The organism is Pontibacter beigongshangensis, from assembly GCF_014332515.1.
Classification (GTDB): domain Bacteria; phylum Bacteroidota; class Bacteroidia; order Cytophagales; family Hymenobacteraceae; genus Pontibacter; species Pontibacter beigongshangensis.
Genome location: NZ_VFSD01000002.1, coordinates 288,358 through 389,869 on the forward strand (window position 1 = coordinate 288,358; position 101,512 = coordinate 389,869).

Annotated in this window: 70 protein-coding genes (1 of these 70 cut by a window edge); 39 read left to right on the forward strand and 31 right to left on the reverse strand. The window is 51.4% G+C overall.

The features are described from left to right. Nucleotides 1–569: the 5' portion of an acetyl-CoA carboxylase, carboxyltransferase subunit beta gene (gene accD, locus FJM74_RS03345; RefSeq protein WP_187261214.1), read on the reverse strand. Its footprint begins 328 nt before the window's first position; only the first 569 of its 897 coding nucleotides appear in the window; its start codon is at nucleotides 567–569; its stop codon lies off the left edge, out of view. A 339-nt stretch (nucleotides 570–908) separates the two neighbouring features. Further along, nucleotides 909–1,967: a class I fructose-bisphosphate aldolase gene (locus FJM74_RS03350; RefSeq protein WP_187261215.1), complete on the reverse strand. Its 1,059-nt coding sequence runs from the start codon at nucleotides 1,965–1,967 to the stop codon at nucleotides 909–911. Nucleotides 1,968–2,197: 230 nt separating this feature from the next. On the opposite strand from FJM74_RS03350, the gene FJM74_RS03355 reads away from it, so the two are divergent. After that, nucleotides 2,198–2,881 (forward strand): hypothetical protein, encoded by a 684-nt coding sequence (locus FJM74_RS03355; protein ID WP_241738930.1) that lies wholly within the window; start codon nucleotides 2,198–2,200, stop codon nucleotides 2,879–2,881. A gap of 284 nt (nucleotides 2,882–3,165) precedes the next feature. Here the strand turns inward: FJM74_RS03355 and FJM74_RS03360 are convergent, their stop codons facing one another. The 3 genes from FJM74_RS03360 to FJM74_RS03370 all read right to left on the reverse strand — a co-directional run bounded on the left by FJM74_RS03360 (nucleotide 3,166) and on the right by FJM74_RS03370 (nucleotide 7,391). Then, nucleotides 3,166–4,176: a M28 family peptidase gene (locus FJM74_RS03360; RefSeq protein ID WP_187261134.1), complete on the reverse strand. Its 1,011-nt coding sequence runs from the start codon at nucleotides 4,174–4,176 to the stop codon at nucleotides 3,166–3,168. Beyond that, nucleotides 4,166–5,656, reverse strand: a complete 1,491-nt coding sequence (gene cysS / locus FJM74_RS03365) for a cysteine--tRNA ligase (protein WP_187261135.1) — start codon at nucleotides 5,654–5,656, stop codon at nucleotides 4,166–4,168. The genes FJM74_RS03360 and cysS overlap by 11 nt, the downstream gene beginning before the upstream one ends. Before the next feature lie 616 nt (nucleotides 5,657–6,272). Then, complete coding sequence (locus tag FJM74_RS03370; RefSeq protein WP_187261136.1) at nucleotides 6,273–7,391, reverse strand: endonuclease/exonuclease/phosphatase family protein; 1,119 nt, start codon at nucleotides 7,389–7,391, stop codon at nucleotides 6,273–6,275. Nucleotides 7,392–7,701: 310 nt separating this feature from the next. Here FJM74_RS03370 and FJM74_RS03375 point away from each other — a divergent pair, with 310 nt between their 5' ends. The 3 genes from FJM74_RS03375 (at nucleotide 7,702) to infB (ending at nucleotide 12,729) form a co-directional block, all read left to right on the forward strand. Beyond that, entirely contained in the window at nucleotides 7,702–8,175 is a 474-nt protein-coding gene (locus tag FJM74_RS03375) for a ribosome maturation factor RimP (RefSeq protein ID WP_241738931.1), read from the forward strand. Between the two features lie 7 nt (nucleotides 8,176–8,182). Then, nucleotides 8,183–9,436 (forward strand): transcription termination factor NusA, encoded by a 1,254-nt coding sequence (gene nusA, locus FJM74_RS03380; RefSeq protein WP_187261137.1) that lies wholly within the window; start codon nucleotides 8,183–8,185, stop codon nucleotides 9,434–9,436. Between the two features lie 122 nt (nucleotides 9,437–9,558). Beyond that, entirely contained in the window at nucleotides 9,559–12,729 is a 3,171-nt protein-coding gene (gene infB, locus FJM74_RS03385; protein WP_187261138.1) for a translation initiation factor IF-2, read from the forward strand. Between the two features lie 151 nt (nucleotides 12,730–12,880). Here the strand turns inward: infB and FJM74_RS03390 are convergent, their stop codons facing one another. Both FJM74_RS03390 and FJM74_RS03395 read right to left on the reverse strand, forming a co-directional pair. Then, nucleotides 12,881–13,210 (reverse strand): hypothetical protein, encoded by a 330-nt coding sequence (locus FJM74_RS03390; RefSeq protein ID WP_187261139.1) that lies wholly within the window; start codon nucleotides 13,208–13,210, stop codon nucleotides 12,881–12,883. Between the two features lie 378 nt (nucleotides 13,211–13,588). Next, complete coding sequence (locus tag FJM74_RS03395; RefSeq protein ID WP_187261140.1) at nucleotides 13,589–14,551, reverse strand: DUF3078 domain-containing protein; 963 nt, start codon at nucleotides 14,549–14,551, stop codon at nucleotides 13,589–13,591. Nucleotides 14,552–15,312: 761 nt separating this feature from the next. Between FJM74_RS03395 and FJM74_RS03400 the strand changes: the two genes are divergently transcribed. The 10 genes from FJM74_RS03400 (at nucleotide 15,313) to FJM74_RS03445 (ending at nucleotide 27,455) form a co-directional block, all read left to right on the forward strand. Further along, the gene (locus tag FJM74_RS03400; protein WP_187261141.1) at nucleotides 15,313–16,095 is read left to right on the forward strand and encodes an enoyl-CoA hydratase/isomerase family protein; all 783 of its coding nucleotides are present in this window, start codon (nucleotides 15,313–15,315) and stop codon (nucleotides 16,093–16,095) included. A gap of 32 nt (nucleotides 16,096–16,127) precedes the next feature. Then, nucleotides 16,128–17,624 (forward strand): lipopolysaccharide biosynthesis protein, encoded by a 1,497-nt coding sequence (locus FJM74_RS03405; protein ID WP_187261142.1) that lies wholly within the window; start codon nucleotides 16,128–16,130, stop codon nucleotides 17,622–17,624. Nucleotides 17,625–17,640: 16 nt separating this feature from the next. After that, nucleotides 17,641–18,087, forward strand: coding sequence for a dUTP diphosphatase (dut, locus tag FJM74_RS03410; protein WP_187261143.1), 447 nt, complete (start codon nucleotides 17,641–17,643; stop codon nucleotides 18,085–18,087). 189 nt (nucleotides 18,088–18,276) lie between these two features. Next, nucleotides 18,277–19,284 (forward strand): sugar phosphate nucleotidyltransferase, encoded by a 1,008-nt coding sequence (locus FJM74_RS03415; RefSeq protein ID WP_187261144.1) that lies wholly within the window; start codon nucleotides 18,277–18,279, stop codon nucleotides 19,282–19,284. A gap of 6 nt (nucleotides 19,285–19,290) precedes the next feature. Next, nucleotides 19,291–21,054 (forward strand): tetratricopeptide repeat protein, encoded by a 1,764-nt coding sequence (locus FJM74_RS03420; protein WP_194349940.1) that lies wholly within the window; start codon nucleotides 19,291–19,293, stop codon nucleotides 21,052–21,054. Beyond that, nucleotides 21,047–21,790, forward strand: a complete 744-nt coding sequence (locus FJM74_RS03425; protein ID WP_187261145.1) for a DUF4292 domain-containing protein — start codon at nucleotides 21,047–21,049, stop codon at nucleotides 21,788–21,790. The genes FJM74_RS03420 and FJM74_RS03425 overlap by 8 nt, the downstream gene beginning before the upstream one ends. 270 nt (nucleotides 21,791–22,060) lie before the next feature. Further along, on the forward strand, nucleotides 22,061–23,299 hold the full coding sequence (locus FJM74_RS03430) for a murein hydrolase activator EnvC family protein (protein ID WP_187261146.1): 1,239 nt from the start codon (nucleotides 22,061–22,063) through the stop codon (nucleotides 23,297–23,299). 765 nt (nucleotides 23,300–24,064) lie between these two features. Beyond that, nucleotides 24,065–24,277 (forward strand): Sec-independent protein translocase subunit TatA/TatB, encoded by a 213-nt coding sequence (locus FJM74_RS03435; protein ID WP_187261147.1) that lies wholly within the window; start codon nucleotides 24,065–24,067, stop codon nucleotides 24,275–24,277. 244 nt (nucleotides 24,278–24,521) lie between these two features. Continuing rightward, entirely contained in the window at nucleotides 24,522–25,961 is a 1,440-nt protein-coding gene (gene gatA, locus FJM74_RS03440; protein ID WP_187261148.1) for an Asp-tRNA(Asn)/Glu-tRNA(Gln) amidotransferase subunit GatA, read from the forward strand. Nucleotides 25,962–25,970: 9 nt separating this feature from the next. Then, nucleotides 25,971–27,455: a lytic transglycosylase domain-containing protein gene (locus tag FJM74_RS03445; RefSeq protein ID WP_187261149.1), complete on the forward strand. Its 1,485-nt coding sequence runs from the start codon at nucleotides 25,971–25,973 to the stop codon at nucleotides 27,453–27,455. Nucleotides 27,456–27,629: 174 nt separating this feature from the next. On the opposite strand, the gene FJM74_RS03450 is transcribed toward FJM74_RS03445, so the two are convergent. Continuing rightward, entirely contained in the window at nucleotides 27,630–28,064 is a 435-nt protein-coding gene (locus FJM74_RS03450; RefSeq protein ID WP_187261150.1) for a DoxX family protein, read from the reverse strand. A gap of 195 nt (nucleotides 28,065–28,259) precedes the next feature. On the opposite strand from FJM74_RS03450, the gene FJM74_RS03455 reads away from it, so the two are divergent. The 3 genes from FJM74_RS03455 to FJM74_RS03465 all read left to right on the forward strand — a co-directional run bounded on the left by FJM74_RS03455 (nucleotide 28,260) and on the right by FJM74_RS03465 (nucleotide 32,576). Further along, the gene (locus FJM74_RS03455) at nucleotides 28,260–29,705 is read left to right on the forward strand and encodes an AMP-binding protein (RefSeq protein WP_187261151.1); all 1,446 of its coding nucleotides are present in this window, start codon (nucleotides 28,260–28,262) and stop codon (nucleotides 29,703–29,705) included. Nucleotides 29,706–29,850: 145 nt separating this feature from the next. Beyond that, nucleotides 29,851–30,957 (forward strand): DUF3419 family protein, encoded by a 1,107-nt coding sequence (locus tag FJM74_RS03460; protein WP_187261152.1) that lies wholly within the window; start codon nucleotides 29,851–29,853, stop codon nucleotides 30,955–30,957. Between the two features lie 422 nt (nucleotides 30,958–31,379). Beyond that, nucleotides 31,380–32,576 (forward strand): aminoglycoside phosphotransferase family protein, encoded by a 1,197-nt coding sequence (locus FJM74_RS03465; RefSeq protein WP_187261153.1) that lies wholly within the window; start codon nucleotides 31,380–31,382, stop codon nucleotides 32,574–32,576. On the opposite strand, the gene FJM74_RS03470 is transcribed toward FJM74_RS03465, so the two are convergent. The 3 genes from FJM74_RS03470 to FJM74_RS03480 form a co-directional block, all read right to left on the reverse strand. After that, nucleotides 32,525–33,595: a hypothetical protein gene (locus tag FJM74_RS03470; protein ID WP_187261154.1), complete on the reverse strand. Its 1,071-nt coding sequence runs from the start codon at nucleotides 33,593–33,595 to the stop codon at nucleotides 32,525–32,527. The two genes, FJM74_RS03465 and FJM74_RS03470, sit on opposite strands and share 52 nt — an antisense overlap. Continuing rightward, complete coding sequence (locus FJM74_RS03475; RefSeq protein ID WP_187261155.1) at nucleotides 33,592–36,156, reverse strand: PEP/pyruvate-binding domain-containing protein; 2,565 nt, start codon at nucleotides 36,154–36,156, stop codon at nucleotides 33,592–33,594. Before FJM74_RS03475 ends, FJM74_RS03470 begins: the two co-directional genes overlap by 4 nt. 528 nt (nucleotides 36,157–36,684) lie before the next feature. Next, nucleotides 36,685–37,575, reverse strand: a complete 891-nt coding sequence (locus tag FJM74_RS03480) for a UbiA family prenyltransferase (protein ID WP_187261156.1) — start codon at nucleotides 37,573–37,575, stop codon at nucleotides 36,685–36,687. A gap of 744 nt (nucleotides 37,576–38,319) precedes the next feature. Between FJM74_RS03480 and FJM74_RS03485 the strand changes: the two genes are divergently transcribed. Continuing rightward, the gene (locus FJM74_RS03485; protein WP_187261157.1) at nucleotides 38,320–40,542 is read left to right on the forward strand and encodes an efflux RND transporter permease subunit; all 2,223 of its coding nucleotides are present in this window, start codon (nucleotides 38,320–38,322) and stop codon (nucleotides 40,540–40,542) included. Between the two features lie 159 nt (nucleotides 40,543–40,701). Here FJM74_RS03485 and FJM74_RS03490 read toward each other — a convergent pair whose 3' ends face one another. Next, on the reverse strand, nucleotides 40,702–41,025 hold the full coding sequence (locus tag FJM74_RS03490; RefSeq protein ID WP_187261158.1) for a type II toxin-antitoxin system PemK/MazF family toxin: 324 nt from the start codon (nucleotides 41,023–41,025) through the stop codon (nucleotides 40,702–40,704). Next, a complete protein-coding gene (locus FJM74_RS03495; protein WP_187261159.1) occupies nucleotides 41,016–41,261 on the reverse strand; it encodes an AbrB/MazE/SpoVT family DNA-binding domain-containing protein in 246 nt (81 codons plus the stop codon). Before FJM74_RS03495 ends, FJM74_RS03490 begins: the two co-directional genes overlap by 10 nt. Before the next feature lie 541 nt (nucleotides 41,262–41,802). Between FJM74_RS03495 and FJM74_RS03500 the strand changes: the two genes are divergently transcribed. From FJM74_RS03500 to FJM74_RS03530, 7 genes are all read left to right on the forward strand, one after another. After that, nucleotides 41,803–44,076 carry an NADP-dependent malic enzyme gene (locus FJM74_RS03500; RefSeq protein WP_187261160.1) on the forward strand — a complete coding sequence of 758 codons (2,274 nt, stop codon included), beginning with the start codon at nucleotides 41,803–41,805 and terminating at the stop codon, nucleotides 44,074–44,076. Continuing rightward, nucleotides 44,073–44,663, forward strand: a complete 591-nt coding sequence (gene ruvA, locus FJM74_RS03505) for a Holliday junction branch migration protein RuvA (protein ID WP_187261161.1) — start codon at nucleotides 44,073–44,075, stop codon at nucleotides 44,661–44,663. Before FJM74_RS03500 ends, ruvA begins: the two co-directional genes overlap by 4 nt. 14 nt (nucleotides 44,664–44,677) lie before the next feature. Continuing rightward, nucleotides 44,678–51,847, forward strand: coding sequence for a T9SS outer membrane translocon Sov/SprA (sov, locus tag FJM74_RS03510; RefSeq protein ID WP_241738932.1), 7,170 nt, complete (start codon nucleotides 44,678–44,680; stop codon nucleotides 51,845–51,847). A 63-nt stretch (nucleotides 51,848–51,910) separates the two neighbouring features. After that, on the forward strand, nucleotides 51,911–52,291 hold the full coding sequence (gcvH, locus tag FJM74_RS03515; protein WP_187261162.1) for a glycine cleavage system protein GcvH: 381 nt from the start codon (nucleotides 51,911–51,913) through the stop codon (nucleotides 52,289–52,291). Between the two features lie 54 nt (nucleotides 52,292–52,345). After that, nucleotides 52,346–52,690, forward strand: a complete 345-nt coding sequence (locus FJM74_RS03520; protein ID WP_241738933.1) for a VanZ family protein — start codon at nucleotides 52,346–52,348, stop codon at nucleotides 52,688–52,690. Between the two features lie 183 nt (nucleotides 52,691–52,873). Further along, nucleotides 52,874–54,148 (forward strand): M28 family metallopeptidase, encoded by a 1,275-nt coding sequence (locus tag FJM74_RS03525; protein WP_187261163.1) that lies wholly within the window; start codon nucleotides 52,874–52,876, stop codon nucleotides 54,146–54,148. A gap of 526 nt (nucleotides 54,149–54,674) precedes the next feature. Beyond that, nucleotides 54,675–54,839 carry a hypothetical protein gene (locus FJM74_RS03530; protein WP_187261164.1) on the forward strand — a complete coding sequence of 55 codons (165 nt, stop codon included), beginning with the start codon at nucleotides 54,675–54,677 and terminating at the stop codon, nucleotides 54,837–54,839. Nucleotides 54,840–55,583: 744 nt separating this feature from the next. Here the strand turns inward: FJM74_RS03530 and FJM74_RS03535 are convergent. Further along, nucleotides 55,584–56,996: an SGNH/GDSL hydrolase family protein gene (locus tag FJM74_RS03535; protein WP_187261165.1), complete on the reverse strand. Its 1,413-nt coding sequence runs from the start codon at nucleotides 56,994–56,996 to the stop codon at nucleotides 55,584–55,586. Between the two features lie 17 nt (nucleotides 56,997–57,013). Beyond that, nucleotides 57,014–58,255, reverse strand: a complete 1,242-nt coding sequence (locus FJM74_RS03540) for an OmpP1/FadL family transporter (protein WP_187261166.1) — start codon at nucleotides 58,253–58,255, stop codon at nucleotides 57,014–57,016. A 603-nt stretch (nucleotides 58,256–58,858) separates the two neighbouring features. On the opposite strand from FJM74_RS03540, the gene FJM74_RS03545 reads away from it, so the two are divergent. Further along, nucleotides 58,859–59,788 carry an NAD(P)/FAD-dependent oxidoreductase gene (locus FJM74_RS03545; RefSeq protein ID WP_187261167.1) on the forward strand — a complete coding sequence of 310 codons (930 nt, stop codon included), beginning with the start codon at nucleotides 58,859–58,861 and terminating at the stop codon, nucleotides 59,786–59,788. Nucleotides 59,789–59,838: 50 nt separating this feature from the next. On the opposite strand, the gene FJM74_RS03550 is transcribed toward FJM74_RS03545, so the two are convergent. Then, a complete protein-coding gene (locus FJM74_RS03550) occupies nucleotides 59,839–60,669 on the reverse strand; it encodes a cyanophycinase (RefSeq protein ID WP_187261168.1) in 831 nt (276 codons plus the stop codon). A gap of 349 nt (nucleotides 60,670–61,018) precedes the next feature. Here FJM74_RS03550 and FJM74_RS03555 point away from each other — a divergent pair, with 349 nt between their 5' ends. After that, nucleotides 61,019–61,183 carry a hypothetical protein gene (locus FJM74_RS03555; protein WP_187261169.1) on the forward strand — a complete coding sequence of 55 codons (165 nt, stop codon included), beginning with the start codon at nucleotides 61,019–61,021 and terminating at the stop codon, nucleotides 61,181–61,183. 373 nt (nucleotides 61,184–61,556) lie between these two features. Then, nucleotides 61,557–61,970 (forward strand): hypothetical protein, encoded by a 414-nt coding sequence (locus FJM74_RS03560; RefSeq protein WP_187261170.1) that lies wholly within the window; start codon nucleotides 61,557–61,559, stop codon nucleotides 61,968–61,970. A gap of 492 nt (nucleotides 61,971–62,462) precedes the next feature. On the opposite strand, the gene FJM74_RS03565 is transcribed toward FJM74_RS03560, so the two are convergent. Then, a complete protein-coding gene (locus FJM74_RS03565; RefSeq protein WP_187261171.1) occupies nucleotides 62,463–63,137 on the reverse strand; it encodes a hypothetical protein in 675 nt (224 codons plus the stop codon). Nucleotides 63,138–63,561: 424 nt separating this feature from the next. Next, complete coding sequence (gene arfB, locus FJM74_RS03570; RefSeq protein WP_187261172.1) at nucleotides 63,562–63,978, reverse strand: alternative ribosome rescue aminoacyl-tRNA hydrolase ArfB; 417 nt, start codon at nucleotides 63,976–63,978, stop codon at nucleotides 63,562–63,564. Nucleotides 63,979–64,289: 311 nt separating this feature from the next. On the opposite strand from arfB, the gene FJM74_RS03575 reads away from it, so the two are divergent. The 4 genes from FJM74_RS03575 to FJM74_RS03590 all read left to right on the forward strand — a co-directional run bounded on the left by FJM74_RS03575 (nucleotide 64,290) and on the right by FJM74_RS03590 (nucleotide 69,717). Then, nucleotides 64,290–65,918, forward strand: coding sequence for an alpha-amylase family protein (locus tag FJM74_RS03575; RefSeq protein ID WP_187261173.1), 1,629 nt, complete (start codon nucleotides 64,290–64,292; stop codon nucleotides 65,916–65,918). A gap of 60 nt (nucleotides 65,919–65,978) precedes the next feature. Further along, complete coding sequence (locus FJM74_RS03580) at nucleotides 65,979–66,941, forward strand: TIGR03885 family FMN-dependent LLM class oxidoreductase (protein WP_187261174.1); 963 nt, start codon at nucleotides 65,979–65,981, stop codon at nucleotides 66,939–66,941. A gap of 347 nt (nucleotides 66,942–67,288) precedes the next feature. Beyond that, nucleotides 67,289–68,953: an alpha-amylase family protein gene (locus tag FJM74_RS03585; RefSeq protein WP_187261175.1), complete on the forward strand. Its 1,665-nt coding sequence runs from the start codon at nucleotides 67,289–67,291 to the stop codon at nucleotides 68,951–68,953. A gap of 128 nt (nucleotides 68,954–69,081) precedes the next feature. After that, nucleotides 69,082–69,717: a YczE/YyaS/YitT family protein gene (locus FJM74_RS03590; RefSeq protein WP_187261176.1), complete on the forward strand. Its 636-nt coding sequence runs from the start codon at nucleotides 69,082–69,084 to the stop codon at nucleotides 69,715–69,717. 197 nt (nucleotides 69,718–69,914) lie between these two features. On the opposite strand, the gene FJM74_RS03595 is transcribed toward FJM74_RS03590, so the two are convergent. Together FJM74_RS03595 and FJM74_RS03600 are read right to left on the reverse strand one after the other, a co-directional pair. After that, complete coding sequence (locus tag FJM74_RS03595; RefSeq protein ID WP_187261177.1) at nucleotides 69,915–71,330, reverse strand: thioredoxin-like domain-containing protein; 1,416 nt, start codon at nucleotides 71,328–71,330, stop codon at nucleotides 69,915–69,917. A 113-nt stretch (nucleotides 71,331–71,443) separates the two neighbouring features. Next, the gene (locus FJM74_RS03600) at nucleotides 71,444–72,325 is read right to left on the reverse strand and encodes a YicC/YloC family endoribonuclease (protein WP_187261178.1); all 882 of its coding nucleotides are present in this window, start codon (nucleotides 72,323–72,325) and stop codon (nucleotides 71,444–71,446) included. A gap of 486 nt (nucleotides 72,326–72,811) precedes the next feature. Between FJM74_RS03600 and FJM74_RS03605 the strand changes: the two genes are divergently transcribed. Next, entirely contained in the window at nucleotides 72,812–74,353 is a 1,542-nt protein-coding gene (locus FJM74_RS03605; RefSeq protein ID WP_187261179.1) for a SulP family inorganic anion transporter, read from the forward strand. A gap of 338 nt (nucleotides 74,354–74,691) precedes the next feature. Here the strand turns inward: FJM74_RS03605 and FJM74_RS03610 are convergent, their stop codons facing one another. The 5 genes from FJM74_RS03610 to FJM74_RS03630 all read right to left on the reverse strand — a co-directional run bounded on the left by FJM74_RS03610 (nucleotide 74,692) and on the right by FJM74_RS03630 (nucleotide 81,892). Further along, nucleotides 74,692–75,516: a rhamnogalacturonan acetylesterase gene (locus tag FJM74_RS03610; RefSeq protein ID WP_187261180.1), complete on the reverse strand. Its 825-nt coding sequence runs from the start codon at nucleotides 75,514–75,516 to the stop codon at nucleotides 74,692–74,694. 577 nt (nucleotides 75,517–76,093) lie between these two features. After that, nucleotides 76,094–76,885: a rhamnogalacturonan acetylesterase gene (locus tag FJM74_RS03615; protein WP_187261181.1), complete on the reverse strand. Its 792-nt coding sequence runs from the start codon at nucleotides 76,883–76,885 to the stop codon at nucleotides 76,094–76,096. 32 nt (nucleotides 76,886–76,917) lie between these two features. Beyond that, entirely contained in the window at nucleotides 76,918–79,263 is a 2,346-nt protein-coding gene (locus FJM74_RS03620) for a glycoside hydrolase family 2 TIM barrel-domain containing protein (RefSeq protein ID WP_241738934.1), read from the reverse strand. Nucleotides 79,264–79,739: 476 nt separating this feature from the next. Then, nucleotides 79,740–80,729 (reverse strand): L-glyceraldehyde 3-phosphate reductase, encoded by a 990-nt coding sequence (gene mgrA / locus FJM74_RS03625; protein ID WP_187261182.1) that lies wholly within the window; start codon nucleotides 80,727–80,729, stop codon nucleotides 79,740–79,742. A 134-nt stretch (nucleotides 80,730–80,863) separates the two neighbouring features. Further along, nucleotides 80,864–81,892: a LacI family DNA-binding transcriptional regulator gene (locus FJM74_RS03630; RefSeq protein WP_187261183.1), complete on the reverse strand. Its 1,029-nt coding sequence runs from the start codon at nucleotides 81,890–81,892 to the stop codon at nucleotides 80,864–80,866. A gap of 602 nt (nucleotides 81,893–82,494) precedes the next feature. Here FJM74_RS03630 and FJM74_RS03635 point away from each other — a divergent pair. Beyond that, on the forward strand, nucleotides 82,495–83,508 hold the full coding sequence (locus FJM74_RS03635) for a GntR family transcriptional regulator (RefSeq protein WP_241738935.1): 1,014 nt from the start codon (nucleotides 82,495–82,497) through the stop codon (nucleotides 83,506–83,508). A gap of 319 nt (nucleotides 83,509–83,827) precedes the next feature. Here the strand turns inward: FJM74_RS03635 and FJM74_RS03640 are convergent, their stop codons facing one another. From FJM74_RS03640 to FJM74_RS03650, 3 genes are read right to left on the reverse strand one after another with little or no spacing between them, the layout of a single operon-like run. Further along, complete coding sequence (locus FJM74_RS03640) at nucleotides 83,828–84,979, reverse strand: serine hydrolase domain-containing protein (RefSeq protein ID WP_187261184.1); 1,152 nt, start codon at nucleotides 84,977–84,979, stop codon at nucleotides 83,828–83,830. A gap of 6 nt (nucleotides 84,980–84,985) precedes the next feature. Beyond that, the gene (locus tag FJM74_RS03645) at nucleotides 84,986–88,168 is read right to left on the reverse strand and encodes a PD40 domain-containing protein (RefSeq protein ID WP_187261185.1); all 3,183 of its coding nucleotides are present in this window, start codon (nucleotides 88,166–88,168) and stop codon (nucleotides 84,986–84,988) included. A gap of 16 nt (nucleotides 88,169–88,184) precedes the next feature. After that, nucleotides 88,185–89,261: an NAD(P)/FAD-dependent oxidoreductase gene (locus tag FJM74_RS03650; RefSeq protein WP_187261186.1), complete on the reverse strand. Its 1,077-nt coding sequence runs from the start codon at nucleotides 89,259–89,261 to the stop codon at nucleotides 88,185–88,187. An 87-nt stretch (nucleotides 89,262–89,348) separates the two neighbouring features. On the opposite strand from FJM74_RS03650, the gene FJM74_RS03655 reads away from it, so the two are divergent. The 5 genes from FJM74_RS03655 (at nucleotide 89,349) to FJM74_RS03680 (ending at nucleotide 97,886) form a co-directional block, all read left to right on the forward strand. Then, nucleotides 89,349–89,984 (forward strand): MBL fold metallo-hydrolase, encoded by a 636-nt coding sequence (locus tag FJM74_RS03655; protein WP_187261187.1) that lies wholly within the window; start codon nucleotides 89,349–89,351, stop codon nucleotides 89,982–89,984. 301 nt (nucleotides 89,985–90,285) lie between these two features. After that, nucleotides 90,286–90,990 (forward strand): CDP-alcohol phosphatidyltransferase family protein, encoded by a 705-nt coding sequence (locus FJM74_RS03665; protein ID WP_187261188.1) that lies wholly within the window; start codon nucleotides 90,286–90,288, stop codon nucleotides 90,988–90,990. A 542-nt stretch (nucleotides 90,991–91,532) separates the two neighbouring features. Beyond that, the gene (porU, locus tag FJM74_RS03670) at nucleotides 91,533–95,399 is read left to right on the forward strand and encodes a type IX secretion system sortase PorU (protein ID WP_241738936.1); all 3,867 of its coding nucleotides are present in this window, start codon (nucleotides 91,533–91,535) and stop codon (nucleotides 95,397–95,399) included. Between the two features lie 49 nt (nucleotides 95,400–95,448). Then, entirely contained in the window at nucleotides 95,449–96,576 is a 1,128-nt protein-coding gene (porV, locus tag FJM74_RS03675; RefSeq protein ID WP_187261189.1) for a type IX secretion system outer membrane channel protein PorV, read from the forward strand. Between the two features lie 23 nt (nucleotides 96,577–96,599). Then, a complete protein-coding gene (locus tag FJM74_RS03680) occupies nucleotides 96,600–97,886 on the forward strand; it encodes a M16 family metallopeptidase (RefSeq protein WP_187261190.1) in 1,287 nt (428 codons plus the stop codon). A 378-nt stretch (nucleotides 97,887–98,264) separates the two neighbouring features. Here FJM74_RS03680 and FJM74_RS03685 read toward each other — a convergent pair whose 3' ends face one another. Genes FJM74_RS03685 through FJM74_RS03695 form a run of 3 tightly spaced genes read right to left on the reverse strand, consistent with a single transcriptional unit; the run spans nucleotide 98,265 to nucleotide 101,016 of the window. Further along, complete coding sequence (locus tag FJM74_RS03685) at nucleotides 98,265–100,289, reverse strand: outer membrane beta-barrel protein (protein WP_187261191.1); 2,025 nt, start codon at nucleotides 100,287–100,289, stop codon at nucleotides 98,265–98,267. A 46-nt stretch (nucleotides 100,290–100,335) separates the two neighbouring features. After that, entirely contained in the window at nucleotides 100,336–100,677 is a 342-nt protein-coding gene (locus FJM74_RS03690) for a hypothetical protein (protein WP_187261192.1), read from the reverse strand. 3 nt (nucleotides 100,678–100,680) lie between these two features. Then, nucleotides 100,681–101,016, reverse strand: coding sequence for a carboxypeptidase-like regulatory domain-containing protein (locus tag FJM74_RS03695; protein WP_187261193.1), 336 nt, complete (start codon nucleotides 101,014–101,016; stop codon nucleotides 100,681–100,683). Nucleotides 101,017–101,512: the final 496 nt, after the last annotated feature.

Sequence of the window (101,512 nt, forward strand, 5' to 3'; positions counted from 1 at the left end):
GAGAGCAGCGCCAGTTTGGCAGAGGTCTTGGCCATTTGCATCAACGAGTAGCCAGCCTCCATCATGCGGGCACCTCCGGATTTGGAGATCATCAGGAAGGGCAGGCGGTGCTCGCGGGCATAATCGATGGCGCGGGCAATCTTTTCGCCTACCACAGAGCCCATAGAGCCTCCAATATAGGCAAAATCCATGCAGGCAATTACCAGTCCTTCGCCGTTTATTTTGCCATGGGCAGTACGGACGGCATCTTTCAGGCCTATTTTCTTTTGCGTGGCCTTTGTTCTGTCCGGATAGGGTTTGGAATCAACAAAAGAAAGCGGGTCGGAAGAGGTCATGTTCTCGTCCAGTTCTACAAACTGGTTTTCATCGAACAAAATTTCAAAATATTCTTTAGAGCCTATTCGTTCATGAAAATTGCATTTCACACAGACATTGAGGTTGCGCCGGTGCTCTGCCATGCTGGTTACTGTCTTACAGCAGGAACACTTGTACCATAATCCGTCTGGCGTCTCTTTTTTCTCTTCTGTAGGGGTAATAATTCCTTTTTCTACTCTTTTAAACCAAGGCATCATACGTTGACTGGGTGCTACCGCACCTTTAAGGATTTATGTGTATTATTTTGGCTACCAAGCTGAATTACAGGCTATCTAATCCGCGCTAACCTTTATGCGTTGCGCTTCTGAACAGGTTTTATAAAGGCCGGGCACAAAATTAGTTAATATTTGGCAGTTCTGCTAGGGCTTCTGGCATGTTTAAATTTTGTTTGTGGCAGCTGCTTTTTAAAACTTTGTGCTGGTGCCAATTGCTGCTGCCAGTTTCATCGGCGGGGTCCTAAACAGGCATCCTTCCTATAGCTGATAAACGAGGAGCGATGAAAACAGGAAGGAGCAACAGAAAACCCTGATCGCTCAGGCAATGGTAATTTCTTTTGCCTGGTACACATCCTGCACCGCATGCAGCAGCGCCACACCTTCCTTAAATTCGCGCTGGAAAGCTCTCCGTCCTAAAATCAGGCCCATGCCGCCAGCCCGCTTGTTTATGATAGCGGTGCGCACTGCCTCTTTCAGATCGGCTTCTCCTTCTGAGCCTCCTCCGGAGTTAATCAGGCCGGCACGCCCCATGTAGCAGTTCGCCACCTGATAGCGGGTCAGGTCTATCGGGTTATCGGTGGCCAGCTGGTCGTACATCCGCTTATCCGACTTTGAAAAGCCAATAGCGGTAAACCCTCCGTTTTTCTCAGGGAGCTTTTGTTTAATGATATCGGCATGAATCGTTACGCCCAGGTGGTTGGCCTGGCCGGTCAGGTCTGCGGCGGTATGGTAATCTACACCATCTTTCTTAAAGGCGCTGTTGCGGGTGTAGCACCAAAGGATCGTAGCCATCCCCAGCTCATGGGCCCGCTCAAACGCCTCCGACACCTCCATAAGCTGGCGGTTCGATTCTTCAGAACCGAAATACACGGTTGCTCCCACGGCAGCCGCCCCCAAGTTCCAGGCTTTATCAACGGACCCGAACATGACCTGGTCGTATTTGGTCGGGTAGGTCAGGAGCTCGTTGTGGTTCAGCTTTACAATAAATGGGATCTTGTGCGCATACTTTCTGGCCATAAACCCGAGCCCGCCAAAGGTGGTGGCCACCGCATTACAGCCGCCATCTATGGCAAGCCGCATAATATTTTCCGGGTCGAAGTAAATGGGGTTGGGCGCAAACGAGGCGCCGGCAGTATGCTCTATGCCCTGGTCTATGGGCAGTATGGACAGGTAGCCCGTACCCGCCAGCCGGCCATGGCTGTACAACGCCTGCAGGTTACGCAGCACCTGCGGGTTTCTGTCGGACTGCATGAAAATGCGGTCTACAAAATCGGGGCCGGGCAGGTGCAGCAAATCCCTGGAAAACGTTTTGCAGTCGTGCTGCAGAAGGTCCTCTGCCTCCGAACCAAGTAGGGAAATAAGGTTTTCGTAGTTCATGATGCTCACGTTAGGTTTATGCACAAACTCTTGCGCAACAGGCAACTCCGGTAAGGCAAAAGAGAAACAGCTCTCCAAGGCTCCCGCCACGCTGGCGCATCCTTTCTCATACTGGACCCGACTGGCAAAGGTTTTTACCGGCAGCTGCGCATATGCCTCATAGCCAACTACATCAAAACGTTCCGAGCGGCGCTGCGGTATCAAAATTATGAGAACTTCGTTATTGTAAGATGCAGGATAAACCAGATATTTTTCAGATTATGATCGCCAACACAATTCGCAATAGCCTCAAATGGCTGCTGCTGTTTGCAGTAAGCCTGGCACTTTTTGGATGTAGCCCCTCCACCCAGATAACAGGCAGTTGGAAGAGCCCGGAAGCCACCTCGAAAAATTACAGCAAGATAATAGTGGCCGCCCTTACAGACAGCCCGCCGGCAAGGCAGATCGTGGAGAACGAACTGCAGGCAGCGCTGCAGACCCAGGGAGTTACCGTTACCAAGAGCATAGATGAGTTCCCGCCGGCCATGATGCGCGACCGCAGCAACTCTACGGCCGATGGACTGCTGAAGCAAATAAGAGGAGACGAGCACGACGCCATACTCACGGTAGCCGTTGTGGACCAGGAGACAGAGACCAGATATGTGCCAGGGCACCCCTACGCCCCTATGAGCCGTTTTGGGTGGTACGGCACTTTCAGGGGGTATTACTCGTATAGGCACCCAATGCTGTACTCCCCAGGTTACTACACCGAAGAAAAAGTGTACTTCCTGGAAACAAACCTCTACGATGCCGAAACAGAAAAACTGCTCTGGTCTGCCCAGTCAAGGACCTACAGCCCCTCTTCTCTGAACTCGTTTGCCGGCAAATTCGCAACGCTTATAGTAAACAGGATGCAAGCAGAAAACGTGCTTTGATTGATCTCTTAGATAACCTGAAAACAGAGCGCGCTTACCATAGGGTTGGTAAGCGCGCTCTGTTTCACGGAATTATTCTAATGAAAATGCCCTTCCGAAGGTTCTTTTAGATATTAGATACTAGATGCTAGATAATAGACTCTTTTAGAGTTATGAGCCAGTTGGTGTTTTCCGGATCATCTTCAAATTTCCCTATCAACCATTTAGCCATTCAACAATCAGCAATCGATAACCAGCAATTATTCTAATGAAAATGGCCTTCCGGGCTTGTGTAGCCGGAGTGGTTACTCGTTATATACCACATGGAGCACAGTTTGGCCTACGGCTTTCAGGGTATTTTTGCTGATGATGTCCATCTTGTCGGTGTGGCGGTGATGGTAGTGGCCGAAGAAGTCGTTTGAGTTGGCTACGTTGTACTCTATGATATCGATCATCGGAATTTTGGCCCAGGCATTTACATAAGAATGGTCGTCTACAATGGAGGGCGCGTTCTTATAGATAAAATAGTCGGAGTAGCCAATGCTGTTGGCAGCCTTCCATACTTTCCCCACCACGTTCTTGGCATATTGCATAGAGGTGCCTTCGCGGGCGAACTTGGCGTTGTCGGCCCCTACCATGTCGAGCAGGATGCCGTACTTGGCTCTGTAGTTGGGCACATGTTTGTTGCGGCTCCAGTACTGCGAGCCCAGGCACCAGGTATCGTCCTGGTACGGCAGGTCGCTGTCGTCGGGCTGGCCGTAATCTTCGCCATCGAACAAGATAATGTCTACCCCTACTGTCGGTTTCGACTCGGCTGAACCCAGGATGCGGGCTATTTCCAGGAGCACACCCACGCCGCTGCCGCCGTCGTTGGCGCCATCTATGGGCTTGTCCTTGTCGGTCTTATCCTTGTCGGCGAAGGGGCGGGTGTCCCAGTGGGCGGCCAGCAGCACACGGTTGGCAGCCTGTGGCTGAAACGAGGCGATGATGTTGCGCAGGTTCAGCATTTTCCCGTCAAAAGCCTTCATCTGGAAGCTCTGCACCTTCACCTCAGCTCCAAAGCTTTTGAGTGTACTGATCAGGTAATCGCCGGTTTTGTAATGCTCGGCGGTGTTGGGCACACGCGGCCCGAAGGCTACCTGCCGCTCTATGTAGTGGTAAGCGGAGTCGGCATTAAACGCGGGCGCTTCTACGGCTGGTTTGGTGTCTTCGGCTGCCTCGGCCTGACGTGCTTCTTGCCTGCTGCCGGAGTCGCAGCCCGAAATGGTGAGTAAGCTAAAGAGCAGGAGCGCCAGCCAGTTCATGTTATTCTTCATAAGCCCAGTCTATACCCGTTTTCAGGTCTTTAATAACGATGCCCTGCTTCTTGAGCTCTGCGCGGATGGCATCTACTTTATCGTACGCTTTTGTTTCTTTGGCCTCTTTATAAAAACTCAGCACCAGGTCGAGCATGTTTTCCAGGTCGGCGGTCGGTTCTTCCTGCAGGCCCAGCACCTCCTGCACCAGTTCCCGGTAGGTGTTCCAGACAGTGTCGTAAGTGCCGCGGGTAAGCGAGCCGATGGCCAGCTGCCCCAGGTAAAGGCTGTTAATTTTTTTGAGCAGGTTAAACAGCGCGGCAATGGTGCGTGCCGTGTTCAGGTCGTCGTTCAGGCCGCGGTAGCAATCCTGCGCCAGTTTGAGCAGCTCGTCGTTCAGTTTCTCGTCTGGCGTGACGGCCTCATCGGGGTATGGCAGCTTGTCGAGCACGCGCAGGCCGTTCATGAGCTTCATGTAGCCTTTGCGGGCCGCCTGCAGCGCCTCGTTGCTAAAGTCGAGGGTGCTGCGGTAGTGGGCCTGCAAAATAAAGAAGCGGATGGTCATGGGCGAGTACTTGTCGGTGAGCAGCTCGTGGTTGCCCTCAAACAGCTCGCGCAGGTTAATGAAGTTGCCCAGCGATTTGCCCATCTTCTGCCCGTTCACGGTAATCATGTTGTTGTGCACCCAGTAGCGGGCGGCATCGGAGTGATTGTGGCTGGCCTGGCTCTGGGCAATCTCGCACTCGTGGTGCGGGAACATCAGGTCGAGTCCGCCGCCGTGTATATCGAAGGTAGTGCCCAGGTACTTGCGGCTCATGGCGGAGCACTCCAGGTGCCAGCCCGGAAACCCGTCGCTCCACGGCGATGGCCAGCGCATAATGTGCGAGGGCGCCGCTTTTTTCCAGAGCGCAAAGTCGAGTGGTGAGCGTTTCTCGTCCTGGCCATCCAGTGTGCGGCTGTTGCTGAGCAGGTCTTCGATCACGCGGCCGGAGAGCTTGCCATAGTTATGCTCCTTGTGGTAAGCAGGCACATCGAAATAGACCGAGCCGTTCACGACATAGGCCAGGCCATTGTCCAGTATCTCCTGGATCATCTCTATCTGCTCAATAATATGCCCGGAGGCGCGCGGCTCTATGTCCGGCGACAATACGTTAAGCCGGTCCATGTCCTGGTGGTAGATGTTGGTATAATGCTGCACCACCTCCATCGGCTCCAGGTGCTCCAGCTTCGCCTTTTTCTGGATCTTATCCTCCCCCTCGTCAGCATCGTTTACTAAGTGGCCCACATCGGTGATGTTGCGCACATAACGCACCTTGTAATGGAGCTGCCTGAGGTAGCGGTACAGCGTGTCGAAGGTAACGGCGCTGCGGGCATGCCCCAGATGCGGCTCGCCATATACAGTTGGGCCGCACACATACATGCCTACAAAAGGGGCGTGCAGCGGCTCAAAAACTTCTTTTTTGCGCGTAAGGGTATTATATAGACTTAGTTTCTGTTGCATGGTTCGGCATAAGACCAGCACATCGGGAAAGGTGCCGCCGGCTGGTTTTTGTTTATGTTGAGCAGCTGAATGCGCTGTTCGGGCCCAAAATTATGAATTATGCGATCTAACTCCTAACGGTCACTTTAGATGTTATTGTCTGAACCCTGATTAAAAGGATGAAAGGATTTCCTTGGTTTCAGATTATTCTAATGGTTTTGCCCCTCCGGAGGCTTTTTAGTTGTTAGACACTAAGTACATTCAACTAATTCCTGGCGGATAAAGGGCCAGAGGACAGAGGCTAAATGCCTCCGGAGGGCCTTTTCCATTAGAATAATTACGATTCTGTCCGACAGATTATACTTGAATGTACTTAGATGCTAGATTGTAGAGTTATGAGTTGGCCGGTGTTTTCCGGTTCATCTCCAAATGGAAGCATTAGCACATCAACCCGTTAACACATTAAATAAATTATTCTAATCAAATCTGCCTTCCGAGGCCAAAAATAGCTGTCTGGCTTCTGGAGCTGATGGAAGAAATTTCAGTTCTCCGCCATCATGCTGCATCTCCAAATTCCCAAATCAACCGTTTAGCAATTAAGCCATTCAACAACTAACAACCAGCAATTAACAAGTCATCACCTCTCCAGCACATACTTGGCCGAAATCGGGAGGTGGTCGGAAAGGCCCATTTCGGGGTACGTGCGAAAATCGAAGGCGCGGAGGCCGGTGCTGTAAAACTGGTTGTCGATGCGCAGAAAAGGAATTGGGCCGTTGTAGGTGGCGCCCACGCCGGTTCCGGCCTCCTCAAAAGCGTTCGCCATTTCTTTCGAAAGCACCTGGTAGGTGTAACTGAACGGAATGTCGTTGAAGTCGCCGCACACGATGACCGGGTAAGGCGACTCACGAATATGCTCGAGCAGCAGTTCCACCTGGTGCCCACGGGCTATAAAGCCGCGCCGCAACCGCCTGGCCAGGTTTCGCCCCTCCCGCTTCATCAGGTCCTGGTTCCCGATAGCGGAGTAGGTGTTCTCGATGTCGCGCGCTTTAATGCTCATTGACTGCAAATGCGCCGAGTATACCCGCACCGTGTCGCCTTTCATGTTGAGGTCTGCAAAAATGGCCCGGTTGTGTTTCGACTCGCCAAACTCGATCACGCCTTTGTTAACGATGGGATACTTGGAGAAAATGACAATACCGATCTCGGCTTTGTTGCGGTCTTTGTAAGCCACCGAAAAATGCCTGAACTTGTCGTAGCGCTGCCCGATCCTGCTTACGGTGTTGTACACCGTGGAGCCTTTGGTATTATTGTAGAACTCCTGCAGGCAGTACACATCGGCCGGGTGCGTAGCCACCCATTCTATCATTTCGGCCGACGCCTCGAGTTCGCTGCCATCGCGGTCGTCATAAGCATTAAACACGTGCACATTGTAGCTGAGCACCTCCAGCACCTTCGCCTCGCCTGCGGGCTCATCGCCGCCGAAATTCAGGGCCAGAAACCGGCTGTGGTACTGCCAGCCCAGCACCATCACCGACAAAGGCAACAGCATAATCCAGGAGCGCTGAAACAGCCAGTATACAAAGAACAGGAAATTGAGCACCAGCGCACCCGGCAGCGAGAAGGCAATAAAGCCGGCCTGCCAATGCTCATAGGGGGGCACCTGCAGGCAATACACCGCCAGCAGCAGCCACAGCACCACCCCTACATTGAGGATGAACCAAAACTTTCGCCGTATTCTCTTGAATGCACCTGACATAATAGCAAACATACAAATTATGGCTGTAAATAAGCTTTTACCCGAATTACTTTTAAGCTCGGCCAGGCGGGGCAAACCTGCTTCCCGGGCGAACTTTCTCACGCAAAGCCTTGTTACCCCTTACAGCCGTACCCGCAACCCCTCCGCATCAAGGGCCTTTTTATCCCCAAAAACAGTGCAAAAACACTTAACAAGCAGCAGCTGCACCCGGCATGTTGTTTATATAATGTTTTTATCTTAAATTTGTGGCATTATATTCCAGAGAGAAGAGGGGACACGGAGTCCCCTTCTTTATTTCTTATAGTTGATTATGGCAATAACGGCGCAGATAATAAAAACGATGGCGCAGGACAGTCTGCCCGACGGCGACTTGTTCCTGGTGGATGTGACCGTGTCTGACTCCCCGGCACGTCCTAAAATCATGGTGCTGGCCGATGGCGAGCAGGGCATCACCATCGACCAGTGCGCCACCATCAGCCGCCGCATCAACAAAAAGATCGAGGAGGCTTTCGGGGCGGAAATGAGCTACGTGCTGGAAGTAAGTTCGCCGGGTGTCGATTTCCCGCTGACGCAGCCAAAACAGTACCAGCGAAACGTGGGCCGCAACCTGAAAGTAAAACTACAGGACGGCACCGAAAAAACCGGCAAGCTCGACGAAGTGACCGAGAGCGGCATCGGCCTGACAGAAGAAATAAAACAAAAAGGTAAAAAGGCCACGTATGTGCCTGTGCAAATACCCTTCGGGGACATTGTGAAAGCAAATGTTGTAATATCATTTAAATAAAAGAACTATGAACAGTTCAGTCCTGATCGAGTCGTTCGCTGAATTTGCGAAATTCAAGAACATAGACCGCCCGACCATGATGCGCATCCTCGAAGATGTATTCCGCACCATGATCCGTAAAAAGTGGGGCACCGACGAGAACTTTGACATTATCCTGAACGTGGAAAAGGGTGACCTCGAGATCTGGCGTAACCGCGAAATCGTAGACGACAACTCCGAGGACATCTGGGAATCTGACAAGATCAGCCTTTCGGAAGCTCGCAAGATCGAGCCGGACTTTGAAGTGGGAGAAGAAGTGTCGGAAGAGATTCAGCTCGAAGACTTTGGTCGCCGCGCCGTGTTAACTGCCCGCCAGACCCTGATCCAGCGCATCAAAGACATGGAGAAAGAATTCCTGTTTCAGAAGTACAAAGATCAGGTAGGCGAAATTATCTCCGGCGAAGTGTACCAGGTTTGGAACCGTGAGGTGCTGATACTGGACCAGGAAGAGAACGAACTCCTCATCCCGAAAAGTGAGCAGATCCCCAAAGACCGCTACCGCAAAGGCGATGTGGTGCGTGCGGTGGTGCAGCGTGTGGAGGTGGTGAACGGCAACCCGAAAATCATCCTTTCGCGCACCTCCCCGGCATTTCTGGAACGTTTGTTCGAAAACGAAGTGCCCGAGATTTTTGACGGCCTGATCGCCATCAAAAAAATTGTGCGTGAGCCGGGCGAGCGTGCCAAAGTAGCCGTAGAATCGTTTGATGACCGTATAGACCCTGTGGGTGCCTGTGTGGGCATGAAGGGATCGCGCATCCATAGCATTGTGCGGGAACTGGAAAACGAGAACATCGACGTTATCAACTACACCGATAACCTGGAGCTTTACATACAGCGCGCGCTGAGCCCGGCCAAGATCAGCAGCATGAAGATAGATGAGGAAAACGGCCGCGTGTCGGTGTTCCTGAAGCCAGACCAGGTGTCGCTGGCGATTGGCAAAGGCGGCCAGAACATAAAGCTGGCAAGCAAGCTGGTCGACATGGAGATCGACGTGTTCAGAGAGTCAGAAACATACGAAGAAGACATTAACCTGGACGAGTTCTCAGACGAGATCGAAAGCTGGGTGATCGACGAGTTTCGCCGCATCGGCCTCGACACAGCCAAAAGTGTGCTGGCCGTAACCAAAGACGACCTGTTGCGCAGAACTGAGCTGGAAGAAGAAACAATTGACGATGTGCTCGCCATACTTCGTGAAGAGTTTGAAGCAGAAGATAATCAATAGTTTGCGAGTTTTGCGCCGTTCGCTTAATTTTGAAAAAGATTTAGCGGCGGAGCAAAGCCTTTTTTAACAGAAAAGGCATAGTACCCATTAAATCAGAATTATAAGACAGCATATAAGAACACATGGCAGAAGACAAAATAAGGAGGCTTAAACAGGTTGCAACTACTTTGAATATTGGTACAACTACCATCATAGACTATCTCTCTGCTAAAGGTTTTGACGTGGAAAACAAACCCACCGCCAAAATCACGGCAGAGCAGTTCGGTATGCTGGCTAAAGAATTTGCTTCCTCCATGCAAGACAAAGCAGTGGCAGAAGAGCTCAATATCGGCAAAAAGCCTCAAAGCAACCAGGTTGTCGGTACGGAGCATCAGGAAACAAAAAGAACAAGCGAGCCTGAACAGGAGATCTTTATTAAAAGCGTGCATCAGCCAAAGCCGGAGCCAGCCCCAAAGCCAGCACCTGCTCCCGAAGCGCCCAAACACGACACTCCAAAAGAAGAAGAGGCGGAAGGCCCGCGTTTACCCGGTTTTAAAGTGCTGGGTAAAATAGAGCTGGATGCCAAAGGCCGGCCGGTTCCTAAAAAACCGGAAGCCCCGGTTGCTCCTGCGGCTCCAGAGCCCAAAGCTGCGCCTGCACCAGTAGAACCTGTTGCCGAAGCGCCAGCAACACCACCACAGCCTGCAACACCACCCCAGGCTCCTGAAGAAAAACCAGCGACCCCGGTAGAGGAAAAAGCACCCGAACGTGTCCCTGCACCGGCCACCACACTGCCTACGGCAATAGAACAACCAATTGAACAACCCGCCAGACCAGCCCAGCCAGCACCAGAAAAGCCGGCAGAGCCCGCTCCGGCACCAGTAGCAGCACAGGCCACCCCTGCCGCTCCCGCAGAACCACAGGTCCCCGGAGAGCCAGCGCAGCCCGTTTCTCCTACTGACGAAAACGCAAAAACACCAATAGAAACGATCACAGCCAAAGCTGACCAGTTAAAAGGTCTGACGGTATTGGGCAAAATAGAATTGCCTGACAGCTCCCGTAGAAAGGGCACCAAGCCAGTTGCGTCGTCTGACGACAAAAAGAACGGCAACAAAAAGAAAAAGCGCAAGCGCATTATGGTTGCCGGAGAAGGCGGCCAACCTGGCCAGCCGGGGCAACCTCGTCCTGCACAGCAGGGTCAGCAGCCAGGCGGCCCAGGCGGACAACCACGTCCGGCCGGCACAGGCTACCAGGGCAACAGACCGGCAGGCACAGGCTACCAGGGCAACAGACCGGCAGGTGGAGGCTATCAAGGCAACCGGCCTGCGGGCGGAGGCTACCAGGGCAACAGGCCTGGAGGCGGCCCGGGCCGACCGGTACCAGCCAGGGCAGACAAAGCCGAGGTTACGGATAAGGAAATCCAGGAGCAGATTAAGGCAACGCTAGCCAAACTGAGCGGCGGCAAAAGCGGCGGCGGTAACCGCGCCAAGTACAGGCGCGAGAAACGCTCGGCTATCGCCGACTCTATGGAGGAGCGCAGAATGCAGGAGCAGGCAGAGTCTAAGACACTGCGTGTAACCGAATTCGTATCGGCCAACGACCTGGCCTCACTCATGAACGTGTCCGTGAACGATGTGATCAAGGTGTGTATGCAGCTTGGCATGTTCGTCTCCATCAACCAGCGCCTCGACGCAGAAGCCATCACCATCATTGCCGATGAGTTTGGCTATGACATAGAGTTTATAACAAGCGAAGATGAGCAGGCGCTCGAAACAACAGAGGAAGAGGACGAAGCAGTACTGGAAGAACGCGCTCCTATCGTTACGATCATGGGCCACGTTGACCACGGTAAAACATCCTTACTCGATTATATTCGGAATGCAAACGTAACCGCTGGCGAAGCAGGTGGTATTACGCAGCACATCGGCGCCTACAAAGTTAAAACCGAGAGTGGCCGTAATGTCACGTTCTTGGATACACCTGGGCACGAAGCCTTTACGGCCATGCGTGCCCGTGGCGCCAAGGTAACAGACGTGGTTATTATTGTAGTAGCCGCCGACGACTCGGTGATGCCACAGACAAAAGAGGCGATCAACCACGCACAGGCAGCGGGATCACCCATTATTATTGCCCTGAACAAAATAGATAAACCAAGCGCCAACCCTGACAAAGTTCGTGAGGAACTGGCCCAGATGAACATTCTGGTGGAAGAATGGGGCGGCAAGTACCAGTCGCAGGAGGTATCGGCCAAAACAGGCGCCGGTATTCCGGAATTGCTTGAGAAGGTATTGCTAGAGGCCGAATTACTGGAGCTGAAAGCCAACCCGGATCGCAATGCAGTTGGTACTGTGATTGAGGCATCGCTCGACAAGGGCCGTGGTTATGTGGCCACTGTGCTCGTACAAACAGGCACCTTGCGCGTTGGCGACGTAGTACTGGCCGGCTCCCACTATGGTAGAGTAAAGGCCATGACAGACCATCGTGGCAAGAAAATGAAAGAGGCAGGCCCGTCTACACCAGTGCAGCTACTCGGTCTGGATGGAGCGCCGCAGGCAGGCGACAAGTTCCTGAGCATGGAATCGGAGCGGGAGGCTCGTGAAATTGCCTCCACCCGCGCACAGGTGCAGCGTGAGCAAAGCCTGCGTACCCGTAAGCACATTACGCTCGATGAGATTGGCCGTCGTTTAGCGATTGGTTCATTCAAAGAGTTGAACGTAATCGTGAAAGGCGACGTGGACGGATCAGTGGAAGCACTTTCTGACTCTTTGCTGAGGCTCTCCACCAACGAGGTACAGGTAAACATTATCAGCAAAGCAGTGGGCGCCATTTCCGAGTCCGATATTCTGCTGGCTTCAGCCTCCGATGCCATTATCATCGGCTTCCAGGTTCGTCCGTCTCTGAACGCACGCAAACTGGCAGAGCAGGAGCAGATCGATGTGCGCTTGTACTCCATCATCTACGATGCCATTAACGAGGTAAAAGATGCCATGGAAGGAATGCTTGCCCCAACCGTGAAAGAAGAGATAGTGGGCAACGCCGAAGTAAGAGATGTCTTCAAGATAACGAAAGTGGGCACCATTGCCGGCTGTATGATTACGGATGGCAGTATACACCGAAACGCGAAAGTGCGTCTTGTTCGGGATGGCATTGTGGTGCTTGATGGCGAGATCCTCGCTCTGAAACGTTTTAAAGACGATGTATCAGAAGTAAGACAAGGTTATGAGTGCGGTATCAGCCTGAAAAACTACAACGACATCCAGGTGGGAGATATCATAGAAGCGTACGAAGAGAAAGAAGTAAAACGAACGCTCTAGAAGCCTCTTAGAAAACCAGTTAAATAAGAAAGCCCCGCTGAAAATATCAGCGGGGCTTTCTTATTTATAAAACCCGGCACCCTGGAAGTACCGGCACCAGAGCACGCTTTCTGTATCGCATATAGCCTGTTCCTGCTACAGCAATGGCTGGTTAATCTCTTCTCCGGGCCAGTTGTTTTTTCTGGCGCTTGTAGTTTTTCAGCATCTTTTTTTCCCGTTTCTCAAACTCCTTATACTTCTTGTCGTTATACTTGGTGATCTTGAAATGGCGTTTTTTACCGGTTTCATAGGTATTCAGGCGTTTATCCAGGTTTGCTTCGCGAGCGCCAACTGCATCGGCGGTGGCACCAGGAGTGGCAGCTTTGGGCGTGCCCCAGAACTCATCTTTACCGCTAGTGTGTTTAGCACCCTGCGCCTGTACGCCTGTTGTGCACAATAGCAGCCCAAGGCAGAAAAACAAAAGAATGGCGTTTTTGTTCATAAGAATGTTTTTATAGGTCTAGTAGGTACGAATTCGGACTAATTTACCTGAAGATTTGGTTTTACTCAAAACAGCAGATATTGTTTTAAAAGTTCAGCAGGTACAACAGCAAGTATAATACCGAAAAGCAAAATTACCGGCATGAGGCACAAAACAGGGAAAACCCCGGCCCTCCTGCCTTACGAAGATTATAAATTACAAATTATTATTTACCAAGCAAGCAGCCCGCCTACAAATAATTGCAACCAGAACGCGCACCCGGAGAGCAGTGGCCGGCTTCTGGCTGCAAGTATTTAAATTATTCTAATAAAAATGACCCTCCAGAGGATTTTATTGCTGCTGCTGCTTCCCTGGACGGAAAAACCAGGCCGGGCGCTTTTAATCAAACTTGTAGGAAAAGCCGATTCCTAAAGTCTCCTTAAACTGTAAACGCGGACCTTTGCCATCTATTTTACCGTCGCCGGTCCGGTCTACATTAATCATGATATCGTCGTCGTAGACCAGGTGGCAGAACAGGCTGGCTGATATAAATTTGTTAACCTTGAAGTCGACCAGGTTCTCCCAGTTCACGTCTACGTTCTGGGGGTTGCGCAGATAATTGCTGAACAGGTCCAGCCGCGATCGCACGCTCACGTTCTCCCATACTTTATCGGAAAAACGCACGTTCAGGAAGCCCCCTACCTCACTTCTGAACCGCTCGCCGGTGCCGGGCAGCAACTTGCCCGCCTCGTTGCGCCAGGCTGGCTTTACCCCGAAGTAACCCAGGTCGGCCAAGCGCTGGCTCATCACCACCGTAAACTTGCCTGTCAGCGTCGACACGAATATGGAGAGCCTGGGGCTGGGTTTATAGTCCATACCAAGCGAAACAAGCGAAAAGGCGGGCGATAGGAAATTAGACACCACCGTGTCGCGGGCGGGCGTAAAGGTTGGCGTTAGCTGCGTGCGTATATTTACCTGGCCCGTGTAGAACCATTTGTCTGATGCCTCGCGGCCGTATTTAAAGTTCAGCTCCAGCCTGTCGTCGCTCTTCTGGAGCCGTTGCCCCTGCAGCTTCACAAAACCGAAGGTCACGTTGGCAGAGTTGTTCCAGGTATTTCTCCCTTTTTTATAATTGGCCACCAGGTTAAGGGTACTGAGCACCGACAGCGAGTTCTGGCCGCCGGCAGCCCAGTTGCTCAGGCTTATTTGGCTGAAGTTAACGTTGCCAATACCGCTAAAGTCCCACACATTGGCGGCAGAGGCGGTATCTGGTTTAATTTCCTGGGCATTGGCAGGAGAAGTGGCAATTAATGTAAAAAAGGCTACGAGCGTAGCAGGCAGGAAGAAATAAGACTTAAGCATCAGCAATAGTTTAATCAATCAGTCCAAGGCAGGGTTTCTGCTCACTTTCCCCAAAGCGCCCTAGCTCCTGGTTTATGTAGTGGCCTGGCAAAAGCTTTTGAGGCTGATATAATTTAAAGATAACAGGTTCCGGAATTAATCTGGCGGCAAAGGTAAGGATGCACGGGTATTAAAAAAACCTTCTGTTAAAGGCTTTTGCGCATCTTATCCGCCCCAGCCCTATCGGGCAAAGAGCATAAGCTGTTACAACAGAGAAATCTGAAACCATCACTACAAATTATTCTAATGAAAACAACCCTGCAGCCAACTCTGCTGCTGCTACTGCTGTTTATAGATGCCAGATTATAGAAGATAGGTCTTTCGTCTGAATCCGGATGCCAGGCACGGAAGAGTTGGTTATTTCAAAGAGACCTTGCTCGCCATTCATCCTCAAATTTCCATATCTGCAAATCTTTAAATTGAATCATCAACCATTTAACAATTTAACAATCAAGTCATTCAACAATCAACAACCCGATTATTCAAATCAAAACACCCCTCCGGAGCTTTTTGCTGCTGCTGTGTCCCAAACTTTTCCGGGTGGCGCATGTTTTTCAGAAAAAATGCTACAATAAAGGTGTTGCTCCGTACGTAACAGCTGCCCAAACAAGAGGTCGTTTGCCCGGATCGGCACCAGCTCCGCCAGTTGCCTGTGCAGGGGTCTAATGATTTTACTATATTTGTGGCTCAAATTTATTTTTAACCAATAGTTGAATAATCTGATGGACTCATACGAAAACCTGTTGCTTCAACTGCAAAACGGAATTCTCACGATCACAATCAATCGTGAAGACAAGCTGAACGCCCTCAATAGAGATACCGTGAAGGAGATAAAACTCGCGATACAGCAAGTGTATGATGATCCTGCCATTAAAGCCGTCGTAATTACCGGTGCCGGTTCCAAAGCCTTTGTGGCCGGTGCCGACATAGCGGAGATCTCTGAGCTGAGCGACGTGAACGCCCGCAGTTTTGCAGAGCAGGGCCAGGAGGTGTTTACCATGATAGAGCGCTGCAACAAGCCTGTGATTGCGGCCGTGAACGGCTTTGCCCTGGGCGGAGGCTGCGAACTGGCCATGGCCTGCCACATGCGCGTTGCCAGCAACAACGCCCGCTTTGGCCAGCCCGAAGTAAACCTGGGCCTGATACCGGGCTATGGCGGCACACAGCGCCTCACGCAGCTCATCGGCAAGAGCAAGGCCATGGAGCTGCTGATGACCGGCGAGATGATAACAGCCCAGGAAGCCCACGATTTCGGCCTGGTGAACTATGTTACGACCCCGCCGGAACTCTACCCCAGGTGTGTGGACCTGCTCGAAAAAATAATGACCAAGGCGCCCCTGGCGGTTGGGCTGGTGATAGACTGTGTAAACGCCGTGTATACCAAAGACGAAAACGGATACCAGACAGAAGCCAACTCCTTTGCTCGCTGCTGCAGCTCCGAAGACTTTCTGGAAGGCACCAGCGCTTTTTTAGAAAAGCGCAAGCCGGCATTCACAGGCCGATGATACTGGCTTAAATTCCCCGACCCACAGAAAATATGAGTATTGCTAAAAAACTGGTCGGGCAAACAGCAGCCTATGGCTTAAGCAGCATTATTGGCCGGGTACTCAACTACCTGCTCGTACCGGTATACACCAAGGCTTTCCTCCCCGAAGCCTACGGCGTGGTTACCTACCTGTATTCGTTTGTGGCGCTGTTTAACGTGGTGTACACCTATGGCATGGAAACGGCGTTTTTCAGGTTTGCAAACAAGCCTGGCACCGACCAGCACGCGCTTTACAACAAAGTGCTGAGCCTGATCGGGAGCAGCAGCCTGCTCTTTACGGCCATCCTGTTACTGGCCTCAGGCCCTATTGCCAGCTTTATTGGCTTTCCGGAGCGGCAGGAGTACATTGTGTGGCTGGCCATTGTGCTGGCCATCGATGCTATTGCCACTATTCCGTTTGCCTGGCTGCGGCTGCAGAACAAGGCCGTAAAATTCGCCTCTATCAAGCTGGTAAATATTTTGCTTACGGTTGGCGCCAACATGTTCTTTCTGGTATTTTGCCGCCAGGTCTACAACGGCGATTACCTGCCGGAGCTGCGGCCCTGGGTGGTAAAGGTGTATGACCCGGATTTTGGCGTTGGCTATATTTTCCTGATAAACCTGGTGGCTAATGCCCTGCAGCTACCCCTGCTCTGGAAAGAGCTGCGCATTTTCCGCTTCAGGCTCGATGCGGAGCAGCTGAAACCCATGCTCCGCTACGCCTACCCGCTGCTCTTTATGGGCCTGGCCGGCATGGTAAACGAGGTCATAGACCGGATTCTGCTGGAGTACCACCTGCCCGAAAACTTCTACCCCAACATGAGCAACATGGCCGCTGTGGGCATTTACGGGGCCTGCTACAAGCTGTCTATTTTCATGTCGCTGGCCATACAGGCCTTCCGGTATGCGGCCGAGCCATTCTTTTTCTCGCAGGCCAGCGACAAGAACTCTCCACAGGCCTTTGCCCAGATCATGAAGTGGTTTGTGATCAGCTGCGCCTTTATCTTTCTGTTTGTAAGCGCCTTCCGCCACGAAATTGCCCAGGTGTTTATAGATGAGCGTTACCATAGCGGCCTGGTGGTGGTGCCCATCCTGCTGCTGGCCAACCTGTTTCTGGGGGTTTACTACAACCTGTCGGTGTGGTTTAAGCTCACCGACCGCACCCAGTTCGGCACCTGGATCAGCGCAGGTGGCGCCATCATCACTATTATGCTGAACCTGCTGCTGATACCGGTACTGGGTTACGTGGGCTCTGCCTGGGCTACCCTGGTGTGCTACTTTGCGATGGCGGCCGTCAGTTATTGGCTGGGCCAGCGTTACCATCCTATCCCGTATCCTGCTGGCCGCATTATCAGCTATGTGGTGCTGGCCGCACTGCTCCTGCTGGTGGTTATGTATGTGCCTATCTCAAATGTTTGGGTCAGCTACTTGTTCAGCCTCGGCATCTGCGCCCTGTTCCTGATAATAGTTGCCAGCCGGGAGCGATTGTTCTTTTTTAACAAATTATAATCTTTATTTTTGACAGATGAACAACAATTTGCAGGTAAACGTCATAAACAAATCCAGACACCCGCTTCCCTCCTACCAGACCGACCACTCGGCTGGCCTGGACCTGCGGGCAAACCTGGAGGTGCCTGTTACGCTGGAGCCACTACAGCGCGCGCTTATTCCCACCGGCCTCTACCTGGAGCTGCCGCAGGGGCACGAGGCACAGATACGGCCCCGGAGCGGCCTGGCCTACAAGCACGGCATCTCCATCGTAAACAGCCCTGGCACCATAGATGCCGACTATCGGGGCGAGATAAAAGTATTGCTTGTCAATCTTTCTGACAAGGCTTTCGTAGTGGAAGACGGGGAGCGCATTGCACAGATGGTCGTTGCCAGATACGAGCGCGTTACCCTGGCAGAGGCTGAAGTGCTAACAGACACCGTACGCGGAGCAGGCGGTTACGGCAGCACCGGCACACGCTGAACCTTTCAGGAGTTAAAAGTTAAGAGTTAAAAGTTGATTTAAGGCGTATCCTTCTGCTGTTCGCTTTACCTCAAAAAAACAATTCAACAATTAACAACCAACAACTAAAACCAACAGCTTGCTCTGCTTTACCAGCGCAAGTATCTAAACAAATACAAATAAATTAACTAACTAAAAAATACACTAGCTATGAGGATTATTGTACCAATGGCCGGAATGGGAAAAAGAATGCGCCCGCATACACTCACTATTCCAAAACCCCTTATCCCGATTGCAGGAAAACCAATCGTACAGCGACTGGTAGAAGACATTGCCAAAGTTTGCCAGGAGCCAATTGAGGAAGTGGCCTTCATTATTGGCGATTTCGGGAAGCAGGTGGAGCAGGATCTGGTGCGCATCGCCGAGTCGGTGGGAGCAAAAGGCAGCATCTACCACCAGGAAGAAGCACTGGGCACCGCCCACGCCATCCTCTGCGCCCAGAATTCACTGGAAGGAAAAGTAGTGGTTGCCTTTGCAGACACCCTTTTTAAGGCTGACTTTGAGCTGGACACCAACGCTGATGGCACCATATGGGTACAGCGCGTAGAAGACCCGAGGGCTTTCGGGGTTATCAAGCTCAACGAAAGCAACGAAATCACTGACTTTGTAGAAAAGCCGGAGCATTTCGTATCTGACCTGGCCATCATCGGCATCTACTTCTTTAAAGACGGCGCCTACCTGCGCAGCGAGCTGCAGTACCTGCTCGACAACGACATTAAAGACAAAGGCGAGTTCCAGCTGACCAACGCGCTGGAGAACATGAAGAACAAGGGCACCGTTTTTGTACCTGCTCTTATCTCCGAATGGCTCGACTGCGGAAATAAAAATGCAACCGTGTATACTAATCAGCGGTATTTGGAGTATATAAAGGATGAGAAGGATCTGGTGGCATCATCGGCTACGTTGCAAAACTCGGTGATAATACCTCCTGTATACATCGGAGAAAACGCCGTTATCCAGAACTCTGTAGTCGGCCCTCACGCTTCTATCGGAAATAACACCAACGTGTATGACTCCATAATAAGCAACTCTATTGTGCAAGAGAACACCACCCTAAAAAACGGCAACATTTCAAACTCTATGCTAGGGAATAATGTTACGTACGAAGGGCACCAGTCTGACCTCAGCTTAGGTGACTTCAATACGCTTAAAGAATAAATTACCATGATTCTTCTATTCAGAAACATTGTTCTCGCAACCTGCTGCTTCACGGTGCTTATAACTGGAGAGAGCCTGGCCCAGTCTAAAAAGAAAAAGGCAAAGGCCGCGCAGGAAACAGCTACGGTTATTTTGCCTGCCACGCAGCCAAACGAGCAGGAGCAGCAATTCAGCGAGGCATTGTTTCTGGATGGAATGAAGTTTTTTATTGTAGAGGATTACTCAGAGGCCCTGAAGCTCTTTAAAAAGGCGCATTCGTTTACCCCCAACAACGCGGCGCTTAATTACAAGATCGGCGAAACAAACCTGCTCCTCAAAAACCCGAAAGAAGCCGTTATCTATGCGCAGTCGGCAGTAGCACAGGACCCTTCTAATACTTATTATTATTTGCTGCTGGCCCAGGCCCACACAGACCAGAAACAGTTTGCCGAAGCGGCCCAGGTGTACAACAGCCTGATGCAAAAAGTGCCCGACACAGACCAGTACCTCTTTAACCTGGCAGACCTTTACCTGGCCCAAGGCAACTACCCCGATGCCATAAAAACATATGACCGGATCGAAAAGAAATTCGGCCCCATGGAGCAGCTCTCCGTTAACAGGCAGCAGATTTACCTGCGCCAGAAAAACATAGACAAGGCGCTGCAGGAAGGGGAAAAGCTGATCGCCTCCAATCCTACCGAAGTACGCTACTTCCTGTCGCAGGCAGAGCTGTATAATGCGGCCCAGAAACCGGATATCGCTATCCAGACACTGAACAAGGCTCTGCGCCTGGAGCCCAACAACCCCTATGCCCAACTGATGCTCTCGGACCTGAACCGCCAGAAAGGCAACTCCGTGGAGTCGGAGAAGCAGGTGAAGCTGGCATTTGCCAACCCGGACCTCGACATAGACACCAAAGTGCGGATACTGGTCGATTTTATCAGGCAGCTGCCCAACCCGGCTATTGAGGGCGTAGCGCTGGAGTTGGCTGAACTTACCGTAGAGGCGCATCCGGAGGAGGCCAAAGCCTATGCCGTGGCCGGCGACCTGCAGGCCATCGTAAATAAAAAGGAAAAAGCCCGCGACAACTACCTGAAAGCCATAAAGTTCGACGATTCTCATTTTAAGATCTGGCAGCAGGTTGTGCTGCTCGATGCCGAGCTGTCGCAGACCGACTCGCTCGTGGTACACTCAGAGCAGGCACTGGAGCTATTCCCGAACCAGGCCATTTTCTGGTTCTATAACGGCACCGGGCACCTGATCGAGAAAAACTTTAAGAAGGCCGTTAACGCCCTGGAGCGAGGCAAGCGCCTGTCGGCGCAGGAAACGGAGCTGGTAAAGCAGTTTAACATGCAGCTCGGAGACGGCTACAACTCGTTAAAAGAATACAAAAAATCTGACGAAGCCTACGAAGCCGTGCTGGCCATGGATGCCAACAACGAGCATGTGCTCAACAACTACAGTTATTTTTTGTCGCTGCGGAACGAGAAGCTGGATAAAGCCAAACAAATGGCCTCGCAGCTCGTTGAAAGGCACCCCAACAACCCCACTTACCTCGACACCTATGCCTGGGTGCTCTACAAGCTGGAAGATTACCAGGCTGCCCGCAAATACCTGGAGCAGGCCATTGCTGTGTCAGACGACGCCACCATTGTTGAACATTATGGCGATGTGCTCTACAAGCTGGGCCAGCAGGACGAGGCCGTAAAACAATGGCAACGAGCCAAAGTAAAAGGAGAAGCCTCCGCTTTTATAGAACAGAAAATAAAAGAAAAGAAATTGTATGAATAAACAGCTGGTGTACTGCCTGCTGGGCCTCCTGTTTTTAACAGCCTGCAAAAAAGACGTAATTCCTACCACCGCCACCACGGCCACCGAAACCATAGGCAAGGTAACGGTACAAAACCTCGACTTTACTTACCTGAGCGCCAGAAGCCAGATCAAGATAGAAGACAAGAACGGTAGCCAGAGCTCCGGCATGTCGCTGCGCATGAAAAAAGACAGCGTGATCTGGGTGTCTGTGGTACCGGGGCTGGGCATAGAGGCTGCCCGCCTCAAAGTTACCCGCGACTCCGTTTTCCTGATAAACCGCATTCACAAAGAATACCTTGCCACCGACTTTGCCTTTCTGAGCAACAGATTTAAAGTGGATATTACCTTTGATGTGCTGCAAGCCATTCTGACGGGCAACTATCAACCGAACGGAGCCGAAAAAGTGCAGGAAGCAGCACAACTGCAGCATGTGCAGCAGCTACGCCAAAATCAACTGTTCGACTATTTTATAGGCGTTGAGAGCCAGAAACTGCAGCAGCTCAACATCACCGATCAGCAGACCTCCAACAAAATCATGGTGAAGTACGACAGCTTCCAGCCAATCGGCACCGTATCGTTTGCGCATGCGCTGGCTGCCCAGGTGCTGCACGCGGGGCAGACCTCTTCCTTTACCTTAAACCACACCAAAATAGCGGTGGTAGATGAGGCCCTGGACTTCCCGTTTGCTGTTCCGGCTGATTACAAGAGGCTGTAATTAGAAGAGCAAGAGCAGCAGCAGACGATGCCTCCGGAGGGCAGTTTTCATTCAAATAATTTGTCCCGGAACAGCTATAACCGGCTGTCTTCACTGCACTAAACAGCGGCAACAATCTCTATTGTGAAATTTATTTTTAAGATGAACCATGCCCTGCAGCCCTTTCCTGCAAACTAATTTTAACTTCCTGTCTAAAAACAATAAAGCGTTTGGTTCTTCGTGTTTAGATTTGCCATATTTGTAGCCCACGAGCCGAAGCATTCCATATAAATGAAGCCCTTTCACATATTCCTCTTTTTTATTTCTTTGCTCCTGCTGCCATTCACAGGCGTTGCCCAAAGCAAGACCAAGTCGAAGGCACAGCTGGAAAAAGAGAAAAAAGAAAACCTGAGGCGCATACAGGAAGCCAACCGGGTGCTGCAACAGACCAAGGTGAAGAAAGAAGCCTCGCTTGGCCAGCTCAACGCCATCAAAGAAAAAATCACGGTGCAGAAAGAGGTGATCGGCACCATCTCCAAAGAAATAAAGTACATCGAGTCTGATGTAAAAGAGAACGAAGGAATTGTGAATGCGCTGCAGCACGACCTGGAGCAGCTAAAGGCAGAGTATGCCCGCATGGTGTATGCCGCCTCCAAAACGGCCAACAGCTACAACAAGCTCATGTTCCTGTTCGCGGCCGAGTCGTTTAACCAGTTTGTGAGGCGCATGCGCTACCTGCAGCAGTACTCCGAAGCCCGTAAAAAGCAGGTGGAGCAAATAAGCAAGGTGCAGGCCGCCCTAAACGGGCACCTGACCATACTGGAAGCCAAAAGGCGCGAAAAGCAGGGCCTGCTGAGCAAGCAGCTCGTAGAAAACAAAAACCTCCTCACCCTCAAAACGCAGCAGGACAACATGGTGCAGCAGCTCAGCAAACAGGAGGAGAGCCTCAAAAAAGAAGTGGCACAGCGCCAGCAGGCCGTTAAGAAGCTCGACAACCTGATTGCCGACATGGTGCGCGAGGAGATGGCAAGAGCTGCCAGGGCAGCCCGCGAAGAAGGCCGAAAAGCCAGTGGCAGCCCCAACAAGATTACGCTTACGCCGGAGGCGGCCCTTATATCATCTAACTTCTCGGGCAACAAAGGTCGCCTGGCCTGGCCGGTATCGCGCGGATTTATCTCGCAGCGCTTCGGCCGGCACAACCACCCGGTTCTGAAAGGGGTAGTGGTAGAGAACCGCGGCATAGACATCCAGACAGCCAACGGAGAAAATGCCCGCGCCATTTTTGAAGGCAAGGTTGTGACAGTGGCCAGCGTGCCGGGTATGAACAATATTGTGATGATCCAGCACGGAGAGTTTTTTACGGTGTATGCCAAACTCAAATCGGTGAGCGTATCAGAAGGGCAGAATGTGAAGCCCAACGACCCTATCGGCTCCGTTTTCACAGATGCCAACGGCACCACCGAGCTGCAGTTCCAGATCTGGAAAAACAGCGAAACCCTGAACCCGGAAGGCTGGATCAGGGCGAAGTAAGGAAATTTTATGGGGTGGTAAAAGAAGGGGGGAAGCTGAAACCGGCCTGGCAGGGCCTTTTGAAACAAACGGAAGCAATTATGCTAATGAAAAAGGCCCTCCGGAGCACTTTCTGCTGCGCTGTGAGGCTCTAGGGCTCCGGGAAATTAGGATACCCCTAAAAGTAAAAAAACACCCTACAGCGCAGGGTGCCTTTCCAAGCTATGAAAACAAACTTAATAAATTCTTTATATAAAACAGGAGCGTTTATTGCTCTTCCTGTATTAGTTTCAAACTAATGTAAATCTAATTTTTTTCTTATCCAACAACAGGCAGTTTTGCACCAGCCAAATTAGTAAAAAACTGCAGAAGGAAAAAACAATTCTATATATATTATAGCTAGGTGGATTATGCAATTTCCCACATTAGTACTTTAACAAATTCCGGGCCAACTTCCATAAAAATTATAACTCACTTACTATCAAACTTATAATGCCATATACCACCCTGTTTTGTTCCCATTTACGGAATCTGAGACCCAAAAAGGGACAATTCATTTCACAACAAATCGCTTAAAAGTCAAATTACCGACTCTGCCAGTTCTTTAGAGGCAAACAGGTAGAAGGAGCCTGCTATCTGCGCTGTTCCTCACTACGTTTCTGAGGCCACTCCCCGGCTGCAGGGCCAAACAAAATACCTGCAAGTAAACTAAAGTCAGGTTTTATGGGTTTTAATAAAATATATACCGTAATTTTGTCGTAATTTCATCTTCAAATTTTTAATACCATGGCAATCACCAACGCATTTCTTTTTATAGGAGGCCTCGGAGGCACTGAAGTTATTTTGATTCTGTTTGCAATCCTTCTTCTTTTCGGTGCAAAGCGAATTCCTGAGCTGGCAAGAGGCCTGGGCAAAGGCATACGGGAGTTTAAAGACGCAACTAAAGAAATTAAGAGCGACATCGAGAACTCGGTGAAAGACGACAGTACCACAAAGTAGCAGCAGCTTACTTATAATTCATTCTTAATCTTATACCCAGGGGTTAGCCTGACTATTGCCGGTATACCTGGGAGGAGGCGGACTGCCTGTTATCCTGACGGCAGTTCTCTTATCTGTTTGGCGATAACACCCTCCGGGCCCAGCCACAGCGTTGGCAAGGGCATCCGGGCGCGTAACTCGCTTCAAACAAGATCGAAAACGAATTAGAAAAACATATCGATTACGATAACAAACCTAAGGCAGTTTGAAAAAGTATAATTCGCTCCGCGCCGTACGCACGGATATAGAGAGCGGGCAGGTGACATGCCGCCAGCTCGTAGCGTACTACCTGCAAAACATTAAAGAGAAAGCCGAACTAAACGCTTTTCTGGAAGTATTTGAGGAAGAAGCCTACGCACAGGCCGAGGCCGTGAGCAGGAAAATAGCGAACGGCACCGCCGGCAAGCTAGCCGGCATGGTCATCGGCATAAAAGATGTGCTTGCTTACGAGGGCCACTCCCTACAGGCCTCCAGCCAGATACTGAAAGGTTTTAAATCGCTCTACACGGCTACGGCCGTAAAGCGACTGCTGGCAGAAGACGCCATTATTATCGGGCGCCAGAACTGCGATGAGTTTGCCATGGGCGGCTCCAACGAGAACTCCTCTTTTGGCCCGGTGCTCAACGCCGACGACCCTACACGCGTGCCGGGCGGTTCTTCGGGCGGTTCGGCAGCTGCCGTGCAGGCAGACATGTGCCTGGCCTCCATCGGCTCCGACACGGGCGGCTCTGTGCGCCAACCCGCCTCCTTCTGTGGCATTGTAGGTCTTAAGCCAACATATTCCCGCATTTCGCGCTTCGGGCTTGTCTCCTATGCCTCCTCTTTCGACCAGATTGGCGTGATTACACACAGTGTGGAAGACGCCGCCCTGCTGCTTGAGGTAATGGCCGGGCCAGATGACCTCGACAGCACCGTGAGCCACCGCGAAGTGCCGGCCTACAGCCAGGAACTTGCCACCGGCGACAAAAAATTTAAAATCGGCTATATCAGGGACTGTTTCGAGCGCGAAGGTCTGGATAAAGAGGTGAAAGACTGCATATTGGGTGTGAAAAGCATGCTCAAAGATGCAGGGCACGAGGTAGAGGCGGTAGACTTCCCATACCTCGACTACATCGTTCCCACCTATTACATCCTGACAACGGCTGAGGCTAGCTCTAACCTGGGGCGCTACGACGGCGTGAAGTACGGGTACCGCAGCCCAAACGTAACCGATCTGGAGTCACTTTACAAAAAAACGCGCTCCGAAGGCTTTGGCGACGAAGTGCAGCGCCGCATTATGCTGGGCACCTTTGTACTCAGCGCCGACTACTACGACGCCTATTATACTAAGGCTCAAAAAGTTAGGAGACTCATCAAGGAGAAAACCGATGAGCTGCTTCAAACGTACGACTTTCTTATATTACCCACTACTCCAACTACGGCTTTCAAGATAGGGGAGAATTCGGAGAACCTGCTGGCCATGTACCTGGCCGATATATTTACTGTGCAGGCCTCACTATCCGGTGTTCCGGCTATTTCTATTCCTGTAGGGCGCGACCAAAAAGGTCTGTCTATCGGTCTGCAGCTTATGAGCCGTTCATTTGAAGAAGCCTCCTTGCTGGCTTTCTCAAATCATATCCTTGAAAAGATCACCGTAGAAGTGTAATACAACAGCATGACGTACTCAAAATTTCTTACTATACTAACAGCTATAGTTGGCAGCGCCTTGGCCTTTAGTGCCAACGCTGCCAATTATGGTTTTAGGGTTAACAGTTTTATTCCGGAAGATTCGCTTAAACCTAAGCTGGATACTGCCTTGCTCGGGCAGGAGGAGCTGGTTGAATACATACCCAACGTGCCGCACGAGGTGATTCAGGACAGGCTAAGCTGCATTGAGTCTGAGATTCCGCTCACCTTTAATCCGTTTGTAAGGAGTTTTATCGATTACTTCACCATCCGTAACCGCAAGTACACCCGCACCATGATCTCGCGGCAGAATGTGTACTTCCCCATCTACGAGCGCTACCTTAAAAAACACAACATGCCGCAGGAGCTCAAGTATCTCTCTGTGGTGGAGTCGGGCCTTAACCCCAAAGCGGCCTCCTGGGCGGGCGCCGTCGGGCTCTGGCAATTTATCAGAACAACCGGCAAAGAGTACGGGCTGGACCAGAACCAGTACATAGATGAGCGCATGGACCCCGAAAAAGCAACGGAGGCCGCCTGTCGGTTTCTGAAGCGGCTCTACCATGTGTACGGCGACTGGGAACTGGCCATGGCTGCCTACAACTGCGGCCCGGGCAACGTGAACAAAGCTATCAGGCGTGCAGGAGGCGGGAAAAAAACGTTCTGGCAGGTGTTCCCTTACCTGCCAAAGGAAACCCGCAGCTACGTGCCTTCCATGACCGCCGTAATATACGCCATGAACTACGCGCCGGAGCATAACATCTTCTCAGATTCTATTCTGTACGCCACTCCTACGGAGCACCTGGTCATCAACCAGCACCTGGACCTGGAGCGGTTTGCCGAGGAACTGCACATAGCACCGGAAAAACTGATGGCACTGAATCCGGAGATCAAGAAAAGTGAGCTTCCGGGAAATATTAAAAACTATAAGCTGCGTGTGCCAGCAAACAGCCTCGCCCTGCTAAAAACGGATCAGGAGTGTATCCTGCTTGCCTCGCTGCCTGGTTCTGAACTTTATGCTCCGGTACCTGTAACTGTTCCAGACGAAACTCCTGCCCTGCTGGCTTCTTCCGCTGAGGCAGATACCGTGCAGAAAGTAACGTATGTAGTAAAACGCGGGGATAACCTGGTAAGAATAGCTTTAAGGCATCAGGTAACAGTAGCAGATCTGATAAAGTGGAATGAGCTGGAGAACAACTATATCCTGCCTGATCAAAAACTGACCATCCTGCAACCCGTAGCTGAAAATACCACCACGCTGCTTGCTTCTGCTGCACCTGCCAGATCAGCACAGCCAGCCGCCAAAAAAGCAGCTGCGCCAAAGCCGAAGATGAAAAAGATTCATCATGTGCAGCCAGGCGACACGCTCTGGGACATTTCGCAGAAATACAATGGCATTACCGTAGAGCAGATAAAAAAGGTGAACAACCTGAAATCCAACAGGCTGAAGCCTGGCCAGAAGCTGATTATCAGCTAAGTCGGGTACAATCAGAGTTACTATACAACAGCACCTCCTGGAGCAGGGGGTGCTGTTTTGCATTAGAGTTACCGGCATGCCCATGCTCGCTGCCTCCCTGAGGTTTCCGGAACAGGGGCAGGAAGCTCCGGAGGGCCATTTTGATTAGCATAATTTGGTCTGTCTGCACGATGATCAGGATATCAGATTCGTCGCCACGGATCTGCGGTGCTCAGGCTGCAAGCTACGGGTATGGCGCAGCTTATCGAGCTTGTGGTAATAGAGGTAAGAAATAACCAGAATGCCAAATACCACCAGCGGAAAGAGCGTTTGTCCGTGGAAGCCGTCTACCATGCCATGACTCACAAAGGCTGAGATCATGGTAAACCCGAAACCGGCATACGCCCACTCTTTATACCGGCCACTCACAAAGGGGAGCACCAAAGCCAAAGCACCCGCCACTTTAAATACCGTTAGCATCACTCTGAAATAGTCGGGGTAACCCAGATGCCGGATGCCTTCCACAGCAAGTTCTGTATGTGAAGTAAAGGCTGGCATAACGCCTTCAAAAAGAAATATAATTCCGGTGGTGGTCCAGTAAATAATTTTGGTTGTTTTAGTTGCTTTCATATCTCCTGAAGTTTTGGTTATGACAAAGGAAGTAAAATCCGCCCACTTGTAGGCGGTATGATTATGACATTGTAAGGGGGCTTTTGCGGCCGGTTAAAAATAAGAGATTGGCAACGGCAGCAGCGTTATCAGAAAGCTTTCCAATTATTTTCTTACCTTATATTATTCTTTTTGAGAACCTGCGCCTATCCCCCTATGACACACAACTTTTTCCAGAACATACACGAGGCGCTGAACAGGCTTCCGGAGGAGGAACTTATCGTTTGGCCATCAGGAGAAGCAGGTACCGCTGCCGTTTCATTTACAGGCAACGATTTACAAAAGCAGATTGCTGCTACCAGGCATACCATAGAAAACGAGCAGGTACAAAAGGGTCAGCAGGTGATGCTGGCAATACCAGTCAGCATTAGTCTTATCTGCTCTTTGTTAGCCGTAATGGCCGCAGGCGCTGTGCCTGTTCTACCGCCTGCCAAGGCTTCTAAATTCATGCTGCTCAAGCTGTTGTACCACAGCAATGTACAAGCGATCTTAACAATAGGGAAACGATCTCTCACCTTCCGTTTGCTGGCCAGAGTCCTTAACATCAAACTTATCTCTTTAAACCAGGCAGCAAACAGCATTACGGCAACCTGGCTTCCTCCTACACCTGTTTCTCCTGAACAGCCTGCCCTTATTTCCCATAGTTCCGGTTCTACAGGCAAGCCAAAGGCCATCTACAGGAGCCATCGTATCCTGCAGGCGCAACACCAGGTGCTCACCCAAATCTTCCCGCCATGGCCGGGGCTGCGCGACTTTCCGCTCTTCCCCAACATCCTGCTCCACAACCTGTCGCTGGGTACTACCAGTATTTTACCTGATCTTCCCTGGGCTGATCTAACCCAACTGAATCCGGCACGAATTGTGGAGCAAATAAAAAAGCAGCAGATAGATACAATTACCGGGAATTTATATTATTTTAGAAAGTTGCTTCAGTACCTGCAACAGCATAACATAGTACTATCGCAGGTGAAGGCAGTCGGCCTAGGAGGCTCTCCTATTACAGAAAGGCTGGCGCATGACCTTAAAACTGTTTTCCCGCTGGCAACGGTTTACATCATTTACGGGTCGTCGGAGGCAGAGCCTATCGCCGTACGGGAAGTGGGAGCTGTGAGGGAGGACCCGCAGAAGGGATATGCGGTTGGGGCCGTACATGCTTCGCTGGAATGTAAAATTGAAAGCATAGGCGAAATCGTGCTGCCCGGTGGTGGTGCTTTTAGTGTAGGGGAAATTCAGGTGAGAGGTGCTCACGTGGTGGCATCAGGAAAAGACGGTTGGCTCAGCACCGGCGACTTCGGCTACCTGGATCGTAATAAAAACCTGTATTTGACAGGCCGCAAAGGAAACGAGCAACTTCACCAGGGCGTGCAGCATTACCAGTTGGAGCACGTGCTCCAGCACCAGCCAGGTATTTTGCAGGCAGCGGCAATCGCTACGGCAACAGGCTTTGATATTTACCTGGAAGGAACAGCAAAAGAGGCTGACATCAGGGAAGCGCTGCGGCAGTATTTTCCTGTTCCGGTTATTAAGGGCATATATTTCAGGGAGCATTTACCAGTAGATTCGCGCCATCATTCAAAAATACTTTACGCCAAAATTACCTAAGTGCCACTGCGATTCAATTTTAAAAAAATTTTATACCTGCATAAGAATTCCCAGGCGGCCAGAGGTCGCGGAATAGCGGTCACGAGCGAGGACGCTCACGCCATCATAATTTTTAATTTCTAATTTTTAATTTGCGAAGCAGCGTATGTACTCAGAGTTTTATAACGTGGAGCTGGACAGGATACGCTATTCTTTGGTTTGGGAAGACAGCAACACCCTGTATAAAGCACTGGACATTAGGCCCGCTGACCACCTGCTAATCATTACATCAGCCGGCTGCAACGTGCTCAACGCGCTACTTAAAGCCCCTGCCCAGATCACGGCTATCGACCTGAACCCGGTCCAGAACAGGCTGCTGCTGCTCAAAAAGCACCTTATCCTGCATTACGAATACCCTGTCTTCCGGGCACTTCTGGGCCTGGATGGTGCAGCGAGTGTCAGAAAAACCTGGCAACAAGTGGCTCCTACGCTACCCGAAGACATGCTCCGCTACTGGACACCCTTCTTCCAGAACCACCCCAACGGGCTACTGGCCGCAGGAAAACTGGAAACATACCTCCATATCTTTTACCATACGCTAAGCAAGCAGCTGAAGGAAAAGCTACAGAAATTAATAACATTTGATAAGGTAACCGAACAGTACGACTTCTTTCTGAATGAGCTGCACCTAACGCCATTCCAGCAGCAGTTCACCGATTATTTCGACGAGGCGAACCTGAGCAAAGGCCGCGACCCGAAGCTGTTTAAGTATGCTGAAGAATCAGGAGGCGCCACATTTTATAAACGGCTGGTGGCGCAGGTGGCGTCGGTGCCGGTAAAGCAGAACTTCTTTTTCCGTTTTTTCTTTTTCGGACCAACAAACATACCGCCACACCTCCTGCCGCCGTGCTACCAGGAGCAACATTACGAGCAACTACGGCAGCAACTACACAAGCTAAAGGTAGTAAATGCCGAAGCCATCGATTATCTGCTGTCGGAGGAAGGGCGGCAGCTAAACAAGGTCAGCTTGTCGAACATTTTTGAGTATACCAGTCCCGAAGAATTTGAGCATGTATACCACAAGCTGTTCTCAGACCCGAACCGAAACCTCCGCATGGTTTTCTGGAACCTGTTGCAGGAGCAGGGAGCCGGTTTACCCTCCGACCCGTGGTTGAACAGTTCACTTTCAGAAGCGCTTACGGCCACAGATGCCTGTTTTTATTTCAGGAATGTGCGGGTGCAGGCAAATTCATTTTCAGCTGTAAAAGGCTGAACAGACACCGGATTACGGCAAAGGCCCTGGGCAGCAGCAGGTGCAGAGATGTCTGGAGGGCACTTTTCATTAGCATAATTCCGGCATGCTTGTGTGCCGGTGCTCTTCCGGATTTTCTAATCCGAAAGTTCACTGCCGGGGATTTCCAGACTGAGAAGTCTGGAAGAGCAGAAGAGCAGTAAACCAGTATGAAAGCCAAGTTATGATACGGTTGCCTGAACTAGCAGATTTCTCCCTGTGTCGAAATGACAAAAATGGAATTAGGCATTCTATAATAAGATTATGACTGCAACGCCACTGCCGACAAACCAATTATTTGAATAAAAACAGACCTCCGGAGCTAATGGTGCTGTTGTACAACCTATAGCTAAAACATTGTCAAGTTCCGGAGCATTAAAATATTGCACCCAAACAACATCCTTATGGAGAGCCACTATTTCACCGCCCCTTTTATACAGCAGCTGATGCGGGAGCACGCGCCGGCCCAGAACATTACAGTACACAAAGTCACGCCCATACCCGTAGATAACTCTGCGAGTATACTGGTAGTACTGACTGCCGGAAGCACTGATAAATTTATGGGCCACTTTGGGCTGGAGGTGACCTACGAGGCAAACGGCATAGCAGAAAAGCGTCGTATGGTGCTGAAAGCCAAGCCCCATGGCGATGAAATTGTTACCATGCTCAACACCCTGGCACAACTATGCGGCGGCGAGCTGGCTGCGGTATACCCACAGTACAAAGCCCTTACCGGCTTTCAGCATACCCACATGCGCGAACTGGAGGTGTATGGCAAGCTGCCCAACCACCTGAGCCCGGAGATCTATGGCCTGCGTGCCGAACCGGAGCATGGCGTTTACTTGATTTTGATGGAATACCTGGAGGAGGTGGAGCTGCTGAATGCCGTAATGCAACCCCAAAAATGGACCGACGCCCACATCAGAACAGCCCTGAAACAGATAGCCCTGTGGCACGCCGCCCACCTGGAGCGACAGCTGCCATTAGATAAAACCCATTGGACAGACGTACCCTCCAAAGCTTACATGCTGCAGCTGGAGCCCCTGTGGCAGGCACTTCTACAAAATGCGGCCGACAAGTTTCCGGATCTTTACACGCCAGCCCGGGTGGCGCTGCTGCAACATGCCATTGATAACCTTCCTGCTTACTGGCAGGAGCTAGAGCAGATGCCCAAAACATTTATCCACAACGACCTGAACCCGCGCAACACCTGCTTCAGAAGATATGGTTCGGAATTTGAATTCTGCGTGTATGATTGGGAGCTGTCTACCTGGCACGTGCCGCAGTACGATGTGGTGGAGCTCCTTAGTTTTGTGCTCGATGCGGAGAAGTACGACCTGCGGGAGGAGTACCTGGAGTTTTACAGGCAGGAGCTGCACCATCTCACAGGGCAGTTTGAGGACAAGGCGCTCTTTGCCAAAGGCTTTTACCTTGCTGCCTACGATTTTGGGTTGCACCGCCTGGGCATGTACATGATGGCACACTCCGTTAGCCCCTACCCTTTCCTGCCGCGCGTGGCAAACAGCTTCTTCAATACACTGGAGCAGGCTCAGGAGGCGTCGATGGATTTTCCGAATAAGGCGTACTTAGCCAATTCGTAAGGCAGCGAATTGGTGAAGTGGGTGGAGTAGTTGTCGGAGCGCATGAGGCAGAAGATCACCTCCTCGTACAGCTCCTTAAAGGTTAACATGGTGTAGGCGCCGAGGTACGTCATGAGCCCCTGCTGCCTGAAATCCGGATGCACGCCCACTGTTTTTACCAGCAGCACCTTTTCCCGCAGCCTCGGGTAATCGCGGGCAAAGGTTGGTGAAACCCCGGCGGGCAGCGGCAAGCTCTGGTAATTAGGGTGGCAAAAGCTCATGGCTACAAATTTCTCTGTCTCTTTATGCCGGAACAGCACGGAGGAGTTCGGACAAAGCTTCTGGGCAAAAGCCAAATTATAAAGCATGTTAAACTGCTCCCTGGGCACCGGCTTGTAAGCAGGGTTGCTGCCGAATACCTCGTGCACCAGTTCAAAGATTTCCTGCTCGTACTGCTGCCAGGTTTCGGGCGTGAGCGGCACAAAATCATACGGAATTTTCTGCACCTCCTCCAGGTACAGTTTCTTGTTCATGTACACAGCTGGTATGTCTTCTTTGCAGATGCACCTGCTCTCAAACAGGCTCTGGGGGGCGTACCCCAGTTGCTCCAGCAAGCACCCATAGTACACCGGGTTCACCGGCTCCCGATCGAACACACCCCACGAGGGCAGCTCTACCAGCCGCAGCCGGTAGCGCTGAAACGTATTGAAATGCAGCGGACCTGTGATGTTGGCCTTACCTCTGGCCTTCGCGTCAGCTTCGAACAAAGCAAAAGCCTCCTGGTTTATAGAGAGATTATCTGTCGTTTCCCAAAAGCCAAAATGAGCCTCTGCCGAATCTTTCGGGAAGATGCCCACCAGCCGCAACCGCCGATGATCGGTGTAAACGATGATCTCGTTTCGTGCGGACTCCAAATCAAACAGCCGTTGTACGGCAGCCGGATCTTCGTGCAGGGTATAAGGCAGTTCCGCATAGAGCGGCGGCACGAGTGTAAAGAAACTTGCTGGCAAGGTGCCGGTATAGCCAAAGCGGTCTATCATGCTACTACTTTTATTTCTCCTGAGCTGCCATTCATCAGCACCCGCTCTCCAGATTTCAGATGCTTTGTTAGCCCGGGCACATTAATAATAGTGGGAATTCCCAACTCCCGCAACAAAATAACCGAGTGCGAGAGCGAAGAGCCTTTCTCGATCAGTACGCCCAGGCATGTCGGGAAGAGAGCCGCCCAACCCGGGTCGGTGCGGAGGGCACACACGATCTTTCCGGAAACGTTCAGATCACTACCGGGTTCTGTGATCACGACCACCTCCCCCGTTACCACTCCCTGAAAACAGCCGGTGCCGCGCAAGAGACCATCGGTCCAACTGGCTGCCTCCACCTGCGCTACCGGCGGACTTGGCACCACTACCCTTGCCGGCACCTCCACGTTTCTGTACAACTCAAATTCCATTTTCCGGCTCTCCGCTACACCTGCTACTCCGGTTTCAGCCTCCGCAAGCAATGCCTGCTCTATTTCCTCCTCTTCCAGGTAAAACACATCTGCCGCTGCTGTCAAAGCTCCCTGCTCCTGCAGGTAATGGCCCATGCGCACATACAGCGCCCGGTACATGCCAAACAGCCGCGTACGCTCCAGCCGCAACGATTCCCGGTACCGGATCGCCTGCTGCAGCTTCTGCAGACTTTCCCTAACCTTTTTCTGAAATATGGCTCCCCTGCTGCTGAGTAAATCCTGCAGCTCTGCCTCTGCGGCTGTCTTAAAGTTGGTGTTACTGTCTGTAACAAGGGAAGGCGCCGTGGTGGAGGCCAGGTAGTTGCACAAGTATTTGTAGAAGATGAGCGGCTGCAGGCGCATGGTCTGCGTTTCCAGCTTCAGTTCGCCTACAGTGCGGTCGCCGTACTGTGCTATAAAAGCTGCTACCCCGGCATGGAATTCAGAGAACTTTTCCTGCACCTGCTGATGGATAGTTTCGGGCAAATCAAGAATCAACTGCTTCAGCTCCTGCTGTTGCCAGGCCTGGTAGGCCAGCTTTTGCATGGCGCGGGTGGGCTGCGTGCTTTCTATCTGGTGATCACCGGAAAGGTAGCGGCTCAGGAATTCGTCAGTGTCTTTTAAGCCTGCTTTCTTCAGGTGGCGCGCTACCCGGCCATTCATCATCATCACATAAAAATCGTTGATGATGGGCGTGGTCCAGTTTTGCAGGAGTTCCTGGTCCAGCAGCTTTTTGAGTTTGAGCAGTTCTTCAGGATTTAGAGCCTCTAGCTGCTGCCGGTAGAAATAATGGTAGTGCTTCTGGAAATGCGCCTGAAAAGCCGGAACAGATTTAGGGAGCCTGCTAAAAGCCCATAGCAGCCGCGACAGGTTCACCAGCAGGCCCGGCAGGAGCTTTACTTTTTCTAGCAGTGTCTTTTCCCGGTCCTCCACAAAGTCTACGGGTTCCTCCAGCCCCATCATCCGCTCCATGTCGGCTTTGTTTTGTTTAAAAGACGGGAGGAGCTGCAGCCCTCTGTACCAGTTGTTGATGTTGTAGTATATGCGCCCCTGCACCAGCCCCAGCAGCTGCGTAACCACCTGCTCCTGTGCCTGCACTTCCTGCTCCGATAAGCCCAGCACCTGCATAGTTTGCCGGTAAACAGTGGCGTAGGCGCGCCTGGCAAAGCTGAAGGTAAGCGGAGTGGTTACACCGCAATAGCTCTCCTGTATGTTGGAGTTGTCGTACACTACTATCTCCGGAATTGCCTGCGTGATAGGCCGTGACTGCACGATAAACAGCTGCTGCTCCGTTACCACAAACTCAATGTCCTGCGGAGCACCAAACGCTTTTTCTATTTTTATGCCAGTATTGTAAAGCTCCTGAAGCTGCGGGATGGTTAAACAGGCCGTTGTTTGTTGTTGTACAGCTACGGCTGCTGTTTGCAGGCCTGCTGCCTCTGCTGCCAGCAACTGTTCCTCTTTTTGGGCCAATACTTCACGATGCAGCTTACCGGCGCTTTTCAGAAAATAGAATTCGTCCGCATCTGTTGTTCCCTGCACCAGCCCCTCCCCGAAGCCCCAGGTGGCATGAACCGTCAGCTCCTGTGGGTACTCCGGGAAGGTGGTAAAAAGCACGCCGCTGGCAACTGGCTGCACCTGCTGCTGCAGGATTACAGCCGGTCTTGCTCCGAGTGTCAGGCCTTTCATGTTCCGGTAGGCGACAGCCCGGTCGCCGTAGGCACTGGCTGCGCATTTTTTGATGGCTGTCAGCACGTCTTCCAGAGTCGTCAGGTTCAGGAACGAATCCATGATGCCGGGGAAGGCGTCATGCTGCCCGTCTTCATCAGCGATGGAAGACCGCACCACCACCGGCTGCTCCGGGAAATTCCAGCTTTTCAGCACTGCTTTGATCTCTGTTAAAGTTGATTCAGGAAGCACAAAATCCAGCAACCGCGTCTTTCTTTCTGCAGTAGCAGTGGCAGGCAAATCCTTCAAGGCAGCATCAAACACTTCGGCAGGAATAACCGCAAAAGGTGGCACGTTCAGGCCAGCGCCCTGCAGCCTGAAAAGTCCACTGGCTTTGCCGCCTATGGTAAAGGCCTTTGCTTGTTGCTGGTTCTGTAGAAGCATGTTTTTTAAAGGGACAAAGTTATCAAGACCCAGGACTTTTATATTCAATTGATTTTCAGGAAGCTAAATCTTACTTCGACTTAAGAAATCATAGTCTTATTTCATCCAGCTACTTAGCATTTTTTGTCCCCCTTTGAAGGGGTAGGGGGATGATTGCCAGTGCAAACAGGTGAAAGTATAGTTTTAAGGCACCTGAAACAAAAATCAAAATAAACAGCAAAAGCTTTACGGCAGAAATAATTCATTCCCAATCCCTTTCAAAGCTCATCTTGCAGAAAAAGGCAGCTTGTAGGCCGCTGGAGAGAGCTTGCAGCTCGTATCTTTTTCTCTTTGAACTAAAGCATGTAAAGAATCAACCCTTAACAACTTGATCTTGCCCCTTTTAAATTGCCAGTGGGATAAAAGTAAGAGCTGCAAGCTCGCACCAGCGAACGAAACTTAGCGTTTAAGCTTGATTTTCCCTTGTAAGATCCGCCTCAAAAGAGGGAACAATTAGCACTATTTCCGCTTTGACCAGAGCATCCGCTATCAAAAATGCACCTCCACGATAATCGACAAGTAACTAACCAGCATGAAGAGCGAAACGAACACCTCTGCCAGCTTCAGCGTTTTTTCCTGTGGCCTGCGGAGCGAGAACAGGTACAGGCCAAGGGTAAGGAGGTACAGCAGCCCCAGCAGCACAAAAGGCCAGAGCCGGGCTTGCAGCAGCCAGAGCAGGTAACTCTGCACTGCCACCCCCAGCAGCAGAATAACCAGCACCGTTATGATGGCCAGCCCGAAGCCCATCGATTTGGAGTAGGAATCTACCAGCTCCCGCTCGGCCTCCTGCGCGTGTATCTTGCGGGCTATCTCAAATGAAAAACCACCCAGCAGGCTGAGCATGGCCAGCATAAAAAAGGTGGTGGAAAGGCCATAGTCTGGCACATAAGCCGACCAGATCCAGAGAATCACCAGGGGCATGATGAGCATGTGCGTGATGGCGTAGAGCACCAGCCGTTTCTTGAGGTAGTCGCTTACAAAAAACTCGTACCGCATGAGCAGGCTATAGCCTATCGCCAGGGCCCAGCAAACAAAAGTTGGCACGCCCATCAGCCAGGCCCAGATTAGCTCTAGTGCCACCCCAGCCAGCGCCAGCACCACCAGTTGCCTGATCGTGACCCGGCCCGACTGCAGCACCCGCTGCGGATGGTTGATGGCATCGAGGTCGTAGTCTTTTATCTCATCGAACACCCGCAACCGGAAGAAAAAGGAAATGGTTGCCACCATGCCCAAAACTTCTTTCCAGCCAAAAACCGGGGGCTCCGCAGCCGCCGAGAAATAGGTTGCCACCGCATGCACCGTCAGGAACAGGATGGCAAACAGAGCCATGTTGATGACAGGGAATCTTTCCTTAAAATAAGCCCACAGGTTACTGGCCATACTGATGTGTTCTGTAAAATATTTCTTTGGGTTCGGGAGTAATTATTTTATTCATTTGTGCGGCAGCAAACTACGAAGCAAATGCAGTTGCCCGGTGCACCATTTGAGGCTCCACTCTCTGAGCGTTCAGCGAGTTTTAGAGCATCTTGATTCTTTTGGTTCTTTTTGTATCAAGACCAAAGTCGTCAGGCTAAGCAAAACGCTTTCGTACTGTTACTTCAGAAAAAGCTGCACCGCTGGCCCTTGTTGGGTGTTTTTCACCAACAAGCACCGCGGCTGCCCAATATGCAAAAGTATTAAATAAGCGTCTGAAGGCCTTTCTCCTACTTAGTCTGACGGCTATGGTCTTGATAAATAAAGAACAAAGAATTCGGCAATGCAATAAGCTGCCCCTGCAGCCAAAGCGGAAAAAGTCTCTCTGCTAACTCAGACAAAAAGCCAATAGTTTTTGCTGTTGCCTCTCGCCCACAAGATCCCTTCCGGATGACAAAAGTGGGATGGCTGTTTAGCAACAAGATACTTTCGCCTACCACACAAATGAATTATTCTAATGAAAATGGCCCTCCGGAGGCTTCTGCTGCTCACACCTGGCAGACAACAAAAAGGATTCGCGCTGTTCGGTATAAATTTCTATATTTAATTCCATCTAGGTATAGAGACAGTTTCACCTGATAAAGAATCCTATGTCCTGTGGCTTGATACTTGTGTCTTATTATACTTGTGTCTCTTTACTTACACCCTCCTATGCTCCGTCTGCTACACAAGTTCCGCTATGCCTTTCTGCTGCTTACGGCCGTGGCATGTGTACTGCTGTGGCCGGGGGTAAAAGCGGCCCTGGTCGTGGACAACAGCCTCACCGTCTGGTTTCTGGAAGATGATCCTGCCCTCGTGCCATACCACACGTTTCAGGAGCGCTTCGGCAACGACGAGGTGGTGATATTGGTAGTCAAAGATAAAAAAAGTCTGCTCTCGCAGCAGCACTTCGATGCATTTATAAAGCTGAGCCAGGAACTGGAGGCTATACCAGAAGTAGCCGGTGTGATAGGCCCCGGAAATGCCGCTGTGAGCTCCTACTCCGCCCTTGGCTCCACCACCAAACCACTGCTTGCCGCCAACACCGATACGGCCTGGGTAAAACGGTCACTGGCCGGGCAGCAGGTGCTGCGGCAGCAGCTGTTTACCGCCGACTATAAAGCTGCCCGCTTACTGATTGTGCTCAAAACCTTGCCCGATTTCGACATCAGGAGAGGCGAAATACTGGACCGGGTGCAGCAGGTAATTGCCAGGCACCTGCCAGCAGACAGTTACCACCTGGGAGGCGTGGGCATTATTTATGCGGGGCTGAACAAGCTTTCGCAACAGGACTTTGGTTTCTTTCTGGGGATAGGTTACCTGGTGATGTTCCTGCTCATCCTGTTCATTTACCGAAAACTGCTGCTGCTCGTGTACGCCCTCGGCACGGTGGCGCTGGCTACCTATATTACGCTGGGTATTTATGGTGCGCTGGGTTTTAGATTAAACCTGATGACGACACTGCTGCCCATCATTATCATTCTGCTCGGCATTATGGATGTGCTGCACGTGCTGAACGAACGCAACCAACTAAAGGAGGATCAGGCAAGGCCCACAGAAGCCGCGCTTGCGGCCCTGGCCAATGTTTTCAGGCCCTGTCTTTTCACCACCCTCACCACTATGGCGGGTTTTCTGGCGCTGGTGGCAAGCCCAATGGCCATTCTGCAGAGTTTTGGAGCGTTTGCGGCATTGGGCATTTTCCTCAGCTTTGTATTTACGTTTGTGCTGGGGGTGCTGCTGCTGCCCCATGCACGGCCAGCTACGCAAGCAACAAAAGCAGTCAGTACAGGCATGGCACATTTGCTAGGCGTGGTCCTGCAGCGGCCGTGGTGGTTTACGGCTCTTTCGCTGCTCCTTCTGGCAGCCAGCATCCTTGGCATTTTCCGGTTGAAGAACGACACCTATACCCTCGGCTACTTTCCGCAGCAGCACCAGGTGGTAACAGATCATCAGGCCATGGAGGCGGCTTGGGGACCTTACATGCCACTGGAATTGCTGGTGCAGCCAACAGCAGGGAGGCAGCTGCATGATAAGGAGGTAGTGCAGGCCGCAGCCGCTTTTGCTGACTCGGCACAGCAGCTAAACGGGGTGGGGCAGGTATTCGGTTTCCACTCGCTGTACCAGGCGGGACTGGAGGCACAGTATCAGGAGAAAGGCCCGCTCATGCTGCAAAGCCAGTTTTACCTGGCGCAGGTACAAAAGCAGCTAAGCTCCGACTATCCGGAGCTGATGCAGCAGTTTATGCACCTGCCCACGCAGACCGGCCGTATCACCATTTTCGGATCTATGTCGTCGGCCAGGGAGTTGAGCGCTAAAATGGACTCGCTCCTGCTCCTCTCTACCGCTACGCTGGGCCAGGTGGCCACTGTTACGCCGTCTGGATACCAGCCCATGTATGCCGCCATTGTGCAGTACGTAACAGAGTCGCAGGTGAAGAGCCTGCTGCTGGCGCTGGTGCTGGTTTTTCTGCTGGTGTGGCTGTTTATCCGCAACCTGAAGCTGGCCTTGCTGGCGGTGGTGCCCAACTTTTTCCCGGTCATCCTGATGATGGGATTTATGGGCTGGATGCACATTTACCTCGACACGGCCACCGCCAGTATCGCCGCCATCGTGCTCAGCTTCTGCATCGACGACACCATTCATTTTATTAACCACTACCAGCAGGCGCGCAAACAAGGGCAAACCGCCGCCCAGGCCCGCCTCTCTACCATGACGCACGTAGGCCCCGCCATCGTGATTACCAGCCTGGTGCTTTTCCTGTGTTACGGCCTCATGATTTTCGGTTCGCTGAAAACGGTGGAGCTTTTCGGCATCCTCACTGCTGTCGCCATTGCAGGTGCCCTGTACAGCCAGTTGTTCATTTTTCCGTTGCTGCTGAAGCGGTTTGATAAGTAAAAAGGTGCGTTGCTGGTTGCTTGGTGCAGCAACATCAGGAGCAGTAATATGCTCCTAAGGGGCTTTTTGATTGGAATAATTTAGGAAGGTTAAATTTGGGAGTATTTGTTTACACCATGTGTTTTTTGAGTGAACCAAGCGACCTATCGTTATTTTGGATTAGTCAACAAAGGTTTCCTTAATCACACTCTTGCAAGCAGCTACTTCTGAAGGGCTCAGATTCCCTAACACTTTTATGATACGGACTTTACCAATGGTTCTGATCTGGTCAATCACTACCCACCCCGTTTGATTATTATGCTTCACTTTCACACGGGTTGGATAGCTACGACTCTTTGTAGTCATCGGAGCAATAACTACTGTTTTTAGGTTATGATTCATCTCATCCGGAGATATTACCACACAGGGCCTTGTCTTTTGTATTTCACTTCCCATTGTGGGGTCCAGGTTCACCAGGATTATCATATATTGGCTTATTTCCATTCTTCGAAGTTTTCATCCCCAAAAACATCATCCAATAAAAGTTGGTCCTCCCCGTTTTCATGCATTTGCCTGAATGCCTTATCCCAGCCTTTTCTTGGCTGCTCAACAGGCTTTAAAATAATCTGGCCCTTCTCTAGAATTAGCTCAACTTTATCCTTGATGTTATACCTTTCCAGAATGGACTTGGGCAGCCGAAGTCCTTTTGAATTTCCTATTTGGATGATTGATATTTCCATTGTTTTTTAATTTAATGTAACTACAAAGTTATTACATTAACGTCTGACTTAAAGATAAAGTTCTATAAATTTGGTATGATAGGAACGGCAGCTAATATAACAAATTCTTAAACAAGTGCTCCTGCTGCACCAACCTATTACTCCTACCCTTAATGGAACAATATTCTGAGCAGCAGCAAAAGCAGCAGCAGTTCCGGAGGGCCGTTTTCATTAGAAAAATTGCCGGAGCCTCAGAAATTATTCTAATGCTTTTGCCCCTCCGGAGATACACCTGCTTTTGCTGCTCCTGCTGCTCCCATAGCTAATATAGTTAATTTTGAATGGAAACTATTGTGAAATTTCAATAGCAAAGGGCTTTGTTTTTTGCTCAAAAAACCAAACATTGTAAGTATATAAATAAGAGAGACAGTATCTTTGTTTCTGGTTTCTTATAAGAGGCCGGAAATTCTTCGGAAATTGTTGTCTATCTTCCTTTATACTGAAGTTATAGGAGCAACACAAAGACCAGCGCTATCTGATTCATACACCTACTACACGGAACATGACTAAAGTCAACAAGCAAGATGCCTTAAATTACCATAGCCAGGGGCAGCCTGGCAAAATTGAAGTAGTACCCACCAAAATGCTCAGCACCCAGCACGACCTGGCCCTGGCCTACTCGCCTGGTGTGGCCGAGCCCTGCAAAGAAATTGCCGCCAACCCCGAAAACGCATACAAATACACCGCCAAAGGAAACCTGGTGGGCGTAATCTCTAACGGCACAGCCGTGTTGGGTTTAGGCAATATCGGCCCCGATGCCTCCAAGCCTGTGATGGAAGGAAAGGGAGTCCTCTTCAAAAAATTTGCCGGCATCGATGTTTTTGACATTGAAATAGACTGTACCGACCCGGAAGAATTTATCCGGATAGTAAAATCGCTGGAGCCAACCTTTGGCGGCATTAACCTCGAGGACATTAAAGCGCCCGAAAGCTTTGAGATCGAAACTGCCCTGAAGGCGCAGATGAACATCCCCCTTATGCACGACGACCAGCATGGCACGGCCATTATCTCGTCGGCGGCCCTGCTAAATGCCCTGGAACTGGCTGGCAAGAAAATAGAGTACGTCCGGATTGTGGTGAATGGTGCCGGGGCAGCAGCTATTGCCTGTGCCAAACTGTACGTGTCGTTGGGAGCAAGGACCGAGAACATGGTGATGTTCGACAAAGACGGCATTATCAGCACCTCCCGTCCCGATCTGGACAGCTTTCAGACGCAGTTCGCAACCGACAGGCCCATCAGCACCCTGGCCGAGGCCCTTACAGATGCGGACGTGTTTATTGGCCTTTCGGCAGGCAACGTGCTGGCACCCGAGCTGGTAAAGCTTATGGCAAACGACCCGATTATTTTTGCCCTGGCCAACCCTGACCCTGAAATTCCTTACGACGTGGCCATGGCCACCCGCGAAGACATCATTATGGCGACCGGCCGCTCCGACCATCCGAACCAGGTAAACAACGTGCTGGGCTTTCCTTATATTTTCCGGGGCGCGCTTGATGTGCGGGCCACCGAGATAAACGAGGCCATGAAACTGGCTGCCGTGTATGCCCTGGCCTCGCTGGCCAAAGAACCGGTGCCCGAAATCGTGCACAAGGCCTATGGTGACAACTCCATTATGTTTAGCCGCACCTACCTCATCCCCAAGCCCCTGGACCCGCGCCTGATCACCACTATTTCGCCGGCCGTGGCAAAGGCAGCCATGGAAACCGGTGTGGCCCGGCTGCCGATCACGAACTGGGAGCTGTACGAGGAGGAACTGCAGGAGCGCATCGGCATAGACCAGAAGCTGATGACCCGCATCACCATCCAGGCAAAAAAAGACCCGCAGACGGTGGTGTTCACAGAGGCTGATAACTATAAGATACTCAAAGCGGCCCAGTCGGTACGGGAGCAGCGTATTGCCAACCCCATCCTGCTCGGCGACCGCAAAGCGATAGACGCTATCGTGGCCGAGCACAACCTCGACCTGAGCGGCTGCCGGATCATGGATCCCTACGAGGAAGACGGCAAGCGGGAGGAATTTGCCCAGCTGCTCTACAAGCAGCGCCAGCGCAAAGGCCTCACCCTCTCAGACAGCCGCCGACTGGTGCGCGACCGCAACTACTTCGGCAGCATGATGCTGCAGGTTGGCGAGGCCGACGCCCTTATCTCCGGCCTTACCCGCGACTACTCCAAAACCATATTGCCGGCCCTGCAGGTTATCGGGGTGGAGCAAGGCATCAATAAAGTGGCTGGCATGTACATCATCCTGAATAAAAAGGAGCCGTACTTCTTTGCCGACACCACCGTGAACGTGAACCCCACCGCCGACGAGCTGGTGGACATTATCGGCCTCACAGCCCGCGCCGTGCGCTTTTTTGATACAGAGCCGCGCATCGCCATGCTTTCGTACTCCAACTTCGGATCGGTGCAGGGCGATATCCCGAGCAAGGCCGCAGAAGCTGTACGCAAAGCCAAGCAGCGCTACCCGCAGCTGCTCATCGATGGCGAGATGCAGGCCAACACTGCCCTGAACCGCGACCTGCTCCGTGAGGTGTACCCTTTCAGCGAGCTGGCCGACAAAGGCGCCAACACCCTTGTTTTCCCAACGCTTACCTCGGGCAACATCGCCTATAAAGTGCTGCAGGAAATTGGTGGCGCAGAGGTAATAGGCCCGGTGCTGATGGGAATGGGCAAACCCGTGCACATCCTGCAGCTCGGCAGCTCGATCCGCGAAATTATTAACATGGTGTCTATTGCCGTGGTAGATGCCCAGAACCATTATAAACGCACCCGATGATAGCCTATATCGATGGCAAGTTAGCTTACAAAGATCCGACCTATGTTATTATAGATGTAAATGGCGTGGGGTACCAGATCAAAATACCGCTAAGTACCTATTCTGCTTTACCTACAGGCGAAAGATGCCGGCTGCAGACCTTCCTGCATATAAAGGAAGATGCGCATACGCTGTATGGCTTTACCACCACCGCCGAGAAAGAAACATTCCTGCTCCTGATCTCTATTTCAGGAGTGGGCCCTAATACGGGGCTCATGATTCTGTCGTCGCTCTCGGTGGAGGAAATTCAGCAGGCCATTGTGCGCGAAGATGTGCGAACCATACAGCAGGTAAAAGGCATTGGCGCCAAAACAGCCCAGCGCGTGATCCTGGAATTAAAAGATAAAATTAAAAAAGACACATTTACTGACACCGCTTCGATTCCTGCTGCTGCGCACAATACTAACAGAGCAGAGGCGTTATCAGCTTTGGTGACTTTAGGCTTTGCTAAGACCGTAGCAGAGAAGACACTGGATGCCATTATCAAGCGTGAGGGCAGAAATCTGAGTGTGGAAGAGCTGATAAAGTTTGCGTTGAAATCTTCTTAGAATAATATCCGATTTTGATCTGGAAAAGTAAAAAGCACAACCTGCTCCTGGCAGCAGTTGCTACTATATCTATGCTGGCCTGGATGTCGCAGGCAGAAGGAGTCCGCTCGCGCAGGCAGTTTCGGTTACTGGCACTCAACCACCTGTTTACACTACAAGACACGGTAAAGTCAGATACTGCCAACGTAGCGTATATTCCCAGCCGCAGGCCTACCTTTGTGCCCCGCGACAGGCGCGGGAACCCGTTCAGTACCCGTAGCAACTCCTCTCCCCTGCTGCTCGGCCAGCCCGGCAACCTGAAAATGGAGGTAGAGTTGGACGATAGCCTTGATCTTTATAACATTACCGAAAAAATAGGCGACCTGGATTACCGCATGCCCTCCTCCATGTCGCTGCAGGAATACTCGGAGTGGCAGCAGAAAGAAGCCGTCCGCAACTACTGGCGCTCCAAGTCTGCCAGCCTCGATGGCGAGAGTGTGCTCAGCAGCAACCGCCTGGTACCCAAAATTTACCTGAGCCCTGTTTTCGACCGCATTTTTGGCGGCAGCTATGTAGATATTCAGCCTAATGGTAACATCGCCCTCAAGTTCGGGGCTCGCTTTAACCGCAACGAAAACCCCAACATCCCGCTGCGCCAGCAGCGCACCGGCGACTTCGACTTCGACCAGAACATTTCCCTGAACCTGGTAGGCAAGATCGGTGAGAAAATGCGCCTCAACTTTAACTGGGATAACAACGCCAACTTCGACTTCGAAAATAACATGAAGCTGGACTATACCGGCTTCGAAGAGGAGATTATCCGCAAAATAGAGGCTGGTAACGTCAGCCTGCCCCTCAACAACTCGCTGGTAACAGGTGCCCAGAACCTCTTTGGCATTAAAACCCAGCTGCAGTTCGGACGCCTCGGCGTAACAGCCATTGCCGCCAACGTGCGGGGCCGCAACGATGAGATCGTGATACAGAACGGTGCGCAAAACAAGCCCTTCGAGATCAGGATTGACCAGTACGACAACAACCGGCACTACTTCCTTTCGCATTTCTTCCGCAACCGCTACGACAATACCCTCAGCAACCTGCCCCTGGTAAACTCAGGCATCGTGATCAGGCGTATCGAGCTCTATGTTACCAACAACAACCGCTCTTCCGAGAACCTGCGCAACATGGTTACCTACATGGACATGGGCGAGGCCACTCCCTACCGGCAGCAGTTCGGCGGCAGGCCTAATGCCCCCGCCGCCAACGACATCAACACCCTCTACAGCCAGATTGCCAATAATGGCGCCGCCCGCGACAATAACCGGGTAGATGCCTACCTGGCCGGGCTGGGCCTGCAGAAAGGCGTGGATTTTGAGCACGTGCGGGCTCGCAAACTCGATAGCCGCGAATTCAAGTTTAACCCGCAGCTGGGCTACATCTCCCTGAACACGCCGCTCCTGCCAGACCAGGTGCTGGGTGTAGCCTTTGAGTATACCTACAACGGCAAAACCTATAAGGTAGGGGAACTGATGGATGATTACCAGAACCTGCAGGACGACCAGGTGATCCATATGAAAATGCTGCGGGCCACCAACCCTTCGCTGGAGTACCCCACCTGGGACCTGCTCATGAAGAATGTGTACCGCCTTGATGCCACCCAGCTAAGCAGAGAGAACTTTCAGCTGCAGATTGTTTATAAAGACGACGAAACAGGAGTAGATATTACCAGCTTAAAGGAGGCAAGCCCCATCCAGAACATTCCGCTGATAGAGGTCTTTAACCTGGATAATGTAAACACCAACAACGACAAACCGCGCGACGGCAACTTCGACTTTTTATCGGGCATTACCATAGACCCTGAAATGGGCACCGTCATCTTTCCGATTGTAGAGCCATTTGGCAGCTACCTGGCCGAACAGTTTACCGGCCGGCCTGAACTGATAGAGCGCTATGCCTTTAATGAACTGTACGAGCAGACACAGACCGATGCGCAACAAATCACCTCAAAAGCCAAGTTCTTCCTGAAAGGCCGTTTTCAGGCTACCTCCACTGACGAGATCGTACTGCCCGGCTTCCGGATCGCGGAGGGCTCCGTGGCGGTTTACTCCGGTGGCACCCGCCTGACCGAGGGCACCGATTACCAGGTGTTTTACGACATGGGCCGCATCAAGATCCTTAACCCCAGCTACATAAGTTCTGCCAGCGACCTCCGGGTGACCTACGAGAAGGCGGAACTGATGAACATACAGCCCCGTACGCTGCTCGGCGCCCGCTTCGATTATGCCGTGAGCGACGACATTAATATAGGCGCCACCGTACTGCACCTGCAGGAGCAGCCCTATATCAACAGGGTCAGCATAGGCGACGAGCCCAGCAACAACACCATATACGGCCTGGACGTGAACCTGAGCAAGGAGTCGCGCTTCCTGACCAAACTCACCGACCGCATACCATTCATTCAGACCAAAGCACCCTCCAGCGTTACATTTAGCGGGGAGTTCGCACAGCTGGTGCCGAACAAATCCAAATCGCCCGTAAACGAGGATGGCACGTCGTACATCGATGATTTTGAAGGGGCCGAGACGCCGTTCAGCCTGGGCGGGTTTAACAACAACAACTGGCGGCTGGCGGCTACACCGGCACCGCTGGTGCAGGGCGAAGGGCTGGCCTACTCTTACAACCGGGCCAAACTTGCCTGGTACACCGTAGACCAGATCTTTTACCGCGAAAGCGATAACCTGCGCCCTTCTAACATCACCAAAGAAGAAGTTGCCAACCACTATGTGCGTGGAGTGCGCCGCACAGAAGTATTTCCGGGCCGCGACCTGCAGGTAGCCAACACCTTCGAATATACCTTTGACCTGGCTTACTACCCGCGCGACCGGGGCCAGTATAACTATAACCCAAACCTCGATGCGCAGGGCCGGCTGTTAGGCGACCCTCGCAACAACTGGGGCGGTATCAGCCGCGACATCACCTTCGACACCGACTTCGACAACGCCAACATAGAGTATGTGGAATTCTGGATGATGGATCCGTTTATAGGAGGACCGAATGGACGGAAAGACGACATGGGCAACCTGATCACCAGCAACGAAGGCGGTGAACTGGTGCTGAACCTGGGAAGCGTATCAGAAGACATTATGAAAGATGGCCGCTACTCGTTTGAGAATGGTTTGCCGGCCTCCGCTACCGATGTGCAGAACCTGCAGGAAACGATCTGGGGCCGTGTAACGTCGCAGCAATTCCTTACCGATGCCTTTACAGGTGTGCCAGGCGGCCGCCAGCTGCAGGATATTGGTCTGGATGGTCTGAACGACGAGGCCGAGCGCCAGCATTTTGCCTCCAGCTTCCTGAACCAGATTCCGGGCGCACCGCCCCAGTCTGTAGTAGACGACCCATCGGCCGACAACTTCAACCACCACCTCGATGCGATTTATGACCAGCAGGGGGCAGGTATCCTGCGCCGCTACAAGAACTTTAACGGCATGGAGAACAACTCTCCCGAGAACAGCCGTTTCTCCAACTACGCTTTCCCGGATAAGGAAGACCTGAACCGCGACAACATCATCAGCGACCTGGAGCAGTACTACGAGTACAAAATAAACCTGAAGCCCGGCCAGCTGAATGTGGGGCAGAATTATATCGTAGACCGGATTGTACAGAACATCAACGGCGATCAGGTGAACTGGTACCAGTTCCGGATTCCGGTTCGCCAGCCTACAGGCAGCGTGGGCAATATCAACGGCTTTAAGTCGATCCGGTTTATGCGGATGTACGTCACCCAGTTCGCCGACCCGGTGGTGCTGCGTTTCCTGCAGTTCCAGTTCGTGGCCAACCAGTGGCGTACGTACCTGCAGCCGATCACCGATGGCAACCCCTGCCTTTCGTGCACCGACGATGCCCGTGGTTTTACAGTCTCTACGGTTAATATCGAGGAAAACGGACAACCTGTGGAAGGCAGCATCCCGTACGTAGTGCCGCCCGGCATTGAGCGTCTGCGCGATTATGCTTCCACCAACAACAGGCGCCAGAACGAGCAGTCGCTGCAACTGTGCGTGGAAGACCTGAAAGACTCTTTCTCCAAAGCAGTTTACAAGAACATTTCGCTCGATATGCTCATTTATAAGCGCATTAAGATGTTTGTGCACGCAGAGAGCAGCAACCCAAACACCAGAGACGATGACACGGAAGTCTTCATCCGTATCGGTACAGACTATTCACAGCACTATTACGAGTACATTGTTCCGCTGAAACTTACAAGGCCGGGTGCCACCACCCGCGAGGAAATATGGCCATCTGAAAATGAAGTAGACATTGCCATACAAGACCTGGTTAACGCGAAAATGGAGCGTAACAAAATTCCGGGCTATGATATGCGTCGGCCTTTCGACACGGTGATAAACGGCAAAACGATCCGGATAATGGGTAACCCTGACTTCAGCGAGGTGCAAAGCGTGATGCTCGGGGTCCGGAACCCCTCCAGGCCGAATGAAGACAGCAGCCCGCACTCTGTTTGTGTGTGGATGGATGAGCTGCGTGTAACTGATTTCCGGAACCAGACCGGCTGGGCAGCCAATGCACGCCTGAATACCAAACTGGCCGACTTTGCCAGCATTACGGCTACAGGCAGCTATACCACCATCGGTTTTGGCGGGCTGCAGCAAAAAATTGCGCAACGGGCACGGGAGAATACCGCCATGATGGATGTAAGCGCCAATGTGGCTGCCGACAAGTTCCTGCCTGAAAAGTCTGGTATTAAAATTCCGGTAAGCGTGCAGTACGGCACCCTGAACAGCCAGCCACAGTTCGACCCACTCGACAAGGACGTGCCGCTGGACCAGTCGCTGGAACGGTTTAACTCGGATGATGGCGAGCGGGAATACCGGCAGAAGGTAACCACCATGGAGACCCGCAAAAGTATAAGCCTGCTGAACGTACGGAAAGAACGGACAAACCCGGAGGCGAAGGTAAGGCCCTACGACATAGAGAACCTCTCCTTCTCCTACGCATATGCCGAACGCCTGTTTACGAACATCGAAACGGAGCGGGACTTCACGAAGTCTTATACCGGTGGGGTTGCCTATACTTATAATAACACACCTAAAAATTACGCACCGTTTGCACAGGCAGAGGCTATTAAATCGCCGTACCTGCGCCTGATCAAAGACCTGAACTTTACGCCGCTGCCAAGCAGCTTCTCATTCCGGGCCGACCTGGACCGGCGCTACAACGAGACTTTCCTGCAGCGCCGCGAAGCCGGAACCACTGTGATCAGCTCAAGAGGCATTGCCCCAACCTTCCAGAAATACTTCTTCTTCAACCGCATCTACGACATGAAGTGGGACATCACCAAGAGTATTTCGCTGGACTACACGGCCTCTAACCGCTCGGTGGTAGACGAACCAGACGACCGCATTAACAGCGACATAGACTCCATTGCCTATAAAAACGCGATCATCTGGGACAATCTGCGTAACGGGGGTCGTAACACCAACTTTAACCAAGTAATTGCCCTGAACTACAAGTTGCCGCTCGACAAGTTTCCGCTAACCGACTGGATGGAGGCAGAAACCCGCTATGCCGCCACCTATATCTGGACGGCAGGCTCTACTGCCCTGAACCAGGATGCGAATTTCAGACTGGGGAATATTGCCGAAAACAGCACCGACTTCACGCTCAATGGCAAATTCGACCTGGTGAAGCTGTATAACAAAGTACGGTTCCTGAAAGATGTGAATACGCCTCCTCCTCCACAGGCACAGCGGCCACCTGTGGCACCTAACGATACCACAGCACAGAAGCCACGATCGGAAATGAAATTCGCCAAATCGCTGGCACGCCTCCTGATGATGACTCGCTCCGTTAACTTTGTGTATGAGCAGGACAAACGCAGCATGATACCGGGCTTCCTGCCTTCCAGCCACATGTTTGGCCTCGACAAAGGGTTTGAAGCGCCAGGTCTGCCATTTGTGCTCGGCCGGCAATACGAGCTCGATGAGCTCTACAACAGAATATCAGGCAACGGCTGGTACACTGATAGCAGTCAGTACCTGAACACGCCTTTCAGTGCGGAGCTGGCCGAGATCATGACGGTGCGCGCCAACCTGGAGCCGATAAAATCTTTTAATGTGCAGGTAGATGCGCGTCGTAACCTGTCGAGAATAGAAGAAGTGTTTTACCGCAAGGAGTACGATGATTTTGGAGGTGTAGGGGCAACAGACATGCGCCAGAACCCGATCAACATGGGCTCTTTCAGCACCTCGTTCATGGCGCTGGGCACCCTGTTCCAGTCTACTTCGGGTGGCACCTCGCAGGCTTTCGACGATTATATCCGGAACCGGCATAACGTGCGCCAGAAACTCACCGATGCCAATGCCGCAGCCTCTGACTCGAGCTACAGGCTCAACTCGCAGACGGTGCTGATGGAGTCGTTCCTGTATGCGTATCAGGGCAGAGATGTGAACGGCTACCAGGCAAGGCCCTCGAAACCATTCAGCCGCCTGCCGATCCCGAACTGGCGGATAGATTATAATGGCTTGTCGCAGCTGGAGTTCTTTAAGCGCTGGTTCAGCCAGGTTAACCTGAGCCATGCTTACAACTCCTCTTACAACATTACAAACTTTACCACCTCGCTCGCCTACGATCAGGAACCAGCTGAGTTCCCATCGTTGAGAAATGAGTTTGGGCAGATCATACCGTTCTACATCGTGAGCCAGGTTACGATCATGGAGCGACTGGCCCCGCTGCTAGGAGTGAACTTCAGAACCAAGACCAACTTTACCGGCCGCCTGGAGTATAAGGTGGAGCGTAACCTGTCGCTGAACCTGACGAACGCACAGGTAACGGAGACGAACGTGACGGATTACGTATTTGGCTTTGGCTACACCAAAACAAACTTAAAGCTGCCGTTCATGACCAAAGCGCTGGAAAATGAGGTGACCATGCGGATGGACTTTTCGGTGCGCGACAACCAGACAGTGCAGCGGGCCATAGCCCAGGATGAGTTCGGAAACGAGTACAGCCAGAACCAGATCACGAACGGCACCAAGCAACTGACCATGCGCCCGACGGTGGATTATGTGCTAAGCCAGCGCGTGAACCTGCAGTTTTACTTACTGCGCACCGTGTCGGACCCCAAAATATCCACTTCTTTCCGAAACAGCGTAACGGAGGGGGGCATTCAGCTGCGAGTAAGTTTGCAATAATATTTTGGCATTACGAAAAAGAGAGTACTTTTGAAAAGTCATTCCATCTAAACTAACGAAAAAATGAACCTACCTGAAAACCTGAAGTATTCGAAAGACCATGAGTGGATCCGTGTAGAGGGAGACGTGGCCTATGTTGGCATCACTGACTTTGCCCAGAGCGAACTCGGCGACATTGTGTACGTTGACGTGGACACCATAGATAAGCAGATCAGCCAGAATGATGTGTTTGGCACTGTAGAGGCTGTAAAAACAGTATCTGACCTTTTCAGCCCGGTTAGCGGCACTGTGCTGGAGCTTAACGAGAAACTGGACGCCAGCCCGGAACTGGTGAACTCAGACCCATACGGCGACGGCTGGATCGTGAAGCTATCCCTAGATGATGCCAGTGAGTTGGAAGGCCTGCTGACGGCTGCCGCATACCGTGAGCTAACCGGCCAGTAATAACCACCGCCACGCCAGTACGACTTGATTCTACGGTACAACCTCTTTACAATAATGTGGGCAGCAGTGATCATGATCACCACACTGCTGCCCTCTACTGCTCTGCCATCCACCTCGGCCTGGGATCTTCTTACCTTCGATTCGTTTGCCCACATCTTTTTGTTTGCCGTGCTCACTTTCCTGATGATTGTGGGGCTCAAAAAACAATTTACCAATACAAAGCTACGGCACTACGCCATCCGGTACTCCCTGCTGATCTGCACCCTGTATGGCATTGGTATTGAGCTGCTCCAGGAGTTTGTTGTGTACGGGCGCCAGGGCGATATTATTGATGTCATCAGCAACACGATCGGCTGCCTGGCAGGCATCCTTGCCTTTAAATGGATTTACAAGGTTTAGTGTTTTAAGGTAAAGGGCAGTAGATAAAACTGCTGTTTATTCGGAGCAGCAGCAGCAGGAGAAACCTCCGGAGGGGCTTTTTGATTAGCAAAATTTGCCTCAGGGCACAGCTCCGGAGCGCATTGCCCTGCCAATGGGTTTTCCTTTACGCCATAAACCACACCATCCTACCAAACAAAAAACTTGAACCAACAAACCCTCCTGCTCCTCCTCTTCCTGATCACCAGCTTCCCGGCCAGGGCGCAGGACATGAGCAGGGTACGCCAGACCATCGACACGCTCTGCTCCCCCACCATGCACGGCCGGGGGTACATCTTTGAAGGCGACACCAAAGCGGCCAGCTATATCCGGGCACGTTTTGAGGCTGCAGGGCTCCAGCCTATTGGCTTCAGCTATTACCAACCCTTCTTCCTGCCCGTAAACCGGATTACCCACACGCCACAGCTGCAGCCAGATGGCAAACGGCTGAATCCAGGAACAGATTTTGTGGCACAGGCAGCCTCTCCTTCCGGCCAAGGAAAAGCTAAAGTACTACCTCTCGATACACTTATTTTTACTGATGCTACAGCAGCAAGCCGGTTTTTTAATCAGGACTTCCAAAACAAAGCGCTTGTTTACAGCCGGCAACACCAGCCACTGCTGCAAAAATTACCTTCAGCTTATCAGCAGCAGCTACAGCGTGCCAAAGCCCATATTGTGCTGCAGCCCAAAGCACTTATGACCTCCGTGGCACGGCAGCAGAGCGGGGCTCCTGTTTTTGAGGCATTGGCCACTGCCTGGCCCAACAAGGTAAAAAAGGTAAAATTTGATGTTACCGCCAATTTCGAGCCCGCTTACCAGACTCAGAATGTGATAGCGGTAATAGAGGGCAGTATCGAACCAGACTCATTCCTGGTTTTTACGGCGCATTACGATCATTTAGGCGGTCAGGGCAAAGACGTTTACTTTCCGGGTGCCAACGACAATGCCAGCGGCACGGCCATGCTGCTGGAGTTAGCCGCCCACTACAGCAAACCAGAAAACAAACCGGCTTATAGTATCGCCTTTATGGCGTTTGCCGCCGAGGAGGCTGGCTTGGTGGGCTCCTTCTTTTACACTCAAAACCCGCTTTTCCCGCTTAGCCAGATCAAGTTCCTGGTAAACCTGGATTTGCTTGGCACCGGAGACGACGGCCTGATGGCTGTGAATGGCAGCATTCATCCGGAGGAGTTCAGGTTGCTAACAGACCTGAACAAGGCAGGCAATTACCTGCCCCAGATCCGGAGCCGGGGCAAAGCAGCCAACTCCGACCATTACCCCTTCTCCGAAAAAGGTGTTCCGGCCTTCTTCTTCTATACCCTTGGCGGCACCACCGCCTACCATAATGTGCACGACAGGCCGGAGCAACTGCCCCTTACCCGATTCCCGGAAGTATTTAAGCTCCTTACAGATTTTGCGGCCGCTCTGCAGACCGAATAAGATGATTATTAAGCAGTTAGCCATTAGGCACCGATGGTGCCGTGTAGAAGAGAGGAAAGGAGCTATGGCAGCAGAATGCTCCGGAGGGGTGTTTTTATTCGAATAATCGCCGCCGGAGAGGCCACGTTGGTTTTATAGCAGCCCCTTGCCTGCCAAACCGGAACACAAACACAGGTTAAACGGAGGCCCGGTAATTTGCCGAATCCTATGCTGCAAATTACTTTAATTCGACACAAACGAAATATAACTGTCTGTAAAACAATTACATACTTTACTTTAAAAGAACGATTGTTAGCTTAAAATCATGGCTTAAGTCTAAAATAAATCGTATACTAATTGAAGTGAATCCAAATACAAGACTGCGGCTGTTACCAGTTCGAAGAAAAGGTTGAAAAAACAGCAGACATGCTACCTATCAGATAAAAAGACAAAATAAAAATATTTTAGGACTCCGGAGCAACTTTCAGATTGCTCGCACCATCTATAGAGTAACAAATAAATTTTTTAACCCTAAAATCATATCGCCATGAAAATCATCACTTTATTATGCGCCATAGTTCTGATGTTTGTCGGCATTATTAAAAAAACAGCAGACGATGTAAATGAGATCGCTGTAAGAACCGAGATGAAGCAATATCCTAATTTGCTGCCTACAGTAGAGGTAATAGCAAAACGTTTGCCTAAGTCTTAATACCGTTCCTGTTTACGGAAGTTAGAACGAGTACTACTTCCGCAACCAGATCACCGATTTTTCTGCTCCTGCTCCTTCCCCGGCCTCAGCCCTGCCTGTTACCAATCCTTTTTAATCAGCCATCAGGCTCAACAAAATTACTGCCACTCCGCCAACCACAGCCCATAGCCCTGTGTGCCCCCGGCACATAGCTGAAGATGAATTTATTTCGGGGCAGGTTGCTGATGATCATTGCGTTATATAATAATATAATTATTTTGTGCTGAGGGATTTCATCAGGGCAGGAAAGCAAATTCAGGTTTAGCTACCACCGTACTCTATTTCCCTGCCATGGTTGAAAACATTCCATTCTAAAATACAATCCTGTTTTAGTGGAGTGGTGGCTCATCATTGCCATCGGATACCAAGCACTAAAATGGAGGTTCGTTAGGCTTTCGCTGGTCAGGGAATAAGCTACAGGAGCTACCAGGAAAAGGCTGTTGCCCGGTACTCAGCCTGACGATTTTTTGTTGAGGAAAGGTGCCACCGAAAAACAAAAATGCCCTGTTTCTTTTGGCATCTCCATCCTTTATCAAGAAGGGCAGGCATTTCTGTCTAAAAAGCTAAAAGCCCCCGTAGCCATTAGGCTACGGGGGCTTTTAAAATAACTGGTCCAGTTGGTGCAGCAGACAGTTTTGCTGGCCTGTAGCTGCACAGGATTTATCTATTCATAACGGAACCTTCTGTTTTCGGCATGGCCTGAAACTAAGGCAGCAGCACGGCACGGTATTGTGTCTCATCCACAGTCGGGATTCTGGCACCGTATTTCGAGTTGATGGCTTTTATCATTTCATTGGCGATAAAAGCATACCCCCTTGGCGTAGGATGCACCCCGTCGAGTGAAAACAGGTTGCCAGTAATAAAGGCTGGAGAATAGGAGACCCCATCGCGCGAAAAACCACTGGCGACGCTCTTAAAGTAAGCATCGGAATCGAACAGGGCCAGTCCTTTGGCATCAGCCACCGACTTGATAATGGTGTTATAATCATTCGTAGCCGCCGTTACGTTTGCCTGCTCGGCTGCATCCAGCACCAGTGCGCTTGGCAGCGGGTTCCTGTCTGACAGACCAAACATCTGGGTAGTATCTATTTGGTATGTTGCCAGCAGGGCCACTAAAGTGCCTCTGATAACAAGGGCATTCTGACTGGGGCTTACCTGCTTGGCCAGATCTCGCCAATACAAGCCAGTTGGCTGGCCAACCAGCGTGGCATAAGGCGAGGCAGTAAGCGGGATAAGCACGCCATCCTGAGGCGTGTTTATTTGCGAAGGCGCAAACGAGATACGGCTGGCTCCTGCACCAGTAATGGCAAAAAGCCTTGTAATAGCCGGATTCAGGCCTAACAGTTGCCTTATAGATGCTCCGACCGTGGTGAAGAACGGGAGAGAAGTCACATTCGGAATAGTAGCCACTATGCCTTTCTGGCCCTCAGCTGTCAACGCATTCACCATATCGGAGAAGCGGACATCAAAGGTGTTGGTAGGCGTAATGTTATACACCGGATCGCTGGAGGCCCCACCGGAAGTAGCATATCCTAACACATCGTTGCTGCCCAGCCACATGCTGAAAAACGTGTGGTCGGCGGCCTGCACGCGCTGCAGGTAGGTCTGGTTTGCGTCGTTTTCCGGCGTAATACGCTCAAAGTAGCGGTTGCCCTGCGCGCCTCCGTAGCCGGGTGTCGTGATGTCGGCCAATCTTATATCCGGAATGCCGAAGTTCTGAACAGGGCCTGTGTACTTGGCAAAGCGCCCCGCCTGGTTGGTGGCCAGCTTATCGGTAACGGGCACAATAGTAGGCGCACCCTGGGCCGAAAGCCCGGCAAGGCGCAGGTAGCCGGAACCGTTTGCCTGCTCTTCGGAGAACAGCGGCTGCGCAAACTCGCCGCCCCCAACCGATCTGAACTGCTGTGCTAATATAGCGGGGTATGAGTTAAGCTGTCCTTCGCGGTACAGGCCTCTGTCGCCATAGCCAGCCGTAAGGGAGTTGCCTACGGCTATGTAGGTAGAGAAATCAGCCTCGCCGGGACTGGTGGTGGGTACATCTATTTCCGGTTCGCAACTGGCAAGAAATATACCGGCAGCAAGAGCCAGCATGCCTGGTTTATAGAAGAATTTTTTCATATTCAGGATGTAGCTAATCAAAATTTATAGTTCAGGGCAATACCAGGAATGTAAGCAATAGACTTGTAAGTGCCTGCTACGCCGCCAGACAGGTCAGAGGCATCGGTCCTTTTCTTTTTGTTGATGTACAGGAAAGACGCATCTACGCTCATGTCTTCAGACAGTTTGTAGCCAAAACCTACAGACACGCCACGAGAATCTGAGTCAGGCGTCTCGGGGGTGAGGTAGCCCTCCTGCACCGGGGTGCCATCGTAGTAACCGCCTGCCCGCAGGGCAAAGGCGTCAGATACCTTATATTCAGCGCCAACGCGGTAGATATAGGCATCTTCGTAGTTCCGGGCATTTTCTGCAAAATTGCTTCCGTTCACATCTTGGCTATAGTCAAAGCGCAGGCTCTTGTAAGCGCTCCAGCCTACATGGCTTACATCTACGGCAATGGTCAGGTCTTCGGATGGCATAAATCCTGCACCGAAGGTAAGGGTAGCCGGCAGAGGCAGCGTGGCATCGAACTCGGTGCCTGCCGGGAAGCGCCCTGCAATGGCCGGCGAGGTAGGCAGGTTCGAGAACATCACATCGCCGCCGTCTACTTTCATGTCTACTTTAGAGCGGTAGCTCAACCCAAACGACAGTTGCTCAGAAGGCTTAAAGAAAATGCCTGCGTTAAAGCCGATGCCGTTTGCTTTGCCATCCAGTTCTGCCTTGCCGTAAGCCCCTTCGGAGTTCTGGAGCGGAATATTGCGTTGCAGGTTCACACCACCTACCGCATACACAAAGCCGGCGCCGATGCCCAGCTGGTCGGTGATCTGGTAGCTAAGCGTTGGCTGAATAAAAATGGCCTGTAACGAAAGCTCTGACAAGCCAAAGCGCCCGTTCCAGTCGTTGCCCCAGTTCACAGTGCTGCCAAAAGGTGTATACACGCCCAAACCTGCCTTAAGCCTGTCGTTGATGCCAAACACGCCGTACACGTGAAAAGGAGTGCCCAGCGGGTTATCGGCTTTGGCAGTTGCTCCGCTTGGCTCCGGCGCCCGGTACGCGATTTTGGAAATGATACCGGAAGCGCCGATGGTTACGCCATTCTCCCGCAGGAAACTCATAGCACCCGGGTTAAAGAAGATACTGGAGGTACCGGTAGTGATGCCTGTGCCCGTATGGCCCATCCCGATCTGGCGCTGACTGGCCAGGTTTACCTGGTAGCCTCCTGCCATAGCCGCCCCCGATAGCAAAGAGCCACCGATCAAAGCTAAAATTTTTCGTTTCATAAAAGTTGTTTTGATTTTTTTGATAGCATTGGGTGTTATTCAACAATTTCCTACTTAAAACTGCTACTTATTGTTATTATAATTTGCAGTAAAAAAATCAGAATAATTTAAAAGGTTAATACGCGAAGACTAAGCAGAAGCAAATCAATATTTAAATAGATGAATATTAACTGTGTAGCTAGCAAACCTACTCAATATTTTTTAAGTGTTGCCATATTTTTCCTGCTAATTATTTTTCCCGGACTCTGCCAATGCCTCTGCCACTAGATCATCAGAAATGCATTAATTTATCTGTCCGGCAATGGTGCACCAACCGCCTGGTGTTTAGCCAACTAATTTAAGCGCCTGGAAACAAAAAGACCTGGTGAGGCGATAAGGTATATAAATTACCTGGTAACGCATTTCTGCCATGGTTTTGCCGCACCAGAGCAATTTATTTGAATTTTGCCCTTAACACGTTCTGCCATTCGGTGTAGTGTCAAAACTTTTTAGTTAAGAAGCTGCGGGTGCATGCCTTTATTTCGTTCCAAAAAACTTTCTGAGCATGCGGCATTATCTTTAACCTCCGCAATCCGTTAAACTACTCTCAAAAGAAAAACTGAGATGTACGATGTAATAATTATAGGTGGCGGACCGGCTGGCCTGAACGCTGCCATGGTGCTGGGGCGCTGCAGGCGCAGGGTCCTTTTGTTTGATACAGGTAAGCCCCGCAACCGGTGGTCTCACAGCATGAACGGGTTTATCTCGCGTGATGGCATTAACCCGCAGGAGTTTTTGGAACTGGGAAGGGCCGAACTTCAGAAATACAAGGTTGAAGTTGTGTGCAAGCTTGTGAAAACGGCCACCTACAGCAAAGGGCATTTTGTGGTGAACGACGACGAGGGCACCGTATATACCTCGCACAAGCTATTGCTGGCCACTGGCTTAAAAGACAAGTTGCCGAACCTACCTGGCCTGGAAGAACTGTACGGCAAAAGCGTGCACCACTGCCAGTACTGCGATGGCTGGGAGTCGAGGGATAAGGCGATTGCTGTTTATGGGCAAGGCAGGCGGGGAGTAGGGCAGTCGCTTGCCATGAAAACCTGGAGCGACAGCGTGACACTCTATACCGATGGCACCAACAAACTGACGCAGAGCGACTGGGACAAACTGAAGCTGAATGGCATAGCTGTTTGTACTGATAAAATTGCCCGCCTGGAAGGCGAAGACGGCAAACTGCAGCGCATTGTCCTGCAAAACGGAGAAGTGCAGGAGCAGCAGGCTATGTTCTTCAACACCGGCACCAAACAGCAGTGCGACCTGGGAACACAGTTAGGCTGTGAGTTTACAAGCAAAGGTGTAATAAAAACCCGCAGGCTGCAGAAATCAAATATTCCGGGGCTTTTTGTAGCCGGAGATGCCGCCCGCGATGTGCAGATGGTTATTGTTGCTGCTGCCGAAGGCATGAAAGCAGGCGTAGCCATCAACATGGAGTTGGAGCAGCTCTACCTGAAGCGTGAGCCGCAGGCCGGCAACAAGCCTGTGGCTGTATAGCATACTAAAGGCCGGGGAGCTGTGACACAAGGATGTGCCTGACCTTAATTTTACAGGGAAAGAGGCGCATCCTGACTTACCAGACCAGTGTCTGAAACTGCCTGGAACAGGTGCTCTTTCAGGCAATAGCGGTAACCTCTCACCAGCAGGTGCATGATCAGGTGCTCTACGGCTATGGGCTCGTTTTCCTCTACCTGCCGCGTGTTCGAGAACCGCACCTTGCTGGCATCAATGATCGTGACCACTCCCGTGCCAAACACTTCTACCTGATCGCCGCCTTTTATGATAATGCCTGTTTCCTCGCTCAAACCGATACCGGTATACTCCTGGTCGTGTGCCACGGCATGTGCCAGGCGACCAAAGCGGCCACGTTCAGCAAAATGGGTATCGATGTATACCTGCCGTATAAAGCCAAAGCCCTGCGTTGTCTTCATCTCGCCTTTTATGAGCGAGTAATGTCCATATCCATCATAGATCATCCTGTCAGACATAACGGCTGCCCCGGCACTGGTGCCGGCTATTATAATATCGTCCTCGATATACCGGCGCTGCATAATCTCCAGAAGCCTGGTTCCGCCCAGGAAACTGGCTAAGCGCACCTGATCGCCTCCCGTAAAAAATATAACCTCGGCTTCCTGTATCGCCTTCAGATTTAGGGAAGTGTCTGCATCGTTTGATTCGTCGATATGCAGGAGCATCACGTTGCTGCAGCCAAACTCCTCAAAGGCAGCTTTGTAGGCATTGCCTGAGTCCTCTACCTCTGTGGCAGCCGTAGCTATAACTACGATATGCGACTGCGCACTGCAAATCTGCGAGCGGATCAGCTTCAGCAACCCATCGTCGTCTCCCCCGCCTAGAGCTATTAATCTGCCTTTAATCATATGCCTCCCTGAGTTATTGTAGTAAAAATGTATGTTATACTGAAGGTAAGGCTTTAGAGTTAATAATAATAACCTTGGGACCTTCTTCTCAGGCAACCCGTGTGGCATTTGCACGCTGCCTGCAGGCTACTGTTCGTACCCGGACAGTAGCCTGTTCGGTTATGTACACAGCAATGGTGCCGGCAGGCCCGGAAATGCCTTTTGCGAGCCGGTAAGGGGCACAACAGATATTGGCACAGATCATGTATTACACAAAACACGCTCACGCTGATCAGCCATGCCCTTATAACCAGCTGATTTTCAAAACAATGAACTCAAAACAAAAACCTGAATCAAAAAAAATAAAGCCATGAAAATTATCATCTTGTTAGTAGCCATTCTTATAATGCTTGCCGGTATTATCAAAAAAACAGCCGATGACGTGCAGGAAATTGCCATCAGAACAGAGCTGAAACAATATCCGAACTTGCTGCCTACCATAGAGGTTGTCGCAAAGCGCCTGCCCCGTTCCTGATCTGATTCCCCAGTGAAGCACCGCAAAGCCAGGCACACCCTCGCAAAACCTGCCGCAGCAGAACCTCCGGAGAAGCGGGGTAATGTGCTGATGTGCTAATTTGACAATGGTTGATTGTTGAATGGTTGATTTGAAAATTTGGAGATGAAGGGTGCACCTTACCACATCTCTTAACTCTTTAAAAGGCCTTATGCCCTGAGTTGTGCTACGTGCGAGTATCGGGCTACTGAAATCCTGTTTCCTGTTGTGCTCCTGAGCCGCCAAAAGCCAGCCAATTTTTTTCTGGGCTATCCTGCTACAGCCATCTCAAAATTTATGCTACTTTTGCCTCTGGAAGCGAGATGCCAGGTGAGATTAATTTTTTGCAGACCATATGGGAAAAATACTGAGGCTCAATGAATACAATCATAGTGCCTTCCTCTATAAAGCGCAGCAGTTAGTGCTGAATCTGCTAACGCCTGCCAGGCATATAGCGGCGCAGCCTCCTGCACCTGAGCTATGCAACACCACCGGCACACTTGCCACAAAGACTGCCTATAGCCAGGAAACCCTGGAGAAACTGGAGCTTTCTGCCTTGCTTGCAAGTGCTGCTCAACCTGCCAGATTATATGATTTATCTAAACTGCTGACGCTCGAAGAGCAAAGTAAAGCGTTTTCATTTGATCTTGGCGAGGGCATGGCCCGGAAGGGACTGGCCGAGACCTGCTTCAGGGCAGGCAGGATATGCATAAAAATAACGCCGGAAGGCCTGAATTACTTAAAAGAACAGGAAAGCGAACATCTATAAACCCTAAGACTTTAGCACAGCTAATACCCCTCCTGCTGGGCTTTGGCAGGCGCGACGGCCCCCACCGAAGCGGCAAAGCGCAGTAGCAACAAGTAAAAACAAGCTTAAAAACAGGAATTATACTGTCGCAAAAGTCATTTGTAGCTTTCCACAGCAGTCTGGCCCCCAGCCGGACTGCTGTATTTTAAGCCCCTGCCGGTTGCCACAGCACGTGCTCCGGCAGGCTCCTGCCGCAGCTCTTAGCAAATGTCAGGTGCCTCGTTCAATTATTCTAATCAAAACGCCCCTCCGGAGGCTTTTTCAGGACACAAGACGCAGGATACAAGTATCAAGACATTCGTAGCACGATACTCGTATCACGTAGCATGACTCAGGGCACAAGACCTTGTAACGAATTAAGAGTTTTCAAAGCTTGCTCTGGCAATTCATTTCCAGATCTTCAAATCTCCAAATTGAAAAATTAGCACATCAGCACATTAATCCATTAGCACATTACTCCTTCTTTCTGAAAATATCGAGCGGACCGGACTTTTTCTCCTCCTTGGGCGGCTCCTTCTTTTTGAAGATATCCCGAAGGCCAGATTTTTCTTCTTCCTGTGGCGGTTCCTCCTTCTTTTTAAAGATGTCCAGTAAGCCGGATTTCTCTTCCTGCTTCTGGTTTTTATTCTTTTTTGTGTCTTCTTCTTTGTTGCCGAATGGCCACAGGCTTTTTTTCTTCTTTTTCTCAGGCAGGATAACGTACCGGATAGATATGCCTGTAGACAAGGCCACCCAGTCTTCGTGGTTGATGTGGAAAGCCGGTTTTATGTCCGCAGAAAGCAGGATGGGCAGGCCGTTTACTTTATACTCCACCCCCAGAATAGCATCCAGCCCGGTAAATGTGCCGTGGTCTTTCAGGTGCCCGATATGGCCTCCGGCACCTACATAATAGTTAAGGCGACGGCCGAGTATAGGCCGGTGCCATTCATAGAGCCCGGTGGCGCTAACATCGCGGGTGCCCACTGCAAAAATGCCTTCTATGGTCGATTTCTCGAATACCCGCTGCTGCACCGTGAGCCCAAGCCGCTCACCATCTAACCGAATACCGGCAGCCGTACGGTATACCTGCGCCTGACTAACATAGGCTGCTCCTATCAGCAGGAGGCCTATCCAAAAGCTTTTCTTCATGCTATAAAAATTCTACTGCTGCCCCTGCAAATACCTTACCTAATGCGGTGCCATGCGCCCTGTGCGGCAGGCGAAGTATCTGTTTTATAGGAAAGGGCATGAGTATCAGGGTGTAAGTTTCTTTTTGTACTGTTTTTGTGAAGAGGCCGTACATGATCAGCACCAACTGGCCAGTCCCCCTTCCGGTAAATTATTTGAATCAAAACGCCCCTCCGGAGGCAAAAAGAGACACAAGACGTAAGACACAGGTATCAGGATTTTAGTAGGCCGATACTCGTATCAGGTAGCACAACTCAGGGCTCAAGCCCGTTTAAAGAGTTAAGAGATATGGTAAGGTGCACCATGCATTTCCAAATCTCCGAATTTTCAAATCAACCATTCAGCAATAAACAATCAACCATTGTCAAATTAGCACATCAGCACATTACTCTGCATCACCCCTGAACCGGCCACGACCAGACTTTTTCTCGCTTTGCCGGCGCTTGCTTTCCAGCCGTTGCTTTACGGAGCCGTAGGTGGGTTTGGTTGGCCTGCGCTTTTTCTGTTTCGTAAGTGCCTGGCGCAGCAGCTCATAAAATTTGCGGATGCACTCCTCCTTGTTCTGCAGTTGGCTCCGCTCCGCCTGGCACACCACCTGCAGGAACCCGTCGCTGGTAATGCGGTTGGCCAGCTTTTCGTGCACCAAGGCTTTTTCCTCTTCTGAGAGCAGGCCGGAGGATGCCACATGAAACCGCAGCTCCGCTTTGCTGGACACCTTGTTCACATTTTGTCCGCCAGCGCCTCCGCTACGGGAGGCCTGAAACTCCAGTTCCCTGGCAAAGTCTCTTTCACCTAAACGCATATCTGTTCTGTTTCTTGCTCTGGCTGTGGCACCCGATCAGGTTTATCACAACCATACAACTCCTAATTACCGTAAACCGGATACGAGTTCCGGCAGCATTGGAGACAAAGAAAACACAAACAGCTAAAACCGCAGCTATGAAAAAAGAAATCGTGCCTAAAAAAGGCTCATTGGCCGCAGCGCGCATTCCTACTACAAGAACGGGTATGGGCAACCTATACTGCCAGCCAACCATTTCCGGTTCAACACCTCGCTGCCTATACCGTGCGGCCCCGCAACCCATTCATTAACTGCCTTACCGTATTAAGCTTATGCAAGAAAAAGACCATTGGTACAAAGCCGGCGTCTGGTATGCCCTCGACGTGGAAACTTTCCAAGATTCTGACGGCGATGGTGTGGGCGATTTTCAGGGCCTCATCAGCCGCCTCGACTACCTGGCCACCCTGGGGGTAACCTGTATCTGGCTGCTGCCCTTCTACCCCAGCCCCGGCCTCGACAACGGCTACGATGTAATGGATTATTATGACGTAGACAAGCGGCTGGGCTCTCTCGGCGATTTCACGGCTTTTGTGCGCGAGGCGAAGGAGCGGGGAATGCGCGTGCTCATCGACCTGGTGGTGAACCACACCTCGCATGAGCACCCCTGGTTTCAGGAGGCCCGGAAAGACAAAACCTCCAAGTACTACAACTACTATATCTGGCGGAAGGAAAAACCAGAAGACTCGCATGCTGAGCCGATGTTCGGTGGCGAGGAAGACGACATCTGGTCTTACGACGAGGTGGCGCAGGAATATTACCTGCATCGTTTCTACAGTCACCAGCCCGACCTGGAGATCACCAACCCCGACGTGCACAAAGAGATCTTCAACATCATGGGTTTCTGGCTGGCGCTGGGCGTGTCCGGGTTCCGGGTAGATGCTGCTCATATTTTGGTGCAGGACGACAACAACGAAAGCAGAGACCACTTTTACGAGCTGCTCGAAGACATGCGCTCTTACATCAACACCCACAGCCAGGATGCCATATTGCTGGCCGAGGCCACCGGGCCGCCAGAAATGATCGGCAACTTCTTTAAAGATGACAGCCGCATGCACATGGCCTTTAATTTTCTGATGAACCAGCACCTGTTCCACGCCATGGCCATACAAGAGGCGGAGCCGCTGAAGAAAGGCTTCGCCCTGCTGCCTGACAAACCCGAGACCTGTACCTGGCTCAACTTTTTGCGTCATCACGACGAGCTGACGCTGGTAGACCTCGACAGAAAATATATTGAAGAGACTTTCGCCGCCTTCGCCCCGGAAAAAGACATGCAGATTTTCGGGCATGGCATACGCCGCCGGCTGGCCCCCATGCTGGGCAACAACAGGCAGCGCCTGGAGCTTTGCTACAGCCTCATGTTCAGCCTGCCCGGCACCCCGCTCATTCAGTATGGCGCCGAAATTGGTATGGGCGACGATTTGTCGTTGCCTGGCCGGGTAAGCGTTCGTACAGCCATGCAGTGGTCTTCCTGCTCCAGGAACGGAGGCTTTTCCACTGCCCCAGCCGATAAGCTGGTGCGGCCCGTGATTAGTGGTGGCGAGTATGGCTTTGAAAAGATTTCGGTGCTGGAGCAGCAGAACGACAGCTCATCCTTGCTGGACTGGATGGAGCGCATGATCCGGATACGGCGGCAGTGCCACGAACTTGGCCGCGGCAACTGGGAACTGATTGAGACCGGGCACAAAGCCGTGCTGGCGCATAGCTGTACGTTACAGCACACCATGGTCATTTTCCATAACCTCAGCGACAAATCCTGCTCCGTCGCAGCCCCCGCACTGCTAAAAGAAGCAGCGGAGATGTCAGAATACCTGAGCGACCAATCCTATAGCCGTCCCGAGGCCACGCTTGAGCTCGGCCCATACGGCTACCGATGGTTCAGAATCGTGGGCGAAAAGAAGTGAACAACAGATAGCAAGCCACAGGAATTTAGCTGATCATAAAAAAAAAGAGACAGAAGAAAGATGATACGAATAGGATACCAGGCATCGCATGAGCAGTTTAAGCCCAGCGCCTTACTCAACTATGTAAAAATGGCCGAGCAGGCGGGCTTCAAGGCCTGCAACTCCTCCGACCACTTTCACCCGTGGAGCCACGACCAGGGCGAGAGCGGTTTTGCCTGGTCGTGGCTGGGAGCTGCCATGCAGGCCACCTCCCTCGATTTTGGCATTGTAAATGCGCCCGGGCAGCGCTACCATCCCGCTATTATCGCGCAGGCCGCCGCTACCCTGGCCGAAATGTTCCCGGGTAGATTCTGGGTGGCGCTCGGTACGGGCCAGAATCTGAACGAGCACATTACAGGCGCGGTCTGGCCCGTAAAACAGGACCGCAACACCCGCCTTAAAGAGTGCGTGGACATTATCCGGGCCTTATGGGCTGGCGAAACCGTAACGCACCACGGCCTGGTAACGGTAGAAGATGCCACCCTGTTCACCAGGCCCGACACGCCACCGCCGATCATTGGTGCCGCCATTACAGAGCCAACTGCCAAGTGGGTCGGAGGCTGGGCCGATGGCCTGATAACGACGGCACGCCCGCCGAAAGAACTGAAAAAGATGGTAAACGCCTTTCAGGAAGGCGGTGGCGAGGGCAAGCCCATGTTCCTGAAGGTAGAGGTGTCTTTTGCAGAAACTGAAGCTAAAGCATTAGAAGGTGCCTACGAGCAGTGGCGCTCCAATATTTTTACCAGCAACGTGCTCACAGAGCTTCGCACTGCCAAACAGCTGCAGGAGGCAGCCCAATTTGTTCCCAAAGAGATCATGAAAAAGCACGTGCTTATCTCTACGGAGCCGCAGCAATATGCCGAGTGGCTGCAGCAATACATAGACCTTGGCTTTACGACCCTGGTGCTGCACAACGTGAACCTGGAGCAGGAGCGGTTTATCGAGGTGTTTGCAGACAAGGTGCTGCCGCAGATACAGAAATAGAACCTATCGGGCCAAGACCTGAGAAAAGCCGAAAAGCTCTCCGGAGGGCCGTTTTGATTAGAATAATTCGGTTGCTGATTGTTAATTGTTGGTTGCTGATGGTTTAAGGGCTACATGGCTGATTTGGAAATGCATGGTGCACCTTACGTTATCTCTTAACCAGTCTAATCAAAGGTGTTTTGCCCTGAGTCGTACTACGTGATACGAACATCGTGATATGTGAATCCTGATACCTGTGTCCTGCGTCTTGTGTCCTGAAAAAGCCTCCGAAAGGCCATTTCCATTAGAATAATTGCTTTTGCCCAAACAGTAAAAACAAACCTTACACCCTGATTACAAAATAAGACATGATAGAAAAAGACTTCTGGTATAAAAACGCGGTGATGTATACCTTGGATGTAGAAACCTTCCAGGACTCCAACAACGATGGCATCGGCGATTTCAGGGGCCTGATCAGCCGGATGGATTACCTGGCGACCTTAGGCATTAACTGCATTTGGCTGCTGCCTTTTTACCCCTCTCCCAACCGCGACAACGGCTACGACATAATGGATTATTATAGCGTAGACAGCCGCCTGGGCAACCTGGGCGATTTTGCCAGCTTCATACAGGCAGCACGCGAGCGGGGCATTAGGGTAATCATAGACCTGGTCATTAACCACACGTCTAACCAGCACCCCTGGTTCTTGGAAGCCCGAAAAGACAAAAACTCCCCTTACCGCGACTACTACACCTGGAGCAAAGAAAAACCCGAAAACCCGGAGTACGAGCCCGCCTTTAAAGGCGAAGATAACAGCATCTGGGAGTACGACGAAGTGGCTAAAGAATACTTTCTGCACCGCTTTTACAACCACCAGCCCGACCTGAACCTGGCCAACCCTGCCGTTCGTAAAGAAATTCACCAGATCATGGGCTTCTGGCTGGCGCTCGGGGTTTCAGGTTTCCGTGTAGATGCGGCCCATATCCTGGTCGAGAACGACGACCCGAAGGACCAGGGCGAGTTCCACGACCTGATAGAGGACATGCGGGAGTTTATCACCACGCACAGCCGCGATGCCATTCTGCTGGCCGAAGCCTCCGGCCCTCCGGAAGTAGTGGGCAAGTTCTTCAAAGGAAAAGAGCGCATGCACATGATGTTCAATTTCCTGCTCAACCAACACACATTCCTGGCATTAGCTACCGAAGAGGCCGAACCAGTACGGGAAGGTATTGCGATTCTTCCGGAAAAGGACTTTTCATCGGCCTGGCTCAACTTCCTGCGTCACCACGACGAACTGAACCTCGAAGACCTGAAGCCGGACCAGCAAAAAGTCGTGTTCGAGAAGTATGCCCCTAACAAAGACATGCTTATTTTCGGCCGGGGCATCAGGCGCCGGCTGGCCCCCATGCTCAACGGCGACCAGCGCCGCCTGGAGCTGGCCTACAGCCTGCTGTTCAGCTCGCCCGGAACGCCTGTGATTCAGTACGGAGCCGAAATAGGCATGGGCGACGATATTTCGCTGCCCGGCCGCAACAGTGTGCGCACGGCCATGCAATGGTCGCCGGAGCGCAACGGCGGCTTTTCAGAAGCGTCTCCTTCCAAACTGCCGCGCCCGTCCATCAGCCAAAGCGACTACTCCTACAAACGCCTCAATGTTATTCAGCAGCAGTGCCAGCCGGGCTCCCTGCTCAACTGGATGGAGCGCCTGATCCGGCTGCGCCGCCAGTGCCCCGAAATTGGCAACGGGGAGCTCGAGGTGCTCAAGGTAAAGCACAAAGCCGTGCTGGTCTGCGCTTACAGGCTAAATTTTGAGCTGGTTGTGGTGCACAACCTAGGCGGTGAAGCCTGCGAGGTTACCCTGCCGCTGCTGAAGGAAGACCACGAGAGCCTGATCGAAATCTTTAGCGACAGCGCCTACCCCGCCCCAAAGGAAAGCGAGGTGGAGCTGAACCCCTACGGCTACCGTTGGTTCAGAATCCGGAAGAAAGAGGTGCATGAAGAAGCGCAGCAGAAAAAAAAGCAGCAGAAATAACAGAGGTGAGAGCCATGTGTTGAATAGGGTAGCCCTTAGAAACACGTGGCTCTCTTCTAACCGCCTTTTCTGAATCTCATATATAATGCTGAACTTTGCGCCGTAATAATAATTTAGCGCGCAGCCGTATGCGGGAGAAGGTAGTACAGTACGTTTTTTTCTTTTCAGGATTAATTCTCATAGCCTTTGGCAATGCGCTGGCTGTGAAGGTGAAGTTTCTGGGGCTCAACCCCTGGGAGGCCCTGAACGTGGCACTGTTTCAGAAGTTTGGCCTCACCATCGGTGCCTGGAGCACCATTATAGGCTTGCTGCTGCTGGTAGTGGCCCTTTTCGTGAAACGCACCTACGTCAACATCGGTACTGTCCTGAATGCCCTGCTGCTTGGCCCGATGCTGGACGTGTTCCTTTGGCTCGATTACCTCCCGGATGCCACCCATACGCCCCTCGATTATGTAATACTGGCCTTTGCTATTTTACTGGCTGGCCTGGGTGGTGGCTTGTATGTATCTGGCGGGGTAGGGGCAGGCCCCAGAGACGGCTTTATGCTGATAATAGCGGAAAATACGAAGCTCTCGGTAAGCCGTGCCCGTGTGGCGGTAGAACTGGTAGTGCTTGCGATCAGCTATTTTCTGGGTGGACCTGTATTTATCGTTACATTTTTCTACACGCTGCTCCAAAGCCCGATTTTCCAGGTAAGCCTTAAATTTTTCGGCAGGCTACGGATGTCGCTTACAGAGAAATGGCAGGTGCAGGAGGCGAATTGATGGATAATGATCTTGCTCGTTTACAGGCCATCTTATACTCTGTCGGGAATTGCACCTGTGCCTAAATTGCTGTAGTCAATTTTTATGAAAACTGGTTGGTAACGTATCAGGAGATTCATAAAACATTATGTGTTAAAATAATTCCTGAGTCAGAAAACATACCATTAGCCAGCCTGTTTCTATCTGTTCAGAAATTATCACACCTTCACCAACACCTCTTCTTTTTCGCCGGTGTGCGGATCTACTGTAAATAGCTGGTGGCTGTTGGTGCTGGTCACCCAGAGCTTCCCGGCCAGGTAGAGGATGTCGTTCGGTTCAGAAAAGCCATTGGCCAGGGTGCTTACGCGTTTTTGCTTCAGGTCGAGTACCTTTACCTTGCCATTGTAGGTGTCGGCAATGTAAATGTTGTGGTCTACTGCCTCCACGCCTACACAATGCTGGAGCAAGGCCTCTTCTGCGGGTCCGTCTACATCACCGAAATCAAAAAGTCCCCAGCCAACCAGTGTCAGCACCAGGCCCGATTTCAGGTTCAGGGTGCGGATGGCGCTGGCCTCGGCATCGGCAATGTACAGCACGTCGCCTTGTAGGGCCAGGCCACTGGGCTGGTTAAAGGCTGCCTCCAGCAAGTGTCCATCCGTAAGTGCTTCGCGGCCGCTTCCGGCAAAGCGGTATGCCTTGTTAGTGCCAGTATCCAGGCGCAGAATCTGGTGGTTACCGGCGTTGGCTATGTAGAGGTCGTTGCCCATCAGGATAAGGTCCCAGGGGCTGTTGGGGTTTACGGGTTTCCCGATTTTGTCGTCTAAGAAATAATACCCTAGCTCGCCAGTGCCTGCCACCGTAGTTACTTGCTTCTGTTGCAGGTCTACCTTCCGGATAACGTTGTTTTTGGAGTCGGCTATGTAGAGCATGTGCCCCTGCAAAGCCAGCCCGTGCGGCTCCCGGAAAGTGGCCTCTGAGAAGTTGCCGTTGGAGAAACCCGCGCTTCCGCTACCGATCACCTCCAGCACCTGCCCCTGTTGGTTTAGCTTCAGCACACGGTTATGGCCGCTGTCGGAAAGGTAAAGGTTGCCTTCTTCGTCGCTGATGAGCTTAGATGGAAAAGACAGAACTGACTCCTGCCTTTGTTCCCTGTAGAAACCAATGGGCTCAAAATTCAGAACTTCTGCAAACTCCTCCTTCAGCCCCTGAATATAAGGCCGCACTTTGTCATACACCCCCTCGCCCGCATGCTGGCCAATAACCTTTCCGTTTGGGTCTATGAGCACCACCGTAGGCCAGGCCCGGATGCCATACTGGTTCCAGAGATAATAGTCGGCGTCGTTTACCACCGGGTGCTCCACGCCAAACTTGAGGATGGCTTGCCGAATGGCTTCGTCCTTTTTTTCGGCATCGAATTTAGCGGAATGCACCCCGATCACCACCAGTACGTCGGCAAATTCCTGCTCCAGCCGCTGCAGGTCCGGTACTATGTGCTGGCAGTTTATGCAGCCGAATGTCCAGAAATCGAGCAGCACAATTTTGCCTCTCAGGCCTTTAACAGACCAGCTCCGGTCGGTGTTGAGCCAGCCGAAATGCGTGTGTAGTTCTGGTGCGTTTACGCGTCCGGTGAGCATAAGCGGTGCAGCTTTTATGTTGAAATAAAGGAGCCATTCTTTTCGGGTAGAGCAACCCAGGCTACCCTAGCCAACTACGGGCGCTCTTCAGTTTGCCCAAATCCTGCAGCCGCCTACAGAATATTATTGATCTGCTCTTTTATCTTCTCCAGTTCTTCTTTCATTTCCACCACGTATCGCTGGATAACGGCGTCGTTGGCTTTAGAACCGATGGTGTTGATTTCGCGGCCGATCTCCTGCGAGATAAAGCCCAGCTTTTTGCCGGTTGGCTCCGGCAGGTACACCGTTTCGGTAAAATAATGCAGGTGGTTGATCAGGCGCACTTTTTCTTCGGCAATATCCAGCTTTTCCATAAAGTAGATCATCTCCTGCTCAAAGCGGTTCTGATCGAACGACTCCGAGGATGATATCTCGGAAAGATGGCTTTTGATGCGGCTTCGGATATGCTCCATCCGCACCGGGTCGCGCTTCTCTATTTCGGCCAGCAGAATCCGGATACGGTCTATATACGAAACAATCTCGGTGGTGAGCGCCTTGCCTTCATCGGCCCGGAAGGCCTGTATGCTCTCCAGAGCCTCCTGCAGCAAAGGCTGCACGGTTTCCCAAAAGGTTTCTACGCTTTCGTTTTCGCTCTGCTCCTGCTGCAGCACATCGGGCATCTGCAAGGCCAGCCGGAAAAGGTCCTGCTTCTGGCCGCCTACTAGGTTGGCTGCTTCTTCGAGTTGCTGATAATATGCCTGCAACAATTCCTTATTGATGGAGCTTTGTGCTTTCTGGGCCTTGTTGGTGGTATAGTCGATGCAGATACTCACTTTGCCACGCACCAGCGACTTGGTGAGCAGGTTCCGGATTTCGTACTCCCGCTCGGCCAGAAAGCGCGGCAGGCGCACACTCAGATCCATGGTTTTAGAGTTTAAAGAACGTATTTCTACAGAGATGGTGTATTGGTCAGCATCGAGACGGGAACTGCCAAAGCCTGTCATGGAGTGCAACATAAGCTATTATTTTAAAATGATATTGGCCAAATTAGCTATAAATATTCAATTTTACGCAGCAGCGGCCACAAAAGCCACTTTACCAAAGTTATGGCAAACGCCTGCCCCGCTCCCGTGAATCTGCAGGCGGCGCTTTTTGCTGTTTTACAGGCGTACTGTTTTTATTACGGGTATTAATTTTTAATTTTGCACCTCCAAAATGAAAACCGACGTTCCACATACCCCGGTGACTCCACCCTGATTTTTTGATCAGTCAATCCTTTCTCTTTCTTCGGTGCAACCAGGTGCAGGTGCTGTGGCCACCCCGTATGTTGCTGGGTGCTGCCTGAAACAACTGTTGGGAACATGTGCCAACCATGCCTGGCGGAGCAGGAGTACCTCCGAAGGTCCCTTTTTATTTAAATAATTTGATTTTAGCCGGCATACATGCTCTCTGCTGCTGCCGAGCTATTTTGCCGGTTTTTGTAATATTCTTCAACTTAACATATGAAGCCATTTTTACACCTGTTCGACTTCAGCAACAAAGTCGATTATAAAATTGAGGTATTGGCTGGCCTTACAGTGGCCATGACCATGATTCCGGAGTCGCTGTCGTTTGCCATTTTAGCGGGCTTTCCGCCTTTAGCAGGCCTGTATGCGGCCTTTATCATGGGTTTGGTTACGGCGGTGCTGGGTGGCAGGCCAGGCATGGTATCGGGTGGGGCTGGTGCAACCGCCGTGGTGCTCATTGCCCTGATGCAGTCGCATGGGCTGGAGTATGTGTTTGCCGCAGTGGCCCTGGCCGGCATTTTACAGATTCTGGTGGGCCTGTTCAAGCTGGGCAAGTTTATCCGGCTGGTGCCGCAGCCTGTTATGTTCGGTTTCGTGAACGGTTTGGCCGTTATCATTTTTATGTCGCAGATCGAGCAGTTCAAAACTGTGGTAAACGGAGAGAGTACCTGGCTTACGGGCAGCGCCTTATACATTATGGCCGGACTGGTGGCCCTTACTATCGCCATTATCATATTGCTGCCTAAAATTACGCAGGCTGTGCCGCCATCTCTGGTTGCCATTGTGGTAGTGTTCGGCATTGTGTTCGGCTTCGGCATAGACACCAAAGTAGTAAAAGACATTGCCTCGGTGAGCGGCGGCCTACCGCCATTCCATATGCCGGACGTGCCGTTTAGCCTGGAGATGCTGCAGGTAATATTCCCTTATGCCCTGATTATGGCCGGTGTGGGCCTTACAGAAAGTTTGCTTACGATAAACCTGGTCGATGAAATTACCGGTACCCGTGGCAATGGCAACAGAGAGTGCGTGGCCCAGGGCAGCGCCAACCTGCTGAACGGCTTCTTCTTTGGCATGGGCGGCTGCGCCATGATTGCCCAAACCCTGGTAAACCTATCGGCAGGTGCCAGGGCACGATTGGCAGCTATTGTGGCTGCTTTCACCATTCTTATCATTATTCTGATAGGAGCCCCGGTAATTGAACAGGTACCTATGGCTGCCTTAGTAGGCGTTATGATTATGGTGGCCATCGGGACGTTTGAGTGGATCAGCTTTAAGATTATAAACAAAATGCCCCGGCACGATGTGTTTGTAGGCATACTGGTGGCCGTAATTACGGTTTGGCTGCACAACCTGGCGCTGGCCGTGCTCATAGGGGTTATTATTGCGGCCCTGGTGTTTGCCTGGGAAAGCGCCAAGCGCATCAGGGCCCGGAAATATACCGATGCCAGCGGCGTGAAGCATTACGAAATGTACGGCCCTTTGTTCTTCGGTTCGGTTGCCACGTTTACCGAGAAGTTTGATGTGCAGAACGATCCGGAAGAAGTCATTATCGATTTTAAGGAAAGCCGGGTGGCCGACATGTCGGGCATAGAGGCGCTGAACAAGCTGACGGAGCGTTACCACAAAGCAGGCAAAAAACTGCAACTCAAGCACCTGAGCCCCGATTGCCTGGTGCTGCTCAAAAATGCCGATGCAGTAATTGCCGTGAATATCCTGGAAGATCCCACCTACCATGTGGCCTCAGACAAGATGGAGTAGTGCTTCGCCAAATTAAAAATTATGGCAGATATGTTCTCTGGCAGATTTTTAAATATTGAACCTCTTTAAAAATAGAATTGGAGGAGTGACAGGCTTTTTAGTTAAGAATTAAGAGGAGCAGCACCAGAAGCAAAAAGGCTATTGGTGCTGCTTTTTTTTTTTGTCCGAATCAGAATTTAAAGATGAGCAGAATAAGCAGCCCGTAAGGCAGAAAATGTTCCCTCTTCAAATTAGCACATCAGCCCATTAATTAAATTATTCTTATGAAAATGCCCCTCCGGAGCGTTCCGCAACTGCTACACTACAGCCATCCATTTCTAATTTTGAATTTCTAATTTTTAATTCTTCAGAAGGTACCTGTTCAGGCGCAGCTCTTTCTTTTCTCTGATGCCTTGCGCTACCGCTTCTGCATTTACTCTAGCTCCTGCCTCTATGGTATGGGTGTGGTCTTTGGTGTTGAAGTAGGTGCTTCTTACTTTTGCCTCGCCTTCTCTTTCGTAGCGATCTGCAATAATCCTGTTCAGGTCTATGAACGTGACGCCCTCCTGGGCGGCCGCTTCGGCGCCCCACTTGCCGTAGCTGTCGGCGTTGCGGTTGGCCCTGCCGTCGGCCCACTGGTTGCGGGGTACCGGCGACAGCACGACCGGTATGGCTCCTTTGGCTTTGGTGTCTTTTATAAACTCGCGGAGGTACCAGCCATACGAGTGCACCACTTCGTGCTTTTTGGTGATCAGGTTCTCGATTTCCTCGGTGTCGTCGGAGTTGTTTTTAAGGGTGCCACGGGCGCGGAGGGTATCGTTTACGGGGCTGCTGTCGTTGTGCCCGAACTGCATGAGCACATAATCGCCGGGCTGTAGCCTGGCCAGCACCTTGTCCCAGTGCCCGTAGGTACGGAAGGTGCGGCTACTGGTACCGCCCAGCGCATGGTTCTCTATCGACACTTTGGTGGTATCGAAGTGGGCATCTAAAAAGTTGCCCCAGCCCCACAGGCCGCCATCGCCTTTGCCTTTTCCGTTCTTAACAGTAGAGTCACCAATCAGAAAGACGGTGGGTTTTGCCTGGTCATTCTTTCTCACTACCGCACAAGAGGCGCCTGCCAGCAATATGCTCAGGAGTAATAAATAGGCTCGTGCTGATTTTCTGAAGAGTAGTATTGATTTCATTGTATTGGTTAAGAGTTACATTTATGAGTGAAGAGCAGCAGCATCAGGAACAGTCGGGCGTCAGGAGGGCTGTTTTCATTAGATTAATTTTAGAGCATTCTGCACATTCCTGCATTCTGTAAATTCTGATTCAGATGATAAAGTATTCTAACCCATTTGTGCGGTAGCAAATAGCTTCTTATTTCTACTTGCACCACCTCCTTTCTGCCATCCCACTTGGAATTTTTAGGCAAAAGCCATAAGCAACGGCTACAGGCAAAGAAGTCTAAGTTAGCATAATCTCTGGTAGAGCTGTGACAGCTGCGGGATGATATTTCATTGCCCGTGTCTTTGTTCTTTTTGTCTTGATACAAAAAGAACCAAAAAAATCAAGACGATTTTGAACTCGCTGAACGCTCAAACAAAAAATCGTCAGTCGGTGCACTTGGCAACCTTATCTGCCTTGTCGCTACCTGCCGCAATACCTTTCTTTAGGGTAACTACCGCATTGAGGAATTATTCTAATCGTTTGCCCCTCCGGAGGGTTCTGCTGCTCCTGATGCTGCTCCCTCCATTTCTAATTTTGAATTTTTAATTTCTAATTCTTCAAAAAGTACTTGTTCAGCCCCAGTTTCCTGTGCTGCTTTATACCTTCCGCAACAGAAGCTGCGTTTATGCGGGCACCTGCTACATCGGTGTGTGTATGGTCTTTAGGAAAATATTTCTTCACCTGGTCCGGCCCCCAGGCATCGTACTTGTCGGCAGTGATCTGGTTGAGGTCTATAAAATAGGCTCCTTCCTGCTCGGCTATTTCTCTGGCCCATTTTCCGAAGGTGTCGGTGGCGCGGATCACTTTGCCGTCTTTCCACTGGTTGCGGGGAATCATGGAGGCGATGATGGGAGTTGCCCCTTTGGCTTTGGCATCGTGCACGAACTTGCGGAGGTACCAGCCATAGGTGTGCACGGTTTCGAGCTGGCCGTCTTTCCAGGTAAGTTCTTTTGTTTCGTCGCCAATGCCTCGTAGCACGCCTCTGTAACCTGCCCGCGTAGTGTCTGGCTCGCTGCCTTCGTTGTGGCCAAACTGCATGATCACGTAATCGCCTGGCTTGAGCGTGGAAAGCACTTTGTTCCAGCGGCCTTCTTTAATGAAGGTGCGGGTGCTGCGGCCGGCCATGGCCTGGTTGCTTACGGCCAGCTTGGTACTGTCGAAATGCGCTGCGATATAAGACCCCCAGCCGCCTGCTCCTTCGCCAGTGTTGCGCACGGTAGAGTCGCCTATTATATAGAGCGTTGGTTTCTCGGTTGATTTGTTGCCGGTTCCTACGGCACAGGCTGCACATACCAGAACCAGCGAAAGAAAAGCGTAAAAAGAGTTTTTCTGATTAATCATACCATGCTTATTTGAGTAAAACAACAGCAAACTTACGGCTTAACGGCCACGCTTACTGTGCCGGCGGTTAGGCCATCGGCAGTGGCTGTTATGGTCATTTTGCCTCCTGGCTTACTGGCTTTGATAATAGCCACACTTTTGCCCCGGTAGGCTCTGCGCTCCGATGCCTGGTATGGTTCATGGCTCAGGATGTTGCCATTATCCACGGCTGTTATTACGCCCGGGCCTGAGATATCGAACTTCACCATTTTATCGGCATTGGGGCATACCACGCCATTGGCATCTACCACGGTGGCGGTGATAAAGGTAACATCGTCCCAGTTGTGGCTGATGGTTGGTTTGGTGGCGCTCAGCACAAGGTGGGCAGGAGCCCCGGCCGAGGTAAACGATTCCGAGGCCGCTTCTTTTCCTTTGTTTCTGCCTACTGCTTTAATGGTGCCTTCCTCAAAGGTCACATCCCATTCGCAGGGCGAATCGTTGGCTGGCTTGGGTTTGGTGCCCAGCGATTTGCCGTTCAGAAACAGTTCCACCTCCTCGCAGTTGCTGTATACCTGCACCCTGGCGTTGTCGTAGGTGTCGAAATCGATGGGAGTCCAGTCGGCTACCCAGTCACCGGCTCCGGCATTGTCTGATTTGCGCACGATGTGCACCACCGGCTCCTCCGACCACCAGCTGTGCCGCTGCAGCCCCTGCTGCTTCCAGTTGCCTACACGGTCGAAGAGGCCCGAATTATTGGTTGTTTCCGGCCAATTGGCCTCGCCCAGGTAATCGAAACCGGTCCATAGAAACTGGCCAGCCATATAAGGTTTGTCGCGGAGCACCAGCCACTGCTCCAGCACGTGCGCATTTTCTGTTCCGAGCACTTTCCAGTGGGGGTTGGCTTCGTGCGCCGCCACCAGCTCCGCCTCGCGGTAGTTCTGGCCTACCACATCCATCATTTCTGCGAACCCGTTGGTGTACACTTTGGAGCTGTTTGGCCTGAAAAGGCCCATGGTAACCGGCCGTGTAGGGTCCAGGCGGTGCAGGAGGTCCTGCTGGTCTTTGTATTTCTTAAAGCCTTCGGGGCTGTCGAGGTTATCGCGGATTTCGTTGCCCACGCTGTAAATAACCACAGACGGATGGTTACGGTCGCGAAGAGCCAGGTCGCGGGTGTCTTTTTCCCACCACTCCGTAAAGTGCAGGTTGTAGCCTTTCTCCCCGTGGTTTTTGGCGGCCGTCCAGGTATCAAATGTTTCGTTCATCACCAGAAATCCCAAGCGGTCGCAAAGGTCCAGAAACTCGGGTGCGAAAGGGTTATGCCCTACCCGGATGCCGTTTACGCCTGCTTCTTTTAATAACTTAAACCGCTGCTCCCATACGCCCAGGGGCACCGCCGCCCCCACAGCGCCACCATCGTGGTGCAGGCAAACGCCTTTTATTTTCAGGTTCTCGCCGTTCAGCCAGAACCCGGTAGCGGCTTCGAACCGGGCCTCTCGTATACCGAAGGTTGTTATCTGCTCGTCTACCACCGTTTTCCCGGATTTTACGCGGGTAAGGGCCTGGTATACATTTGGCTGCTCCACCCCCCAAAGCTTCGGATTGCTGAGCTCGAGCTGCTGCTCTACATCGATTATTTTGCCGGCCGGTGCTGTTTGTTTTGTCTCGGTTTTTTGCACCTCTTTGCCAGATGGGTCCAAGATGGTGGTTTCGAGGCTATACTCCCCGCTGGCAGCAGACTGGTTGTTTACTTGCGCCTTCAGGTTAACGGAAGCTTTCTGGGCAGTGGCGACGGGCGTAGTTACAAAAACACTCCATTTAACCAGGTGCACCGGATTTACCGACACCAACCGCACATGGCGGTATAGGCCCGCTCCTGTGTAGTAGCGCGAGGCGGGTTGTATGCTGTTATCGGCCCGCACGGCAATTACGTTTGTTTTGCCTTTGCCGAAGTTAAGGTGTTTGGTGAGTTCATAGCCAAAGCTGATGTAGCCAAAAGGCCGTTTGCCCAGGTGCACACCATTTATCCAGACATCGCTGTTGGCCATAACGCCATCAAACTCTATAAAATGCAGCTTCCTGGCATCTGCATCGGTTAGGGTAAAGGCTTTGCGGTACCAGCCTATGCCGGCCGGCAGGTACCCTCCGCCACGCCCGGTGGGGTTGTTGCGGTCGTAGGGTCCTTCTATGCTCCAGTCGTGCGGCACGTCCAATTTCCGCCAGCCGGCATCGTCGAAGGCTACTTTTTCGGCTCCGGCGGCGTCTGCTTTCAGAAATTTCCAGTCTTTATCGAACGAGGTTATTTTCCGGGCGTCGGCCTGCGCCAAAACCGTACTATGTGTTCCCGCCCAGCAGATAAAGCCCAACAGGAAGAGGTATACCAAAGGAGCGATTTTCATCATGCTATTTATTTAAAGTGATTTTGTTTCTGTACAATTATTCGAGTGCCTAACATATTTCGGGGGAGCATTATATATGAATGTAAAAAACTTATGCCGCAAGTTTAGCGAAGCGTAAATGTGATTTAGTATGATGGCAAGTTTTCAACTTGCGCAAACCACCATTTCGCAAGTTGAAAACTTGCCTCATTTTTCCCACTAGTTACGGCTGCGCCTAAACTAGCGGTATGGAGAGATACATTAATAAATTCATTCCACTTTTATTCTATGCGCTCCAATTATTCCAATGAAAATGCCCCTCCGGAGGCTCCGCTGCCCCTGCTGCTTCCTAAAAAGGACACAAGACGCAGGACATAAGACTTTCTAAGTGAATGGTTGCTCGTTGTTTAGGCCTGCTCAGAAGATTCATCTCCAAATCTTCACATCTCCAAATTTTCAAATTTAAGAATTAGCACATCAGCACATTAATTTCTTCGGTTTCAACCCAGGATGCTGTTAATGGCCTCCAGTTCTTCGCTGCTGAAGTTGGTATTCTCCAGCGCCTTTAAGGAGTCGGTGATCTGCTCGGGTTTGCTGGCGCCGATCAGGACAGAGGTAATGCGCGGATCTTTGAGGATCCAGGCAAGGGCCATGTGGGCCAGCTTTTGCCCCCGCTGCTGCGCTATGTCGTTTAGTCTGGTTATGGTTTCGAGTTTTTCGGGAGTCAGGTGGCTCTCTTTCAGGAAAACGCCGCTCGTGGCTACCCTCGAATCGGTGGGAATGCCCTTCAGGTACTTATCAGTGAGGAGGCCCTGGGCAAGCGGCGAAAACGGAATGCAACCCACGCCTTTGTTAGCGAGCAGGTCCAGCAGATCTTCTTCCACCCATCTTTCGAACATGGAATATTTGGGCTGGTGGATCAGGCAGGGGGTACCTAGCCGGTTCAGGATTTCGATCGCGCTGGCCGCCTCTGCTGGTTTATAATTAGAGATGCCCACATACAGCGCCTTGCCCTGCCGCACCATCAGGTCGAGGGCCGTCATGGTTTCTTCGAGGGGCGTATCGGGGTCCGGGCGGTGGTGGTAGAAGATATCCACGTAGTCCAGCCTCATTCTTTTCAGGCTTTGGTCGAGGCTGGAGATAAGGTATTTCTTGGAGCCCCAGTCGCCGTAGGGTCCCTCCCACATGGTATAGCCGGCTTTGGACGAGATGATCATTTCGTCGCGGTAGCCCCTGAAGTCGAGGTGCAGTATTCTGCCAAAGTTCTCTTCGGCCGAGCCTGGTGGCGGGCCGTAGTTGTTAGCCAGGTCGAAATGCGTGATGCCGCTGTCGAAGGCGGTTTTGATCAGGTCGCGGCTGTTCTCAAAATTATTGACATACCCGAAGTTATGCCATAAGCCCAGCGACATGGCCGGCAGCAGCAGGCCGCTGTTGCCGCAGCGCCGGTACTGCATGGCCTGGTACCGGGTTTCGGATGGTTTATGTGCCATAGTTCTTCAAATAATTAGTAGGCAGCCAATTTACAAGCCTGCAGCGATATTACCACACATGCCTGCCAGTTTCCTGATTCCGCAGCGCAGGCCTATGCAATAGGCCTATGCAATCGATTACGCAAACTCAGGCCCTATACTTTCGCTGCTCTTAAAGACGATTCTCTGATAACCGGAACAGGGTTGAGCACTACTTTGGCAGGCTGGTAACTGGCATCGTCGTTATCGATGATATTCAAAATCATTTTAAAGGATTCCTGCCCCATCAGGATGGTTTGCTGGTCTATGGTAGAGAGGCCCGGGGTAATGTGCTCGCTGAACAAATCGTTGCAAAAGCCGAATACGCCCATGTCTTTCGGCATGCGTATACCCCGCTCCTTCAGTTTTTTAATAACGCCAAGCGCCGCAAAATCTTCTACGGCAAAAATGGCATCCGGCGGAGCGGGCAAAGCCAGGAAGTTCTCTGCGGCACACTTACCGGCTTCTATGCTGATATCTCCTGCAAACACCAGCGCCGGGTCGTATTTGATGCCGTTTGCCTGCAGGGCGCCCATGTATCCTTTCAGGCGGTCGTAAAAAGCTTTGATGTGCTGCGGCCCCGACACATGGGCAATGCGCTTATAGCCCTGTTCTATAAGATGTTCGGTGGCCAGGAAACCGCCCTGGTAATCGTCTACGGTTACGGAAGGGATATCCAGGTCGTTGTTTACTCGGTCGAACAGCACCACCGGTATGCCGTTGCGCTTGGCATGTAAAAAATGGGAGCAATCTACCGTGTCTTTTGAGATGGAAGCCAGAATACCGTCTACGCGGGCACTGATAAACGCCTTTATACCTTTAATCTCGTACTCATGCGACTCGTTTGACTGGTAAATAATGACATCGTAGCCATTGCTGTTGGCGATGTTGGTAATACCGTGTACTACCGAGCCGAAAAAAGCAGGCTCAGCCGTAGGAATGAGCACCCCGATCACATGCGTTTTGCCTGACCTCAGCGACGAAGCTATTTTGTTCCGGTTATAATCGAGCCGAATGGCTGTCTCCTCCACCATTCTCTTTGTCTTATCGCTTATTTCCGGGTGGTTGTTCAAAGCTCTGGACACCGTGGCAGGCGTAAGGTTCAGGTCAAGGGCGATATCCTGTAAAGTGATTCTACGCTTCATTTCTTCTTGCCGTAATTTATTCAAATGTAGGTATCTGTTCAGGAAAACCTAACCTGCCATATCATGCCTGTCATTTTCAAATTAAAAGGGTTATAGCGGCATCTATGTATAAGGCCATCTGCTTTTGCAGCAGAACACTTTTGGTCAGCGACACCACGTATCGGAATTTGTTCACCCTTTATACCAATAATAAAATGTCGTGCTACGTGTGTCGTTTTTCTTCAGGTGATGCCATGTATGGTTCCGGTAAGGTAAGTCGCAGGCTATAGCACCAATAACCTATCTATGTCTTTGTTTCATCAGGCAGGCGACACCAGGTCTTGCTATGATTTGGAAGAGCCCGCTTTTTATTGATTATGCTTAAAATTTACCGGCAGTATTAACTAACATTTGTTTATTTAGCAAAAACACTATATCTATGTAATCGATTACGACAAGCTTGCAACCAACTGATTTCTAATATAAAGAAGGTTTTTACTGGTGAATTTACCAGGTTTTACTGGCACTTAGCTTCCAACTCCACAGGCTACCAAATGGAACTTCCGGCCTTTGTAGCCGGCAAGAGGTAACTCAAGAGATTTTTCATTGTAAAACTGCATTTTATGGAACTCCTGGACCGCATCGACACCACATCTTCTATGCCTGTATATATGCAGGTGGCCAATGCCATTGTTACCGATATCGAGTCTGGTACATTAAGGCGCGACCGGCAGCTGCCTTCTATCAACGAGCTGAGCGAGAGCTATTACCTGTCCAGAGATACAGTAGAAAAGGCGTATCAGGTGCTGCGCAAGCGCGGCGTAATCGTTTCTGTTAAGTGCAAGGGCTGCTATGTAAGCGAATCGTTTACTCCTGGCAAGTTGCGCGTGCTGCTGCTTTTCAACAAACTGAGCACCTACAAAAAGAACATTTACTACGCTATTCTCGATTCGTTTGGCGAGGATGCCGAAACAGACCTCCAAATTCATCACCTAGACGGCAAAATATGTGAGAGCCTGCTGCAGGAAAGCCTGGGCAAATACCACTATTATGCCATTATGCCTCATTTCGACAAAAACATGGAGCAGGCCAGGCAGGCCATCAGTAAAATACCGCACGAGCAGCTGCTTTTCCTGGACAAGAATTTTGAGGGCTACGAAGGAAAATGCGCAGCTGTTTTTCAGGATTTCGAACGTGACATCCGCCATGCCCTCCACCTGGGCAAGGACCTGCTGGGCAAGTACAGCAGGATGGTGATGGTGTACCCCGACGATGTGCCCTACCCGCTGGAGATCGTGAAAGGCTTCCGCCATTTCTGCCGCGAAATATCGTTTGAGCACAAAGTGGTTGGCAACGGCAGCCGAGAGGAACTTGCCGGCACTGTTTTCGTGACCCTGAACGAACTGGACCTGGTAGATATAATCGAGCGGAGCAGAGCAGAAGGATTGGTAGCCGGCAAAGACTTCGGCATTATTTCTTATAACGACACGCCGCTCATGGAAGTGCTCGAAAATGGCATTACGGTTGTCTCTACCGATCATGAGAAAATGGGGCAGACAGCAGCCTACATGATGAAAAACAAACTGAAAGACAGTATCAAAAACCCGTTTACGCTCATCAGGCGCAATTCGCTTTAAGGGCAAGAAGCGGCAGAGAGCTCCTGAGGGGCCATTTCATTAGAATAATTTGGTTGCTGGTCGTTAATTGCTAATTGTTTGTTGCTGATTGTTGAATGGTTGAATGGTTGATTTGGAGATGTGGAGATGTGGAGATTTGACAATGAATTACCAGAGCAAGCTCAGAAAACTCTTAACTTTTTAAAAGGTCTTGTGCCCTGAGTCGTGCTACCTGATACGAGTATCGTGATACGTGATGCCAGTGTCTTGTGTCCTAAAAAGCCTCCGGAGGGGCGTTTTGATTTGAATAATTGCTGTGTTGGGTTATCCTATTCTCCTGCTAAGGCACCACTTCATTTACCGCATCGATCATGGCCAGTACTTCTCCCGGATGCTGCCCTACTTTGTCAGCACGCTGCTTGCCCAGGCGCACAATCACAATCTCTTTCTCCGGCATTACAATAATATACTGCCCCAGTATGCCACGGGCATAAAAGATCTCCTGCCCTTTATAATCAGGTATCAGCCACCATTGGTAGCCGTAATAATCTACTTTCTGATTATCGGTGGCGGCGGGTAGCCAGTGGGGGCTAAGGGAGGTTCTAACAAAAGCCGGATCCACGATGGTATCGCCGTGCCACACGCCGTTGTTTAAATACAGTTTTCCTAAGCGGGCAAAGTCGCGGGCATTGGAGAAGAAACAGCAGTAGGCTTTCTCTATGCCCTCTTCATGGTCAACGCTCCATTCGGCATCGTGGGCGGCTCCTATCCGGTGCCAGAGCTTCTCTTCGGCGTAGGCGCTTATGGTTTTGCCTGTAGCGGCCTCCAGCACAAATGCCAGTAGCTGCGTATCGCCGCTCTTGTAGCTGAACTGCTGCCCCGGTGGCTCCACGGCCTCCAAGCGCCCGACTACTTTTTTAAGGTCGGTGCCATAGTATGCCTCCGTCGTAATCGATAACGGGCTGCTATACGACTCCTCCCAGTTCAGGCCTGAGCTCATCCAGAGCAGGTGCTTCAGCCGGATCTTTGCCTTGTCGCCCTCGCGGAAGGCTGGCAAAAAATCACTAACCGGCTGCTCTACACTCTTAATTTTTCCTTCCTTAATAGCCACCCCCACCAACAGACTGATGATACTTTTGGCTACCGAAAAAGAGTTGCTCAGCGACTTGTCGGAGTAGCCTTGCCAGTATTGCTCGTGCAGAATGGAGTCGTGCCTCACCACCAGAAAAGCCACCGACTCCAGCTCCTGGTGCAGTTGCTGCAGCGAGGCGGGCATAGTTAACTTGTTGTAGTGTGCGGCCAGTGGCCAGGGCTGTGCATGCGAGGGAGCCGCAATGGTGCGCTGCTCAAATATGAGATGATCGTCGATATCGGCAAAGTTATAGCGCAGGGCACGGTACACATAATTCCTGTCGGTGAGGTGAAGCCACAAAGCCAGCCCTCCCAGCAGCAGCACCATAAAAAGCAGGATGTAGGTTGCTTTTCGGCCCATACGGGATTAGAAGTCGTAACCGAGTGTTACATAAAACTTAGGGCCATTTCGGGTAAAATCGTCTTCGCTCCAGGCTACATCCAGTTTGCCATACACCCCAAACAAGGCAGAGCGCGCGCCAAAGCCATAACCTACCAAAAAGGGACTTCTGTAGTTGATCACCGTGACCTCAAAAGGATCGGAGCCGCCGCCAACGGTGCGGGTGTTAATGGAGTTGTTGCCGGTAAACGGGTTGCTGCCGCTATAGGCAGATCCGGCATCGGCAAAGGCAGTCAGCTGCAGGTTCCGGAAAAAGCCCGAAGGGATCTGCCCATCGTACAGGTACTGCACAATTGGGATGCGCAGTTCGGCGTTGCCGATCACGTATTTATCGCCGGTGCGGGTATTAAAGTTGAAGCCGCGCAAAGGTGTTACATACTGCAGGTAAAATAAATCGGCAGGGGCACCAATAGGCACCGAGTTACGTTCGCTTTCTTCGTCTTCGGAGGCAAACAGCCAGTTATCCATGCCACCTATCAGGAAGCTTTTCGGGGCATTGCCAAAGAAGGCGCCGTAGCTCAGGCGCGTGGCCAGCACGATCTGCTTGTGCAGCTTCTGGTAGTGGCGTATGTCTACGTAGAATTTATTGAAGCTGGCCGCGTTGTCGTTTATGCTTTTCAGACTCAGCAGCCCGGCTTTCATGCGGGTACCCTGCAGCATGTTAACCCCGGTGGCAATAGAGTTGTCGTACACCAGTTCAATATTGCCTCCTCCAAAGTGGTTCACACTGTCGGGCGCGGTAAACTCATTTACATAGGTAAAGCGGGTGTTTACGTACTGTGGCCGTATGTGCAGACTGGTGCTATAGGTGAGCGGATAAATAAACTGAGGGGCAAATTCATGCTTGGCAAAGCGCAGCACCGTGCCGGATGCCTCCCGATCCTGGGCCACAATAATATCGCGACTGAACCGGGCTCCGTAGTCGTAGCGGTTTTTCAGGTTCGTGTATTCAGCAAAAAAGCGGCTGGTCTGGAAGTCCGTTTTCAGGAAAGCGCTGCCTCTGATATGGTGGTCTTCAAAAAGGTCGCTCATGTTGATGCCTGCCACAATACCAAAGCCCAGCAGCGGATCGGCATATACCGAGGTCACAATTTCGTGCACACTAAAGCGCAGGTCATAGGGAGTTGGGCCGGTGAGTTGCAAACCTTGCGGGGCACCTGGCCTTTTTACAACGGTGGTGCTTTCGGCCTTTCTGGCAGTTGCTGCCTTGTCGCTTTCAAACTGATAGTTCTCGATGTTGACCTCCCCTTCCGGCCGCTTTGGTTTAGCCACCTGTGAGCTGGCATCGAGTAGTTTCTGATTAGCGACTGCTGCGGCCGCGGCCGCATTGCGGGCACGGGTCTCCAGTATAATCTGGCGGGCAGTTTTAGGAAGCTCAGCTAAAGCAGGCGCCGTGTAGGCAGGGAACAGGTACACAAAATCGCGGGCGCCGCTGCTTGCCGTAAAGGCCAGCGTATTGTTCCTGCTCTGGTAATCGTACTCTTTCACATCCTGCAGGAAACCGGTGAGCGGGGTGGTTGCCCCTGTGGCGATATTGTAGAGGTAAAGGCTTCTGACACCACTTTGCTCCCCTAAATAAACCAGGTTACCGTCTTCGGTTGTTTTTGGCATCAGCTCACTGGAGATGGACCTGGTCAGCTGTTTCAGCTCCACCTCTCTGCCAGAACGCTGCAGCAGGAAAATGTCGTAATTATTGACCATGCCCGTAAACGTCGGCGCTTCGTTTGTGCCAGTGGTATCTTGCCAGCGGTTCGAGCTAAAGGCAATATCGTTGCTGCCTTTCATAAAAACGGGCTGAATATCATCAAAAAGGTCGTTGGTGAGCTGCTGTTGCAGCCGCCCGGTGGCACTGAGCAGGTAAATATCTGATTGACCGTTTTTCACAGCGCTCACCACCAGGCTCTTGCCATCTGGTGAGTAGCTCATATCGCGCACCTGCGAGAACTGCGAGAGCACGGCAAAGGGGGTGGTCAGGGCATCGTATAGGGGCAGGCGCGATAGCCGCCTGCGGGCATCTATCTGCCGCAAAGCCATCTCGCCTCTGCGGGCCTCTACAAATCCCAATTGGGTATTGGAGCGCCAGGCCAGCACCGGCAGTTTGTAGTCTATCTTCTGTTCCAGGGTTTTGTACCCGCTGGTCCAGACTATGCGGTTGCGCCCGCTCTTTACTTCCTGCACATAAATCTTAAACTTGCCGTTGTCGTTCTCCGCGTACGCCAGCATGCTGCCATCCGGGTTCAGCACAGGCTGCGTGTACACCAGGTCCTTCTTATTTTTCTGGAACAGCTTTTTATCGTCGGGCAAAGAGGCCAGCGGATTATCCTGGCGGGTGTTTACCTGCAGGTAATACCGGTTCCAGTCCTGCAAAAACCGCTTGTACGGTATATTCAGGCTGCTGGTAATGCCGATCTCCACATCGCGGGTAATACGGGTCAGGTTCAGAATGTTCTGGATGGCCGTGTACCCATAGCGTTCCGCAATATAATTCCAGATGGCATGTCCTGTCTGGTTCTGGTTATGCTTCAGCAGCATCTCCGGCTTCTGGTTGGGGTTCTGCAGGATCATGTCGCGCACGTAATTGTCCATCTCAACGCTCCATCCTTCGGCCGTGTAAGCCGCTACCCCACTTATAAACCAATCGGGTAGGCGCAGCAGGTAGCTGCTCTGCAGGGCTTCTTTCAGGCTGCCGCCATACATCATGTCGCTGAGGAGCAGTTCTGTGAGCTGATAGCTCATGCTCCTTTTAAACTCCGTCTGCGTACCCTCAAAGGCCACCTCTATCTTGTTCTTCAGGAAAAGCGTTTCGCCGCCTGTCTGGAACTGGTCGCTGTTAAGCCCGATATTGCTCTGGCGCAGATCCGTGGCAGAGTTGTAGAGGATAAACGTGATTTTGGAGTAAGGGTAATAGCCGATCAGGCTCGTAACCCGCTTCAGTTCCTTTTCGGCATACTCGGCGGCATTCCGGGCTATCTGGTCTCCTCCCTGGTAAAAGTAAAGATTGAAATTTGGTGTGCTGTATACCTTCCAGTCGAAATGTTTGTATTGGATACGGCTTTTGCCAAAATTATCGCGACCGGGCTGTGCCTGCACCACGCCGCTCACAAGCGAGCAAAGCACTATCAGCCACAAGAATCTTGTATAGAATCGCATGTGCTTCTGTTTCTCCTTATTGTTTTATGTAATCGTAATATAACGAAAAATATCTTGAAATATTGACTTCCGGAAGCACATCCGCTTCTCCTGCCAATGCTGCTGCAAAACGCTCCGCCAGGTAAGGGGCCATTAGCACGCCTTTAGATCCCATGCCATTAAACACCAGCAGTTGCGGGTGCTGCGGGTGGCTGCCCACGAGTGGTCGCCGGTCCCGCACGGCAGGCCTGATACCTGCCCAATGGTTAGTGACGTTAAAAGCATGCGATGTGATTTGTGTAAAGCGCCCGGTCAGCTCCTGCTGCCCTTCGTGCGTAGGTAGTTCGTCGGGTTGGCGCCAGTTGTAGGTTGCCCCTATCCTGAAGGCACCGTCCCCTTTCGGAAGAACGTAAACTGCTTTATTATAGATACATTCCGATATAAATTTATAATCAGTCTTAACTTCCAGCACCTCGCCCTTGGTGGGCTGCAGCGGCAGCCACCTGAAATAAGGGTTGTGGATAACCTGATACCCTTCGCAAAAGATGAGTTGCCGCGCCTGCTCCCCTTTATACCTCAGCCCCGTCTCTGTCAGTTCCAAATGGCTGAAATCGAATCGCTCCGGCAGCAGCTGACCCGCCTGCAACTGTTCCTGCTCCAGCAACTGCAGCACCTCGCGCACCAGCAGGTGCCCTCCCCGCCTGATCAGGATGCCCCCATAGGGATCCTGGATACCCGGCTCCCCGGCACTGGCCACCAGTGTTTCGCTGATGTAGTCGCTCCAGTCGCTGCCGGCACTTTTGGCCATCCAGTTGTTTTGCTCCTCTATGCTTGAGAAAATCTTGTAGATCGGCTTGTGCAGATAAAGCTCCTGCCCGAAATGCTCCTCCAGCTCTTTATAGAAGGCGTCGGCGGCAGGAATAAACGTATCTGCCATCCAGGACTTGGCAAAACGCTTGCCGGCCACCGGGTTCACAAGCCCTGCCGCCACCTTAGAGGCCGAATGTTCGGCCAGTTCATCAATTACCAGCACCTGATACCCTTTCTTACGTAAGGTATAAGCTAAAATGGCCCCGGCCAGCCCGTGACCCACTATTATAAAATCGTAAATCATGCAGGCAATGTACAACAAGTACAGCTGAAATTTGTAACTTGAGACCCTATTTTGTACATGCGCTGCTCTTAAAAAACAAATAAACCCATGAAGGTTACCTGCCTTACATTTAATCCTTTTCAGGAAAACACCTACTTACTTCACGACGACACAAAGGAATGCATTGTGATTGACCCGGGCTGCTACGAGAAGCAGGAGCAGCAGGAGCTGAAGCAATACATTGCGGAGCATGGCCTGAAGGTGGTGCGACTGCTGAACACCCATTGCCACATAGACCACGTGCTGGGCAACAAGTTCGTGGCCGACACCTATGGCGTGGAGCTGGAAATACATGAAACAGACCTGCAGACGCTGCGCTCCGTGCCTGTGTATGCCCCTTCTTATGGCTTCCCGATGTATGCAGAGCAGGCTCCCGGGGCCTTTCTGAAAGAAGGCGAACCGGTTACGTTTGGGAACACAGAGCTTCAGGTTTTTTTTACGCCAGGTCATGCACCGGGGCACGTGGTTTTTTACAGCGAAAAAGACAAAGCCTGCATCGGGGGCGATGTACTGTTCCGCAGCAGCATTGGTCGCACCGATCTGCCAGGCGGGGACTTCGACACGCTTATCCGCAGCATCCACACCAAAATGTTTACCTTACCCGACGATGTAACTGTTTACCCCGGGCATGGTCCTGAAACCACCATTGGCTTTGAGAAAAAACATAATCCTTTTCTGAACTAGGCACTTTAGGTAAGCCTTGCCGCATGAAGCCGAATTATTTGAATAAAAAAGGCCCTCCAGAGGCAAAAACAGGGTGCAAGGCACAGGACCTCAGACACGAGATTCTGAGGGATGCACACGCTCCTCCTGCTTCTTCCAGACACTTGCAGGAGCTGCGCACGCTGCAAAGTCTTCCGATTATTTTTGCTCATCCATGCAACAATCAGCAACTAGCAACCAAATTCTTCTAATGAAAAAGGCCTTCCAGAAACGGTAAAGCTTCATTTTGCCACTACCCTAACCAGATTGCCACAAACCCTGCATGAAAAAACATCTTCCTAATGCCATCACCTGCCTGAATCTTCTCTCAGGTTGTGTTGCCCTTTACTTTGCCTTTAACCAGCAACTGAACTACGCTGCCTATATGGTAGGCATTGCGGCTATGCTCGATTTTATGGATGGCCTGCTGGCGCGGGCACTGAAAGCCTACTCCGAAATCGGAAAGCAGCTCGACTCGCTGGCTGACATGGTATCGTTTGGGGTGGTGCCAGGCACTATTTTATTTGGTCTGCTAACCAGGGCAGATGCTACACCTACCGGAGTTCCTGAAGACGTGTTACCTTTCTTCGGTTTCATCATTACTATATTTTCGGCGCTGAGGCTGGCTAAGTTCAACATCGACACGCGCCAGGCAGAATCTTTTATTGGCGTGCCCACACCAGCCTGCTCTATTTTTATTGCGTCCCTTCCGCTGCTGCTGGAAGCCTCCCCTGCACTTTATGAGGACATCATCCTGAACCCATTTTTCCTGCTGGCCATCACCTTTATATTTTCTTACCTGCTCATAGCTGAATTACCGCTGTTTGCGCTAAAATTCAGGAACTACACCTGGAAAGACAATGCTACCCGGTTTATATTCCTGATTCTGTCCGTCATCTTACTGGCTCTGATAAAATTTGCAGCCATACCGCTAATTATCGTGCTTTATATACTTTTGTCAGTTATCAAAAGTGTATCAACTAAATAAATTGTATTGCCTATTATAGGCCACGCACTCAGAGGTTAGACTCGGAGCGCCATGGCCCAAACAGGTGCGGGAGGCGCACATTGGCAAACGCAAAACACTGAACCTGAAAGCAAAGCCGTTCATCACAAGTAAGTTTTGTCAAGTGAAAGCATAATTATGCTAATGAAAAATGCCCTACTTAGACAATTTGCTCTGCTGCTGCTGCCCAACCTTATAAATCCAATTCCTCACCAAGAAGAAAGCAGACCAGGCTGCAGTGAACTTGAGCAGACAGCTTTAGACATTTGAACTTGTTCAACAACAAATTGTGCAATTACACAATTAATTACCTGGGTCGGGCGAGACGAATACAATGATATGCTGGCCAGAGGCGTTTATGTATATAAAGTAAATGTACGCTCGCAACAGGACGGCGCTAAAGCTTCGAAATTTGAAAAGCTTGTCATTTTGAATTAACTTACAATCGATATTGTGATTCTTTGGAAGTTGGTTTCAAAGGGAGAGAAGACTTAACGATATAGCTTTTTTTAATATAGAATATTATGATGCGTTCGTCCTTTATCAGAATGATATGCCTGCTGTTTTGGGCAGGCCTGCTGGCTGTAGGGGCGAAGGCACAGGAGGCGCAGGGGCAGGTGACCCTCATCTGGTCGGGCCACGAGCAGGTGCTGCCCACAGCCACGCTACCCGGCAAGATGCCCTCTTTTGAAGGGGCCAGCTACGACTACGTGGAGCGCCTGCCCTACTACCGCCTGCAGCTCCGCGGCACGCGCCTGAGCAGCTTCACCCTCCAGCAGACGGTCTACGAGTCCTTCTCAGATGAGGATCAGAAACTCTTCGATATCACTGCTATCGGTGCCGAGCCAGAAGTCACTATCACCCCCGCCACCGAGAACAAGACCCCGGTCTCCCTCGTCACCCTGCTGCCCATCCGCCGCAACCCGCAGTCCGGCCGTCTCGAGAAGCTCGTGAGCTTCCGCTACAGCCACGCTGAGCGCCACGACGCCCCCCTGGCCACCCGCCGCACCCGCGACAGCCACCAGACCAGCTCGGTGCTCAGCGCCGGCACCTGGCACAGGCTCGCCGTCACAGCCTCAGGCATCCACAGGATCGACCGCGCCACGCTCCAGGCGCTGGGCATCAGCATCCAGGGCCTGGACCCCAGGACCATCCAGCTCTTCGGCAACGGCGGCGGCATGCTCCCCCAGCCCAACAGCGCCCCCCGCCCCGACGACCTGACCGAGAACGCCATCTGGGTGGCCGGCGAGGGCGACGGACGCTTTGACGACGCCGACTACGTGCTCTTCTACGCCCAGGGGCCACACACCTGGGCCTACGAGGCCGGCCAAAAGCTCTTCAAGCACACCTACAACCTCTACTCCGACACGGCCTACTACTTCCTGCGGGTGGGCGCGGCCCAGGGCCTGCGCGTCTCCTCCCGGGGTCAGGCAGGGGGCGCCACCCAGACCATCAGCAGCTACGACGAGCGCCTCTTCCACGAGCGCGACCTCAAGAGCATGGTCTACTCGGGCCGGGAGTTGTACGGCGAAGAGTTCAGCTCCTTTGCCGGCAGCCGCGAGGTGGCCTTCCCCGTCACCGACCTGGTGCCGGGCTCGGAGGTCAGGCTCACAGCAGCCCTGATGGCCAACGCCCCGGTCAGCACCTCCTTCGCCCTGAAGCTCAACGGCCAGAGCCTGGGCACGCAGCCCATTGCCGGCAGGGGCACCTATACAGACCACCCCGAGGGCACCAACAGCCTGCGCACCTACACCCTTAACCAGCAGGCGCTGGGGCAGGCGCAGGAGCTGCGGGTCAACCTTGCCTTCAATACGGGCGGCAGCTCCACCTCGGTGGGCTACCTCAACTACCTTCAGCTGCAGTGCCAGCGCCAGCTCAGGCTCTACGGCGAGCAGACCAGCTTCCGCTCCCTCAGGAGCCTGGAGGCCCCCGTCAGCACCTACAGAGTGGCCGGCGCACCGGCCGGGGCGACGGTCTGGGACGTGACCGACCCACTGCGGCCCGTCCTGCAGGAGGTGGTGGCCAGCGGCTCCGACCTGAGCTTCAGCGCCCCCTCCGCCGCGCTGCGCGAGTATGTGGCCTTCCAGAGCAATACCGGACTCAGACCCGTGCCGGCCGGCCGTGTGGCCAACCAGGACCTGCACGCCCAGAACCTGGGCGGCGAGCTGGACTTGGTGATCCTGACACACCCCGATTTTATGGAGTCGGCCAACCGCCTGGCCGAGCACCGCAGCAGGCACAGCGGCCTGCAGGTGCTGGTCGTGACACCCGCCCAGGTCTACAACGAATTCTCCTCCGGTGCCCAGGACGTGACGGCCATCCGCGACTTCATGCGCATGCTCTACACCCGCAGCTCCAAGAGCGGCAGCGAGGTGATGCACCTGCTGCTCTTCGGCGACGCCTCCTACGACTACAAGAACCGTGTGCCCAACAACACCAATTTCGTGCCGGTATATCAGTCGCGGCAGTCGCTGCACCCTATTACCAGCTACTCTTCAGAAGACTACTATGGCTTTCTGGATGAGAACGAGGGAGAATGGGCGGAGAATACGTTCGGGGACCACCTATTGGATATCGGGATCGGACGGCTCCCAGCGAAGACTGCCGGAGAAGCGGCGACCATGGTCAGCAAGATTATTGCCTACGACAGCCCCAGCCACCTGGGCAGATGGCGCAACCGGATAACGTTTGCGGCTGATGATGGCGACTTTAATGAACACCAAGCGGATGCGGAGTTTCTATCGAACTATTTGGAGGATGGTTTCCCGCAGTACAACACCAACAAAATTTACCTCGACCTGTATCGGCAGGTGGCTGCGCCTAATGGCCAGCGCGCCCCAGAGGCTACTGAAGCCATAAACCAGGCGGTGGAGCAGGGTTCTCTGGTCGTGAACTACACCGGCCATGGCAACGCCGTGAGCCTGGCATCGGAACAGCTTGTGACGCTGCAGCAAGTAACCAACTGGCGCAACAGTAACAACCTTACATTTCTTGTAACAGCCACCTGTGAGTTTGGGCGTTACGACGACCCGGCCAGGGTATCTGGCGCAGAGGCAGCACTGCTAAACCAGGAAGGCGGTGCTATCGGCATGCTGACCACGACACGTAAAGTATATTCTAACGGCAACCGGGTACTTAACCGAAATTTCTTTAAAAGTGCCTTTACGCCATTAAACGGGAAGATGCCGCTTATGGGGGATTTACTGCAAAGGACCAAAAATAACAGCATCACCGACAACATGAGTGGCTCCAGGGGTGTAAACAACCGGAATTTCACGTTGCTGGGCGACCCTTCGCTGCAACTGGCCTACCCCGGCCTGGAGGCCAACATCACACACATAAACGGAAACATAATTTCTTCTGACACCCTGAGCGCCCTGAGCAAAGTAACCCTCAAAGGAAACATCACAGAATCTGGCGGTGCAGTAGCCAACAGCTTTAACGGGAAGCTGAGCCTGACCGTGTTCGACAAGCAAAACACACGCATGACCTTTGGTGATGAGGGAGTGCAGGTAGTGCCGGTGAAGCTGCGCGAGAATGTGATCTACGACGGGCAGGCGACCGTGAGCAACGGGCTCTTCGAAGTCTCCTTTGTGGTGCCCAAGGACATTGCCTACAACTACGGCGCGGGAAAGGTGAGCCTCTACGCCAGCAATGAGGCTACTGACGCCATGGGTGCCAGCAGGAACATCGTCATCGGCGGCTCGGCCACAGGCGTGGAGGAGGACAGCACACCGCCCGTCATCAGCCTGTTTATGGATGATGAGTCCTTCGCCTTCGGAGGCACCACCGGCAAGAGCTCCCTGCTGCTGGCCAAGATCTTCGACGACAACGGCATCAACACCGCCGGCCTGGGCATCGGCCACGAGATCACCGCCATCCTCGACGAGGACAAGGACAAGCTCCTCGTGCTAAACGACTTCTACACCGCCGACGTGGACAGCTACCAGTCCGGCTCGGTGCGCTACCAGCTCCAGGACCTCAAGCCGGGCCCCCACTCGCTCCGCCTCAAGGCCTGGGACACCCACAACAACTCCTCGGAGGAGTACCTCGAGTTCGTGGTGGCCAGCGAGGCCGGTATCGCCCTGGACCACGTGCTCAACCACCCCAACCCCTTCTCCACCAGCACCACCTTCCACTTCGACCACAACAGGGCCGGGGAGAACCTGGAGATACAGGTGCAGATCTTCACCATCTCAGGAAAGCTCATCAAGACCCTGGAGGCCACCAGCTTTGCCAGCAAGACACACCTGGCAGAAATTACCTGGGACGGGCGAGACGAATACAATGATATACTGGCCAGAGGCGTTTATGTATATAAAGTCAATGTCCGCTCGCAGCAGGACGGCGCTAAAGCTTCGAAATTTGAAAAGCTTGTCATTCTAAATTAGAATTATTACAGCTTCTCTCTTTATATTTGACTCAGTTATTAATAACCTTATGCATAACAAAAATTTACTTTTAACAGCAGCGCTAGTAGTGGGCGCTTTCGTTTCGGCACCACTTGCTCTCGCACAGGGCGTAACCGGGCAAGACAATGAAGTTAGGGCGGTGACCACCGCAGTACCAATTCTAACCGTTGCCCCTGATGCCCGTTCGGCTGCTCTCGGAGACGCTGGTGTCGCTCTCAGTCCTGATGCGAATGCTCCTTTCTGGAACCCGGCCAAGCTTGGCTTTGTGGAAAACGACATGGCCGTATCTTTTTCTTATTCTCCGTGGCTTCGCAACATTGTAGACGATATGTCACTCAGCTACCTTTCCGGCTACAAGAAATTAAATGAGACCTCCGCCCTATCTGTTTCGCTTACTTACTTTGACCTGGGCGCTATTCAGTTTATAGATGAGAACAGGAACCCGATGCAGGACTATAACCCGAAAGAATACGCGGTGTCTGTGGCATACGGCCAGGCCCTGAGCGAAAACTTTAGTGTGGGTATCGGAGCGCGTTTTATTCACTCGAACCTGGCTGGTAATGTAAATGTAGGAGGCGGCAGCTCCACTTTTGAGTCGAAGCCTGGCAATACGGCGGCTGTAGATGTAGGTGTGTATTACAACAAGGAGCTGAACCAGCAAATAACGTTAGCATTGGCCGGCAATATTTCTAATATAGGCGGTAAGATTTCTTATACCCAAGCCGACCAGAAAGACTTTTTGCCAACCAACCTGAAACTGGGAACTGCCCTGACCTATAATCTGGACGCCTATAACACCCTGACATTTTTGGTGGATGCCAACAAACTGTTAGTGCCATCTCCGGGAGCTGACAGCACACAAACGGTTATAAGTGGCATATTTACTTCCTTCGGAGATGCAGCCGGTGGCATAAGTGAAGAACTTCAGGAGGTGATCCTCTCTGGGGGTGTGGAATACTGGTATAACAGCCTGTTTGCAGCCAGACTGGGCTATTTTTATGAGAACCCGCAAAAAGGTGACAGAAAATATCTGTCGCTGGGCTTAGGTCTTCGGTACCAGAAATTTGGTGTGGATGTAGCCTACCTGGTGCCTAATGAGCGTGCAAATCCTTTGGCCCAGACATTACGTTTCACCATAGGTTTAACGCTGGAATAATTATAAAACACAGAACCAACTAAATGCTTGATAGAACAAAAGCTCCGGAAACATACGAAATAGATGCCGTTACGCTTCAGATAGCAGAAGTTAAGTCTCTGCCGAATGGGGTAAAGCTACATCTGATTAAAAACGAAACCCAGCCTGTCATCAGGCTGGATTTTGTTTTTAAAGCGGGAAAATGGTACGAGACGCAACCCGGCGCATCAGACCTTACGGCCAAAATGCTGCTGGAAGGATCATTACACCATACTGCCAGACAAATTGCAGACCAGGTCGCCTATTACGGCGCATCGTTCGACAGTAACCATGGCTATGACCGCACAGAACTTACACTATACTGCCTCTCAAAACACCTGAAAGATTTGCTGCCACTGGTCTGCGATGTTATTCAGAACCCTGTTTTTCCGGAAGAAGAATTCAATCATCTGAAGCAGCGAACGATTCAGAACCTGAAAGTTCAGCGTCAGAAAAACAACTACCTGGCGACGCAGGCCTTAACCCAACGACTTTATGGGGAAAATCACCCTTATGTATATGGGTTTGAAGAGGAAAATCTGAATCAGTTAACGCTGGCTACCCTAAAACAATTTTATGCTACCAGCTATGACACCGGCAACCTGGAAATTTTTGCCTGTGGCGACCTAAAGGATAGCACGGAAGAAGAACTGACAGAATGGTTGCAGAACCTGAATATTAACAGAAAAGAACCGACAGAACCGACACACAGCTTCCTGGATATTGAACCCAAGGAAACGATCGTAAAAATGCCGGAGAGTCTGCAATCCTCTATTCGTGTAGGCAAACGTTTCCCGCTGATTCAGGAACCGGATTACCTGAAACTTAAGGTCCTGAATGAGATATTAGGAGGTTATTTCGGCTCCAGGTTAATGCGCAATATCCGGGAAGACAAAGGGTACACCTATGGCATACACTCGGTTATCTCGCCGAAAGAGCAGGACAGCATTTTTTATATAGGCACAGATGTAAATTATACTGTTACCGACAAAACCATAGACGAAATTAAAAAAGAGATTGCACAATTACAGCAGGAAGACATTCCTGAGGATGAGCTTCAGGTGGTGAAAAACTACATGCTCGGCAAATTCATTAATAATATTGCCACTATTTTTGACCAGGCGGATAAGTACAAACGAGTAGTCCTGCACAATTTAGACCTCGATCATTATAACCGCTATATTACTACTATCCGGACAATTACTGCGCCTGAACTAAAAGAGCTGGCCCAAAAATACCTGAACATCGACTCACTCCACATAGCGATAGCAGGGCGTAAAGCGGATTCATAACATCTGAACCTTATGTGTTAATTGCCCTCAATAAGGTTAGCAGGAGAAGAGCCTCCGGAGGGCCTTTTTGATTGGAATAATTGCTATTTCACCACTGTGCAGGGCTAGATATCAAGGGACTTAAAAGGCATGGTCTTCTTTTCCTACTCATTGATGCACCTCAGTGCATAGACACTCGCTGCAGAATACCTTCTTTCGCATGAGGTGAAATTATTCTAATCAAAAGGGGCTTCCGGAACAACTTTTTCTACTACTGCATCAGGCCTTAGTTTAACCCGGATGAAGCAAAAAAAGCTTACCTCTATCCTCCTAATCCTTTCTCTTAGCTAGTATAGTTGACCAGTACCGCCTGTGTCACCGCCACCGAAGTACCTTATGTTATAAGTAAAGGTTAGCATAAAAATACCGCTCCAGCACATTCGACTCTACATCCTCTATATATAGGGCCGTAATATTGCGACTGACGCTGTTTTGTTGCTTCAGTAAGTCATACGCCCGCACACTTAGCTCACCCAGCCGATTCGGGAATAACTTCTTCCCAAGGCTCATGTTCCAGTGAAACGTGTGCCCGGAGTAACTCTCCACATGGCCTGAGCTGAACTGATGATTAATGCTGGTGCGGTAAACAAAATTCTCCCCAAAAATCCAGTTATACCAAATGCGGGTGCGCTGACTTAAGAAATTTTTGTTTGCCTTAGGGAGCATCGTGTTCCTGAAAACACGATAACTGGAATGGGTAGAAAAGTTAAAATCTATACGCTCACTTATATTACTACTGATTAAAGCACCCATTCCATAGGTATTGGTGTTAAAAAAGTTCATATAACCGTTAATGATGCCAGGCCTCCTGCTGTGGCTAATGGAGCCATGCAAGTTCAGGTTAGCGCGAATAAACCCGAGGGGTTGCCCATAGCTAACATAGGTACGGAAGTTACGACCTCCCTGTAGGTTCTCCGAGCGAACAAGTTGGGCATCGGGCAGCAAGATGATGCCGTTGCTTATCTCTTCCAAATAACCGTCCGTCATAATGCCGTACACAATTTCCTGGCTTGCGGAGGTCGCTTCAACAGAAGCATAAAAATGATGATCCTTCTCCAGGTTATGCGCTCGATAGCGTGCCCTGAACCAATTATAGAAAGCCTGCTGAAGGCCAGGATTACCTATTTTGAGCAGAAGGGGATTTTGCCAGTGTATTTCTCCCTGTAATTGGCTTGCTGAAGGGGTATTTGTCCAGGTATCGTAATGCAGCTCCAGGTTATTCGATTCTGAAAATTTATAGCGTAAGCGGGCCGATGGCAGATAGCTGGTAAACGACCGATCTAGGGTTGATGTAAATGGAAACTGCTGGTCGTCTTTTAGCCTGGCCTGCTGGAACGCACCGCCTACCTGAAAATAGAGCACATCGTTGTTGTAGCTGTAACCTACGCTTGTTTTCTGAGTCAGGTAACTACTTTTAGAGGCATTGCTAAAATCTTCCTGAAATTGCGTATCCTCTTCCAGCACCCCATCCCCACTACAATAGAATTTTCTATCTAGGTCATGTCTCCTGTTTTCTACCCTGTGGCCGAGCTCTACCTGCCCGTACACGCCGAAGGGCTCAGTATAGGCAAAGTTAGTTTCCCAAGAAACATCCTTTTCCTTTGATTTGTGGTACTGCCTGTTAGTTCTGTTGTTATCCTCGGGGTGGTAAATGTCTTTGGAGAAGTGAGCCCTATCATCTTTGTTGGCGTTGTAACTGTTGCCTAACCCAATATTTATAGTTCGTCCTGCTTTTCTAAAACGGTGCCTATAGATGATGTCATTGTCGAGGTAAAAATAGGTGCTATCAGTGCGTGAGTCGGCTTCTAATTGTACTATTGGGTCTTCATCATTCCAGGTCCGGCTCAGCCAATGGGAACTTCCATTGTACTGCAACAAATAACCCCGCGTCCTGATCAGTATGCTGTTCCGCTCATTTATTTCATAATCCAGCCGCGTGTAAAACATGTGGTTGCCGCTAATCCCATTGTTCTCCCTGTTATTAGAAAACACCTTCTCATCATTCGCATACTGCGCGTATTCCCTTGTTCGCGCTTGGCTGAACTTGTTGATGGTATGGTTAAAGGAGTAGCTACTGCTTACTGCAACAATATCGGACCAAGTATTGGAATAATCAAGGCCAAGAGCGCTTGGCTTGGTAACACCATCAAAAGTGTTGCTCGCTCCGCTATAGCTGGGATTGGCCGAGAGGCTATGAGTACTAATGTTATTATTTAAGCCTGTCAGAGTAAGTCTGCTTTCATTTTTAAATAAATTGAGGCTGGTACCAAGCAGGTAAGTATTCTCTGTTCCGTAGCCTGTAGCAACTGTACCAAAAAAGCCTTCACGAGCCGCTGGTTTGGTAACAATATTTATGGTTCTCATCCTTGCACCGTCATCAACCCCTGAAAGCTCCGCCATATCGTTTTTCCTATCGAAGATCTGGACATGAAGAATCAATTTGTGCAGGCAGGTTTTGCAGGGCTGCATACACATCGTTTACAAAAAAAGGTTTGCCGTCAATAAGGAGTTGCTGAACAACTTCCCCTTGTGCCTGTACCTTTCCATTCTCAAGCGTGATGCCTGGCATTTTCTGAACCAGGTCATGAGCGGTAGCATCAGGAGCAGCTTTGAAAGCAGTGGCATTAAACTGAGTCGTATCTCCCTGCTGTGCCCCAAGGGGTGTATTCCCCACTATTACCACTTCATCTATTACTGTGGAAGCCTCCTGCAGAGACAAAACCCCTAAGTCAACTGTCTGCTGTATCAGCACATGCTATGTTAGAGGAATAAAACCAAGAGCCTCCAGCTTAACAGTATAATATCCCACTGCCAAACGCCCAAACCTGAAACGTCCCTTGGCATCTGTCACGACAACTTTAACAACCTCTGGATCAGAGACTCTCTGGATTGAAATAGTAATTCCTTGCAGAGTGGTGGTATCTATTGCACTTTTTACTACACCTTTAATGACCGCCGCATGTAGAATGCTGGCACTTGGCACTGTAGTTGTATCCGGTCCACCTTGCCATCTGCTTATTTTTGGCAAATGTTGGGAAAAGGACTTGGTAATAACGAGCAACAGAGCTAAAAGAGGTAAAAGCTGATTCATGCATCTTGTAGTTATAAATATTCCAGACTGTAATATAGCTTTTAAAACATACAATAAAAATTAACCTTCCTTGTCGATTTTAACTAGTTGCTTTCTTCGCTAAAGCTCTCGTCCAGAACCATAGCGCTGTGATAGTCGCCCTTAGAAATTGAAAGGACTTGTAGGGGATTGGTGATACGTACACCACAATGTAATTGGCGAAGCCACTCTTAAGGACGCGCCTGCCTTTGCCCTACTGAGCAAACACAGCCAGGGGACCCGCAAAAATAAAGCGCCCTATTCTCCTGGTGCCTAAATGAAGAAATAAGAGTTCTCCACCTTTATCTGCAGGGAAACGGCTAATGAAAGAAAAGAATTAAATGGTTGAATCCGACTTCTACTATGGGAGGAGGTTTATAATAACAGTTGATACAATCATTATGGGAAAGAGGTCAAAGAGTCTGGCAGCAGGGCCTGCTCACCTAACATGCCGAGTGCCGCCAAGCCCCACAGGGCG

Coding starts and splice junctions, on each gene's coding strand:
- FJM74_RS03630 (WP_187261183.1), bottom strand. CDS start 81,892: ATGAAGCGTAGAATCACTTTACAGGATATCGCCCTTGACCTGAACCTT.
- FJM74_RS03395 (WP_187261140.1), bottom strand. CDS start 14,551: ATGCTTAAGTCTTATTTCTTCCTGCCTGCTACGCTCGTAGCCTTTTTT.
- FJM74_RS03655 (WP_187261187.1), top strand. CDS start 89,349: ATGAAGGTTACCTGCCTTACATTTAATCCTTTTCAGGAAAACACCTAC.
- FJM74_RS03445 (WP_187261149.1), top strand. CDS start 25,971: ATGACGTACTCAAAATTTCTTACTATACTAACAGCTATAGTTGGCAGC.
- FJM74_RS03575 (WP_187261173.1), top strand. CDS start 64,290: ATGCAAGAAAAAGACCATTGGTACAAAGCCGGCGTCTGGTATGCCCTC.
- FJM74_RS03685 (WP_187261191.1), bottom strand. CDS start 100,289: ATGAGAACCATAAATATTGTTACCAAACCAGCGGCTCGTGAAGGCTTT.
- FJM74_RS03405 (WP_187261142.1), top strand. CDS start 16,128: ATGAGTATTGCTAAAAAACTGGTCGGGCAAACAGCAGCCTATGGCTTA.
- FJM74_RS03650 (WP_187261186.1), bottom strand. CDS start 89,261: ATGATTTACGATTTTATAATAGTGGGTCACGGGCTGGCCGGGGCCATT.
- FJM74_RS03620 (WP_241738934.1), bottom strand. CDS start 79,263: ATGATGAAAATCGCTCCTTTGGTATACCTCTTCCTGTTGGGCTTTATC.
- gcvH (WP_187261162.1), top strand. CDS start 51,911: ATGAACCTACCTGAAAACCTGAAGTATTCGAAAGACCATGAGTGGATC.
- FJM74_RS03485 (WP_187261157.1), top strand. CDS start 38,320: ATGCTCCGTCTGCTACACAAGTTCCGCTATGCCTTTCTGCTGCTTACG.
- FJM74_RS03425 (WP_187261145.1), top strand. CDS start 21,047: ATGAATAAACAGCTGGTGTACTGCCTGCTGGGCCTCCTGTTTTTAACA.
- nusA (WP_187261137.1), top strand. CDS start 8,183: ATGAACAGTTCAGTCCTGATCGAGTCGTTCGCTGAATTTGCGAAATTC.
- FJM74_RS03680 (WP_187261190.1), top strand. CDS start 96,600: ATGCTTGATAGAACAAAAGCTCCGGAAACATACGAAATAGATGCCGTT.
- porV (WP_187261189.1), top strand. CDS start 95,449: ATGCATAACAAAAATTTACTTTTAACAGCAGCGCTAGTAGTGGGCGCT.
- FJM74_RS03400 (WP_187261141.1), top strand. CDS start 15,313: ATGGACTCATACGAAAACCTGTTGCTTCAACTGCAAAACGGAATTCTC.
- FJM74_RS03465 (WP_187261153.1), top strand. CDS start 31,380: ATGGAGAGCCACTATTTCACCGCCCCTTTTATACAGCAGCTGATGCGG.
- FJM74_RS03480 (WP_187261156.1), bottom strand. CDS start 37,575: ATGGCCAGTAACCTGTGGGCTTATTTTAAGGAAAGATTCCCTGTCATC.
- FJM74_RS03490 (WP_187261158.1), bottom strand. CDS start 41,025: ATGGAAATAAGCCAATATATGATAATCCTGGTGAACCTGGACCCCACA.
- cysS (WP_187261135.1), bottom strand. CDS start 5,656: ATGCAACAGAAACTAAGTCTATATAATACCCTTACGCGCAAAAAAGAA.
- FJM74_RS03600 (WP_187261178.1), bottom strand. CDS start 72,325: ATGTTGCACTCCATGACAGGCTTTGGCAGTTCCCGTCTCGATGCTGAC.
- arfB (WP_187261172.1), bottom strand. CDS start 63,978: ATGCGTTTAGGTGAAAGAGACTTTGCCAGGGAACTGGAGTTTCAGGCC.
- FJM74_RS03595 (WP_187261177.1), bottom strand. CDS start 71,330: ATGCTCACCGGACGCGTAAACGCACCAGAACTACACACGCATTTCGGC.
- FJM74_RS03420 (WP_194349940.1), top strand. CDS start 19,291: ATGATTCTTCTATTCAGAAACATTGTTCTCGCAACCTGCTGCTTCACG.
- dut (WP_187261143.1), top strand. CDS start 17,641: ATGAACAACAATTTGCAGGTAAACGTCATAAACAAATCCAGACACCCG.
- FJM74_RS03555 (WP_187261169.1), top strand. CDS start 61,019: ATGAAAATTATCATCTTGTTAGTAGCCATTCTTATAATGCTTGCCGGT.
- FJM74_RS03390 (WP_187261139.1), bottom strand. CDS start 13,210: ATGAACAAAAACGCCATTCTTTTGTTTTTCTGCCTTGGGCTGCTATTG.
- FJM74_RS03475 (WP_187261155.1), bottom strand. CDS start 36,156: ATGCTTCTACAGAACCAGCAACAAGCAAAGGCCTTTACCATAGGCGGC.
- infB (WP_187261138.1), top strand. CDS start 9,559: ATGGCAGAAGACAAAATAAGGAGGCTTAAACAGGTTGCAACTACTTTG.
- FJM74_RS03580 (WP_187261174.1), top strand. CDS start 65,979: ATGATACGAATAGGATACCAGGCATCGCATGAGCAGTTTAAGCCCAGC.
- FJM74_RS03645 (WP_187261185.1), bottom strand. CDS start 88,168: ATGCGATTCTATACAAGATTCTTGTGGCTGATAGTGCTTTGCTCGCTT.
- FJM74_RS03495 (WP_187261159.1), bottom strand. CDS start 41,261: ATGGAAATATCAATCATCCAAATAGGAAATTCAAAAGGACTTCGGCTG.
- FJM74_RS03370 (WP_187261136.1), bottom strand. CDS start 7,391: ATGTCAGGTGCATTCAAGAGAATACGGCGAAAGTTTTGGTTCATCCTC.
- FJM74_RS03430 (WP_187261146.1), top strand. CDS start 22,061: ATGAAGCCCTTTCACATATTCCTCTTTTTTATTTCTTTGCTCCTGCTG.
- mgrA (WP_187261182.1), bottom strand. CDS start 80,729: ATGGCACATAAACCATCCGAAACCCGGTACCAGGCCATGCAGTACCGG.
- FJM74_RS03585 (WP_187261175.1), top strand. CDS start 67,289: ATGATAGAAAAAGACTTCTGGTATAAAAACGCGGTGATGTATACCTTG.
- FJM74_RS03530 (WP_187261164.1), top strand. CDS start 54,675: ATGAAAATCATCACTTTATTATGCGCCATAGTTCTGATGTTTGTCGGC.
- FJM74_RS03665 (WP_187261188.1), top strand. CDS start 90,286: ATGAAAAAACATCTTCCTAATGCCATCACCTGCCTGAATCTTCTCTCA.
- FJM74_RS03560 (WP_187261170.1), top strand. CDS start 61,557: ATGGGAAAAATACTGAGGCTCAATGAATACAATCATAGTGCCTTCCTC.
- FJM74_RS03590 (WP_187261176.1), top strand. CDS start 69,082: ATGCGGGAGAAGGTAGTACAGTACGTTTTTTTCTTTTCAGGATTAATT.
- FJM74_RS03615 (WP_187261181.1), bottom strand. CDS start 76,885: ATGATTAATCAGAAAAACTCTTTTTACGCTTTTCTTTCGCTGGTTCTG.
- FJM74_RS03605 (WP_187261179.1), top strand. CDS start 72,812: ATGAAGCCATTTTTACACCTGTTCGACTTCAGCAACAAAGTCGATTAT.
- FJM74_RS03455 (WP_187261151.1), top strand. CDS start 28,260: ATGACACACAACTTTTTCCAGAACATACACGAGGCGCTGAACAGGCTT.
- FJM74_RS03450 (WP_187261150.1), bottom strand. CDS start 28,064: ATGAAAGCAACTAAAACAACCAAAATTATTTACTGGACCACCACCGGA.
- FJM74_RS03500 (WP_187261160.1), top strand. CDS start 41,803: ATGACTAAAGTCAACAAGCAAGATGCCTTAAATTACCATAGCCAGGGG.
- FJM74_RS03520 (WP_241738933.1), top strand. CDS start 52,346: ATGTGGGCAGCAGTGATCATGATCACCACACTGCTGCCCTCTACTGCT.
- FJM74_RS03360 (WP_187261134.1), bottom strand. CDS start 4,176: ATGAAGAATAACATGAACTGGCTGGCGCTCCTGCTCTTTAGCTTACTC.
- FJM74_RS03415 (WP_187261144.1), top strand. CDS start 18,277: ATGAGGATTATTGTACCAATGGCCGGAATGGGAAAAAGAATGCGCCCG.
- FJM74_RS03535 (WP_187261165.1), bottom strand. CDS start 56,996: ATGAAAAAATTCTTCTATAAACCAGGCATGCTGGCTCTTGCTGCCGGT.
- FJM74_RS03635 (WP_241738935.1), top strand. CDS start 82,495: ATGGAACTCCTGGACCGCATCGACACCACATCTTCTATGCCTGTATAT.
- FJM74_RS03435 (WP_187261147.1), top strand. CDS start 24,065: ATGGCAATCACCAACGCATTTCTTTTTATAGGAGGCCTCGGAGGCACT.
- FJM74_RS03545 (WP_187261167.1), top strand. CDS start 58,859: ATGTACGATGTAATAATTATAGGTGGCGGACCGGCTGGCCTGAACGCT.
- FJM74_RS03640 (WP_187261184.1), bottom strand. CDS start 84,979: ATGGGCCGAAAAGCAACCTACATCCTGCTTTTTATGGTGCTGCTGCTG.
- FJM74_RS03695 (WP_187261193.1), bottom strand. CDS start 101,016: ATGAATCAGCTTTTACCTCTTTTAGCTCTGTTGCTCGTTATTACCAAG.
- FJM74_RS03375 (WP_241738931.1), top strand. CDS start 7,702: ATGGCAATAACGGCGCAGATAATAAAAACGATGGCGCAGGACAGTCTG.
- ruvA (WP_187261161.1), top strand. CDS start 44,073: ATGATAGCCTATATCGATGGCAAGTTAGCTTACAAAGATCCGACCTAT.
- FJM74_RS03355 (WP_241738930.1), top strand. CDS start 2,198: ATGCAGGATAAACCAGATATTTTTCAGATTATGATCGCCAACACAATT.
- FJM74_RS03610 (WP_187261180.1), bottom strand. CDS start 75,516: ATGAAATCAATACTACTCTTCAGAAAATCAGCACGAGCCTATTTATTA.
- FJM74_RS03350 (WP_187261215.1), bottom strand. CDS start 1,967: ATGAACTACGAAAACCTTATTTCCCTACTTGGTTCGGAGGCAGAGGAC.
- FJM74_RS03550 (WP_187261168.1), bottom strand. CDS start 60,669: ATGATTAAAGGCAGATTAATAGCTCTAGGCGGGGGAGACGACGATGGG.
- porU (WP_241738936.1), top strand. CDS start 91,533: ATGATGCGTTCGTCCTTTATCAGAATGATATGCCTGCTGTTTTGGGCA.
- FJM74_RS03470 (WP_187261154.1), bottom strand. CDS start 33,595: ATGATAGACCGCTTTGGCTATACCGGCACCTTGCCAGCAAGTTTCTTT.
- FJM74_RS03565 (WP_187261171.1), bottom strand. CDS start 63,137: ATGAAGAAAAGCTTTTGGATAGGCCTCCTGCTGATAGGAGCAGCCTAT.
- FJM74_RS03460 (WP_187261152.1), top strand. CDS start 29,851: ATGTACTCAGAGTTTTATAACGTGGAGCTGGACAGGATACGCTATTCT.
- FJM74_RS03540 (WP_187261166.1), bottom strand. CDS start 58,255: ATGAAACGAAAAATTTTAGCTTTGATCGGTGGCTCTTTGCTATCGGGG.